The sequence below is a fragment of the Streptomyces sp. NPDC092045 genome, from assembly GCF_044756005.1.
GTDB lineage: Bacteria > Actinomycetota > Actinomycetes > Streptomycetales > Streptomycetaceae > Streptomyces.
In genome coordinates this window covers 1-108,639 of record NZ_JBIVSC010000019.1, presented here as the reverse complement: position 1 = coordinate 108,639, position 108,639 = coordinate 1, and the positions used below count along the sequence as shown (strand labels likewise).

Here is a 108,639-nt window from a genome sequence, read left to right as displayed (position 1 = left end):
TCAGCACCGCCCGGTCGTCCGAACGAGGCCGTCCCGCGGTCCCCGAACTCGGCAGCAACCGCGACAGCACAGCCCATTCGGCATCCGAAAGCTCACGACGACGCACCACGACAAGCATGATCCCCCATCACATGATCACCTTTGAAGACGCCCCCTAGGGCGTGTGTCGAAAGTAGCGCCGTCTGCCCGGAGGGCAGGCGGGACTTTCGACACACGCCCTAGTCGCACACGGGGCTGCCGGGGCGGGAGCGGGAGCCTGGTCGGGTTGTACGCCCAGCTTCGCCAGCCGCTCCTGCTGCTCGGGGAGGAGCTGTGCCCGGGTGCCCGGGTTCTTCTGCCGCTGAAGCCACCGTCCGATGCCGTCGCCCTCGGACAGCACTCCGGGGGCGATGGCCGGCGAGACACCGTTGGCGTCGACCAGGTCCGCCAGAACCCGATAGTGGCGCTGCCAGTCCAGCGGCCACGGGCAATCCCATTTCTCGTCGATCCCGGCGAGCTGCGCGGCCCGGGCGGCCGCGACGTCCTCGTCCTTCCCCAGCCCGTTCTTCGTGCCCTTACGGCGGAGGCTGGCCATGTGCTGCCCGATGGGCACCATCGCGTCTTGGCCTCACGCCGCGTCCTGCCGGGGCGCGAGGTGCCTGGTGGTCCGCCGGTAGGACCGCAGGACGGCGAGCTTGTTCTCCCAGGCTTCCTCGCCCGGCTCCCAGACCATCCCGGCCTCCGGTGCGTCCGGCAGCACCTTGCACCGCTCCTCCAGCTCACCCGCGCGCAGCGCCTTGCGCTGCTGACGCGCCCACCGGCCGAGCGGGAAGTCCTTGGTGGCACCGATCTCGACCTCGGCGTCATACGGGACGGCAGGCAGGCCGATGATCTCATTTTCCGCGCGCCAGCAGAGCAGGGCCTGATAGTCCTCTAGTCGCACCAGCGACTCCGGCCGGTAGACCCGGGTCCGCAGGAATACCGCGATCGTCACCGGGTCCCGGGGAGGGGAGAAGTGCAGTAGCGCCGATTCGACAGCGACGTCGGTCTCGTCCTGCTCCTGGTCCTCGCCGTCGCTCTCGTCGTCGGCCTTGATGATCCACCCGTTCTCATTGCGTCGGAGTGGACCTTGCGCTTATCGCTGGTGGGCGCCCGGGAGGCGAGCTGTTCGATCAGGAGTTCTTCATGCGAATGCAAGCCTTGGAGCACGGCCACGAGCGGCTTAAAGCTGGCGGAGGCGACCATGCCCTCAAGGTCCTCGCCGGGCCGCAGGAAGATGAGCACGATGATGCGGGCGACCTTGGTGGTGCCGTCGCGGTTGAGCCGGAGTGCCTGGCCGATGTTCTGGACGATCTCCACCTGTGAGTCGCGGGTGTCGGCGAAGCAGATCGAGTCCACCCTCCCGCTCGCCGGTGACGTCCACGCCCTCGCCGAGCACGCGAACGCTGGCGAGGAACGCGCGGTGTACGCGCCGGCCTGTGGCGTCGATGCCGTTCGCGAACCGGCGCAGTACCTCACGCCGTTCGGCCATGAGGTGGTCGCCGCACAGCCACGCCGACCACACCTGCTCCGGCGGGACGCGGCGGCCGGCCCGACCGACCCCACACCGTCCGAGAGCTGAACTCCGATCGGTCCGGCCCGTATGCGGGCCGGACTGTTCAGGTCACCTGCGGGCCGCCCTCGTAGGTCCGGTTCTTCACCGGGCTCGTCTCGCCGTTGCTGGTGGCGGTGAAGGTGAGGACGGCGCTGGCCTGGCCGTACAGCCCGAGCCACTCCGTGAACTTCACGTCGGCAGTCTCCGCCTTGGCCTGGACGCCGAGGATGGCCGGCCCGCCCGGACGGAAGCGGAGCTCCGTCTCGTACTCGTACTTGACGTCCTGGTCCTCGAGGACCGTGTTCACGGTGGTGGCCTTCCTGCACTGATCGGGGCGCCCGGCGAGGGGGGGGCGAGGTGTGGCCCTGGCCGTGCGAGCTTGCCGCCCTTTCGCCGACAGGCGGGCAATACGGCCGTTCCAGGGGCCGTTGAGGTATCAGGCGGGGCCGGGGGGAAGGTGAACGGTCATGATCAGGTGGCAGGTCTGGGTGCCCGTGCCGCGGTAGGTGTGGGTGGTGTCGGCGTCGAAGGTGGCGGTCTGTCCGGCGGTGACGGGGTAGTCGGTGCCGTCGACGACGAGGACCATCTCGCCGGCGGTGACGCTCACGGTCTCGGTGACGCCCGCCTGGTGGGGGTGGCTGGGGTACTCCTCGCCGGGTTCCAGAGTCCAGCGCCAGACCTCGGTGGCCGTCGTTCCGCCGGTGGTCAGCATCAGCCGGGCCTCGCTGCCGCGCTCGCCCTTCCACAGGGGCATGACGGCGTCGGCGCTGACCACCCGCACGCGCTGTTCGGGACTGCCCTCCATCAGCGCGGAGACGGAGACGCCGAGGGTGTCGGCGAGGCGGACCAGGGTGGCGAAGTTGGGGTTGCCCTGGGCTTTCTCCAGTCCGACCAGGGCGCCTTTGCTGACCTTGGCGCGGCGGCCGAGTTCGTCCAGGGAGAGTCCCGCGCGGGTGCGGGCCGTGCGGACGTTGTGCGCGAGCGTCCGCAGTGCGGCCTCGGTCTCGGCCATCGGTTTCGTCCCTCCAGCAGCAGGTCGGTGTGCTGCACCCGTCGGTCGTTCGGTTGACGACCTGCGGTCGGTGCGTTGTACGGTGTAGTCGTTCCATTGATAGTAAGGGATGTACGTACCGTGATCGCTCTGCTGCTGGCCCTGGGCAGTTCCCTGGCCTACGGATGTGCCGACTTCCTCGGCGGCCTGGGCGCCCGTAAGGCCCACGTCCTGCGGACCGTGATGATCGCCGCGCCGGCCTCGCTCACCGTCGAGTTGCTGCTGTGGCCCGTCCTCGGCGCCTCCTTCGCCCCGGCCACCCTCGCCTGGGGCGCGGCCTCCGGCGTGGCGTCGGCCGCCGCCTTCGCCCTGCTCTACAGGACCCTGGCGATCGGCCCGATGAACGTGCTGTCGCCGATCACCGCGCTGATCTCCGCGATGCTGCCGGTCGGCGTCGGCCTGCTGCAGGGCGAGCACCTGGGCCTGGCGGGACTGATCGGCCTGCCGCTGGCGCTGGCGGCGGTGGTGCTGGTCAGCGCCGGGCACGGCGCGAAGTCGGCGCGGCCCTCGCGCAGCGCGCTGCTCCTGGCCTTCGGCGCCGGGGCCGCTATTGCCCTGCAGCTGGTCTTCCTGCACCAGGCGCCCTCCGACAGCGGCGTCGGACCGCTGATCGTCGGCCGCGCCGTGTCCTCCGCCGTCACCCTGGCCGCCGCGGGAGTGATGTTCCGGCGCCTGGGCCCGGAGAAGCCCGCGTACGGGATCTCGGCGGCGGCCGGCGTGCTGGACTCGGTGGCCAACCTGCTGTTCCTGCTCGCCGCCCGCAGCGGCGACCTGGCCGTCGTCGCCGTGATCACCGCCCTGTACCCGGCCGGCACCGTCCTGCTCGCCCGCGGCGTCCTGGCCGAGCGGATCCACCGCGGCCAGCTGATCGGCCTGGGCACCGCCGCCGCCGCCGTCAGCCTCCTCGCCCTCACCTGACCACACACCACCCCCGGAACGGACTCTCCAATGACCACTGACTTTCGCCTCGCCCCCGATGTCGCCGACGCCTTCCCCGACACGCGCATCGCCGTCGTCACCGCCACCGGCCTGCGCGGCCGCGAGCCGTGGCCGGCCACCACCGCCGCGCTGGAGGAACTGGAAGCCCTGCTCGCCGACGGCTCCTGGTCCCCGGCCGACGAGAACGACCCGCGCATCGAGGCGTGGCATGCCGTCTACCGCGCCTTCGGCACCAATCCCCGCCGCATCCGGCCCAGCGTCGACGCCCTGGGCCGCCGCCTGGCGAAGAAGGGGGCGTTGCCCCGGATCAACCCGGCCGTCGACTCCTACAACGCCGTCTCCGTCCGCCACGGCCTGCCCGCCGGCGCCTTCGACCTCGACCAGGTCACCGGCGACGTCGAGATCCGCTACGCCGACGGCAGCGAGAGCTTCACCCCGCTCGGCGAGCCCGGCACCGTCGAGACGCCCAAGCCCGGCGAGGTCATCTACACCGACACCACCGACGTCCTCACCCGGCACTGGAACCACCGCGACGCCCACCGCACCCGCGTCACCGAGGACTCCGTCCGTGTCGCCTTCGTCCTGGAGACCGTCGCCGCCACCCGCGACGAGCAGCTGCTCACGACCGCGGCCGGCGACCTGCAGGCCCTCCTGCAGCCGCACTGCGACAGCAGCACCGTGCACTACCTCAGCCCGGCCCATCCCGACGCCTCCGCCTGACCACCCCGGCCCGCCCAGCCGGCGGCAGGTCCACAGTCCGCCGCCGCAAGTCCACCCCACGCCCTTCGGAGGCCCGTCTTGTTCACCGGCCTGAGTGCCTTCCCGCTCACTCCCACACCCGGCAACGGCAACGTCGACGAGAAGGCGTACGCCGCGCTGGTCCAGCGGCTCGCCACTGCTGGCGTCGACTCCATCGGGGCACTGGGCTCCACCGGCTCCTACGCCTACCTGTCCCTTGAGGAACGCGCCCGCGTCGCCCGCCTCGCCATCGAGCACGCCGACGGCGTGCCGGTCATCGTCGGCATCGGGGCCCTGCGCACCCGCCAGGTCCTCCAGGCGGCCGAGGACGCGCAGAACGCCGGGGCGTCGGCCGTCCTGCTGGCGCCGGTGTCCTACCAGCCGCTGACCGAAGAGGACGTCTTCGGCCTGTTCGAGGAGGTCACCGCGAACCTGTCGGTCCCGCTGGTGATCTACGACAACCCCGGCACCACGCACTTCACCTTCACCGACGAGCTCTACACCCGCCTGGCCCGGCTGCCGCAGGTCGCCTCCATCAAGATCCCCGCCCTCCCTACCGATCCCGAGCAGGCCCGGGCCCGTGTCGAGCACCTGCGCCGGCTCCTGCCCGAGACGATGACCATCGGTATCAGCGGAGACCCCGCCGCGGCCCGCGGGCTGAACGCGGGATGCGACGCCTGGTACTCGGTGATCGGCGGCACCTTCCCCCAGTCGGCTCTCGCCCTCACCCGCGCGGCACAGGCCGGCCGGCACGAACAGGCCGAACAGGAGTCGCAGCGGCTCCAGCCCCTGTGGGACCTGTTCGTCCGGCACGGAGGCTCCCTGCGCGTCGTCGCCGCGGCCGCAGCCCACCTGGGCCTGACCGCCCACCGCAACCTCCCGCTGCCGCTGCGCGGCCTGGACGCCAAGGAACGCGCCCACCTCGCCACGGTGATCGAGCAGCTCCAGCTCCACACCTGACACCCTGCCGCCGCCCTCCCCACATGCGGGAGGGCAACGGCGTTTTGAACTTCCTTCCGCCCCCATTCCCCCGCAGGAGAACCCGCGGCCATGCACCCGCACACCGATGACTGCGTCGACGAGCCCGGCTGGGGCCCGCTGGCCCGCTACATCATCGCGGCAACCCTGGCCCGCACCTCCGACGGCGGCGCGGTCGTGGCCATCGTGCTGATGGTCACCGCCGGCGGCGGGCCGGGCTGGCTGGCCGGCGCCCTGGGCGCCTGCATCACCGCCCCCCACCTGCTCGGCCCCTTCGTAGCCCGCCGCCTGGACACCGCCCGCGACGGCCGTACCGTCATCGCCGCAGCCTCCCTCGCGCACGGCACAGCCTTGGCCGCCGCCGTCCTGCTCCACCCCCACACCCACCCCGCCGTCCCCGCCGCCCTGCTGGCCCTCTCCGGCCTGTTCGGGCCCCTGCTCACCGGAGGCATCAGCAGCCGCCTGCCCGCCATCGCCGGACACGGCCAGCGACGTCAGCGCCGTGCCCAGGGCTGGGACGTGGCCACCTACGGCATCAGCGGCACCGTCGGCCCCACCCTCGTCGCCGCCCTCGCCGCCTGGGCCTCACCCGCCACCGCCGCCCTCACCCTGGCCGCCGGCTGCTTCATCGCCGCCGCCGTCATCCGCTTCCTGCCCCACGCCCCGGCCCCCGGCAAGGCCGCGGACGTCCCCCGTCCGATCCGCACCCTCACCGGCATCCTCGCCTCCGGGCCCCTGCGCCGCACGCTGTATCTGACCGTGACCGTCGCCTTCAGCGTCGCCGCTCTGCCCATCGCCGCCGTCGCCGGCACCCCCGCCCTCGGCGTCAGCGCATCCGCGGCCGGACTCCTGACCGCCGCCTACGGACTGGGCAATCTCGCCGGATCCGCCGGCGTCATGATCCGGCCCTCCCGCGCGGAAGCGGACCGGCTCACCACCCGCCTTGCCGCCGTCGTCGGCGCCACCCTCCTGCTGACCGCCCTCGCCCCCTCCTTCCCGCTCGCCCTCGCCGCCTACGCCGCCGCCGGCATCGCCAACGCCTACTTCTTCGCCGCCACCCTCGCCGCCCGCAACGAATACGCCCCCGACAACGCACGCGGACAGATCTTCGTCTGGGTCGGCGCCCTGAAAATCACCGCAGGATCCGCCGGAACAGCAACAGCCGGCGCCCTCATCAGCACCAGCCTCCTCCTCCCCCTCTTCCTGGCCGCCTCCCTCACCCTCACCGCCACCCTGCTCTCCTCCGCCGAACGCCACCGCCGACGCGACCCGCGCCCTGACCTCCCGCCGCCCGAGGCCCCGCGGAGCGGGACCGCGAGCGAACACACGACCAGGGCTCCGGGCCCTGGCAGGACCGGCGGCCGTGCGTCGACCTGACGGGCGCCTGCACGCCGGGCTACCCGTGCCTCTACGACCACTGGGACTTCAACGCCATCGGCTCGGCACCGATCCTGCGCCTCGACGGCGACGTGGCGCACCTGGAGGAGTACAACTTCAACGACCGGGCCGGCACCCTGTACAACCGGACCACCGACATCGTGCGCATCTACCCGGACTGGAACTTCAAGGGCACTCCGATCACGCTCCTGCCGGGCGAGTCGACCAGCCTGAACAACGGCAACGCCGGCAACGACTCCGCCTCCTCCGTCCGCTGGCTCCGACCCGGCCCCTCACCCCGTAATCCCGCCCGGTTGTACGGGGCCTGACCCGACGACCCCGCACAACCGGGCGGGACCCCTGACCAGACGGACAGGGCAGGGCCCTTGGCATCAGCTCAGGATGCGTACCAGCAGGCGCCCGGGGGCCCTCCAACAGAATGTCTCGAGCATCGGGACGCCGGACAGGCAGTGTGCCCGTGGCCGCGCAGCGTTGTGGACGGCATGGGGCTGGTGGACCGGGCAGGTCCCGGCCTCGAGGAGCAGGCCGACCAGGTGGCGGAGGCGGTGCGCGAGCTCACGGACGCTCCAGCCGGATCCGACTGGAGCACGGCCGCCGCCGACGACACCCTAGTGCTCTGACCGGGAAGGTCCGCCGGGTTGAGTAGGCTCGGCCCGGCTGCGTTGGAAGAGGAGGGCAGGGATGACGCGGAGACCGTCGGTGGATGAGGCCGTGGGGCTGCTGGAGAGTGAACCGGGTCCCCGAGCCTTTGCCGATCCGGTCCCGGAAGACGTCTGGTTCGCCTTCCTTCGTTTCGGCCGTCAGCTGTTCCACGTCCCGGACACACCCGATGCCGACGGTCTTCTGTTCCAGTACGGGACCTATGCGTTCGACGGTCCTGCGATGTTCGTGCTGGACCTCACCCGACAGTTCGAGGTCTCCGACAGCGACGGTGATCACGACCACTACGTGCAGGTCCACTGCGAGCTCCGATACGGACTCACCCCTGCCCTGGAGGCCCTGGGAAGCTTCCGCTCGTGGTTCTTCCACGACGCCGGAGCAGACCTCGAAGAATGGGCCCGAGTGCTGACCGAACAGGCGGTGTGGACCACGATCCGCGAACTCAAGCCGGCCGAGCTCAGGGTGTACCAAGAGCGGGTGTAGCTGCTCGGGCCACCATCGTGGTGGGACGCCCTCCCCAACGGATGCCTTTCTCGCTTCTTATGCGGGCGCGTTCGCGTCGCTGGGCGGCGAGGACGTCGGGATGGCGGGCGTTGTTGTTGCGCCGGCGCAGGTAGGCGTGGAGAGCCCGGGTCTGGACGCTGTGGTTGGGGTGGTGGGAGTTGGCCAGGGTGAACTGCCGCAACGGCCCGAAGTGAGCCTCGATGGGGTTGGCCCAGGAGGCATAGGTCGGCGTGAAACAGAGCTCGACCTTCTTCCGGGCCGCCCACCTGCGGATTCTCCAGTTCAGGTGGGCGGAGAGATTGTCGAGGACGACGTAGATCGGGACGCTGTCGGGGCGGGCGGCGCGGATCGACCGCAGGGCTGACCAGGTGTGGTCGACGCCTTTGCGCCTTCGGTTGATGCCCCACAGCTCGTCGTCGCCAACCGAGTAGCAGCCGTGGAAGTAGGTAATCCCGTGGGCACGCCGATAAGTGGCCGGCAGTCGGTCGGGCTTGCGCTGCTCGGCCCAGCAGGAGCCAGCGGTGGGGCGGATGCCCAGGGGGCCGAATTCGTCGAAGGCGAAGGTGCGGTCGGGACGTTCGTTGATCACGTACTCGATGCGGACGAGCTTGGCGTCGAAGTCCGGATCCGGTGAATCCTTCCAGGTCTTCGCCCGCTGGAAGGAGATCCCTCGGCGGGCCAGGAGGCAGCGGAGGGCTTCACGGCCGATCTGGACCGGTCGGGGAATGTTGCGCCGCAGGTGATCAGCGAGTGTGCGGACCGACCAGCGGGTGAAGGGCTTGCCCAGTGCGGTCGGGCCGGTGGTGGCCGTCTGGACGACGAAGTCCTCGTCGTCACGATTGAGAAGGCGGGGACGGCCTCCCGCCCACTGAGCGTCCAGGCATGCGAGCCCGATCTCTTTGAACCGGTGGATCACATTACGGACGGTGTCCTCGTCCGCCTGCACCAGGCGCGCGATCACCGGAACCGAACTGCCGCCGGCCGAGGCCAGCATCATCGCTCGGCGAAACCGCACCGAGCTCGTGCTGCCCCGCCGAACGATCTGCTGAAGTTTCCGGCCCTCCTGCTCGGTCAGCCCGCGGACCCTGACCGGTAACGCCATACCCGTCTCCCCATGCCAGCCGACGTCGCCACATCCGACCGGCACAACGAGCAACCCGGCAAACCTTCCCGGTCAGAGCACCAGCGGTCGGCAAGTACGTCTACGACGAGGTGGCCCGGTCCGGCCGACTGCTGCTCGTCGACGGCTTCTTCGACGAACTGAACCGCTACGGATGAGGCGGTCCCACCCGTGCGACCGTCCGGTCGGACGGTCCGACCAGGAGGAGAACACCGTGACCGTCGTATCCGTCCCGCATGCCTTCAACGAGGAGGACCTGTACGTCGATCTCGGGCCGACGACCGGACACCCTCTGTTCCTCAAGTGCGAGGGTTTCAACTTCGCCGGCTCCATCGAGCTGAAGGCGGCGACCGAGAGGGTGGTGGCCGCCGAACGCAGCGGGGCCCTCACCGAGGAATCGACCCTCGTGGAGTCCTCCTCGGGTAACCCCGGCGTCGCGCTGAGCATGATCGCGGCCGGCGAGGGCTACCGCTTCCTCTGCGTCACCGACTCCCACTGCAACCTGACCACCCGCCTGATGACGGAAGCCCTGGGAAGCGACGTGCACGTCGTCTCCGACGAGGCCGGCAGCGGCAGCCTCCTCGGGGCACGGCTCACCCTCGTCCGCGCCCTGTGCGCCTCCGGCAACCGGTGCGTGTGGCTCAGCCAGTACACCCACGCCAACAACTGGAAGGCCCACTACCGCAGGACGGCCCCCGCCATCGCCCGCGCGTTCCCGCAGCTCGACGTCCTCTTCGTCGGAGTCGGCACCACGGGCACTCTGATGGGCTGCGCGCGGTTCTTCCGCGCCTGGAAGCCGTCCGTGCGCATCATCGCCGACAGCACGGGTTCCGCCATCTTCGGCGGCGTGCCGGGACGCCGGATGATTCCCGGCCTCGGCATGAGCATGAGGCCGCCACTGCTCGACGAGGCGTACGTGGACGAGGTGGTGTCCGTCGAGGAGGCGGACACCGTGCGCACCTGCCGCACGCTCGCCCGGCGCGGATTCCTCTTCGGAGGGTCCACCGGCACGGTCGTCAGCGGCGCGACCGGCTGGCGCGCCCGCCACGGCACCCGGAGGACCATCGCCGTCGCGATCGCCTCGGACCTCGGAGAGCGCTACCTCGACACGATCTACCAGTCCAACTGGGCACAGGCGCTCTACGGCGATGACGTCCTCCAGCCGGACGGGAGGACCGTCGATGCGGGCGGGGCCGGGAACGGAGTACGGCGGGCTGGATGACCACCGCACCGTACGGGATCCGGCTCACGACTTCGCCGCCGGTGTTCCCTCCCGCCGACACGGTTACCGACCGGAAGGACGCCCTCCACCACCTGACGGACGCATCGGCCGACTCGGTGCCGTACACCGACGAACGGGCACGGGGCACCGTGTCCCGGGAGTAACGTGACAGGACTGATCACCGCCTCGCTCCCGTTCTTCTGCGACTGCTCCCCGCGGCTGGCGGGGAGGAGTGCGCCTCCTCGTCAGGAGGACCGCATCCGATCCGTTCCTCGACGCCGCACTTCTCGACAGGCGGGACCGACGTGTCCAGTGCGGATCAGTCCCTCCACGGGGTCGGCGTGCCGGTCCATGAGCTGTCCTTCGAGAGCGGGGCGGGCAGCGAGGCAGGCCCGAGGAGGGCGATGGTCGCTCCGGCGGCGGCGCGGTGCCATCGGCGTGCGCCGCGGAGCATCGCGTGGCCGCCCCCGGGCATGCTCAGACCGAAGACCCGGGCGCCCACACTTCGGGCGTGCGTGAGGTACGACCAGGTGTCCACAGCCCGGGTGACGCGGTCGGTCTCATCGTGGAGCGCGATGAGGGTACGGCCGGCCAGGTGGGCGGTCGGCTTGCCCGGGGGACACCAGGGGGCGAGGGCGACGACGCCCGTGACCCGGGGGTTGCCGACAGCGCGCAGGGCGGCCCGGGCTCCCATGGAGTGGCCCACGAGCACGACGGGGACCGGTCCTGCGATCTCGCACAGTTCGGCCAGTGCGCGGTGGGTGTCCTCGATCGGATGGGCGTGCCGGTCGTTCCAGCCGCGGTGGCGGTGGCGGTGGCGGTGGCGGTGGCGGTGGCGGTGGCGGACGTGGCCGAGGAACACGTCGTCATGGACAGTGGCTCGCAGGATGGACGTCGCGAAGGGCCGCATGCGCACCGCGGGCAGGTTGAGGGCGGCGGTTCCAGGGCGTCGGCGCGGCCACCGTGGAGCAGGAGGACCGCGGCTCGGGCACGCCGGAGCGGGCGGTGACTGAAGACGGGGACCAGGGCGGGGCGCAGGCCGGGGCCGTCGGGGTCGGTGGTGATGGTCATCCCCCGTTCCGCTTGGAGGTCCGGCGTGGTGGCTGGGGGAGGAAACCACTGGTCCGGGCGGCGTAAGCAGCGTAACCGGGGCGGTCGGCCATGCGCTTTTCCAACAGGCGTTTGCCGCTGCCGACGGTCAGGAGCAGATTCATGACGACCGGGGAGACGAGCCCGGCCAGGGCCGTCTGCCAGGTGGTGCAGGCCAGGAGGTACAGGCCCCACCAGACGAGCGCGTCGCCGAAGTAGTTCGGATGACGGGTCCAGGCCCACAGCCCCCGGTCCATGACACGGCCGCGGTTCGCGGGGTCGGCCTTGAACCGGGCCAGTTGACGGTCTCCGACGGCCTCGAAGACCAGCCCGGCCGCCCACACGGTCACGGCGACGGCGTCAAGCGGTCCCAGCGGCGAGGGGCTGTGGGCGGCCAGCTGAACGGGCAGCGAGATCAGCCAGACGAGACCCGCCTGTGCCAGGTACACGGTGCGCAGCGCGTACCAGGTGCGGTTCCCGGACGCCTTGTCGAGGAGTTCCGTGTAGCGGGGGTCCTCGTCGTGGCCCCGGGACCGGTGGGCGATGTGCAGCGAGAGCCGCAACCCCCAGACGACGGTGGCCGAGGTGACCAGCAGCCGCCGCCCGTCGTCGCCGTGCCCGTCGGACAGGACGAAGGAGACGACGGCGACGGAGCAGAAGGCGAGGCCCCAGGCGATGTCCACGATGCGGTGCAGGCCCAGGCGCACGGCGAGGGCGAACGTGACGAGCAGGACCGCTCCCGCCGCGGCGGCCGTGGCGAGGAGGCAGGGGACGAGCGCGCCCCAGTCGGGCGGGCTCACGGCCGGCCGCCCGGCCCGTACCAGGCGGCGGGGACGGACGACACGCCCGAAGCGCCCTCACGGGTGGGCCGGACGGCGAGGACCTGGTCGACGCCCATGCGCCGCTCCGAGAACGCGAGCGAGGCGCCGACCAGGTAGAGGCGCCAGACGCGGCAGGTCGTCGTACCGACGAGCGCCTCGAACCGGGGCCACTCGGATTCGAGCCGGTCGCGCCAGGCGTCGATGGTCCGCACGTAGTGCTCGCGGACGGACTCGACGTGCCGGGCCTCGAAACCAGCGGACTCCAGCACGTCCACGGTCCTGCCGACGGGACGCATGTGCATGTCGGGGGCGATGTAGGTCTCGATGAACGGTCCCCCGCCCGGCGCGTTCGCGCCCCGGGACATCTGCTGGACGAACAGCCGGCCGCCGGGGCGCAGCGCGCCGCGCAGCTTCGCCGCGAACTCCGGGTACTCGGCGTCGCCGACGTGCTCGCCCATCTCGACGGTGGACGCCGCGTCGAAGCCCGCCGCGTCGATGTGGCGCCAGTGCCCGAGCTCGACATCCACGAGATCGGCCACGCCCTCGCGCACGCACCGGTCGACGACGAAGTCCCGCTGGGCCCGGGAGAGGGTGACGGCGGTGACGCGGACCTTGTGCTCGCGGGCCGCGTGCGCGGCGAGCGAGCCCCAGCCACAGCCGACGTCCAGCAGCCGGTCCCCGGCGCGCAGGCCGAGCTTGCGGCAGATCAACTCCGATTTGTCCCGCTGGGCGTCGGCCAGACCGTAGGAGGGGTCGTCGGGCCGGGTCCAGTACCCGCACGAGTAGGCCATCGACTCGTCGAGCAGCAGGGCGTAGAAGTCGTTGGACAGGTCGTAGTGGTGGCTGATCGCGGCCCGGTCGCGGCCCGTGGTGTGCAGACGTCCGCCGAGCCGGGCGCGACCACCGGGGCGGCGCGGCGGCGGCCCGGCCGCGCCCAGGCCCACGGCCAGGGCGCCGACCGCCGCCAGACCGGCCGGGCCCGGCCGGGCGGTCCCCTGGTCGCGGACGGCACGGCCGGCCCGGGACAGGGCCGAGGCCAGGTCCCCCTCGACGTCGAGGTCCCCGGTGACGTACGCCTCCGCCAGGCCCAGCTCGCCCGGCTGCCACAGCAGACGGCGCAGGGCGGCGGGGGAGCGGAGCGAGACGAGGGGCGCGTCGGCGGGGCCGGCCGTGCTGCCGTCCCAGGCGCGCAGCCGTACCGGGAGCGGACCGGCGACGAAGTGGCCGAGCAGTTCGGCGAGACGGTCGGCGGCGGGCCTCATCGGGGGGTCCCTTCGGTCAGGAGGATCTGGCGGACATCGAGGTAGCCGGAGCGGAAGCCGGCCTCGGAATAGGCGAGGTACAGCTCCCACATGCGTCGGAAGACGGCGTCGAAGCCGAGGGCGGCGACGTCGTCCCGCCGGGCGGTGAACCGCTCCCGCCACAGGCGCAGGGTCTCCGCGTAGTGCGGGCCGTAACCGTTGTCGGCGACGGTGCGCAGCCCGGCGGCGGCGGAGTGCTCGTCGAGGGCCTCGCGGGAGGGGATCAGTCCGCCGGGGAAGACGTACTTGCTGATCCAGGTGTGGGTGGCGGCGGTGTGCAGCATCTGCCGGTGGCCCATGGTGATGGACTGGAGGGCGATCCTGCCGCCGGGGGCGAGCGCGTCGTGCAGGGTTCGGAAGTAGGAGGGCCAGTACTCGGCCCCGACGGCCTCGATCATCTCGACGCTGACGACGGCGTCGTAGTGGCCCTCGGCGTCGCGGTAGTCGCACAGCCGGACGTCGATCCGGTCGGCCAGGCCGGCCGCCCGTACGCGCGCGCGTGCGAGATTCGCCTGCTCGTGGGAGAGGGTGAGGGTGGTGACCCGCGCGCCCCGGGCCGCGGCGCGCAGGGCGAGTTCGCCCCAGCCGGTGCCGATCTCCAGGAGCCGCGTGTCTGCGCCGACCCGGGCGAGGTCCAGGAGCCGGTCGATCTTGCGGTGCTGGGCGTCCGTCAGGGACGCGAAGCGGGCGGGGAAAGCGGGGAACAGCGCGGAGGAGTAGGTGAGGGACGGGTCGAGGAAGGTGGCGAACAGCTCGTTCGACAGGTCGTAGTGGCGGTGGACGTTCTGCCGCGCCCCGTCGGGGGTGTTGAGGTCGGCGGCCGGCCGGGACGCCACCCACAGGGACCGCAGCCGGCGCAGCGGGGCGGGCACGAGGTCGTCGACGTGCGCGGCGAGGCGGGTCAGGACCCCGGGCAGGTCGTCGCTGTCCCACTCTCCGGCCATGTAGGACTCGCCGAAACCGATAAGGCCGTCGCTGCCGATTCTGCGGTAGAAGGCGTCCGGGTCGTGCAGCGTCAGCCGGGGCGGGGACGGCGCGTCGGAGTCCACGACGACGTCGGGCGCGAGGAGCGACAGTTCCTTCAGCGCCCTCCGCACTAGATGGCGGGCGAGGGCCGTCCTGCCGGGCCGCGCCTTCGGCAGCCGGGCCACGTCCGGCCAGCGTCCGGCGTCGACGGCGTCGGTGAGTTCAGTGACGCGAACGGTCGCGGCTGGGCGGGGCTGGGCCGGCACGAAGGCAGCACGCTCCGGAACTCGGGTGCGACCTGGGGAGACCGGGGAGGGACGGTTCAAAGGAATGTGTCTTTCTGCGTGGCGTGCGGGGGGAACGGAGCGTGCGAAGGAGCCGGGGACTGCACGGAGGGGAGGGGGCACACGGCCCGGGAGGGCGGGCCGTCCGCCGGGCGGGGCTGGACGGGCAGACCGCGCAGCCACAGGCGGATGCCGTGCTGACGGATCCCGGCCCACACGGCGGCGGTCGACCACGGCCTGCGCACCGCGCACCCCAGCAGGGCGGCGACGGTGGCGGAGCGGCGGCGCCCCCGTACGGTCGCGGTGAACGGACGGCCGTCCCCGGTCCGCAGCTCCACCGCCAGCCGCAGCTCCTCGCCGGGCGGCGGCAGACACATCCGGTAGCGTCCCCCGACGCCGAAGAACGGGGAGACGTAGAAGGTCTTGTCCGCTTCGGCGGTGCCCTCGCCGTCGGGGCGGAGCAGGTAACAGTGTCGCTGCCTGTACGTGTTGTGGACCTCGGCCACCACGCACACCAGGGCGCCGGAGGCGTCGTGGCACCAGTACACGCTCAGCGGGTTGAAGACGAAGCCGAGCACCCGCGCGTGCGCGAGCATCACGACGCGCCCTCCGCCCAGGTCGACGCCGTGCTCGGCCAGGTAGGCGTCGAGACCCGCCCGGATCGAACCGGCACGGCCCGTGAAGTGGTCACGGGCGTCGAACCGGGCCAGCGGCCGGACCGGGGCGGGCAGCACCGGCAGCGCGTCGAGGTCCACGCACCACAGGTATGTGCGGTGCCGGAAGGAGTGACGTAGCGGCGCGGTGCGCGCGTGGGCGACCACGCACTCGTACAGCGCGGGCGTCGCCGGAACGGCGCCGGTCACCACCGCACTCCCAGGGACAGGGCGGCGAGCACGCCGGAACGGCAGCCGTCCTCGTGGAACCCCCAGCCGTGCCACGCGCCCGCGTACGCGGTCACTCCGGTGTTGAGCCCCGGGAGTTCCCTCTGCGCCGCGACCGAGGCCGGTGTGTAGACGGGGTGTTCGTACACCATGCGCTCCACCACCCGGTCCGGGGCGACGAGGTCGTCGCCGCCGAGGGTGACGACGTACTCGGCCCCGGCCGGCAGCCGCTGCAGGCGCCGCATGTCGTAGCTGACCCGCACCGGGTCGGTGGAGGGGTCGCAACCGGTCAGGCGATAGTTCCAGGACGCCCGGGCGCGCGGCGAGCGGGGCAGGACGGAGGTGTCGGTGTGCAGCACGGTGGGGTTGCGGGAGTACGGGAAGGCGCCGAGCACCCGCCGTTCGTCGGGGGTCGGGTCGGCGAGCATCCGCAGCGCCTGGTCGGGGTGGGTCGCAATGACGACGGCGTCGTACGCCTCGGCGACACCGTCCCGGGTGGTGACGAGCGCGCCGCGGCCGGTCCGCCGGACGGTCTCGACGGGGCTGCCGGTGAGGACGCGCTGGATGTTCTTGGCGGCGGCGGCCACGTAGGCGGCCGATCCACCGGTGACCGTCCTCCACCGCGGGGACCCGGTGACGGACAGCAGACCGTGGTGGTCGAGGAAAGCGAAGAGGTACGTGGCCGGGTAGACGAGGGCGGTGCGGGCCGGGCAGGACCACACCGCCGACACCAGCGGGAGCGCGAAGTGGCCGACGAAATAGGGGGAGAAACCGTGGTCGTGCAGGAAGTCCCCGAACGTGACGCCCGGATCTCCCCCTCGGGCCAGCAGGCGCCGGGCCGCGCGGTGGAAGAAGGGGACCTCGGCGAGGAGTCGCAGGTAACGGCCGCGCAGGGCGCCGCGCGAGGCGAACAGGCCGGCGGGTCCGCGGGCGCCCGCGTACTCCAGCGCGCAGCCGTCGCACCGCACCGACATGCTCATCTCGGCGTCCTGTGTGGCAACGCCCAGCTCGTCGAAGAGGCGCAGCAGGGTCGGGTAGGTGCGCTCGTTGTGGACGATGAAACCGGAGTCCACGAATACCGACCTGCCCCCGGGCCCGGCCAGTTCCCGGGTGTGGGCGTGGCCGCCGAGACGTCCGTCCGCCTCGTACAGGGTCACCTCGCGGGCGGAAGAGAGAAGATGGGCGGCGGTCAGCCCCGCCACCCCGGCGCCGACCACTGCCACCTTGCGTTGCCCCACACGACTCTCCCGCCACCCGACACGCCGCGACCGCGGCACGATTCCCCCGTACTTCGCAACCGCCGGGCGGACGGATTGGGTGATGACCCGGAAAAGACCGCAGTGGGCCGCCCGCGGGGCAGGCCGCACGGCCGCGTCGGCGGGTCAGGTGGAGAGGGACATCAGGAGCAGCGGGGTGGTGGTGGGCCGGGGTGATCCGCCGACTGGTTCGACGGTGAGTCCGACTGCTTTCGCACCGGTGGTGTCGCCGTCGATGAGGACGGTGCCGTCGTTGTGGATGAATCCGGCCGGCCGCATGGTGCCGTCGTGGCTCAGCCACAGCTGGTAGGTCTTGCCGGGAGCGGGCACGGGCAGACCGGCGGCGGTGAACACGGTCTTCTTCTGCCGGTTGGAAGAGGTGACCGCGGTGAGAGCGCCGTTGCTGGTCTCTCCGTAGGTCGTCCGTGCGTCGGGGGCCGTCAGAACGGTACTGAGGTCACCGAGGTGTTGTGCGGTCCGACGAGCCAGCTGCCGGAGGTCCTCGTTCTCCTGTTGCTGCCAGAGGGCCCGGCCGAACAGTGCCACGACCCCGGCCACACGGGCGGCCGGGGCGAAGAACAGTCCCCTGCGCTGCAGACCACCGTCCCTGCCTTCCCTCGACGTGCCCGCGGTGAGCCGTGGCGGCAGCTGGCGTACCCCGTCGATCGCGGACATCGTCCGCTGTTTCATCGCTGGGCGCGGCGCCTGGGACGCGGCTGCTGCCAGACGTGCTGCCGTGGCCTGGAACTCGGCGACCTCATGTTTGCACTCGGCGCAGGCCCTGAGATGCTCGTCGAACGCCTGGCGTTCCAGCGGGGCCACCGCGTCAAGGGCATGGGCGGCTGCGAGGCCATGAACGTCGTGGTGGGGCTGTTTCACGTGGTCACCCCCATGCAGTCGCGGAGCTTGATGAGCCCGTCGCGCATGCGTGTTTTGATGGTGGGAAGCGGAGCATGCAGGACTTCGGCGACTTCACGGTAAGTCAGGCCTTGGTAGTAGGCCAGGGTCACGGCTTGGCGCTGGATCTCGGTCAGACCGCGCAGACAGCGCCGGACCTGTTCGCTTTCCAGCCGGGTTTCGACCCGCTCGGCGACCTCGTCGAAGGCAGGAGAATGTTCACGGGCGGCCCGGACCTGGTCGCGCTCGGCGGTCGCCTGCGCGGAACGCACCCGATCCACAGCACGTCGGTGGGCGATCGTCGCGGCCCACGTGCTGACGCTCCCGGCGTCGCGCCGGTAGCGGGCGGCCCGTCGCCACAATTCGATCATCACTTCTTGGGAGACCTCTTCGGACTGCGCCCGATCACCCCGCTTCCACGACGGCCTCGCGGTCCTGGCCGATCGAGCGCCCGGCACCCGTCGCCGACCGGTGCCGGCACCCGCCCGGCACAGGCACCAAGGCCCCGCGCCACAAGACACCGGTGCGCCGGCCCACACGCTTCTGCTCCTGAGCCTTCGTACCGCCGCCCAGGCGTCACCGGTGACCGGTTGGCCACGGTGACAGGTCGCCGACGGTTTCCCCGGTTCCCGGGCCGTCGACAGGGTGCATTCGTGGCCGGTCCGGAAACGGATTGCCCCGCAGGACGGCCACACCCGTTCGAAGTAGACACCCGAGCGGGAGAGCCACCCTCTTCACTGGCCGGTCACCATGCAGATCGATCTATTAAAAACACTGTTGCGGGCTATTCGAGTGGTTCGGGGCCTCGGTACCGATCCTGAGCAGGCAGCAGCACCGAAGGACGTGCGGACCGGCCTCGAAGGAGGCGGGCCGCCGACCGATCGGAGTTTTTCTCGTGCGCATTCGACTCGCCGCGACCGCTGTCGCCGCCGCTGCGGTGGCCGCCTCCCTGATCACCCCTGTCCTGGCGTCGGCGAAGGCCGGCGGCGATCCGTTCGGACCGCGGGGCCGGGCCGCGCACCACGACCTGATCGGCGTCGGGCTGACCTCCGACCAGCGCCTGGTCGGCTTCGGCGTCCACGACCCGGCCGACACCTGGTCGCTGGGCAAGGTCAGCGGCCTGAAGGGCGACGGCAGGATCGTCGGGATCGACTTCCGTGTCCAGAACGGCAAGCTCTACGGCGTCGGTGACAAGGGCGGCATCTACACCCTCAGCGACAAGGCCGCGGCGGTGAAGGTCTCGCAGCTGACCGTCGCCCTCCAGGGCCGGTACTTCGGAGTGGACTTCAATCCGGCCGCCAACCGTCTGCGGGTCGTCAGCGACACCGGTCAGAACCTGCGCCACAACATCGACGACCCGGCCGCTCCGAAGACGACCACCGCCGACGGCACGCTCACCAACCCCACCACGCCCCCGTCCACCGCGATGGGCGTGACCGGAGCGGCGTACACCAACAACGACCTCGACGCGGCGACCGCGACCACGCTGTTCGACGTCGACACCGCCAACGATCGCGTCTCGCTGCAGTCGCCTGCCAACGCCGGCACCCTCGCGCCGACCGGCGGCCTCGGTGTGAACGCCGGTCCCTCGGCCGGTTTCGACATCCACTACAAGGCCTCCGACGGCACCAACCACGGCTTCGCGGCCCTGAACACCGAAAACAAGCAGCGCTTCTACGAGGTCGACCTCCTCACCGGGAAGGCCACCCTCGTCGGCGCCTTCCCGACGGCCCGCCAGGTCGTCGACATCGCCCTCCCCCTCAACCAGCGCTGACCGGTGTTCACGCCGGGAGCGAGGCCTCCTCGCCCGCTCCCGGCCCGCCCCGGCCCCAAGTCCCCGACGAAGGCCGGCAGATCACCTGGGTACCCGGCCTCGAGGTACGCCGTGAACCGGGAAGGCCCGAGACGCGCCTCTTTGGCCGGCAAGGACTTCTGCAGCCTTCTCTGATCTGCTGCTTCCCTGACGCGCAGGCCGGGTACGACAGAGAGAGCTCCGCCGTTCACCCGTGGACCTGGTGGAGAACTTCCACGAGAGCGTCTTCCCCGACGAACGCTTTCACGACGGCATACCCGGTGTCCTGGTCCGGCCGATCACCTGCGTGGGCACCTACACCCGCATGGCGAAGGACCGCACCGAGAACCTCGTCGTCTTCACTCGCCTCGTCGCCTCGTCGCCTCTGCCCGGCACCGGGCTCCCGCCCCCGCCGAACCGGCCATGACGGGTCAGAAGGACAGCCGGGCGCCGGCGGCGGTGTGCAGCCGCAGGCTGCCGGCCGAGGGTTTTGGTTTCGCGGCGACAGCAGACGTCGTCATGGCCGGTGCGTGGTGGCAGTGCTCTCTCCGGCTGCCGCCGGGGGGATGCGCAGGGCGAGGAGGGCCATGTCGTCCTGGGCGTCGTCTCCGACGAGACGGCCTGTGAGGGTCTTCAGCAACTGCTCCAGGGGCAGCTCGGTGCCTTCGGCCAGCAGGCGGGCAGCCGCGTCGACGTGTGCGAACAGGTCGACGCCGGGGTGCTCTACCAGGCCGTCTGTGTACAGCAGCAGCAGGCTGCCCGGCGCCAGCAGGCGGTGGTGCTCGGTCCGTTCTCCGCAGTTCAGACCGGGGAAGAGCATGATGCCGTGCTGGTCGAGGCGTTCCACGGTGCCGTCGGGGAGGGCGAGGAGAGGAGGCAGGTGTCCGGCGTTGGTCCAGGTCAGTTCCCAAAAGCCGTCGTCCGCTTCGGGGCGGGGGGACAGATGGGCGTGGACGAGGGTGCCGCTGGCGCCGAGGCCGAGGTGGGTGTTGGCGTGCTCGAAGGCGCTGACGGCCCGGGCGGGACCGTGGTCGGCGTGGTCGAGGTCGGCCTGGCGCAGCATGTTGCGGACCTGCCCCATAAGGGTGGCGGCCTTCATGTCGTGGCCGGTGATGTCGCCGACGGAGACGGCCAGGACTCCGCCGGAGACGGAGTTCCCCCCGACTCCGGCGGCGGGGAGCTCATAGGCGTCGTACCAGTCGCCCCCCACCAGATCGTCGGAAGCGGCCGGCCGGTACAGGGCCGCCAGCTCCAGACCGGGAACCTCGGGGAGCGTGGTGAGCAGCGCCTCCTGCATCTGCCGGGCGGCTTTGACGCGGTTGTCCACGAACAGGGCCCGTTCCACGGCCCGGGCGGTGTAGCCGGCCAGGACGGTGAGCACGGTCTGCTCCAGGACGTCGATCTCGTGGTGGTGGTCCCAGCCCAGGACCAGGGTGCCCAGCGGGATGACCGTGCCCGGCAGCGGCACACACACCGCGCTGCGCAGCCCCAGGCTGGTGAACACCTCCGCCGCTTCCGGGGCGTAGTCCCGCCGCAGTTCCTCCAGGCCGTCCACTTTGATCGTCCGGTTTTCGCGGGCGGCTCGCGCGGTCGGCCAGGCGGCGTCGAGACCGTAGTTCTCATAGGCGCGTTCCATGGGAGCGGCGCCCGTGGAATCGACCAGGCGTCGCAGCCTGCCCCTGTCCTCGGCGAGCACCAGGCCGACGTAGACGGGTTTGAGGTCGCTGCTGATCAGATCACGCACCTGTTGGCGGACGTCGGCGAGCCCGGTGGTGTCGGCCAGCGTTCCCGCCGCCTTGAGCAGGAGCTGCGAGCGGTCCAGCGCAGTGCGGTAGCGGGCGGCGGCCTCACCTGCCCGGATCCGGGCCCCTTCCATGTCGGCAAGGGCGCGCTCGCGCTGCTTGGAGACGATCCGCAGCCGCAGCTCCGCGCTGCACGCGGCCGCCAGGTCTTCGAGCAGGCCGAGCTCGCGTGCACTCCACTGCCGGGGCCGAGTGTCGATCGCGCACAGCGACCCCAGCACGTGACCGTCCATGTCGACCAGCGGCATCCCCGCGTAGCCGACCACCCCCAGATCAGGGATGGCCAGGCTGCCGCAGGTCAGCGGTTCCTCACGGGCATCGGCCAGCACCAGCGGCTCTCCCGAGGCCACGACGTGCTGACACAGCGAGTGGGTCAGCGGTGTCTGCCGCGCCTGCGCCCACGGCTCGCCCAGACCCACCATGCCCGGGAACACCTGCCGCTCGCGCTCCACCAGCGACACCAGCGCCACCGGAACGCCGACCAGCTCGGTCACCAGACGCGCGAACCGGTCCATCCCCGCATCCGCCGCAGCCGTCAGCCCCGTCTCCCGCAGCGCAGTCAGCCTGCCGGGACCTCTCCCGTTCGGCAACGAGCCGCTGCCACCCGACCTCGTCACACTCACTCCCGAAGAACGCCCACAGGACCGGAACACTTGTCCTGTGGCAACAATAAACTCGACTCGAAGTCGTACGACGTCCCCCTGCCGCAGGAGCCAGAACACCGCAGCGGGAGCGAAGCCCGCAGCAGGATACGGATCCTGGGGGAGCCGACCGGCGCGTTACGGGCAAGACCCGGTGAGGGTGTCGTCCGCGTCGTCGGTGAGGGCTATACGGACGGTGACGCTCTTGCCGGCCGGTTCTTGCCGCATCTCGAAGAAGCGAGCGATGATCTTGACGATCTCCAGGCCGTGCTGGCCCGCGCGCGCCGCATCGGCGCCACGGGGCACCGGCAGAGACGGCTCGGAGTCCCGCACCACGATCTCCACCGCGTCCCCCACGATGCGCAGGCTCATCAGTGCCGGACCCGGCGCGTACTTGTGGACGTTGGTGACCAGCTCACTGACTGCGAGCTGCGCGAGCTCCACCCCCCGCTGCGAGATGGACAGCCCGTGTTCGGCCCGCGCCTTCACGAGGAAGCCGGCGGTGAGGTGACGGGCCTGGGCGATGCGGGAGCCGTCCCCGTCCAGATCCAGGGCTGTCGTCACCCCGGGGACATGCTCATACGGCTCGGCGCTGTCTTCAGCCTCGGACATCGATCCCGCCATACCGCCTTCAGCGTTCCCTTCACAAACCCTCGAACGTCTGCCCGTACCAGCTCGTCTGATGCTACGCATACGCATGAGCCACATCACATCCGTGCGTCCTCCGTTCCGCAGCGGCCAGAACGCCGGATGAAGGTCCAGGTATGCCAATATCACCCGCATGGCAGAGGCACAGGCACAGGCACAGACAGCCGGCACCGAGCAGGCCGGACAGGACGACAGGCTGTCGGTCGTGACCACCACCATCGAAGGCATCCGCGTAGTGACGCTCTCCGGAGAGATCGACCACCACACCGGCGATCTTCTCCGTCAGGCACTGGACGTCCGTGCCGACGCCCCTTCCCGCGTAGTGGCAGACATGCAGCAGGTGACCTTCATGGACTCCAGCGGCATCAACATCCTCATCACCGCCCACAGCGCCCTCGCCGGGGCCGACGGCTGGCTGCGCCTGGCCGCACCCCACGGCGCGGTCATGCGCACCCTGCAGATCGTCGGCGTCGACACCGTCATCGACTGCCGGGAAAACGTGCAGCACTCCCTCGGCGACTGACCACTGCACACACCTGCCTCAAGTCGGGCGAGAGCACCTGTCTGCGGGAAAGACCAAGCCGGAACATCGTCCGCTCCGAAGCATGAACCGAAGGGCGTGTTTTCCTGACCGGGACAGGCAGACCGCTGACGCGGACAGTCCTCTCGTCAAGGCTTGACCGCTCCCTTTGCCAAGGAGATCTGCTGCTCGGGACGAGAGACCGCGATGGCACTGCGTCCAACGCGCCGAGAGGCTTGTACCGCCCGTACTGCTCGCCCTGGAGGAACAGGTGACCGCTTCCCTTTTGACCGTGGCCCGCCACGCTCACCCCTCCGGCGCCGACGTGGTGAAGGTAGGGGGAGAACTCGATCAGCACACCTCGCCTCACCTCACCGAAGTACTCGAGGGCGTTCACCTGACACCCGGCACCACACTGGTGGTCGACCTGAGCGGGCTGATGTACTGCGACTCCACCGGCCTGACCGTGCTCATCGGCCTCTACCAGCGCAGCGAGGCGGCCGGAGCACCGCTGGTTCTCGCGGGCCTGGAGAAAGAGCTGCTGCGGATCTTCCGCGTTACCGGCCTCGATGAGTTGTTCACCCTCCGCGCAACCGTCGAAGAGGCACTCGCTCTCTGACCCCTCACTGATCACAAAGAAGACCGGAACCGCCAAGGGCAAGACAGCCGAAGATACCGGCCCCGTCCGCCGGCTTTGAACAGACCGATACAGGACGAGGCCGAACCGAAGCCGGGCCCTGTCGGTACCGCCTGTGCCCTGTCCTCACCCCGCCTGAACCGCCCGGCACAACAAGAGAGCGGCTGCCCGGATCTTTCCAGGGCAGCCGCCCCGTCGTGACCGCGCCGGGGTTCGTGTCAGGCGTTCAGGGCGTCTTCCAGGGCGGGGCGGCAGGGAGTGACGGCGTCGACGCCGATCAGGACCAGCACACGCAGGACGGCTTCCTGGGGGCGACGATGCTCAGCCGACCGTGCGGGTCCTTCAGGTGCTGGTGGGCGGAGATGAGGACGTCGATGCCGCTGGAGTCCATGAAGCTCGCTCCGCTCATGTCCGCCACGACCCGCGGGGCTGTTCCCTCGCCGGGCAGCAGGGCGTCGCCCAGATGTCCTTGCCGGTGTGGTCGATCTCGCCGTGCAGGGTGACGACGCGGACGCCGTCGACCGTGCGGTGCGTCGCGGACAGGCGGCTCGACAGGTCAACTTGTTCGTGGCCGCTCATCGTCTCCTCGATCAGCACTTACGCTTGTCCCGGGACGAGAGCGTGCGCCGACGATTCTGCCCCACCACACATGCCGCCCACACCCGCACGACCACCCCGGTCAGCCCGTATCGCGTAGGGATCAGACGGGCGGGTAACCACGCCGGGCGGGTGGCAACGAAGGCGAGGCCAGACCCAGTGCAACCCCCTGATGACAGTGAGGGCGAGAATGCTGCCCGGCCTCTGCCGGACGGGTACCTGATACACGCCGGCTACGCCTTCGACGGCGACGCTCGCTGCATCGCAGACGCCCGCCACCACGACACCGCCTTCCTGAACAAGGCCCGCGCCGAGCACCACCTGACGGTCTCGGACCGCGCCAAGGACCTCACCGCGCTCGTCGTGAGCGAACGGGTCACCAACGTCCTCAAATACGCCCCCGGGCCGGTCCTGATGGAGCTGCGCGCCACTGCCGAGGTGGTGGATGCCGTGGTGTGGGACAGCGACCCCGCCCTCCCCACCCCCAGGGCGCCTGATCCGGGCCGGATCGGGCAGCACGGCATGGAGATCGTCAAAGCCGCCACCGGGGCACTGTTCGTCGAGCAGGAGCCGGTCGGCAAGTGCATCACCGCCCGCCTGGCCCTGACCGATACCCCCACTCTGGCGTAGAAGACCGGCCGGGAACGTCCGTGGTGGCCCCGGCCGAGCCTTCCCGACACCGGGTGAATACCGACAAGGCGGGGTGGTGGATGCGGCCGGTTCGGGGAACGTGCTGGTGATGGACGAGTTCGATGTGGATGAGGTGCTGCGGCAGGGGCTGGACCGGCTGACGCTGCTGGCGGAGGTGTCGACGGCGTTGTCGAGCACGCTGGACGCGGACAAGGCGATGGCCCGGGTGTGCCGGATCGCGGTGCCGGCGCTGGCCGACTGGTGCGTGATCGACCTCGTCGAACCGTCCCGGAAGATGCGGCGGGCCTGTGCGACCCACCGCGAGCCCGAGACCCTGCCCGCCGCGGGAGTGCTCGGCGTGCTCCCGGCGATGCCGTCGGACGCCGGTGATCCGGTGGCACGGGTCCTGCGCGGTGCCGGACCCCTCCTGCTGACCCCGGCCGATCTCAAGGCCATGAGCGAGGATCGAAGACAAGCCCGGCACCTGGAGCTGTTCGACCGGCTGGGCACGACCAGCGCGATCGTCGCGCCGCTGCGGGCCCGCCGCCAGGTCCTGGGCGTGATGACCCTGGCCTGCACCGGCGACCGCGACCCCTACACCCCCGACGACCTCGCCCTCGCGGACGACCTGGCCCACCGCATCGCCCTCTCGCTGGACAACGCCCATCTGCACGCCGAGACCCAACACATCGCCGAACGCCTCCAGCGCTCTCTGCTGCCCACCCTCCCCGACACCGGCGAAATCCAGCTCGCGGCCCGCTACGCGCCTTCCTCCACCACCGCCGAGGTCGGCGGCGACTGGTACGACAGCTTCACCCTGCCCAACGGGCACCTCGCCCTGATCATCGGCGATGTCACCGGACACGACCTGCGCGCCGCCGTCCGCATGAGCCAGCTTCGCAACATGCTCCGAGGCATCGCCTGCGACCGCCAGGAACCCCCCGGCCACATCCTGCGCCGCCTCGACCTGGCCCAGCAGACCCTCTACACCAACGCCACCGCCACCTGCACCTACGCCGTCCTGGAAACCACCGACGACGGCACACGGCAGTTGCACTACGCCCAGGCCGGCCACCCCTCACCCCTGGTGATCAGCCCCGAGGGCGACACCCGCTTCCTCGACGAGGGCCGCAGCCTCATGCTCGGCATCACCACCCTGCCCTCCAGGCCCGACGCCACCACCATCCTCGAACCGGGCAGCACCCTCCTGTTCTACACCGACGGCCTGATCGAACGCCGCGGCGAGACCCTCGACCACGGCCTGACCCGCCTGCGCCAGCACGCCGCTGCCCTGGCCCGCCAGCCCCTTGAGGAGATGTGCGACGAACTGCTCACCGGCCTTGCCGCCGACCACACCGACGACATCGCCCTCCTCGCCCTGCGCCTGCCACCGGCGGGGTGTTGAACGTATGGGGGCGCTCTGAGCAACAAGGGCCTGCCGGTTTCCTCCTTTCCGGCGGGTTCTCGGAGGCTGAAACGGCCCGCACCGGATTGGTGCGGGCCGTCTCGGCGTCCGGGTGGTGAGGACGGCGCGTGTCAGGCGTTCTTGCGGTTGCCCTGGTCGTCGCAGGGCAGGTCGCCGGTCTGGTGGTTGGCGAGGTAGTCGCGGGTGGCCTGGCGTTCGATTTCGGTGATGGCGGTGGGTTCGATGTTGATGATGCCGCCGAAGGGGCGGTCGACGTCGCGGATGATGCACAGCGTGGTGGTCAGCAGGGCGGTGATGACCACGAGGGTGATGATCTGGCCGCGGTTGTTGCGCCTGGGCAGGCAGATGCCGAGGGCCATGACGGTGATGACCAGGGTGGCGAGCAGGAACCAGAGGATGGCGCTGGGGATGCTGGCGGTGGCCTGGGTCAGGCGTTCCTCGCGTTCCTCGGAGCGCTTGTTGTCGGCGGCCACCAGCATGCCGAAGACCGGCTTGCCCTCGACCTGGCGAAAGACGCGGCGCATGTCGGTGGACCAGACGCTGGGGGCGGTCGAGCCGTTGCCGTCGGCCATGGCGGGCCATTCCTGGGTGCGCACGGCGCGGGCGTAGCAGACGGCGTCGGCCTGGATCTCGGCCTTCTGGGCGGCGGGGGCGTATTCGGCGGCCTCGACGAGCTGGTCGACGGCTTTGGCTTCGCCGCGGGAGGCGACCTCGGCCTTGCCGTAGGAGCCGTTGGCGGTGACCAGGACGAAGGCGAGCAGCAGCACGGTCAGGGTGAGCAGGGGGCCGACGAGGTCCTTGACGGCCATGCCGGTGTCGTCGTCCTCGCTCAGCAGACGGGGCCGCAGGAAGCGGTTGGCGGCCAGGCCGCCGAGCAGGGCCAGGACGGCGACGACGATGATGAGGGCCATGGACGGCCACCTCCCAGTGGAATCGGCAGGGCCCCGGGCAGAAAAGGGGGGCGCTGTGGCCATGTCCCGCGCTGCGCACGGCGCTGAACTGCGGAAATGTTTCTTCGCCTTCGAACGAGCGACCCGTTTGAGCTGATGGGCTCTCTCCCGGCGATACGCGGCCCTTGCGTGGAGGCCGCGCCGGCCACAACCGCTTGCGTATAGGGGCTGTACGAAGAACTGGCCTCCGGCTGTTGCCGGAGGCCAGTGGGTCGAGAACGCCGGGGTCGGTGGCGTGAGCTGTCTCAGCTGATGGTGTTCAGCATGGCTTCTTCGACGTGGTCGGCGGCGTTGCGGTGGCCGAGGGCGTTGGGGTGGACGAAGGAGAGCTGGTCGGGGAGGGTGACGAAGCCTTCGACCCACTTGGAGTCGTCGCAGACGCTGTGGTTGCGTGAGGAGTCGTAGAGGTCGACGAAGCTGGCGGCGTCCTGGGTGCCGGTGGAGTTGTTGATGGCCCTGTTCAGGGGCTCCAGGACGTCCTCGCGCAGCCAGTCCAGGTCGCCCGGGGTGACGGTGCCGAACTGCGTCAGGTCGCCGTAGGTGCAGCTGGAGGCGTCCTGGGGGACGACCGCGGGGTAGCCGACGGCCAGGATCCTGGCGTGCGGGGCCCGCTTGTGGAGCACTTCGAGCATCCGGTCGTACTCGCGGCGCACCTTCTTCAGCCGCTCCGGCACGCCTCCGCTCAGGGCGTCCTTGCACGGGGTGCCCTTTCCGTCGCTCTCGCCGCCCAGCTTCGCGCACTGGGTGAGGAAGTCGGCGAAGCCGAGGGTGTTGCCGCCGGCGCCGACGGTGATGACGTCGGTGTCGGGGCCCACGGCCTCGGACTGCGGGGGCACGGCGGGGAAGGGGTGGTCGGGGTCTTCGGAGAAGGGCGGGAAGTGACGTCCGATCGGCTCCTGTGCCTCGTCGGTGACGTTCTCGATGGTGGCGGCGCCGCAGCTGATGTTGGTCAGCTCGAAGAGGCCGCCGAGGTCGCGGTCGATGACCTGCGGGTAGGACCGGTCGGTGCGTTCGCAGCCGTCGCGCGGGACTTCGAAGACGTTACCCGCGGCGCGGATGACCCCGGCGGTGTAGGAGTCACCCAGGGCGACCCACTGATACTCCTCAGCCGCGCCGGCGGACTGGGCGGGGGCCAGAGCGCCGGCGGCGAGTGCTGCGGCCGAGCACAGCAGGGTCAGGCGGGTACGGAAGCGTGCCACGGATCCTCCAGGGATGCGGTGTCGACATCGCTACGACCGTACGGATCGCGTAACGCAGAGCACTAGATCCAATGCGGACAGTTACCTATGTGTGGTGGAGGCATACCTGTGTGGGGGACGGCGGCTCAGCGTGTCGACCACTTACTCTCCACCGATGAACATTTCGGAGCGGGACCTGCACGGCGCCGGTCTGCCTCCTGACCGGCTACAGGGGACCTGCTGAGCACGCACCTTCTTGAGGGCTGTCCTGTTCCCGATCAAAGAGCGTGTCGTCACACGCTGACCGGGTTGGAAGGATCGACGCCGCTGCCGTCCTGACCCTTACTGAGATTGAACCCGTGATGTCATAGGGGATGACCGGTGCCAGTCCCACCGCAGGGGAAGAGGCGCGTGACCGAAGGAGCGCGCCCACAGCACCCCGAACGAGAGAAGCAGACCGGACGCGCGGCACCGGTGACACAGCGGGCATCATCCACGACTTCGTGATACTCAACGCCCTGCGCAGCACCTACGTCGCTCAGTCGGCGATCACACGGGCCACCGCCGCCTTGAAGCAGGCCTTCACCGATGCCTGATACGGCGACGGCCGCCAAAAGCGATGTGTCGGCTCGCGGCGGACACGTCGGCGCGCCGACCGCCTGCTGTACGACGAGCGTGGAGCCCGCCGGCTGGACCGGCACGGCGTTGGAATCTCGGCGACGGCGACGCTGCCCTGCTGAGCGGGGACGATGCCGGACGACGGCTGGACGGGTTCCGTGGACCCTGTGGCTGTTGAGCGAGGACCACAGCGCCCGCCGCATCTACGACGGCCACGGCGACCGCAACCTGATCACCGCCTGCCTCGGCGGGACCCACGACGACGAGGAGACCGAACAGCACTGGGGGCACCCGGCGATCGAGTACATGATCAGACCTGCCCGGCCGGGGTGGCTGCTGCTGGCCTCCGACGGCGCCTACGAACCCCACGAGGATATCGACCACGACCTGGGCGACTACCTCACCGGCGATCCGCGCGAGGCCGCCGAGTTCCTGGTCGACGACGCCGTCCGCCGCGCCTGTGCGCAGGGGGACCCGTACGCGGACAACGCCACCGCGCTGATCGCCCGCATCACCTGACCGGCCACCAAGGAGAACCGTCCATGGACATCCCGCCCGCCCTCATCCCCGCGCCTGCCGCCGACGTCCGCGACCAGCAGATCGCCGACCGGCGTGCCGCGCTCCAGCGAGCCGTCCCGCTGCTCGCCTTTGCCGCCGGACGCGAGGCGGACACCGACCCGCGCCGGTTGGAGCTGCTGTCCGCGGCCGCCGACGACCTGACGTACATGCTCGACCGCACCGCTTCCTGTACCGCGCCCTCCTCGAAGCCGGGCCTGCCGCCGACGCTCGTCCTGCAACACTTGGGGCCACCGTGCCGACGACGAGGAGCGAGCAGATGACGGTCCTGCCTTCACCGGAGGAGATCGAGGCCGCCCGCACGCCCGCTGGCGGCTGGAAGCGCGACCAACTCACCGCCTGGGGCGTTCCCTGGCCCCCGCCCAAGGGCTGGAAGGACGATCTCGTCAAACGCTGGACGGCCGCCCATCAGGACGGCACGCCGCCTCTGCCCCGCCCGGCTCAGGATCCGCCCGATTTCGCGCAGGAGATGCTCGACTTCGGCTGACCGCCAGCACCGGGGGCTGACAAGGACGCCCCCGGCGCCCGTCAGCCGCCTGCACATCCGGGCCGAAGCGGCCGCCGATGACACCCACGGTCTCGTTCGTGTCTTCTGAAGAAGCTGTCGATTCCGAACGCCCTCACGCAACGGGAACCGGCCGGTCGTACAGATGATGGAGAAACCCCGGACCTGACAGACTACGAAGCTCTTCGACCCGGAATACAACTCCCCTGGCGCCTCACGAGTCATGCCGCTGTGGCATGTCGTACTCCGTCACACTCGCCACTCCCAGGGAGGCACACTCCGTTGAACCGTACGCTCGCCACCACCGTCGCTCTCGTCCTTGCCGTGACGGGCGGCGGCCTGACAGCCCCGGCGTTCGCGGCACCCCCGCAGTCACCCGCGCCCGCGCCCGCCGAGGTGGCCCCGCCGCTGACCGCTCCCGCCGGCTCGGAGATCGTCAGCGCGGGCAGGACCGGCATGCTCACCCGTACGGGCACGGGCACCCGGACCGTCCACCGGTGGACGCGGCATGCCGACGGCGTCACGACGACGCTCCCCGCCGGGACCTTGTGGGGCAGCCCGGGCACTGACCTCGTCGTCTCCCGGGCCGGGGCGGTGTACACGCTCACCGACATGGGCGGGGCGGTGAAGCCGGTCGTGATCGACACCTCCGTGCTCGGCGCGCAGGCCGCCGGGTACGCGCTCCGGCAGGTCGTCGGCACCACGCTGGTGATGTCGGGCCGGGTGGACGGCGTGGACCGGCACCACCTGGTCTCCCTGGAAGCCGGCGAGGTCGTCTCCCGGACCGTGCCCCTGCCGGAGGGCTGGGACTCCTGGCGGGACTACGCCACCGGCCCCGGCACCTTCGCGGTGATCCTCCGCTCGCCGGGCACCGCCTCGCGCCGGCTCGGGGTGGTGGACGTGGCCACCGGCGAGGTTGTCGAGTCGTACGCCCTCGCGTACACGACCTCCGTCGAGTCCGTCACCGTGACCCCGACCCACGCGATCTGGCTGGAGAACGCCTCCTCCGCGGACAAGAGGCTGGTCGTCGCACCCAGAGGCACGAACCAGACCCGGCCGGTGCCGCTGGACTCCCCGGGCACAGCGACCGGCACCGTCCTCCACACTCTCGGCGACTGGATCGCGTACACCAAGCCGGGCGGCGGCACCGCGCTCTCCCCCAACGGCCTCCACCAGGTCACCGTCCGCTCGGCGAAGACCGGCGCGACGTTCCCGATCCTGGACCACGCCACATCCCTTGCCCCCGACGCCGACGGCGGCCTGCTCGCCGTCGGCGGCACCCTCGCCCAGGGCGAGGGCCTATACCGGATCGCTCTGGACGCCGCCACCGGAAAACCAACCGCGACCCTCATCCGCTCCTCCGGACAGCCGACCGCCCTCACCGCCCTGACGCAGACCCTGCCGCCGACCGGCACCGTCGACTTCGACCGCGCGGGCGGCAGGATGCCTGCCGGCTGGACGCTCAGCCGGCCCAACGCCAAGGCCTCGCTGACGCTGAAGCACACGGCCTCCGGCCGGACCGTGAAGATCACCGGCAAGACGCCCGGCGAGGGAGCGACCACGTTCCCGCTCGACTGGAACGGCCTGTACGACGACGGCCTGCCGGCCCACAACGGCGCCTACACCTGGACGATGCGCGCCGAGCCTGCCAACGGCATCGGCCCGGCCATCGAGCGCCAGGGGGCCTTCACGCTGACCCGTGCGCCCCGCCCGCGCGACTTCGACGGCAACGGCTCGCCGGACGTGCTCTCCCGCACAGAGTCCGGCCACCTCGGCGCGTACGACCTCCAGCAGCTGCGGAGCCTGAAGCCCTTCCAGCAGCCGTACGAGGCACAGATCGGCGGCGGCTGGAACATCTACGACCGCATCACCCCCACCGGGGACCTCGCCGGCACCCGCGACGCCGACCTCGTCGCCCGCGACCGCTCCGGCGTGCTCTGGTTCTACGCGGGCAAGGGCACCGACAAGGCGCCCTTCGCGCCGCGCACCCGGATCGGCGGGGGCTGGCAGGTGTACGACAAACTCACCGGCGGCTCCGACCTGACCGGCGACGGACGCAACGACCTCCTGGCCACCGACCGCTCTGGCGTCCTGTGGCTCTACCGCGGCACCGGCAGCATCACGGCCCCCTTCAAGCCGCGCGTGAAAATCGGCGGCGGCTGGCAGCTCTACAACCAGATCACGGCCACCGGTAACCTCGCGGGCGCCATCGCCGGCGACCTCGTCGCCCGAGACAAGGACGGTGTCCTCTGGCTCTACCTCGGCAGGGGCGACGGCACCTTCGCCGCCCGCACCCGCATCGGCGGCGGCTGGCAGCGCTACCAGCAGATCCTCGCAGTCGGCGACGTGGACGGCGATGGCCGCAACGACCTCGTAGGAGAGGAAGTGGCCGCGAACCCGGCCCCCGAATCCCCGCAGACCGCCCTCCTCCTGCACCGCGGCACGGGCCAGTGGGCGACACCGTTCGCCACCCGGCAGCACACCGGCTCACTGTGGAGCGACCACCAGCTCCACTGACGGAACACGGCCACCCGGACCGTCTCGCCGACCGTGCGGTTCCCGACGCCCCGGGTCCTCGCGAGCGTGGCTACGGGCGGCGCCCGTAGCCACGCAGCATCCCTCCAGGCACCCGCGATGCCGTTCAGCGAACTCCTAAAGGCGCAGGGCGCACCCGGCACGCTCGTCTCCCCATACGGTACTCAGGGCCACGAGCGCGATCCCCTCCGCCGCGTCGGGGTCCAGGAAGTGCTGGGGACTGTCCAGAGCCCGCGTACACCGCTGCGCCACCTCCAGGAATTCCCGAGCATCGGGCACCGGAGCTGAGGCTGGCACCTTCGCGGTTCCCGCCGGAGCTACGATGCCGGGCCGCGGAGTGAGGGAGGGCTGGTGGGTGGTGGCGCGGCCGCATTGGGTGGCGACCTGGCCCGCCAGGCGCGGTACATCGGTAGCGACTGCGCGAGGCCCGTATCCCAGCCGTTTTCGAACACCTCCTCGATCCCGTCGGCGGCGCTGTTCTCCGCGATTCAGGTGTGTGCGCCGGCGAGTGCCCCTGCCTTCAGCCGCGCGACAAGCTTGTCCGCACGCACGGTCGGCACCCCAGCGGCCAGGGCGCGGAACGTCTCTATGCGGGTGTTCGCAAATCGACCAGCCCCACGGCCCCTACGACATGGACGAGTACGGCCACACCACGGTCGAGGACGACCTGCCCGGCTTCCCCATGACGCAGTTCGTCGGCCAGCGGATCCACTCCGTCCAGGAGATCCGCTACCAGCACCGCACCTACGACTTCGCCGTCGGCATCACCGTCCAGTTCCCTGGTGGCGCCATCCGCATCCTCAACCTTGCGGACGAGATCGTCCTGGCCTGTGATCAGCATCTGGGCCTGGTTGAGGAGCATCTCTACGAGGTGGCGCCGCCCACGAGCCAGGACGCCGCACCATGAGTCGGCACGAACCCGGAGGTCGATCCCAGCAGAGCACAGAATCCGACCCGCGGGTTCCGGCTGAAGGGCCTTCAGTTTCCCTAAACCCACGGGGTTCTGCGGCCTCGGGACTGGTAAGCCCGCATGTTCAGGTGTCGCGTATTCGCCGTAGCCGCAGGCCGATCGTCACCCTGTGTCGGTGCTCTGCGGCATGATGACCGGCGTGGACACCGAGATACTGATAGACGTCTGGCAGCAGCTTCTCGCCGACCCTCACAAGTCGTGGGTGCTGTTCGAGCATGGCACTTGTGTCGTGCTGACCGCTCCGGAAGGGGAGCTTGCTGAACAGGCAACCGACCTCCTGAAGAAGTTCGGCCCGGCGCATGCCGGATCTTCGGCAGGAGACTTTGGGGTGATCGACCCCAAGGACGTCGAGGGATGGGTCGTCACCGGGCATCACAACGACGTCCTTACCTATGTTGGCCCCGATGAGCCTCAGGATCAGTCGCAGATCGCTGTCGGGCTATTCGGACGTTCCAAGCGCCACCGGGACGGCACCGAGCTTCACGTCGTCCATGTTGAGGACAAACGCGGCTCAGCGGGCCCAGCGTAAGGAGCAGCGCTTCACCGCTGGTGGTCGCCTGGGGCGTATCGGCTCCAGGTCCCGCCGGCTTCGGTGACCGGGCGGGTGGCGGTCTTGTCGTGATAGCCGAGTGCCTTCGCGATGACGGGGGCCGGGGCTTGGAGGACGAGCTGACGGATCACGGAGGCCCTGCCGCGCTGCGGAGGAACGCCGATCTCGCGCAGGTGGACTTGGAGGCTGACCGGGTTCATGGGCCGGCCCGGCTGGCGGCCGGGGAAGAGCCACTTTGAGCTCCTGCTGCTGGCGTAGGGCAGGTGCTGGCGGGATTGGATGTAGGCCCGCATCAGGTTGGCGACGGGCTCCGGTAGCGGGGACGGAGGGTCTCATAGGGCGTGTGTCGAAAGTCCCGCCTGCCCGGCGGCGCCCGGCACGCACGCTCGCCGCGTTGTCGGGATCACCCCGATACAACCAGTATCGGGGCGACCCTCCGCCTTGCGATCGCACGCACCGGACACCGCCGGGCCTGCCCTCCGGGCAGACGGCGCTACTTTCGACACACGCCCTAGCCGGACGGTGAGGGCGGACCTGTCGTCGATGACGTCGTCCATGGTGAGGCGGACGATACGGCTGATGGGCTGCGCCTAGAGGAGAACGAGCGCGGCGGCGATCCGGGCCCGCAGGGGCAGGGAATCGTCGTTGAGGACCCGGCGGAGGATCGCGAGCCGGCGGTGCTGGTGCAACGGTTCCGGGTCCTGGGTGATAACCGCGGGCGGGAGCGTGAGGCGGGGCACGCTGCCGGTCTTGATGCACCATCGCAGGAATGACTGCGAGGGGAGGCGGGTGGCCAGGCTTTCGGTGTGCCAGGCATCGATGTCGGCCTGCTGACACTGCCCGATTACGCGTCCTCGGTCGGCGAGCCATCCGAGGAAGGCGCCGGCCCGGGTGACTTCTTGCTTGGTGTGGTTGGTCTGGGATCGTCCCAGCGGCCCCTTCTCCGCCTTCGTCCGCAGGCGCCGCATCTGGTGCCAGGTGGCGAAGTGGCGGAGAAGCTGACGGTGACCGGGTTCCTCGATGGTGGCGAGCCGTTCGGTCAGCCGGCGCTGGTAGAGCAGGAGCTGCCGGTCGACCCGCGGGAGGACGGCACTGTCCATCAGCAGGTCACGCAGGTGAGTCACGGTCCGCCAGGGGGTTTCCTGGTGCAGCCCGTCATAGGAGAGCGGGATGCTGCCGGTGGCCAGGCCCCGCAGGAGGCGGACGACGTTGGGGTTGCGCAGCCAGATGAGCCGGCTCTTGGGCCGGTCCATCTCCAGCAGGACCTTGACCAGCGGCAGGAACGCCGGGGCGACGCGGCCGGTGCCGTCGTCGAGGAGGCGGGCGAGCATGTCGGCGAGGGTGCAGTGTTCGCAGAGGCGTCCGCCAAGCAGCAACCCCTCGAAGCCGCAGCGATCGCAGAAGAAGTCGCGGAGGGAATCGTCGCGGCCGGTGGCGTCCCAGTCGGCGGCGAGCCCGTCGAAGCGTTCGGTGACGAAGGCCGCGCCGACATTGCCCCGCCGGCCGGCGGCCAGAGCATGGGCAAAAGCGCGGAACATCTGCGCCGTCTCCTTCGGAGGCAGCGGCTTGCCGTCCGGGCTGGGTGCAACTTCACTCTCGCCCCATCTCCCCGGAATACCCCTGGGGGGTATATAGTTCTGTGGTGTGGGGGCCGGGAACGGGCCACACTGGACGGGATTGGGGATGAGGGCCATGGACCACAGCACGCACCACGCCGGTGCCGCTCACAACCACACAGTCCACCAGGGCCACGCCGGGCACGAGGGCCACCACGGCGGGCACGAGGGCGCTTCCTGGGGGACGGCGGCGAAGGCGACCCTGCACTGCCTGACCGGATGCGCCATCGGCGAGATCCTCGGTATGGCCATCGGCACCGCCCTGATGTGGGGCAACGTGGAGACCATGGTTCTGGCGATCGTGCTGGCGTTCGTTTTCGGCTACTCGTTCACGCTGTTCGCCGTGCGCCGCGCCGGGCTGGACTTCAAGACCGCGATCAAGGTCGCGCTGGCCGCGGACACCGTATCCATCGCGGTGATGGAGCTCGTCGACAACGGCATCATCGCCCTGGTTCCGGGGGCGATGGACGCCCACCTCGACGAGGCCCTGTTCTGGACCTCACTGCTGGGCGGCTTCGTCATCGCTTTCCTGCTCACCACCCCGGTCAACAAGTGGATGATCGGCCGCGGCAAGGGCCACGCCGTCGTCCACGCCTACCACTGACACCCGTCACCGCCCGCATCACGGGCCGGGGCACCCCCAGACAGGGGCGCCCCGGCCCGTTTGCGTACGCCGCAGCGGTGAGACCGGCTGGTAGCGGGGGCCGAAGACGCGGGGCCGCCCGGCCGGCCGGCCTCCCGGAAGACGAGGAGGCGATGGCGATGACCATGGTCAAGGACATGCTCGCCACCTACCCGCAAGACCTCGGCGACGTCGACCGCGACAAGCTCACCCGCTGCATCGAGGCGTGCATCGCCTGCGCCCAGACCTGGTACCGCGTGCGCGGACGCCTGCCTGTCCGAGGGCATGGTCGGCGACCTCGCCAAGTGCATCCGCACCGACATGGACTGCGCCGGCATCTGCATCGCCACCGCCGCCGTCCTCTCGCGGCACACCGGCTACGACGCCGACATCACCCGCGCGATCCTCAAGGCCTGCGCCATGGTCTGCAAGGCCTGCGGCGACGAATGCGCCACCCACGCCGACATGCACGAACACTGCCGCATCTGCGCCGAAGTCTGCCGTTCCTGCGAGCAGGCGTGCAACGAACTCCTCGGAGCCCTCGGCTGACCGCAGGGGGCAGCGAAACCGACCGCCAGCGGCTGGCCTGACCTGCGAGCTCCATCGGCCGGCTGGTCGCCGTCGCCCTCGATGGCCTGCGCCCGGTTCCCTGAAAACCCTGCGGCCACCGCACCGTGTGATCAACAAGGGGCGGGCCGGACAACCCGCCCGCAGAGCCGGACAGGGTTACGGCGTGTTCACGGCCCGGGCTGCATCCAGCACCACGCGGATTCGCCGCCCGGCGGGCCCGCTGCCCCTGCTGTGGCTCGGCGCGCTGCTGCTCGCCCTTCTACACCCACACGGCCGGAGCCGACAGCGCCACCGCGCACACACCCACGGCACCACCGCGGCGGGGCTGCCCCTGCATTCGGCAACGTCCGGCACCAGCCACCCCCATGACGACGGCGGCCCTGACCGGCACCAGGACGACCGCCCCTCCTTCCATCCGGCCGAGGCCTGCGCCTCGGGCCACCCGCATCAGGGATGCGAGGCGCCCGCCCCGCCCTCATCGGTCCTCACCGAGCTGCCTCCCGCCTTCGCCCCGGTGCCCCCGCAGCCTGCCGCGCGGGCCGTACCCGAGGGCGCCATCCCTTGGCCGCGTTCTCTCGACGGCGTGGTGCAGCAGGTATAAATCCGGGCGATCTGGGTGCGAGTCCGCCCCCGATTCGAGGAGGCCTGAGGACGGCCCGGGAGGTCAAGGCGCACGCCCCGCACTGCCGGGTCATCTTCACGGTGTACGAGATGAAGCGGCTCGGCCGCGACGCCGCCGAACTCACCGCGCTCGCCGGCCACCTCACCGCCCACGGCCTGAATACGGTGACTCGCCTTCGGTGGCCCGGGAGCGCTTAGCGCTAACGACTGTTCCGTTGTTCCCCGAGACCGGATTGGTGGTCGTACGGCGCCTGCCCAGGTGCGTAGACCAGCTACTCTGCGCGGGCGGCGGTGTACGAGTAAACGGTGTCCTCGTCCCAGGCGTGGCCGGCCACGGGCTGGCCGTCGGCGCGTATGCAGCTTCCGGCGAGCCGGGCGTCGAGGGTTAGGCGGGGGTCGGGGGTCGTGCTCACTCGCCGAGGGCAGACCTTCCGTCTCGATGATCGACCCCTGGTTCTAATCGCCTTGATCATCTGGATTCGCTGATGTGACCAGGTGCTCTCCCGCTTCCGTGATCAGGCGGGTGGGTTTGGAAGGTAGCCCCAGTTCGAACCAGACCACCTTGCCGCCCGAGAGCCGGGTCGCCCCCCAGCGCCGGGCCAGCCGGTTCACCACGAGTAGGCCGCGCCCGCCCTCGTCCGTGTCCCGCGCCCGCCGCTGCCGGGGCAGCTGCGGGGAGTCGTCGCCGACCTCGCAGCGCAGCACGTCCGTACGGAGCAGCCGCAGGGTCACGGGCCGCTCCGCGTACCGCACGGCGTTCGTCACGACCTCGCTGATCAGCAGCTCCACCGAGTCCGTGAGCTCCTCCAGGTCCCAGCGGGCCAGCGCCTCTCGGGCGAGCCGCCGGGCCCGCATTGGGGCTGTGTCCTCAGGGGTCAGGAACCAGTGCGCCACGTCGCTCGGTGCGATCCCGTCGAACCGGGCCGCGAGCAGCGCGATGTCGTCGTCCCGGTCGCCCGGACCCAGTATGTCGAGGACGTCGTCGCAGAGCGCCTCCAGCGGGGGCGAGTGGTCCGGACCGGTCAGCTGCGCGGTCGCCTCCAAGCGCTCGCACAGCTCCTCGATCCCCGTCCACACGTCCCGCAGCCGGGACTCCACCAGACCGTCGGTGTACAGCAGCAGCGTGGCGCCGGCCGGGGCGTCCAGCTCGACCGCCTCGAAGTCCACCCCGCCCACCCCGATCGGCGCGCCCGGCGGCACCCGCAGCACCTCCGCGCGCCCGCCCAGATGGAGCAGTATCGGCGGCGGATGGCCGGCGTTCGCCACCGTGATCCGGTGCGAGACCGGGTCGTACACCGCGTACATGCAGGTGGCCATCCGGTTCTCGCCGAGCCGCTGCGCCTGCTCGTCCAGGTGGTGCAGCACCTCCTGCGGCGGCAGGTCGAGCCCGGCCAGGGTCTGCAGGGTGGTGCGCAACTGGCCCATGGTCCCCGCTGAGGTCATGGAGTGGCCCATGACGTCGCCCACGACCAGGGCGACCCTGCTGCCGGGCAGCGGGATCGCGTCGTACCAGTCGCCGCCCACTCGGACCGTCTTGCCTGCCGGCAGATAGCGCGAGGCCAGCCTGACCCCGGTCGGCTGCGGCAGCGAGTCCGGCAGCATCGTCCGCTGGAGCTCGTCTACGAGGTCAGCCCCTTGGTCGTACAGCGAGGCCTTGTCGATGCCAATCGCGGTTTGAGTGGCCAGCTGCGCTACTACCAAGAGGTCGTTCGGCTCGAAGCCGGCCCGCTCCGGACGGCGCAGGAACACGGCCGCGCCGATCACCCGGCGCCGGCCGCGCAGCGGAGCCAGTATCGCCCGCAGCCCGCCGGGCAGCGGGTGGTCGGTGCCGAGCAGCTCGCCCAGCGCCTCCCGGGCGGCGGCGGAGTCGCCGAAGACCGGCCGCACCCCGCGCAGCACCTCGGCGAGCGCTCCTCCGGACCGCACCTCGGACAGCTCGAAGGCCAAGGGTGGGTCGGAGTCGGGTACGAGAGCATGTTCCTCGCCCGGCATCTCCGAGGCCTTCATACGCTCGGTGCGGCGCAGCCGCAGCACGAACGGCGCCACCGGGCGTTCGTCACCCCCCGGCAGCGGATCGCGCAGGTAGACCAGGATCTCGTCGGAGAACGTCGGCACGCTCGCCCGGCACAGGCCGAGCACGATCTCGTCCGGGTCGATGCCGCGGGAGACGCGCCGAGTCGCGGCTCCGACAAAGCTCATGATGTTCGGACTCGGGTACGCGGGCAAGGCAAGCGGCGCGGAGCCGTCCTTGCTGGCGGAAGGGTTGTGCGACGTTGTTCGGAACAACTCGGCAGAATCTTCCGCGTCGTCCGGAGGGTTTCGGTCGCTGGTGGCTTCCCCTACCACGATCCGAGACTTGCTTCGTGTCTCCGCTTCTACCCAGCCGACATCCTCGGCCGCGCTTTGGACGGCGTCATGCTCGCGATCGAGCATGACGCGGACTTTACTGAGAGTGGCGTCGACCCGGTCGAGGGCGATGTCATCCTCGGTAGCCCTCTCGTCCGGCAGGAGCAGTGTGCCTCCGGCGGTCCCTCCTCCCTGTGCAGCAGCTAGGCGTAGTTCGTTCAGCTCCGCTTCCAGCTGGCCAATCTGGCGTGCAGCGAGATCGGCCACCTGCTGAGCCCGGTCACGCTCCGCCTCGGCCCTGGCAAGCTGCACGCGGAGTTCTTCAGTCTGATTCTGGGCTCGTACAAGACGGGAGGCCGTCTGTGTCTCTTCGACTGCCTGAGGGCTCGTCGAGCCACGGATGGCGTCAAGCTGACGGGTCAGCTGCGCGACCTGAGCCTGGGTCTGCCCCAGCAGGGCGACCAGCAGCGTTGCCGCTTGGAGAGCCTGCAACCGGGCCTGCTCACTGACCTCATACGCCTGACGTACGAGGTTGAGCTCTTCAAGGGCCTCGATCGTTCGCTGCTGAGCCCGGACCAAGTCGTTCCCGGAGTCAGACGGAGACTGCGAGGAGACCAGGCAGCCGGCGGTCCATAAGTCTCTGATGAGGGCAAGCCGCCGGGCAGCCTCGTCTCCGGTCTCCCGGGGGAAACAGATGTCGGCGACCGCCTCGGCCAGCTCCAAGGTCAAGCCGTCACCGTTGAGCTGAGCCCGAAGGCGTCGGAGCGTAGGGATCGGCCCGTTGAAGTGCTCCTCGGTCAGGAGGCCGTAGAGACGACTGACCGAGATGCTTGACGTGTCCAGCCAGCCTCGCAGGAGCTGCACCAGGTCGTTGACCTTCTGGTTCGGTCCGCGTGCCGGCGTCCATGGACGCCCCGGTCGTTTCGCCGTCCCCACCCTTGATCCCCTTGCGACGAGTTAGTTCCCGAACAACCCCGCGTTGTCACCGCAACAACATCCAACCGCTTTGTTCACGCAGGTGAGGGGTGGATCGTGAAATCAGCGACGTGAACAGCGCCGCTTGCGTCGAAAGATCTGGAGGAGCTCGTGAACACGACTCACACCGCCCTGCTGATGATGGTGATCAGCCTGGCGGTGATCGTCTCGATCCTGGCGGCCGGAGCGGCCTTCGCCGTGACCCGATGGGGCGGCGAGTCGATGTCCCGCTGCGTAGCAGCCTTCGGGAAGACATTCGGGGCGACTCTGACGGTCCTCGCCGCCGTCCTCACGGTCATGATCACCGCCGTCAAGTAGGCGACACCGTCTGTTCAGAGAGTCGAGGTCGGGCCAGTGCACGGCACGGGCGCCGACGGGCACGGCGAACGTCTCCCCGCGCCAGGCGCCGGACAGGACCTGGTCCACGCCGAGGTCGGCCAGGAGCTCCGCCGCGCGGCCGGGCACGACTTCGGCGGCGTACACCTCCCGCTCGGAGAGCACCCGGCGGCCTTCGCCCTCCAGCCGGATACCGGCGTCGGCGACGGCCAGGCGGTGCAGTAGCCGCTCGCCCGGCGGCTGCGGGGCACCCAGGCCGGTACCGGCGATCGGCCCACCGCGCCCGGTCGGCCACAGAACCGTCCGCGCCTACCGCACGTCCACGTCCCGGTGCAGCAGCCCGGCCTCGGCCATCAGCCGCACCCGGCACCGGGCGGCCTCGATCCGCCCGCCCCAGCACACGTACGCGGCCCGGTGCAGCGTCAGCGTGCTGTACAAGGTGGCGAGGCGGAGTAGGTGTTCGTCCTCCTCGGCGCGCTGCCAGCCGTCGCCCCGGGTCCCGCCCGAGCCGCGCTCTCGACGCAGCGTACCGCCCGCTCCCGGTAGACCCCTGCCATCTCTCTCCCCACTACCTCTCCCTGTAGTTGGTGCACGGCCGCACGCGTCACGACAGCCTCAAAGGCAGGGTGACCTGCGAAGGGGACACCGGCCGGAACGAATGTCGCGGGTGCGAGCGCGGAGGGGAAGCCGGTGGTGGGGCCTTCGTGGTCGGGGCCGCGCTGGGCGGGTATCGCCGGCTGAAGAGGGGCGCCCGGGCCCTCGGGGGCGGTGAAGGCGGCGGGCGTACCGGGCGCCGGGGGGCGCTTGGGCGTCGCGTCCGGAGTCGTTGATCTTCTCGAAGTTCTCGGTAAGGGCTTCGCTCAGGTCCTGGATTGCATCCGAACGGCTGCAGATCAGCTCCGGACGCCACAGAAGTGCTGTCGGCCGTCCTGCACGGCCGGTCGTCTGCCGAGAGCTCACGAGCGGACCATCAGGATGATGCGTTCGCGATGCATGAGAACGGACTTCGGGTGTACCCGTAGATCATGGCGACCTCTCTGACATCCCAGAACACGAGCCCGATCCCGGATTCGGCCGAAACGGCGGGGCGCGTCGCCGCCGAGCGGTTCGCCGGGTGGGTGGAGGACGGGGCTGAGCGGTTGCCGCTGCCCGGCTCGGGCAGGACGCAGGAGCGATTCACGGCGCTGCAGTCGTTGGGCCGGGTAGACCTCTCACTCGCCCGGCTGGCAGAAGGGCACGCGGACGCCACGGCCATCCTGCACGAGCTCGGCGCACCCGCACCGGCCGTGGGAGAACGCTGGGGGGTGTGGGCGGCGCGACCGCCCGGGACCACTTTGCGTGCCCGTCCGGACGGAGACGGCGGCTGGCTGCTCGATGGGCTGAAGGGGTACTGCTCCGGTGCGCATACCTGCACGCACGCGCTGGTCACCGCCGACACCGATGACGGATACCGGCTGTTCGCCGTCGCGACCGGCCACCCTGGGTACGCCCCGGTCGCCGGCACGTGGCGCGCGGTGGGCATGGCGGGGAGCGACACCCCGGACGTGCGCTTCACCGCGGTACCGGCCCGGACGATAGGGGGTGTGGACGCCTACCTGCGGCGCCCGGGCTTCGCCCACGGCGGGGTGGGGGTCGCCGCGTGCTGGCTGGGCGGCGCCCGGGGCGTCGCCGACGCGCTGTTCGCAGCGGCACGTCATCGCGCTCCGGACCCGCTGACGGCGGCCCACCTGGGCGCCGTGGACGTCCTGCTGCACAGTGCGCAGTGGGCGCTCGACGCCGCCGCGGCCGCGATCGACGCAGAGCCGCTGGAGGACGGTCCGCCCGCCCAGTTGCGTGCGGCCCGGGTGCGCGCCCTGGTCGCCGACGTCTGCGCGCGCGTACTGGACGAGGTCGGCCGGGCGCTCGGCGCCGGGCCGCTGTGCCATGACGCCGAGCACGCCCAGCGGGTCGCCGACCTCACCGTCTACATCCGCCAGCACCATGCCGAACGCGATCTCGCCGCGCTGGGCCGTCTGGTGGCGGAGGAGACGGCGGACACGGCCGGCACGAAGGAGGAGACCGATGTCTGAACGGCCCGCCACCGATCTTTCCCCTGTGATCTCCGACGACCGGCAACGGGCTGCCGATGCCATCGACGCCGCGGGCACCGCCGAGGAGGTGTGGATCGCGTGGGCCGGGCGCGAACCTCGGTCCGAGGCGGTACTGCCCGACGGGCCGGTACTCGTCGTGGCGGCCCATCCCGACGACGAGGTCCTCGGGTTCGGAGGGACCGCGAGCCGGCTGGCGGCGGCGGGACGACAGGTGCACGTGCTGACAGTGACGGACGGGGAGGGCTCCCACCCCGGAAGCCGGGTGCTGCCCCCGCCCGAACTGGCCCGGGTACGACGGGAGGAGCTGGCCGAAGCACTGGACGTGCTCGGCCTCAACCCTGCTTTCCGGTACCGGATGGGCATCGCGGACACGCGCGTCGACGAGGGGGAGGACCTGGTCGCCGCACGGGTGGAGCAGCTGGTGCGACAGACGGGCGCCGGGCTGTGCGTGGCGCCGTGGAGCGGCGACCTGCACGCCGACCACGAGGCGGCGGGCCGGGCCGCGAGGACGGCCGCGGCCGCTGCGGCCGTTCCCCTGTGGCAGTACCCCGTATGGATGTGGCACTGGGCCACTCCCGGTGACACCCGCGTGCCCTGGGACCGCCTGCGCCGCCTGCCGCTGACCACGGAACTGCTGAACCGCAAGAAGGCCGCCGTGCGGTGCTTCCGCACGCAGATCGCGCCGCTCGCCGACCACCCGGGTGTGGTGCTGCCACCGGACGAGCTCGACCACCACCAGCGCCTCTTCGAAACCGTCTTCGTCGAAGGAGACACCCCATGAAGGATGCGGGCCCGCCGGTGCGCGACACGGGATCCTCCACGCCGGAAAGCTACTTCGCCCGCATGTACGCGGACACCTCCGACCCCTGGGATCTGGCGAACCGCTGGTACGAGCAGCGCAAGTACGCGCTGACACTGGCCGCACTGCCCCGGCGCCGCTACCGCCGCGCCTTCGAGCCAGGCTGTTCCGCCGGAGTGCTCACCCGGATGCTGGCCGGACGGTGCGACGAGCTGGTGGCGGCGGACCGGGTGGAACGGGCGGTGCAGACGGCGGCGGCGCGCAACCGCGACCAGCCGCACGTCAGCGTCGAGCACCTCGTCGTACCGGACCAGTGGCCCACCGGCCGCTTCGACCTCGTGGTGCTGTCCGAACTGCTGTACTACTTCGACGACACCCGGCTGCAGAGGATTCTGGACCAGACCGTCGCCTCTCTGGAGCCGGGAGGCTCGCTGGTCACCGTGCACTGGAACCATCCGGTGCCCGAGCACCGGCTGACCGGCGAGCAACTGCGCCCGTACCTGGAGGCCGTGCCCGGACTCGTCACCGGGCCCGGCCTCGCCGACCCCGATTTCACCCTCGGCACGTACACCCGTCCCCTGCCCGACGGCACCCCGCCGCCTTCGCCGGCCGCCGCTGAGGGCCTGGTGTGACCGCCAGAATCAGCGCACTGGTCGTGGCGGTGCCGGCGCACGACGAGGCCGCGGACCTTCCCGCAGCACTTCGCTCGGTCCACCGCGCCCGGCGCCTCGCCGCGTTCCCGCCGTGCACGGTCGTGGTCGCGGCGGACGCCTGCACGGACGCCACCGCGGCCACGGCGGTCCGGCACGGGGCGGACGTGGTGGAGGTCGCGCACCGGATGGCCGGTGCCGCCCGGGCCGCCGCCGTGACGCGAGCCCTGAAGCTCTGCGGGACACGCCCCGAGGAAACCTGGATCGCCACCACCGACGCCGACTGCCGGGTCCCGCCCGACTGGCTCATCCATCACCTGCACCACGCCCGCCGGGACTGGCAATGCCTGCTCGGCACCGTCCGTATCGGCCCCCATCCGTCCCTCGCCCCGCCGGTACGGGCGCTGCACGACGCGCACTACTTCGCCGGCCGCGACGGGCCCGGCTGGGCGCACCCCCACGTGCACGGGGCCAACCTCGGCATCCGCGCGGACACCTATCTGCGGGCGGGCGGCTTCCCCACCGTGCCGTACGGAGAGGACCACGCCCTCGTCGCCGCCCTGCCCCCCGACACCCGCGTACTGCGCACAGACGCCTGCCCCGTCACCACCTCCGGACGGACCACTCCACGCGCACCGCACGGATTCGGCGCGTTCCTGAGGGCACTAGACGAGCGGTCCAAGGAGGTCGCGACAGAGCGCAGCGGCTCAGGCCCTCTATAACAGCGACTCGTACGCCCCTCATGTGCCAGCGAGCCGACACATGCGCCCTCCTGCTGTATTGGTTGCGTGGCCTGTCACCGCAGTGGTCACCCACCCTCCGCAAGGATGCGCCGCCCCCGTAGCCGCCGGCACCGTGCCGACGCACTCTTCACAGAAGCGCCTCGTTGGCCCGCAGAGGGAAGGAGGCACAGTGGTGCGGGATGTGAAAGAGCTGTCGGCGTTGATCCGGCGCCGGTACCGCGAAGGCGCGAGTCTCGCGGTGGTGGCACGGGAGCTGGGGGGGCGAAGAGCACCGTGCGGCGCCATGTACCGGTGCAAGAGCGTCGGGATGCGGCAGCAGCGGCACTGCAGCCGCGCGGAGACGCCGTACGAGCAGGCGCTCAGGACGCAGGTCGTGCGTCTCTACGATTCAGGGACGCCGCAGCAGCGGGTGGCGGCCACGCTGGGGATCTCGGTCGAGGCGGTGGTGGCCCGCCTCGAACCGTCCCGGCGGCGTTCGAGGCAGGAAGCGGCCCGGCTCGCCGTCGACCAGCAGGGCGAGCTCCTGCCGCAGAAAGAGATCATCACCCGGTACGTGCAGGGCGCGACCGTGGCCGAGCTCGGCCGGCTCTACGAGATGCATCCCTCCACGATCCGGCGCAGGATCCCCGGTGATCTGATCCGCTCCCGCGGCCGCACCCCGCAGTCCCTTTCCCGGACTGGGGCTGGGGCTGGGCGGGTGCTGGTCGATGAGGAGGTCCGCCGCCGGTATGCGGCGGGGGAGAGCGCCTACGCGCTCGCCCGCGAGTTAGGCGTCTTCACCCACACGATCCGGGCGCAGATCCCTGACGCCGACTGGCGCGGCGCCCGGCCGGGAAAGCCCCCGCCCCACCACCTCGTCCTGCGCAGCCGGGACTGGAATCAGAATGAGGTCTCTGTGCTCGGAAGTGACGGCATGCCAGTTAGTGTTGGCGCGGCCCGGAGGCTTATGGAAGCTGGATTCCGGACCAGGCATCGACTTCACACTGTCTGTCGGTATTGGTCCCAGCGGTTACGACTGTGCCGTTGGCACACAGGCCAAGGGTGTGCGCCGAACCAGCCGCCACGGCGACAATGTCGCGCCAATCGCCGACTTCGCACTGTCCGTAGCTGTTGTCTCCCGCTGCGAGGACCCGCCCGGACGCAGTGGCCCCAACGGTGTGGTAACTGCCCGCACTCAGCGCCACCACGTCTTCCCACTCATCGACCTCGCACGCCCCGGTTGCCCGGTCGCCGGTCGCTACTGCCCGCCCGTCAGTTCTGAGGCCGACGGTATGGAGATACCCGGCCGAAATGGCGGCCAGGTCACGCCACCTTTCAACGGCACACTGCCGTCGTCGGTTGTTCCCCGTGGCCAGTGCAGATCCGTCGGACCGGACGCCGACCGAGTGCCAGTCACCACACGAGAGGACGACCATCTCGCGCCAGGACTGCACGTCGCACTGCCCTTCTGAACTCCGGCCAACTGCTAGCACGCGGCCATTCGCGAGTAACCCGAGCGTGCGGCGCCAACCTGCGGCCACGGCCGTGACGCCTCGCCATCCGGCGACATCACATTGCCCATCACCATTCCACCCCGTTGCCAGCACCGTGCCGTCCGACCGGAGTCCCACCGTATGAGACCTGCCCGTGTTCGTCGCGGTATGGACGTTGCCAGCTGCCACCGCGACGACGTCTTCCCATCGCTCGACATGACATTCACCGGCTGCGGTATCGCCCGCGGCGACAACGGTTCCATCCCAGCGCCGTCCGACAGAATGACGTCTTCCGGCCGCCAGCACCGACGAGCCAGCGAGCATTCCGCCTCCTTGTACTCGGCGCGAGTTCGCGCCATGGGTCGCCACCTTACGTTGGCCTGGAATCAGAGCGCGGTCCTCAGCCGTCGCCAGCAGATGACGGCACAACCGAGTGCGATAAAGGCACGGTGGATGTCGTCGCGGACCTCCCAGCGGAGGCGTAGCCGGCGGAACCAGTGCAGTAGTGCGATGGCGCCTTCCACGACCCAGCGGTGGGCGCCGAGTCCGGAGCCGTGTTCGGTGCCGCGTCGGCCGATGTGCGGGGTGGTTTTGAACCGTCGGACCTGATCGCGGTAGCTCTCGTGGTCGTAGCCACGGTCGGCGAGAGGTGCTTCGGGCGGCGCAGCGGCTGGCCGCGTTTGCCTCGGATCGGCGGGACAGCTCGGATCATTGGGATCAGCTGGTTCACGTCGTTGCGGTTGCCGCCAGTCAGCGTGACGGCCAACGGGATGCCGTGGGCGTCGACGATCACGTGGTGCTTGCTGCCGGTCTTGCCCCGGTCCACCGGAGACGGGCCGGTGGCCGCACCACCTTTCATCGCCCGCAGATGGCTTGAGTCGACCGACGCCCGGGACAGATCCAGTACGCCGGCCGCCCGCAGCCCGGCCAGCAGCATCTCGTGCAGGCGCTGCCAGACCCCGGCCTCGTTCCACTTCCGCAGTCGCCTCCAGCAGGTCATCCCGGAGCCGAAGCCGAGTTCCTGCGGAAGGTAGCGCCAGGGGACGCCGGTGTAGAGCACGAACAGGATGCCGCACAGAACCCGCCGGTCATCGAGCCGACGACGCCCCGTAGCGGAAGCGCCGCTCAATCACCGGCAACAGCGGCTCGATACGCTCCCACAGCCCATCGTCAACCTCCCACGGCTTGCGCCCACCACGAGTCTCGGTCACAACCACCCCCTCCGGGCCACATCAACGAGAACTGACATGTCGTCATTCCCGAGCCTCGAGACCTCATTCTGATTCCAGTCCTAAGGGCTGTCCCGTAAATGATCTCGGAGCCGCTGAGGGAGGGGGCCGCCGTGCGGCCCGCTTGCCTATCCGACGAGGGCGAGGTTGTACATCCGGGCGATGCCGAGCATGGCGTGGTGGACGCCGTCGCCCTTGAGGCGACAGTCACGCAGGATCTTCCAGGTCTTCATGCGGGCGAAGACGTGCTCGACGCGGGCGCGGATCTGTTTGTGGGACTTGTTGTGTTCCTCTTTCCGGGACGGGAGTTCGCTCTGGCCGCGCCGTCGGCGGTGCGGGATGACGAGTCCGGTGCCGGGTAGCCGCCGTCGGCGATCGTGGTGGTCTTGCCGACGGCGGCCTTGGCGCCGGATTCCTCCCATGCGTTGCAGTCGTTCCGGTTCCCGGCCAGCGGCCGACCGACCACGAGGACCAGGCGGGTGTTGGCGTCGATGACGACCTGGTGGTTGGTGGAGTACCGATAGTTCTTCGACCGCTCCGCGATGGTGTGGTCCCGGGTGGGAACCAGGGTGCCGTCCACGATGAGCACAGCGTCCTTGGCGAACTGCTTGCGGGGCTGGAGGGCGAGCATTGGCCCGAGGTGGCCGATGATTCGGTCCGCTGCCGACTTGGACACCCCGAACAGCGGCGCGAGCTGCCGCATCGTGAGGTTCGTTCGCTAGTACGCCGTGACCAGCAGAGCACGGTCCTCCAGTGGAAGGCCCCACGGCCGGCCTTTGCGGACCGCGTCCGCACCCTCACGTCGCAGAACCGTCACCAGCTTCCCGAAGGCGCGGGGGCTGAGCCCGGAGAACGGGGCTATCCAAGACGGCTCTGACGCCGTGATCACTCCAGCCACATCAAGATCGTTCCATGGGGTGACTGGAGACCGCCCCGCCTCTCAGCTGCCGCTCAGCGGAGACGCCCACGTGGGGTCGTGCCGGGATCTCTTCGTGAGGTGGGCCAGCAGGTGCTCGGCCGTGGTTGAGACGGTGTCTTGAGGCGCGCCGACTACGACCAGGGCAGCGACGAGCCTTGCCAGTGCTGTTTCCGGGACGTCTGGATCGGTGAGGAGGGGGAGCAGCAGCAGGAAGCGGGTGGCTGTGTCCTGAACGCCTTCGGTCGCAGGAGACGGGCTGTCAGCGATCCTGATCAGTTCGTGCCATGTCAGACCGGTGCCCGAGAAGTCTCCGTCCCAGCTGGCGATCTGCTCGACGTGGCTTCTGCCTGGATGGGGGAGGAGGTAGTCGGTGCCGTAGTCGCCATCCAGGTTGCGGTAGATCACCACGGCTCCGGGGCCGTCTTCTGTCGGCAGCCTAAACGCTGGCCAGCGTTCGGGATCGAAGAGGACCTCGGACAAGGCATCGGTATTGGCGCCGTCCTCACCGAACCACTCCGGACCGGGGCGCTCGGCACACCCACCGTCGCTGCACAAGGTAGTTCGACCAGAAACCCGGGCGGGCCGGCAGTGACTCGCCCGCCACCAACGGGCCGACGTCGTATCCCTTGATCAGCACCCTTCAATCCTGTCACCAGCCACGACACAGTCCCCTTCCGGGGCACCGCCCAGTTACGGGACAGCCCTTAGATGTACTTACCACTCACATCGAGGCGCCGAGCCCTGACAGGCAGTCGGCCACGGCACCTTCATAACCCGAGTTGGTGCGCCTGATCGGGTCCGCCGGGTCGCCGCACTTCACGGTGACCTGAAAGAGCTTTTTGTCCTGGCAGGGGTGTTTGGTATCACCGGGTTGCTTGAGGAGTTCTGCCGGTGCCGGGGGGGCTGGTCTGGGCAGTCGATGTCAGCGTCAGGTGAGAGGATCACGAGATGTCTCTGCCTCAACCCGATGATCTGACCTCGCTGGTCCTGCGTACCGACTTCGGTGATGAGGGGGCCTGGGACTCGGTTCGAACTGCACTCGACGCGGCCGACGAGTACCCCCATGCCACGTATGTCAGCGAGCTTCGCTTCGCCGACGTGGGGGTCCAGGCATTGATGGCTGAAGAGGCTGCTGCGGACGAAGACGAGCAGATCGTTTACATGTTTCGGGCGGACGCAACCACGATGGAGGATCCGGGTCACCCGCTCCTGGCCGTGGATCTCTCAGACGAGCCCGGGCGGACGTTCAGGGTCCCTGCTCGGTGGTTTCCTGACATCTCGGCCAACCTCAGCATCGCCAACATGGACTTTGCGGAGTTCGCCGACGCCGCTGATGAATCAGGTACCTTCCGCGGCTTCGGCGAGGGTTGACGCTTTCTCGTTGCGGCCCGTTCGGGTGCTGTGTGCCGCGCCAGTTCAGCGTGGCTTCTCGGGTGAGGCGACGGCTCATCAGGTCGATCATCGCGAGGTGGATCATGGCTTCGGAGCGGGCGGGTAGGGCTTCGTAGTCGCGGGCCAGGCGCCGGTGGTGCATCAGCCGGCCGAAGGTCCGCTCGACGACCCAGCGTCGCGGGAGGACCTTGAAACCTTTCTGGCCGGGGTCGCGGCGGGTGACTTCGACGTCGATGCCGAGGCGGGCGCCGTGGTCGATGGCTGTGGTGCGGTAGCCGGTGTCGGCCCAGGCCTTTGTAACCTGCGGGTGGGCCCGTGCGATCTGTGAGAGCACCTGGATGCCGCCGGCGTTGTCGGAGACGCTGGCGGCGGTGACCAGCACGGCCAGGAGGAGGCCGAGCGTGTCGACGCCGATGTGCCGTTTGCGGCCTGCGATCTTCTTGCCCGCGTCGATGCCCTGGCCGGCCGCGGGCACGTTGGCCGAGGTCTTGACGCTCTGGGCGTCCAGGACACAGGCGCTCGGCTCGGCGTCACGGCCTTCGGCCTTCCGGACCAGGCGCCGCAGGAGACCGTTGAGCTGGTCGAAGACCTCATCCTTCTGCCACGCGGCGAAGTAACTGTAAACGGTTTCCCATGGAGCGAAGTCGTGCGGCAGGTATCGCCAGGGGATCCCGGTCCGGTCGACGTAGAGGATGGCGTCCATGATCCGGCGCAGGTCGTGTTCGGGTGGCCGGCCGATGTCCAGGCCCTTCCCTCTTCGCTCGGCCCGCCAGGCCGTCAGAGTTGGTTCCAGTAGTTTCCAACGGGCATCGGAGAGGCCACTAGGATAAGGCGGCTGCTTACGAGGCATGTTTCGGTAGTACCGATGGCCGCCGCCCTGCCACAGGGCGTAAACCGGTCCCACAGGGGATGCGTTGGGATCAGACAGGAGTGAAGGAGCCGAAACGGGCTCTCGGAGGCCGCCATTCTCCTCACCTGCCACAAGGGCGCCTACTGCCCCAGCTGACACGAAGCAGTCCGTCACCTGAACTGTGATGAAGCACCATCGTCGGGACAAAAAGCTCTTTGAGTGCCTGTTTTGCATGTAAAGGCCAATGGAAATCTTGGCTGGACGGGGCAGCGGCCCCGCCGGAGGCGGGGCCACTGCGTTGGCGCGAACCGTGTTGCTTCAGTGCTGGACCGCCGGCCCTCGTCGAGGAGTTCCATGAGGACAGCGGCAGGTCCTTTGCAGGGCCATGGCGGGCCGGGCTCAGCGCCCGGCCCAGTGGCGAGAGCTAGGAAATGCCCACGCAGGTGGAGGGACGGCCAACCTCGCACAGGAAGATCCGGACGTCGGCGACGTTGCTTTCGGCACCCGAAGCAGCGATCTTGTGGTACGACCCGTCATTGATCCAGGCGCTGCCGTTCCACTTGCTGTACTTCCTGTAGAGGCTCACGGCGTAGCCGTTGGTGGAGCACAGGTCATAGAGGTTGAAATCCCAGTCGGTCTTGTAGGACGTCTTGCCGTTGTAGGCGGTGGAGGCGTACCAGTGGTAAGTGCCGCTGGTAGAGCCGCAGCCGTTAGCGAGCCTGGCGCGGTAGGTGCCGCCGTCCGCTTGGGCGGAGCCAGCAAGAGACAGGACGAGGCCGGCGCCCGCGGCAGCGACGGCGATCGTACGGGAAAGCTTGGATCTCACGACAAACTCCTTGTCGATCAATGTACGGGAACGCGACGAGTGCCTAAGCCTGGGCAGACGAGCTGTCCGAGGCGACCTGACGTCAGCCGGGACGATCTCGACTGAGCAGCCGGGGCACCACTGAGACTGCTGACCGCTGAGGGGCGAGGCAACGGCCACCGGCTGTCCCGGACAGACCCGGACTGTCCGGGCTGGTCAGAGTCTTGTCCGGATCCCACCCCGGACAGCCGGGCATAGCCGAATCCGCCGTTGCCCTTCTGCCAGAGCCGCAGCAAGCGTTCATGGGGGGCCTTGGGGGTTGTCGCCGTATGAAGCCCGAGACGCTGCCGGTTTCATCGAGTCGATGCGGCAGCTCAAGGAGCGTTCAGGGCTGGCATATCGCGAACTGGAGGCGCAGGCAGCCCGAAACGGTGACGTGCTGGCGCGCAGCACGCTGGCCGACGTCCTGAGGCGGACGAGTCTGCCACCGCCCAATCTGCTGGCCGCGTTCGTCCGCGCCTGCGGGGACGGGCAACGGGTCAGCACCTGGCTGGACGCCAGAGACCGGATCGCCGCAGGTGTCGTTGCCGTGTCCGCCACGGCGCCGAGCTCCGTGCCCGAAGTCGACGCCACGGCCGAGGCTCACCTGCAAACCGAGGAATCCACGGGCTCGCAGCCCCGCCGGACCGAGCCACGCACCGTCGCGCTCGCAGCCGCGCTCATGGTCCCGCTGCTCGCCCTGGTCGCCTGGGAGTTACTCCCCAACGGCTCCGAAGCTCCGGGCGCAGGCGCACCGGCTGCTGCGGCCACCGCCTCCCGGACCCCCGCCGACGGCTGGGTCACCCTCCGCCCCGCCCCCGGCTGCCCTTGCCGTGTCGAATGTGCAGCTTGCCGAAGTCGCCCAGGTCCGGCCGCCAGTCGCGGATATCCAGCTTGAGCGTCTCGGTCATGCGGGTCCCGACCCGCCGCCACAGCGAGGCGACCATGTAGTCCCGGGCCGCGGGCAGGAACTTCCTCGCGCTCCCCAACGACTCCCGCCCCCCGTTGAACAGCTGCTCCACCTCCGCCTCGGCGGGCGGGATGCGCTGGGTTCCGTACTCGCTCTTGGCCGGCCGGTTGAACTCGTCGATCGGCTGCACCAGCACGTGACCGGTCAGCGTGTGGATGTCGTCCTGATAGCGAGCGGTCAGGAAGTCGAAGAACTGCGCGAGCGTCCATGCCTTGCTCTGCACCGTGCTGTGCGCGAGCCGCTTGACCTTGCGCTGGTCCGCCAGGAACCGGTCGGCGTCCTTCGGACCGCTCGTCCACACCGGCCGGCCAAGGAACCGCACGTACTCGAAGATCGCCCGCCGATCGTCGGCAATCGAACCGTCCGCCATCCCGGCGCCGACCCCGGCAAGCAGGAACTGGTCGACCAGCTCCTGCTCGAAGTCCTCGTACTCCTGCGCCGTCGCCAGTCGCCGCGGCGTACCGATCGACCGGACGACCGCGAGCGTCATCGACGCCTCAGCTCACTGGGAACGGCCATGCGTCATGGATAGCGGCAGATCGTCAGGAATCTCGACGGAACGTCGGAGTCTCCAGGCGATCGAGTGGACCCCCGCTCACCAGTACCGCAGGTCAGAAGATGATGGGCTATGCAGAAGGAACTTGCGGGAGTCCCGACAAAGGGGCGGGGCACCGCCTTCGAGCCCCGCCCACCGGCGCCCGGCGCTCCGGAGACGTAGTGCTACGAGCCACCAGAAGGTCCTGAGAGGAACTAACCTCTTGGGGCTCCTACTTCCTGTCTGTCATCCGCTCGGCACCCGCCGGAACGGATTCTTTCTCGTTGGAGTTGTTCCGCCATGACCACGCCCCCATCCCCAGTAACTTCAATACCGCCGCCCTGGCCGTACTGTGCTCAAGATGCCGACCCGGTCACTGATCCCATTGGCTGCCGCGGCATTCGTATCCCCGGTCACACTGCCTGCCTCGCCCACCTGACCGACACTGACCGCGACACTTACCTGGCCGGTCTGACCCCTGGCGCTGACCTCGACCACCGTGGCACACCGTTTACTGAAGATCTCCTTAAGGGCTGTCCCGTAACTGCTGCTTGCCATAGGCGCTGAGCCTTTCCCGTGCCGGGTTCCGATGAATGCGGGGACGTTGTCAGTGGGCGAGGGCACACTGACGTGCATGAACACCTCTTCATCCACCGCAGACGATGCCTCCGCCCCCTCCACTGTCTGGGTGGAGTCGTTGGGCGGTCCTCTGATCGTCATCCCCGTCTCCGCCCTGACCTCCTGGGGCGGGTGCACGGAAAGTGGGCTCATGGCGGGAGACGCCACCGCCCCAGACGACTACGACCGGGCCTGCACAGTGGACGAGCTGGCCGGTGTGATCCCTCTCGACGAGTACGGTGCGCAGGCACTGGTGCTGGCGGACGAGCCGGCGACCAGCTGCTATCTGCCCCAGCATCAAGCGTTCCTGCGGTGGCTCGCCGCCGACTCAGAGGCCGGACTGAGAGCCGCGGCCGACGCTGCCCTCGCAGACCCGGCCACGGTATGGGAGGAGTGTGGCACCTGGGCCTCGGACGGACCGGCGGTGCTCATTGACTCCGCCGAGGCGGGGTCCGACCTGGGCATCGAGTACCCCGGCGGCGGGATGCCCGCCGAGGCGTCGGTCTCGCTGCCCGCCGGCCGCTGGAGGGTCCGCGCCACCCAGACCAAGGTGGACGAGGAGAACTGGGTCGGCCTGGTCCAGCTCCTGCCCGCTGAATCCTGAACGGACAGTCCTTCGGCCGGGTGCAGTCAGTCACGGTGCCCGACGTTGTGCAGACGGGCGATGCCGAGCATCGCATGGTGCACGCCATCGCCCTTGAGACGGCAGTCACGCAGGATCTTCCAGGTCTTCATCCAGGCGAAGGCATGCTCAACCCGTGCGCGGATCCTGCGGTGAGAGGCGTTGTGCTCCTCCTTCCAGGCAGACAGTTCGCTCTGCCCAGGGGCACGGCGGTGTGGGATGACGAGCCCAGTACCTCGATAGCCTCCGTCGGCGATCACTGCGGCCTTCCCGACAGCGGCCTTCGCCCCGGACAGCTCCCATGCCTTGCAGTCGTTGCGGTTGCCCGGCAGTGGCTGGCCGACCACGACCACCGGTTGGGTGTCCGCGTCGATGACGACCTGGTGATTCGTCGAGTACCGGTAGTTCTTGGACCGCTCCGCCACCGCGTGGTCGCAGGCGGGAACCAGAGCGCCGTCCACGATGAGTACGGCGTCCTTGTGAAACCGCTTCCGGGGCCGGAACGCGAGAAGAGGCCCGACGTGCCTGACGATGCGGCCAGCCGCGGACTTCGAGACACCGAAGAGCGGGGCGAGCTGCCGCAGCGTCAGGTTGGTGCGCCAGTAGGCAGCCACCAGAAGCACCCGGTTCTCCAGCAAAATCCCCCACGGCCGACCTCGCCGAGCGACGTCGGCGCCTTCCCTCCGCAGGGCACTCACCACCCGGTTGAACTGGCGCGGAGCCACACCAGTGAACGGGCTATCCATGACGGCTCAAACGCTGTGATCACGTGTGACACGGTCGAGATCATTGCAGGGCAAGATCACTTACGGGACAGCCCTTACACAGCGGCTATGACTGAGCGACTTGACGCGTTAGGACCCTCAGGTGCCCTACCTTCTAGGCGGGTTGATCGGGCCATTCGTAGAGCTCGTAACACGATCATGTTCGGGTCTTCTTGAGTCGTCTCCAGCAGATGAGGCTGCAGGCGAGGGAGATGAAGGCGTCGTGGAGTTCGGTGCGGCGTTCCCAGCGGACGGTGAGGCGTTTGAACTGGTGGAGGAAGGCGAAGGTCCGCTCGACGATGTAGCGGAGTTTGCCCAGGCCCTCGATGTTCGGGGTACGCCTGCGGGAGATGATCGGCAGGATCCGACGTTTTCGCAGTTCGCGGCGGTTGGGGTCGGAGTCGTAGCCCTTGTCGCCGAGCAGGGCTTCGGGACGCCGTCGCGGGCGTCTGGGGCGGCCGGTGGCGGGCGGGATGCCGTCGACCAGGGTGAGGGTCTGCGTGACGTCGTTGACGTTGGCCGCGGTGGTGATGACCTTCGGCGGGGTGCCGCGTCCGTCGCAGATCACATGGTGCTTGCTGCCCGTCTCCCGCCGGTCGACCGGCGACGGACCGGTGTCGGCACCCCCTTTTTCGCGCGGACGTGGGAACCGTCCACGCATACTCTGGACCACTCCAGCTCGCCGGCCGCATTCAGCTCGGCGAGCAGGATGCGGTGCAGTTGGTCGAAGACTCCGGCCTGCTGCCGGCGCTCGAGGCGCCGCCAGCAGGTCTGCCCCGAGCCGAACCCCAGCTCCAGGGGCAGCAGTTGCCGGGCAATGCCGTTGTGCAGCACGTACAGGATGCCCTGCAGGAACTGCCGGTCCGGCACCGGCCGCGGGCCGGGAGCCCTCTCGGGCCAGGGCGGCAGCAGCGGCTCGATCAGCGCCCACAAGTCGTCGTCCACGATCCACGGCCGAACACTCACGCCCTCCGAACGGCCGAATCGTCACACCGGTCACGCCTGATTAGGGCAAGTTCACAAGATCGTGTTACGAGCTCGTTAGGTAACCAGAGAGTTGCGGTTCAATATTCAGAACGAAAACAGCTCACTTCTGTGCTGCCCTAGCGAGCCCATTCTGGGACTTTCAGCAGTCTGGCGTGATCGGATTATCGAGATTCGAGTCTGTTGAGTTCGGGACAATTTATCGTGCCGGAACTTGTGACGTTGCGTGCTGGGGCAGTTATGAGGCGCGAATTCGTGTGCCGTGTCCGGCCGAGTGGTTTCCTCGGTTCCGACTCGCCGCTGAGGATCCCCCGCTGCGGGGCGGAGGCATGAGAGCTTGTCCACTCCGTCCCTGGGGCCGGTGCCCGGTAGGGCGGGCCTGGTTGTGCCCGAACGGAAGCCACCGGCCAGGGCGACGCTCCCTTCCACCTCTCCACGGCCGAGGGGAGCGGTATCCGGACTGGCAGAGCGAGTGAGACGGGGTGAGGGTGTGGGTACGGGGCGGGCTGCTCTGGAGCACAGGCATTGGGACGAGGAGCATCCGTGGCCGCCCCGGTGGCTGCGCTGGGGTCCACCCGCACTCATTGTGGTCACGCTGGTGGTCGATCAGCTCACACCGCCGCGCTATCCCCTCGGCCCCTTGCTCTCGGCCTCCGTGGTGTTGTCCCTGTTCACCTACCCTCCGGGCGGTGTCCTGGCCGTCGGCGCCGCCGGATGCCTGCTGCTCACGCTCACCCAGATGGTCGAGGACTATGTCGGTCCCCTGACCATCGTCTCCCTCATCGTTCTGGCCATCCTTACCCTGCTGTCCACATGGCTGTGCGTAGTTCGCCAGCGGACCGAAACCCGCTTCCGCCGCGTCCAGACAGTCGCCGAAGCCGTGCAACTCGCCCTGTTGAGACCGCTGCCCGAACGAATCGGCCACCTGCGTCTGTCAGGTTTCTACCGTGCGGCCGACGAGGAGGCACTCATCGGCGGCGATCTCTACAGCGTCCGCCCCACCCCCTTCGGCCTACGGGCGATCGTTGGGGACGTCAAGGGCAAAGGCATTGCCGCAACACAGACCGTCGCCACGGTCATCTCCGCCTTCCAGGAAGCAGCGCTGCTCTACCCGTCACTGAGCCAGGTGGCAGAACGGATCGACGCGGCTCTCGAACTCGACCGCGAAACCCCCCCGATGGCCCCACTACAGGATGCCGGCGCGGTTTCCCCGACCGGACATACGGCACCGGCGGAGGAGGTCTTCGCCACGGCTGTCCTGCTCGAGTTCCCCGACAACGCCCGTGCTGTCCATGTCCTGGACCGGGGCCATCAGCCGCTACTCGCCATCAGGGGCGGCAGAGCATATGTCGTGGAGAGCGAGCACAGTCTGCCGCTGGGCATGGGCGACTTGTTGACCGCGCCTCCGCACACCGTCACGCTCCCCCTGCACCCCGGCGAAATTCTCCTTGCCTATTCCGACGGCATCACCGAGTGCCGTAACCGCGCAGGAACGTTCTATCCATTGCGCGAACGCCTCCAGAACCACTGCGCAAACAGCACCGGAGCGGTGTCGCCCTCAGGACTCGTCGCCTTCATCGAGGAAGACGTCGCCCGGTGGGCTGCAACTCTGAGCGACGACCTCGTCGCCATCGCCTTCCAGATCGCCCGAACCGACGACTGACCCTTACTAACGAGCTGGTGCATGATAGCTGTGCAGGCGTTTTTCGCCTGGTCATGGCCTGTTCTCAGGTGTTGGCGGTGCGGTCGGAGACGAGGTCGGCAATGGCCCGGTAAGTGTCGGGCCGGGGCTTGCGCCGGTGGGTCCCAGCGGGTCAGCTGCTTCCAGCGTTTGTGGTCGGCGAGCGCGTGCTCGACGGTGATGCGCTTCGATAAGTGTCGGTGCCGGGGTTCCTCTCTGGCTGCGTGCACGTGAGGGAGGGCGACCTTGTTCGACTTTCTGGGTGGCGTGATCGCCTGAGGAGTGGTCGCAGCGGAGGCCGAGGTATCCGTCGTCCAGGAGAACCCCACGTCGGGGAAATGCTGGAAGCAGACACCGATGCCCTCATTGCATGCGGCGATCGCATCGTGCATCCGGCCAGGTCGCAAGGCGTCGGTTCAGAGCGTGCGGCCCTGAGAGTCGTCGATGACGGTGGCCTTCATCGACGATGTGAGGTGTTGCAGCGTCCTCTCGGCGGCCGTCAGGACACAGGGCGCATCATCACGGTGAGACGGGGTGAGACCGGGGAGGGTTGGCTGTGGCCGAGGTCCTCATACCCCCAGGATCGGTAGAGAGCGTGGACCTTCCCGTCTCCGGCCGTCTCGTTGACCATCAGCGTCACGTACGGATCGTCCCGGGCGGAGAGGAAGGCGTCGTGGATCCGGCGTGCCAGTCCTACACCGCGCCAGGCGGGCCGTACGCCGATCTCCTTCTGCTGGACCAGTTCGGCTCCCCGGCCCAGATCCGCAAAGCCGGACGCCGTCGCCTCGTCAGGGCGTGGGCGTAGCGCGCCACTGTCTGCTGGAGGTCGGCGATCACTGCGACACCGTCAGGATGATCTTTCCCTGAATGTGGCCCCGTGAGGCTCGCGTGTGTGCGCCACCTGCTTCGGAGAGCGGGTAGGTGCTGTCCACGCCGACCCGGAGCCTGCCCTTGTCGAAGAGGTTTCCGATCTCGGCGAGTTGGGCGCCGTTGGAGCGCACCTGGATGTTCGAGACGGTGATGCCCAGACGCGCCGTCTCCTCCGGGTCGTACTCGGCGAAGAACACCGGGAGCATGATGCCGCCGCGCTTGAGCACGGTCAGGAATCGCCGGCTGTCCGGACCTCCGACGGTGTCGATCACCACGTCGACGCCGCTGACCACGTCTGCGGCCCGCGTGGTGGTGTAGTCGATGAACTCGTCGGTGCCGAGTTCGCGCAGGAACGATTCGTGCCGTCCCGAGGCCACTGCGATGACGTGTGCCCCCTTCCACTTCGCCAGTTGGACCGCGAAGTGGCCCACTCCGCCGGCGGCCCCATTGACCAGCACGGTCGTCCCGGGCGTGATCGACGGCGGCTGGTGCACCTGGCCGGTGAAGGGAGACGGCACCTCGTGACCGAGATCGACGAGGTACTGCCAGGCCGTGAGCAGGGCCATCGGCGCACCGGCCGCCTGCACGTGGTCGATATCGGCTGGTTTGTGAGCCAGGTCGGAAGCAGGAGCGGCCACGTACTCGGCGTACGTCCGACCGTCGAATCCCGGGAACCGCAGCATGCCGAAGACCTCGTCACCGACGGCGAACCCGGACACGTCCGGAGCGACCGCCTCAACCACGCCCGACATGTCTGTTCCAGGGATCAGCGGGAAGTCCAGCGCCGGCCTCATTTCGACCGGCATGACTTTCAGCCCCTCACGCAGATACCAGTCCGGTGGGTTGACGCCCGCCGCATGCACCCGGACGAGCACCTCGCCCGAGCCGATCTCGGGAACCGGCACCTCGTCATACCGCAGGACTTCCGGCCCGCCCGCCTCGTGGAACTGGATCGCCTTCATCACGCCCATCGCTTTCTCGGAGAAACGTTGCACCTTCAGTCAAGGCCCGGGAGGACACGGCCGTCCAAGACCCCTTGGGCAACCGGTCATTCCGAAACAGCATGACGCGTACCCTGCAACGGTGAACGATCTCGGACAGGACCTGGAACTGCGGTTGGTGCGCTACTTCACCGTGGTGGCGGCACACCAGCACTTCGGCCGGGCCGCCGTCGCCCTGCACGTGGCCCAACCGGCTCTGAGCCGCCAGATCCAACGGCTCGAGAAACACCTCGGCGCACGACTGCTGGACCGCACACCCCAGGGCACCCGGCTCACTCCTGCCGGCCAGACGTTTCTCCCCCGGGCCCAAGCCCTGCTGCAGGCCGTCCGCCAGGCCGAACTGGCCGTGCGTGAACAAGCCCAGACCAGACGCATCACCATCGGGTATGTCGAAGACCTGGTGATCACTCCCGTCGTACGGGAGTTGCGCCGCCGTCACCCGGATGCGGAGATCACCACCCGATACCTGAGCTGCCGCGGTGTCGGCGCCCTGCCGGAGAAGGATGTGGACGCCCTGATCGCGCGGGCCCCGTTGCCGTTCGCCACCGACGACGTAGTCACCACGCCGCTGTACGAGGAACCCAGGATGCTCGTTGTCCCGCGGGATCACCCCTTGGCTGATCGCGTGTCGGTGACCGCGGAGGAACTGTCCGGCGAGGAGGTGGCGCCCTGCGCGTTCGAGACTGCGGACTGGGCTTCCTACCGGATTCTCGGCGCGGGCGTGCCGCTGATCGAGAGCTACGAGGACAAGCTCGAACTCGTCGCGAGCGGCAGAGCGGTCGCCGTGCTACCTATCGGCGATCGCCGCAGCTCACTGCGTCCCGACCTCGTCACTGTCCCGATCAAGGGCGCACCCCCCAGCCAGGTCGTCCTGGTCAGCCGCAGGGGTGACCCGAATCCGATGGTCTGGGATCTCCGCCCGGCCGCCGAAGCCGTGCTGACTGCCCCGCCGGCGTGACCCGGACCGGGCCGGGCTATGACGACGGCCGGCGGCACTGCCTCGGCCTCCGTATGGAGACCTGCCGGCCGAATACTGCTCGGCTCGGGAGCCGCCCCTCCTGTGATCCGTGCTCGTGAGGGTGTTTCGGCCTACCAGCCCTCGCCGGCACGGGCCGGAACGGTGATGTTCAGGATCCAGGTTGCGCCGAAGCGGTCGGTGAGCATGCCGGACAGTGGGGTCCATGCCGCGGACTCCAGCGGGCGTTACACGTCCGAGTGCGCGGCCAGTTCATGCCGCAGGGTGCTGATCTCCGTGGTGTCCTGGCCGCGCACGGACACGAAGAACGGGTAGGCGTCCTGCTCGTACGGTCCCGGCAAAGGCACGTCGTGCGTCATGACGTGAAAACCGTTGTCGGCGAGCACATGGCCTACACCACCAAGTCTGCCTCGTTTTTCCCCTGTACGTCGCCGGCATCTTTGTAGGTCAGCGCGATGGCGTGTCCGCTGAAAACGGACTGGCAGAAGTCCAGCGCCTCACGGCCCGAGTCACGGAAGTTCAGGTGCGTGGTGGTGGTGACGGGCATGGCCTTCTCCTGTTGAGAAGGACACTGGACGAAGCACCTGTGTGTGACAGGTGGTACACCCTGTTTCGAAAAATCCGTGGCCGATGGTGGACGGCGCCGTACCGAGTACACGCGTGTACCGGTCACGGTGTGCCGGAGACCAGTCCGACCCGGTAAGCGAGGACGACGGCTTGAACGCGGTCGCGCAGGCCGAGTTTCGCCAGGATGCGCGACACGTAGGTCTTGACGGTCTCAGGCGTGATGAACATCGTGGCGGCGATCTCCGCGTTCGACAGTCCTTCGGCGATCAGCTGGAGTACTTCCAGTTCGCGGGGCGTCAGCGCGTGCACGATGTCCTGCCTGGCCGGCCGGGAGGTGTCGGCTGGCCGCAGATGCCGCGCGAAGTGGCCGATGAGGTGGCGGGTGACGGCGGGGGCGAGCAGGGCCTCACCCCGTGCGACGGTACGGATACCGTTGATCAGCTCCGCCGGAGGCGCGTCCTTCAGGAGAAAGCCGCTCGCTCCGGCGCGCAGTGCGTCGTAGACGTAGGCGTCGATGTTGAACGTGGTCACGACCAGTACCTTCGACGCGTTCTCGGCATCGGGGCCGGCAAGCTGTCGTGTCGCCTGGATGCCGTCGAGCAGCGGCATCCGGATGTCCATCACGACCACATCGGGGCACAGCCGGCGTGCGGCCGTGACCGCCTCATGCCCGTTCTCGGCCTCTCCGACGACCTCCATGTCGGGCTGGGCGGAGAAGATGGTGACATAGCCGGTCCGCACCAGCGCCTGGTCGTCGCAGACGAGTACACGGATCGGAGACGGCGTATCGCTCAAGGGGTTCACTCCTGAAAGGGCTTGGACGGAATCGTGGCACGGACCTCGAACCCGCCTTCGGGCCGCGGTCCGGACGTCAGTTCACCATCGAGCATCCGCACACGTGCACGCAGCCCGGCCAACCCCCGTCCGCCTCCGGCACCCGGCTTCCGCGCAGCCTGTGCGGCAACCGGCCCGTCGGTGGCCACCACGATCTCGATGTGCTCGTCGCCGTACCCGAGCATGACCCGTGTCGGCTGCCCGGACGCGTACTTCATGGCGTTGGTGAGCGCCTCCTGTGCGACCCGGTAGGCGGCCAGCTCCACGTTCACGCCCTGTGGTCGCCACTCGCCGCGCTCGCTGAACTCGACCGGCTGGCCCGACTTGCGGGCCTGCTCGACCAGGTCTCTCACCTGGCCGAGGGCGGGGGCCCGGTCCGCACCCGCCGGCTCTGCGGATGCCGCCTCGCCGGTCGCCTCCAGAACGCCGAGCAGGTACCTCAGTTCCTTCAGTGCCCTGCGGCCGGTGTCACTCACCGCGGTCAGCCCTTCGCCGACGCGTTCCGGTGCGGACGTGAGCAGGTACTGCGCCGCGTCGGCCTGGACCACCATGGCCGTTACGTGATGGGTGACCACGTCGTGCAGCTCGCGGGCAATCCGTGCCCGCTCGGCAACCGTGGCCACCTCGGCGGCCAGCTGCCGGCGCTTTGTCTCTTCCGTCCGCCGCGTACGCACCGTGCTGCCCACGAGCCACGCGGCTGCCAGAGCCAGCGAGAAGGCGAGGTAATCCGGAATGCTGTTCGGTGAGCCCGCGCGGTGCAGGACGACGGCCAGCAGGGTGTAACCCGCACCCGCCGCGACGACCAGGCCGGTGCGGTACCGGACCTGGTGGGCGCCGGTGGAGTACAGGGCCAGGTACAGCCCTACGCTCGCGAACGTGGTGGCGAAGCCCAGCGCCTGGTGTACGGCGAACGCGGCCGCGATGACGGCCAGACAGGCCGCGGGCCGCCTGCGGCGGATCACCAGTGGCAGGGTCTGGGCGAGAGTCAGTCCGCCGCTCAGCACACTCGGCGTCCGCTCGGGCAGGTCGCCGATCTGCGCCCCGACCTGGGAGAGGGGCGGTACGAAGGCCAGCAGGGCCAGCATCAGGGCGAGGACGCCGTCCTTGACGAGAACATCCCGCTCCTGCCATCGGCCGAGCGAGGTCCGGAGCAGTGGGCCGCTCCTGCTGCGGAGCTTCTGAAGGGACATCACTGCGGATTCCTCCGGTAGTCGGCCTGTCTCAGCGGCCCGCGCGTCGACGCGGTTTGATGTCACCGTTGCGGTGGGCACGAACGAGCATCGTGACGGCGATGGCCACCCCTATAAGGACGGGCATGATCGACGCCTCCAGGCCGAAGTCGCCACCGGTCAGCAGAGCGGAGCCGTGAACATCCACGTTGAACAGGCCTTCGGGGGCATGCCCGGAGACGGGGATGCCGAGCAGCTGCTCCGTGGTGTTCCAGGCGAAGTGCAGCCCTACGACGAACCAGATGCTACGTCGCCACAGGAACGCGGCTCCGAGCAGGGCGCCCGCCTCCAGAGCAATAGCCAGTCCGCTCCAAGCGTTCGCCCCCTCGGCGCCCAGGTGAGCGACGCCGAAGAACAGCGAGGTGATCACGATGGCCGCCCGGCTGCCCCACAGCTGTTCGAGGGCCTGTAGGGCGAGACCGCGGAACAACAGCTCCTCGGTGACCGCGGCGCCGATCTGTAGCGCGATCGTCCTCCACACGACCGATATGACGCCGTCGCCCGCCCAAGTGAACGAATAGCCTCCGAACGCCGTGATCAGCAGGGCGGAGACGAGGATGAAGCCCAGCCCGATCGCACCGCCGAGCAACACCTGCCGGCCAGCACCGGACCGAGCCATCTCCGGTATGGAACGCCGGGCCACCCGGCGCATGACGTAGCAGTACACCGCCACCGCGGCGGCCGCGCCCAGCACCGGTACAAGCCCGGGCCCGGTGGCCGTCAGCCCCGAGGTCACTGCGACGCCGACCATTCCGGTCAGCATCCAGCCCATCGGGGATCGTGCGATCCGGCCGAAACGGCCGCTGCCGTCTCCCTCTCGGCCCTCATCCGGGCCGGAATTTGCGCGGTGTCGTAGGGCGGACTTCGTGCCCATGATGGCCTCCCGTGTAACGGGTCACTCCTGCGGCGACCTGGCAAACACGCTAGGAACCCGCAGACGCTCGCGAATCACCCGCGAATGGACAGCTCCGGTAGCTCTCACGGGGGATGCGCCAGAACGTATGGGGTCCTCGCCACCCCTCTCACGTGTCCGAGCGAGAGGAACGCGCCGGTGCGGGGCTCGTTACGGCGGGCGAGCAGGGCACGGTTGCGGCAGCGGCCCGGCGTCCCCCGCGCGAGCTACATGCTTTCGTCCTCTCAGGAGTGACGCGCCCGCCGGTGATTTCTCCTTGACTCGAATCGTCAACACAACGGCCGAACACGGCCGATCAATCGAGCAGTCGAGGAGCACACCATGTCTGCGAAGCCCAGTCCCGCTCAGACGCCCCGTTTCCGCGGAAGCCGCCGGATCGCCGCGACGCTGATGGTGTCCACACTGGTAGGAGGCGTACTGGCCGGGTGTTCTGCCGACACCGACGGCGCGCGGCCGGCCGGCATCGCATGGGACGAGTGTCCACCCTCGGCGCTCCCGCCCGCAGCTGAGGGGCAGACCCGTGACCAGGGCTTGGACTGCGCAACGCTGGAGGTATCGCTGGACTACCAGGACCCGGACGGCGAGAAGATCAACGTGGCCGTCTCCCGGCTGTCCACCACCCGGCCCGGGAAGCGGCGCGGTGTTCTGTTGCTGAATCCCGGCGGGCCGGGATCTGGAGGTCTGGGCATGCCCAAGGCCATGGCGTCCATACTGCCGAAGTTGGTGCTGGACCGCTACGACCTGATCGGTTTCGACCCGCGCGGCGTCGAGCACAGTACCCCGCAAAGTTGCGGTCTGCCGGACCCCAGCGTGCCCGGACTCTTCCCCTACCCCGCCGCGGACGGCTCGATCACGAAGAACGCGGCCCACGCCGAGGCCGTCGCCAAGAAGTGCGCTGACAATGCGGGCAAGAAGCTGCGGCACTACAACACCGCCAACACCGCACGCGACATGGACCGCATCCGTCAGGCGCTCGATGAGAAGAAGATCTCCTACTGGGGTCAGTCCTACGGCACCTACCTCGGCACGGTATACCGCTCGCTCTTCCAGGACCGTACCGACCGGATGGTCCTGGAGGGCAACGTCGACCCCGCCAAGGTATGGGCCGACCAGGTCGAGGACACCTGGGGCAAGAGCATGGCCGACCGATTCTCCGACGCCGCCCGCGTCGCTGCTGCACAGGCGGACACCCTCGAACTGGGCACGAACGCCGCGGAGGTGAGCCGCAACTATCTCACCCTCGCCGACCGGCTCGACCGCAGGCCGGCGAAGCTTCTCGGCGCATCGATACCGTTGGATGGGGCGGTGCTGTGCAACACGACCTACGCCCTGCTTCTGAAGAACGACACCCTTCCCGTACTCGTCAACTTCTGGAAAGCCGCCGAGAACCTGTCCCACGGCAGCGCCACGGCCGCCGACATCAAGGCCCTCCAGCAGGTGTTCGCCGCTCCGCCGCCGTCCGCTGGCATTCCGGCGGACAACCAGGCCACCATGTTCATGGCCCTCACCTGCGGTGACGCCGCATGGCCACAGGACACCGACGGCTACGCCGCCCGCACTGCCGCCGACCGCGAGAAGTGGCCGCTCACCGCGGGCATGCCCGCGAACATCTGGGCGTGCGCCTTCTGGGGCAAGCCGGTCGAGGCAGCGGTCGAGGTCGTGAAGGGCGGATCGCGCGACACCCTGATCCTGCAGAACCGCCGGGACCACGCCACCCCGTGGGAAAGCGGCGTCGGGCTGCACAAGGCGCTCGGCAAGGGTTCCGTCTACGTCGGCGTCGACAACGGCGGGCACTACGTCTACGGTCAGGGTTCCGCCTGCGCCGACCAGGCCACCGTCGGCTTCCTGAGCACCGGCCGCCTGCCGGACAAGGACCTCTACTGCATTGATGTCACCGGCAAGCAGTCGCCCCGGCCTGATCGGCACTGGGCAGTAGGGACGCGCGGTGAGTCCGTGAGCCTTTTTCATCCTGAGTAGCTGCAGGTTAGCAGGGTGTGGATGGCTTGGACGATGGTGCCGATGCGTCGGGTGGAGCATCGGGCTCGGCGGAGGATGCGCCAGGACTTCAGCTGGGCGAAGGCCCGTTCTCCAGGTGCTCTCAGCCGTGCGTGGTCGCGGTTGAACTGCTGGTAGTGCTCGGGCTGTTCGCGGTGGTTCTTGTATGGTGTGCGGACGGTGGCGCCGGCGCCCTGGTAGGCGCGGTCGGCGAGAACGAGGATCTGCCGGGTCAGACAGGCCTGCACAATGCCATGGGCCCGGGCCGCGGTCAGATCATGGGTCCAGCCTGGTGTCGCACGGGAGAACCACAGCGGTGTGCCGTCAGGACGGGCGATGACCTGCACGTTCATGCCATGCATGCGGTGTTTTTGCGAGTAGTACGGTTCGTCGGCGGCGATACGGTCGATGGGGATCAGCGTGCCGTCGACGATCACGTGATCGCCCTCGCCCAGTCCAGTCAGGGCCTCGTGCAGGCCCGGTGTCCAGACTGCGAGGACGTTAAGAGTCTCGTCGACGTAGCGCCAGGCAGTCGCGGTCGAGACGCCAAAGCCGGCCGCGAGCTGGGCAAACGTCTCGTTCTTCCGCAGGTGGGCCGGCGTGAGGAGTGCCTGCTTGAAGCAGCCGGGCCGTCCCCACGGCGAGTTCAGTTCACGCCTTCGAGCGTAGATCGGCCAGGAAACATGCTCGACCAACTCGTGCGGGACGTCGAGCATGGCTCGATACGGAAGCAACAGAGCCCCCGGGCTGTCGGCAGTGTCGAGTGGAATCAACACCGCCAACGACCGGGGGCTCTGTCACGTCACCACCCCGGCTGACCAGTGCTTATAGCCCTTCAGAGGCAGGATGAAAAAGGTTCACTGTGACCCGCCGCGAGATCAGCCGCTGGGAGCAGTCCGAGAACATCCCTACGAACCACACGCTCGGACACATTGCGGTGGTCTGCGGTGTCCCCTTCGATGAGTTACAGCGGGAGGCCAAGGCCGCCCGTGCTCGGGGAAGGAAGGCACGCCGCCACGACGAAGAGGATCCGGATGACATGAAGCGCCGCACAGTGCTGGAGGGCGCCCTCATCGGCGCGAGTGCGGCTGCCGAACCCTGGCAGCGGCTGGCCGCTGTTCTCCAGCGAGGAAGCAGAGTCGACGAGGCGTCCACGGCCACTCTGATCGACTGTGCCGCCGATCTGCACCTCCAGGAGCTCAACCTGAGCCCACGCCACCTCCAGTACAAGGTCGAAGCGCACCTCGATGCGATCACTGCGGTCCTCTCCCAAGCCGGCCGGCACGAACGCGCCCTCACCATCGCCGCCGGAGAAACAGCGGCTCTCGCCGGCTGGGTGGCGTGGGACCTGGGTGAGCACGCGAAGGCGGATGCCTACTACAAGGTCACCGAGAAGTGCGCGACAACTGCTGGCCACCCGCCACTGCGTGCCCTGGCACTCGCGTACGCCAGCTACGGCGATCACGATCCCGTGAACAAGTTGAGGTACTTGCGTCAGGCAGCTCAAGACGTATGGGGCCGCGGCAACGCAGCTGCCGCCGCGTGGGTACACGGGAGGTACGCCGAAGAGGCGGCACAGCTCGGCGATGACACCCAGGCCCTCCATGCCTTGGAACAGGCGTAGTTCGCCTACGATTTCGCGGACCACACCAGCGAGCAGGCGTGGGTCCGCTTCGTAACCCCTTACCGAATGGACTCGCTGGCCCTCTCGGTGTACGGCCAGCTGCAGCGGTCGGAGCTGACCACCACGGCGGACGGCGCACTCGCCCGGCTGGGGGATGACCTGCCAGACGGAGGCGTGGTCGTCCTCGGCGACCTCGCCATGGCTCTCCTGCGCGGAGGCGACGTGGATCAAGGGGTCGACGTCGCCAGGAAGTTCGCGGCCGCCGCCCAAGCCAAGTCCACCACGATGGGCAGGGAACGCGCACTCGCCATCGCAGGATCGCTCCCCAGCGATCAACGGGAGCTGGCCCACCACCTGCGACAGCTCGCGGCCTGAGCCCTTGGGCCTCGGCACGCCGACAGGCCCAGGGCTCGAACTTTCTTTCTTAAGCCGGCGTAGTCTCCTCGACCACCCAGGACAGGTACGCCTCCGACCCGCCGCTCACGGGGAGGGTGATCCACTCCGGGACCTCGTACGAGTGCTTCTCGGCCACCCACGCGGCCAGTTCGGGGAGCCGGCTCGTCGTCGTCTTGTACGAGATGCGCCACTCCTGAGCGGTCTCGATGCTGCCCTTCCAGCGGTAGACCGCGGTGAAGGTCGGGTCGATGTGCGCACAGGCGGCCACGCGAGCCTCAACGGCCCCCAGCGCCAGGGCCTTCGCCTTCTCCTCGTCGTCGATGGTCGTCTGCGCGATCACGATCTCGGTCGCCATGCGGCTGCTTTTTTGGACGGTATGTCTCGACCCTATCCATGCGGTCAGAGACATGATCGGCCTCGGCCAAGGCTTCAAAAGACTTCACCTTGGCCGAGGCCGACCTCGTTGCTGAGCTAAGACAGGAGGAACACGAGAGGAAGCGATGATCCACCTCGCGATGATCGACCTGATGAGCCGCAGGCTCACCCGAGAGTCGACTCCGAACTGGAAGTACTCATAGCCGCCGGGCCACGCTGACCCGCGCGTTCTCTCCCCTCATCGCCTGTGGCCAGCGGTCATCAATGACATCCGCCGCTTCCCGACAGGCGCCGCACGCATCTTCTCGTTCCGGCAGCCACCAGTGGTCGGACGGTGACATGCCGGCTTCCTGAATGCCGCACAGTGTCCTGTCGAAGATGCCGAAGGCATGGGAGACGCCAGCGGTGAGGCCATCCGCGACGGCCTTCTCCCAGCGCATCCCCAAGGGCAGATACGGCGGTCGCGAAATCTCGAACCACTCGCCGCCCACATGGGTGGCGGCGTGACACCACAAGCAGGACCAGATCTCCTCTTCCCAGACCGTCGGCGCCATCGGCCACCGCCACATCGACCGCCCGCACACATCACACTCCACAGGCGGATCCTCACATGCCAGCCCGGGCTCCAAGCGGCTGGCATCGTGCCAGTTACCAAACGCCTTTGCCAGGCCAAAACGCTCTTTCAGGGAAAGTAGAAGCCGAGACCCGTGGGGCGCCCCTACAGTGGGGCGGTGACCTCAACGATCTCCTCCCCGCTGGTACTTCGCGGAATCTTCGGGCAGCGGGCCCGGCTGCGCTCGGGAGAGCTGCTGCTGCGGTCGAGACGGGAAGTCCGTTGCATACCCGTGGCGGCGATCGAGCGCGTGGAGGTACGCGGGCCCCGCAACCATACGCTCGTCGTCGTCCTGACGGCGCAAGAGCCGGATACGGCGCAGATCTACCGATTCACTTCGCTCAGCCCCACCTCGGTAAAATGCTTCGCTGCCGTGCTGCAAGAGGCACTGCCGGTACGCGACAAGGCAGAAATGGGCTTTCACGGAAAGTCACTGGTAAGGGTCGAATCTTTGGACCGCTCGGGGCTGCCAGCCGTCCGGCGTGACGTGGCCACCGTCGTCGCGTTCTTCTTGGTACTGGCAGCGCTGCTGACCACCCAATCCTGGTTGGGGGCCTGTTTTTGGCTGTGCGTCCCAATGCTGGTCGGCGGAGGAGTCAGCCTGACCGCACTCGGCTGGAAGCCCGTCAGCGAGGGCTGGATCCTGGCCGCGCGGGGGATCACGGTGGATGGACAGCGTAAGAATTCAGGTTCGGTGGATGCGGGAGATCCAAACGCGCTGTATGTCTACCTGTTCACGGACGCTGAAGGGTCCATGTGCGCGTACCGAGGGACGAACGGAGGGCGTGACGAGGAAGAAATCGTCTACGATCCGCGAAACCCGGGCGTCAATCAGTTGCGACGCCGCAACGCTGCGCAGTTCGCCACCGGACTGGTTCTTCTGCTGGCCCTCGCTCTTCCCGTGCTGGGTGGCGGCGTGGCTCTCGGGCTGTTCGCGCTCGCCGACCTGTTCGGCTTCACGTCATCCACGGTGTTCTAGTAGCTTGCCACCCGGCCTTGGCGGGGTAACCGACGATGTCGGAGGCTGCGGCTATGGTTCCCGGTCATGGGGTTCTCAGGGTCTTTCATCGTCGCGCGAGCCGCACGGCCGCTGACGGAGCTGGCGGCGATGCGGGCCTTGGACTGCATTCCGTTGTGGTGGGCGCATGATGGCGAGTGGCAGATCCTGCAGGTGTGCCCCATTACGGATACGGACCTTTCGATTGTCGATGAGACTCGCGCTTCTGTGCTGGTTGCTCATGTGGTCGACAGCGACTTCGTGACAGTTCAGGCAGGAAGCCCCGATGGCCTGTCATGGCAATGTGCTCTGTCCCCAGAGATGGCACAGGATTACGGACTGCCCGGTGAGTGGATCGGTGACTCGGCCGAAGCAGGCGAGCGGGCCACAGTTTGGGCTCTGAGGGCGGGCCTTCAGCCGGACCCGGTGGCGCTCAGAACGGTCCTGTCGGCTGAATGCGACCCACTGGCGGAGGACCTGGTCTTCGCCCTCGTTCACGCCTTGGGGTTTCGATTCCGTGATGGAAGGGCTTGGAAATGATCGACCGTGTAAGGAGGTCGTCCGCACGCCGTGCCTTGCCGATGTGCTGGCGGATGCGCTCAGAGTATGCATACGACCTGCACGGCCGACAAGAGCCGAAGGCTGCAACGGACCAGCCGGATGATGAAGGACTCGGTGAAACTTTCCTGACCTCAAGTGGACTTACAACCCCTAACGAAATGATCTCCGAGCTGGTTGGATGGCCCTCTGAGTGTTGATCTGGGGGTGCCGGGTGGCTCGGCGGAAGCCGTGGGAAGTCGATGATGAGCTGTGGGCCGTGATCGAGCCGCTCCTGCCGAGGGTGGAGCGTCAGGCTCGTCATCCGGGGCGGAAGCGGCATCCGGACCGGCTGGTGTTCCAGGGCATTCTGTTCGTGCTGCACACCGGGATCGCCTGGGAACACCTTCCACAGGAACTGGGCTTCGGGTCGGGCATGACCTGCTGGCGCCGCCTGGTGGAGTGGACCGGAGCCGGCGTCTGGCCGCGGCTGCACAAGACCCTCCTCGCGCGTCTTCGCGGAGCGGACGCTCTGGACTTCTCCCGCGCCGTGGTCGACGGCTCTCACATACGCGCGTTAAAAGGGGCTCCAAGACAGGACGAAGCCCTGTTGACTGGGGCAGAAACGGCAGCAAGCACCACCTGATCACCGACGCCACGGGCATTCCGCTTGCCGCCACCCTGACCGGTGGCAACCGCAACGACGTCACGCAGTTCATTTCCCTCCTGCAGGCCGTCCCGCCGGTCCGGGGCAAACGCGGCCGTCCCCGCCGCCGGCCCGACACCGTGCTGGGCGACCGCGGCTACGACCACGACAAGTACCGGCGACTCGCCTGGGCCCTGGGCGTCAAACCAGTCATCGTCCGACGCGGAGTCCCCCATGGATCGGGCCCGGGCACCAACCGCTGGGTCGTCGAGCGGACCTTTGCCCACCTGCACCGGTTCCGCCGGCTGCGGATCCGCTGGGAAGTACGCGACGACATCCACGAAGCGTTCCTCAGCCTCGCTTGCTCACTCATCTGCTGGCGACGCCTGAAGTCATTCCGATAGCAGTTCTTATGCCGTAAGCACCCCGCTCGGGCACAAACAAGAACACGCGTGCTCATGCCGCCGGCTGTTCGTGCTCGGGCCGCAAGAGCCGACATCCTCCCGTGCTCCTCTGTGGGAAGGGCCTACCGTCGTTTCCACCCACGAGTCCTCTCCCACCTTGTGTCTTCGCTGGTCAAGGGCATGCTTACACGAGAACAGACCGCTGAACGGCAGGCCTGCGACCAGCGGATCCGCAACCGGCCGCCTCGCCTCCTGACACTCTGCCGGGACAGCTCGTCCCACCGGTGTCCAAGTCGGAAAGACTCCGTCCCCGCCGATCGCTCCCTGCAGAGAGCCGGCCCACATGGCTGTCTTCGACAGGCACCGGAAAAGGTTCGGTGATTGCCTGCCTCAGGGGACGTCCTCCCTCTGTCAACAGGAGAAAGGCACAGCCATGACCTCCGAGTCCGCTCCGCGCTACACCGTCCCGGGCGTGTCCCCCCAGGACAGCAACAACATCATCAGCCTCCTCCAGATGCGCCTGCACTCGTTGAACGATCTCGCCCTGACGCTCAAGCATGTCCACTGGAACGTCGTCGGCCCGCACTTCATCGCCGTGCACGAAATGATCGACCCGCAGGTCGACGAGGTCCGGTCCATGACCGACGACCTCGCCGAGCGAATCTCCACCCTGGGAGGCGAACCGCACGGCACCCCCGGAGCCCTGGTCGCCGACCGGACCTGGAACGACTACTCCATCGGCCGCGCCGAAGCCATCGAGCACCTGGGCGCCCTCGATCTCGTCTACACCGAGATCATCAAGGATCACCGTGCGGCCATGCAGGCCACGGAAACCTCGGACCCGGTCACCCAAGACATGCTCATCGAGCAACTGCGAGGCCTCGAACTCTTCCAGTGGTTCGTCCGCGCGCACCTGGAAAACAGCGGAGGCGGTCTCAGTACGGCCCGGGCCGCAACCGAAAAGGCCGCTGCCGACCAGGCGGCCGAACAGGCCCGTACCCAGCCCTGAACAGGCATACAAGCCACCCGCAGTCAGTCCTCGCACGTTCAGGGCGGCTCTCACCGCCGCCCTCTTCATCGCTTTGATCCGAGTCACACGCTCGCGAATCCGGCAGTCCACCTCACCGCCACTCGGCTTCACAGACGAGGAGAGAAAGATGTCCAAGGGGAAGAAGGTCGAGAAAGGAGACGAAGTCACGTGGAAGAGCCACGGGCAGACTGTCCCCGGAAAGGTCAGGCGCGAGATCACCGAGCGCACAGAAGCCGCAGGGCGCACCGTTGAAGCTTCGAAAGAGGAACCGCAGTACGAGGTAAAGAGCGAAAAAACCGGGCGTTCCGCGGTTCATAAGCCCAGTGCATTGCGCAAAAAGGGAAAGAGATCATGACCAAGCAAGGCGGCGACCGGGACGAAATTATCAGCAATTTCAAAGAAGCGGTCAACATGACCGCCGGCAAGCTGGAAAAATGGCTGGAGACCGAAGAATCGAAAAAAGTAGGGCAGAGCAAGGACGGTGGTGAGAGCGTCGGTCATGCTTCCGGACGACGCATCGTCGATCTCCTGCGCACCAAGAAGGGCGACTTCGACGACGATGACATCGCCCACATGCGCAAGGTCACCGGATACGTTCACCGACACTTGAAACAGCGACCGAAGGGTGACGTCACGGACACCCCGTGGCGCTACTCACTGATGAACTGGGGGCACGATCCGCTCTGAATCCGCGAAGTTACGGGAAGGCGAGGGAAGGGCGACGCGGGCGAACATGCTTCCTCGCGGGTAATCGGGCTGGCGGCTGCCGCATCGAACGTCGCGGCAGGGCATCAGTGCCGTTCCGAGGGAGCGATGCCCATCACCTGAGGGATCGCAGAAAAACAACGTGTGGACGAGCAATGCGCTGACCTGAGAAACCAAAGGCCAAAACACGTAAGTAAGCCGTTTTCATCCTGTCTCTGTGGGGGAGAAGTGGCAGCTCAGCGGGGGTGTGTAACGAGGCGAGGCTCCTGGTCGTTGCGGTGGTGTTCTCTACGCACCACGCATCGTCCGAGGAGCCTCGCTTGGTCCCGTATCGTGCCATGGTCGACGTCCCGCATGAGCTGGTCGAGCACGTTTCCTGGCTGATCTACGCACGAAGGTGTGAACGTCGCTCGCGGTGGCGGAAGCCAGGCTGCTTCCGCCAGGCCCTGCTCGTCCTGGTGCACCTGCGGAAGAACGAGCCGCTGCCCGCCCTGGCAGTCGACTTCGGCCTCTCGACAGCCACAGCCTGGCGCTACGTCGACGAGACCCTCGACGTCCTCGCGGCGTGGGCCCCGGGCCTGCACGAGGCCCTGACCGGCCTGGGCGAGGGCGACCACGTGATCGTCGACGGCACCCTGATCCCCATTGACCGCATCGCCGCCGACGAACCGTACTACTCCATGAAACATCGCAAGCATGGGATGAACGTGCAGGCCATCGCTCGTCCCGACGGCACACCGCTGTGGTTCTCGCGTGCGACACCGGGCCGCGCCCACGACCTGACCGCGGCCCGGGCCCACGGCATCGTCCAGGCCTGCCTCACCAGAGGGGTCCTCGTTCTCGCCGACCGTGCCTATCAGGGCGCCGGCTCCACCGTCCGCACCCCGTACTACCACCACCGCGAACAACCGGAGCACTATCAGCAGTTCAATCGCGACCACGCCAGGCTCCGAGCCCCCGGCGAACGCGCCTTCGCACAGCTCAAGTCCTGGCGGATCCTCCGCCGGGCCAGATGCTCCACCCGCCGCATCGGCACCATCGTCCAGGCCGTCCACACCCTGCTGACCTGCAGCCATTCAGGATGAAAAAGGCTCCCTACGTTGTCTGCGAGACAGGGCGAACCCTTCGTACGGCTCTCCTGCCCAGGGGTGCCGGGTGTGGTTCAAAAGGCTCTGCCGCTTGTGGCTTCCACTGATTGGCCGCCCGGCACCCCACGACGACTCGGCTGCCAATGAGGAATTGCGAATGATCGCTCCGTAGGGAATCGACAGCGAGGTCGTCCGTCAGGAGGCACCAGCACACCCCACCGCACGGAGGCATGATGGCCGCGATCTGGGCCGGCATCGACGCAGGCAAGACCCACCACCACTGCGTCGCGATCGATGAGAGCGGCCGCCGGCTGCTGTCGCGGCGCGTCGCCAACGACGAGCCCGAACTTCTCGAGCTCATCACCGATGTCATGGCCCTGGGTGACGAGGTGACTTGGAGAATCGACCTGGCTGACGGCGGAGCCGCCCTGGCCATAGGCATCCTCCTCAACCACGACCAGCTGGTGCACTACATCTCCGGCCGCGCCATCCACCGGGCCTCCGAGAGCTACCGCGGTGAAGGCAAGACCGACGCCAAGGACGCCGCCCTCATCGTCGACCAGACCCGCATCCGCCGCGATCTGCACCTCTTGCGCCCCAGCGATGAAACCGTCACCGACCTCAAGATCCTCACCGGTCGGCGCATGGACCTGGTCGCCGACCGCACCCGCACCATCAACCGGCTGAGGACCCAGCTGACCGGGATCTTCCCCGGCCTGGAACGGGCCCTGGACCTCACCAACAAGAGTCCGCTGACTCTGCTGACCGGCTACCAGACCCCCGCAGCGATTCACCGGCTCGGCGCCAGACGCCTGGAGACCTGGCTGCGCAACCGCAAGGTTCTCCGCGCGAACCAGCTGGCCGAGACCGCGGTCGAAGCGGTCGAACGCCAGCACACCAGCCTGCCCGGCGAGAAGCTGACCGCTCAGATGGTGCACACCCTGGCCAGGGAGGTGTCGACCCTCAACGAACAGATCGCCGAGGTCGACAAGCTCATTGAGGCCCGGTTTCGCGACCACCGGCACTTCGAGGTGATTACCAGCATGCCCGGCCTCGGCATCATCCTCGGTGCCGAGTTCCTGGCCGCCACCGGCGGCGACATGTCCATCTTCGGGACCCCCGACCGCCTTGCCGGCTTCGGCGGCGTCGCACCGGTCCCACGCGACTCCGGAAAGATCAGCGGCAACCTGCGACGCCCACAACGCTACAACCGACGGCTCCAACGCGTCCTCTACACCTCCGCGCTGTTCAGCATCCGACGGAGCGACGAGTCACGCCGGTTCTACGATCGCAAGCGAGCTGAGGGCAAGCGGCACACCCAAGCCGTCCTTGCCCTCGCCCGCCGCCGGGTCAACGTCCTCTGGGCCCTTCTCCGCGACGGACGGTGCTACGAGCTCACGCCACCGACGACCTTCGTGGCTTGACAGGCGCCACTAGGAATCAGTGACGGGTGGTCAAGAGAGGCAAGTTCTCGCAGCTCCTTGGCCTGCGGTGACGGTTGGCCACTGACATGAAGTGGTGCTCGGTGGTCTGGTGGATGACATGACGTGGTGCATCCTGAAGCGGCCCGTTGTCGTGTAGAGGCGGCACATCGCAGGGCGGGGCTGTTGGCGGCCGCGGTGGACGGGCCTGAACATCCTGGAACAGCAGGGCGCATGCCGCGTGAGCCGGCCTCACCGGTTCACGCGGCTGGGTAGCGGACCCGGACTGCGTGCTTATGACACCTCCCGGCACCAGGACTGACGAAAGGCCACAGCGTGCCCCCTCTGAACCAGATCCGCCGGTTCCTCTTGGAGCACGACGACCCGCGCCACCTGGAGCGACCTGCCGATTTCGACCTGAACACTTCACGGGAAAGCTTCGCCCGGCTCGTGAGTGCCTTGGAGGAGCGCTTCGGGCCATCCTGCACAAGCGGCCTGGCTCAGGACGCCAGCTTCTACGGCGTCATCGACGTCCCGGCGGACGCGTCGGGTCTCGGCCGGCCCCTGCGTGCCGCGATGAGCAACTTCGGCACCTACTTCATCACCGCGAGAGTGGTGGTCGACGAGGCTGCTCCCAGCAGCGAGACGGCCCTGACTCAGGAACTCGTGACGTGGTTCGACGACATCTGCACGGCTGCGGGCTGCACCTTCGTCCCGACCGAGCTGCTCCGGGAGCGCTATGACGGACCGTCGTTCCTGGAAGCGCACAGAGACAAGGAACTGATCGCGGCGCTGCTGGCCGTCGAGGAGGTGACCGACGACGAGGGCGACGTGGGGGTGGCGTACTGGAACGACCGGTACTTCGAGTACATGTGAGACATCTGCGGTTGCTTCGCCAGCAGGACACCGGCCAGGGACGGCGGAACTGTTCTACGGTCCCCGTCGTCCGGGTGTTGGGGGCGGGCGGCGCCGAGCCCTCACCTGTGCTCCGCACAGGTGAGGGCTCGTACCCGTCGGATGGCCGGGGTTTCTCGCCGCGCCCGAGGACGTTGCCAGGAGCTTGGTGCGAGCAGTGACGATCCTCCTATGGCATTACAGTTGAACATGTTCAATAATTTGTTCCTGGGGGTGGCACGACTGCCCGCTCCCTGTGTTGTGGCGAGGGGCGGACGGCCGCATGCCGGGTATCCCCTTTCCGGCCCTCTGGAGAATGGTGGCGACCTGTCGTGAGTACTCAGCACACTGTCCGTGCCGGCCGGAAGGCCACCGTGCTCGCCTGCGCCTACGTCGGGTGCATCGCGGCGGTGACCGCGGCCCGCGGGATGGCCGGAGTCCACAGCGACTCAACCCAGGCCGTCCTGTTCTTCCTGTCCTTTCCGGGCTCCCTCTTCATCACGACCTTTCTCGTCCTGCCTCTCGGTGCACTCACCGGCAGCGGCAGTGCTGAGACTGTCAACCCGTACGGTTCCATGCTCTACCTCGTCGGCGGCGCCGCCCTCAACGTCCTCATCGCCTGGGCGGCTGTAAAGACCTTCCGGTGTCTGCGGACCGCCCGCCGGGCCAAGTGACACCAGGAGGCGTACGTCTCGGCCACGCGAGTGCGGCTGGACACCTGCTCGCAGGAAGGATGTCCAAGGACAAGCGCTGGAACTGCTCCCCGCACCCACGCAGACGGACCCCAAGTCAGATGATTCCGCCTCGGCACTGTGTTGTCACAGGCACTATCGTGCGGGCCCTTGCGTGATCGGGCCTTCAGCGTTGTAGTTGGCCTCGGTCGAGCCTTTCGTATGGTGGGCCTGCCCTTGGGTGCAGGGTGGGTCGGCGCCGTTGTCGGTGGCTGGTGACAAGATCACTGGTATGGGTTTCGTACGTACTACTCCGCCGCGGCCTGTCGAGGTGACAGCGGTCTTCCCTGAGCTCGTGCCGCTGGCGCGCCCGGCGATACGGCTGCATCCGCGTCCGGGGTCGCCGTCGGTCAGTGACAGTTCGGTCGGCGGGCCGTTGCTGTGGCCGGCCGACGAGCCCTGGCCGCACTGCGAAGACGTCCACCTGCACGTAGACACCGGATTCCGCCAGTCGCCGACCGAAGTGCGGCTCCGCCGCATCTTGGCTTCCCGGTGGAGCCCTGACGGCCCGGCTCCTACGCTCACAGCCGAGGAGGAGGCGCTCAAGGAGCGCAATGCCGCGTGGCTCGCCGAACGGCTCGAAGCCGGCCCTCCCGGCCCGGCGGAATGCCCGGTCCCGATGCTGCCCGTGGCTCAGCTGTTCCTGCGCGACGTACTCCTGTTGCGGCCGCCCGGGCAGGCCGACCTGCTCCAGATCCTCTGGTGCCCGTACGAACACGAGCCGAACTACAAGCCGGCGACCGCACTGTTCTGGCGGTCGTCCGCGGACGTCGGCGACGTCCTCGTCACACCACCGGAACCGTACGAGGCGGACTACCCGGGCTACGTACCAGAGCCATGCCTGCTGGCCCCGGAAGCGATCACCGAATACCCCAACAGCCTCGACCTGAGCCCGGAACTGCAGGAGATGCTGGAGGACTGGAACAGGTGGCAGGCAGGCGGCGCCGACGTGGACAGCTCCTACGCGGCGCATCCGCGCTACTTCTACTCCACCCACCTGGGCAACGCACCCGGCTGGAAGGTCGGAGGCTGGCCCCCGTGGGGCCGCACCGATCCGATCCCGCGGTACTGCGCCGTGTGCGAGGCACAGATGGTCCCGCTGCTGACGATCGCTTCCTTCGAGTGGGACGGCGACGAAGGCTGGGTGCCGCAAGAAGACCAGGCAAACGCCGCCAGCTCTTACTACGCGGGCAAGAACCCCTCTCAGCCGACGAGGGTGGAAGTGGGCAGTACCGACAACATGCAGATCTACGTCTGCCCGATCTCCCCCGAGCATCCGCACACCGACTTGATCCAATGAGCTGTCCCAGCATGCCGATGATTGCACACACGCTCCACGCCTGCTGACCTGCAACTATTCAGGATGAAAACGGCTCCGTGTCAACCGGATCAAGATGATCAAGCGCCAAATGTTCGGCCGCGAGGGCTTCAGTCTGTTGCGCAGGCGGGTGTTACTCGCCTGAGCTGGCTGGCCGAGTTCCGGCTACTTCAGTAACCGGAAGCTGAGCTGCTGAGCCCATACTCTGAGGAACTCCGCCGAACCGTACGCGGCAGGCCACGGACCGGTCGTCGTGGTGACGATGTCGGGAAGGAAGACCACCACTCGCACTTGGTCCTCCCTCGGTTTGGCGTTGACGACGCCACCGATCACGTTCATAACAGCAGCGGCCGGCAGGGCTGTGACGACGTGGTCGACTGGACGGTTGCAGAAGGCGACGGCCCTCAGTAATGTGCGCGGGCCGTCACGGGGGACTCACGTCGGGCGTGGGGCGGTGGCCACTCAGTCCATCGGATAGAAGTCGGGCCTCGGAAACAGCCTCGCGATCGAGAACGGCTCGAAATCGGGATCGGTCAGCACTCGGCAGACGAACTCGGAAGTGTACATGTTCACTTCGTGCCAAGGATACGGATCTCCCTGTGTGACGATGGGCCAGCTTGCCGGATCCTCATCCGCGGACGCCAGCCAGAAATAGCTGCAATTCATCTCACCGAACGCCCAAGGAATGAGGCCGCGTTGACCTGGGCGGTACATCCGATAGGGTTTGAAGGCGGGATCGGGGCCGCTCTCCGGGCCGCCATCGAGAAATTTTTTCCAGATCTTGACCAGGTCGAACTGTCTCGTGGCATCGACGGTGAAAACACGCAAGAACTCCGAGAATTCGCCCTTGCTGAACGTCTCGGCAAGCTTCTTGTAATCCTCGGGCAGTGGTGTACCAAGATCTTCCTCGACGTCGTTCCAGGGAATATCGAGCCGAAGCGGCTCCCAGTGCGTGGCCTCAGCTATTCGCTCGATCCACATTCTCTTCACATTTTGATCGAAGGCTTGGACCGAGGACGTATCAGATATGCGACATGCCCCCGGTCTCACCCTATAGGATGTTATAGGCTGGCACCGAACAGGCTGCCGCCACTCGAACTGTTCCAGGTTATGTCGAACCGGTCCGGTATCGGATCGGTGGCGCTGAGGTAGTACACCATGGGCCTGGTAGAAGACGGTGTTGCCGCCGACTCCATCACTGAGCCTCTCTCATCCTGAATAGCCACGGGTCGGCAGGGTGTGGACAGCTTGGACGATGGTGCTGATGCGGCGGGTGGAGCATCGGGCTCGGCGGAGGATGCGCCAGGATTTGAGCTGTGCGAAGGCGCGTTCGCCGGGTGCTCTGAGTCGGGCGTGGTCGCGGTTGAACTGCTGGTAGTGCTCGGGCTGTTCACTGTGGTTCTTGTACGGGGTGCGGACGGTGGCGCCTGCGCCCTGGTAGGCGCGGTCCGCGAGGACGGGGATCTGCCGGGTCAGACAAGCCTGTACGACGCTGTGGGCCCGGGCCGCGGTCAGATCGTGGGTCCGCCCGGGTGTCGCACAGGAGAACCACAGGGGTGTGCCGTCAGGACGGGCGATGACCTGCACATTCATGCCGTACCGGCGGTGCTTCATGGAGTAGTACGGTTCGCCGGCGGCGATGCGGTCGGTGGGGATCAGCGTGCCGTCGACGATCACGTGATCGCCTTCGCCCAGTCCGGTCAAGGCCTCGTGCAAGTCCGGCGCCCACGCCGCGAGGGCATCGAGGGTCTCGTCGACGTAGCTCCAGGCAGTCGTGTTCGAGACGCCGAAGCCGGCCGCGAGCTGGGTAAACGTTTCATTCTTCCGCAGGTGGGCCAGCGTGAGGAGAGCCTGCTTGAAGCAACCGAGCCGTCTCCACGGCGAGTTCAGTTCACGCCTTTGAGCGCAGATCAGCCAGGAAGCATGTTCGGCCAGCTCGTGCGGGACGTCGAGCGTGGCAGGATACGGAAACCTTCAGGGCCTCGGACTGTCGGCCGTGTTGGGGGGAATCAACACGGCCGACGACCGGGGGCTCTGCCACGTCACCACCCCGACTGACCAGGCCTTATCGCCCCTCAGAGCCAGGACGGAAAGACTCACTCAGCACTCCGAAAAACTGTCGATAAGGGACCGATACGGGTGTAAACGATCTCCCAGCTTGGTCTTTAACCTGAGCGCAGTCGGGCGCGCAGGACTGCCGCACCGTCCCCTTCCAGGTCCTGGCAGGCCGCTGCGCGGCCCGCCATCCCCATCACCAGCGAGAGGGTCGGCCCCCGGAGCAGATCCCCCGAGCCGGTGGTGAACGGTCCGTCGGTGGCTTCGAGCCGCAAGCCCGCGATCGCGGTCTTGCTCGCGACAGTGAAATCACGGCTGGCGAAGAACCGGGCCACGGCGGTCGTCGTGGCCGCCGGGGGTGTCCGCACGAGTCCCAACGGCCGACGGATGTCCTCGCCGTGGACGACTATTTCGCCCAGCCAGGCCGCAGTGTGTCCTGTCGGCCCGGCGGGCCCGGCGACCACCGCGCGAAATCGCCGCAAGGTCTCTTCAGGTGTGGCACCACGGTGCTGTGCAAGTCGTCGGTCGTTGTGCAGGTCGGGGTCGAACCGCGCGGCCAGCATGCTCAGCAGCCAGCGCCACATCCCCGTACTGGCTCCTGCCGTCAGATGGGCCACGACCTCCTCCACCGTCCAGCGTTCACACAGTGATGCCTTCGCCCACTGGGCCTCGCTGAGTTCGGTGAGGTCTTGAGCGAGCGCCAACCGCTCGGCGTGGATCGCCCGTTCCAGAGCTTTCCGAGTTTCCGAAACGTGTGGTTCAGCCATAAGGCGGCCTCCAGAGATCAGGTGTCCTCCATCAGACTCCTATCGCCGCCCAAAGTCATCGACTGTTCTGCGTAGAGCTCGTAACACGATCACAATCCGGGCTTTTTGCGGCGTGTCCACGTACACGCGGGTTGTTGGCGGTGCGCGCCCCGAAGGCGCGATGTCCTTCGGGGCGCGCGATAGAGGTTGTCCCGTAACTGCTGGCCAGAGATGAGATGATCTTGCGGTGGCTGGTGTGATCACGGCGTCGGAGCCCTCGTGGATAGGTCCGTTCACCGGGCTGAGCCCTTGGCAGTTCAACAAGTTGATCACCGCGCTGCGGCGTGAGGGGGCTGATCCGGTCCGCAAGGGTCGGCCGTGGTCGCTGCCGTTGGAGGACCGGGTGCTGCTGGTGGCCGCATACTGGCGTACCAATCTCACCCTGCGTCAACTCGCTCCCTGTTCGGCGTCTCGAAGTCGGCGGCCGACCGGATCGTCGCCCACCTTGGGCCGGCTCTCGCCCTCCAACCCCGGCGGCGGTTCCGTAAGGACACCGTGCTCCTCGTGAACGGCACGCCGGTCCCCACCCGCGACCGGGCCGTGGCCGCCTCCAGCAAGAACTACCGCTACTCCACCAACCACCAGGTCGTCATCGACGCCGACACCCGCCTCGTGGTCGCCATCGGCAGGCCGCTGCCCGGCAACCGCAACGACTGCGGGGCCTGGGAGGAATCCGGCGCGAAGGCCGCCGTCGGCACCGCCCCCACGGTGATCGCCGACGGCGGCTACCGGGGCACCGGGCTGGCCATCCCGCACTACCACCGGCACAAGGACGAGGAACTGCCGACCTGGAAGGAGGAGCACAACGCCTCCCACCGCAAGGTGCGGGCCCGCGTCGAGCACACCTTCGCCCGCATGAAGAGCTGGAAGGTCCTCCGCGACTGCCGCCTCAAGGGCGACGGCGTCCACCACGCCATGCTCGGCATCGCCCGCCTGTACAACCTCACCCTCACCGGATGACAGGCAAACAAGCAGGTCAGCCTGCATGCCTCAGATCATTTACGGGACAACCTCTAGGGCCCCACCTGCCGCAACGCCTTTGGCTATGTGCTGATCAAGGAGCCGACACAAGAGCGCGAGATACGTAGGCGGTCTGTGCCCACTGGTGTCCGGCACGGCCCCCGCTGGAGCACTGGGGTGCCTAGGTCGTGTCTTCAATTGATCTTGAATGATGGATCATGGTCGGGTGATACGTCGACATGAACTGTCCGATGAGGAATGGGAGTTCCTCCGCCCTCTGTTGCCCGAGTCCTTGCGTGGGCGGAAGCGGTCGGACGATCGAACCGTGCTCAACGGCATCGTGTGGAAGTTCCGGACAGTCACGGCCTGGCGGGATGTGCCTGAGCGGTACGGCCCTTGGCACACGTTGCACACCCGCTTTCGCCGGTGGGCCCTGGACGGCACCTTCGAGCGGATGCTTCAGGCCGCTCAGGCCCGGGCGGACGCGGCGGGAGGGGTCGACTGGCTGGTGTCGGTTGACTCCACCGTCGTACGCGCCCACCAGCATGCCGCCGGGGCCCGAAAAGGGGGCGCCGCAGCCCCGCGCCCGGACGCTCTCGAGGCAGCCTGACTAGCAAGATTCACCTGGCCTGCGATGCCTTCGGGCGCCCGCTCGCCATTGTGCTCACAGGCGGCAACACCAACGACTGCACTCAGTTCACCACTGTGATGGAGGCAATCCGGGTGCCTCGCACGGGCCCGGGCCGTCCCCGAGTGCGACCCACCCACGTACTGGGCGACAAGGGTTACAGCTCGCGCGCGATACGGACCTGGCTGCGACGCCGCGGTATCAGCCACACTGTCCCCGAGCGGGCCGACCAGATCCGCAACCGGCTCTGCCGCGGCAGCCGAGGCGGGCGTCCACCAGTCTTCAACAAGCAGTTCTACAAGCAGCGCAACGTCATGAAACGGTGCTTCAACCGCCTCAAGCAGTGGCGCGGCATCGTGTCGGCCGCGTCCGTCCCGGCCCAGGTGACCTGGAGCATTCGGTCGAAAGTGCCGTCCGCCGCCCACCGACGGAACAGGGTATGAAGCGTGGCTCATGTCCATCACTTGAAGACACTGCCTAGTCCTCGATGTCTTCGAAGTTCCCCCGCCGGCGCGCCTCCTCCTCGCGCTGCCGCAGCCTTTCCTGCTCGCTCTGGCCGCGCTGCTGCGCCTCATCCTGCGTGCCTTGAAGCTTCTCCTTGGCCCGCTCTGCCCTGTACTTGAGCTGCTCTGCCTTGTTCTGCATCTCTTCGTTGATGCCCATGGTTCTCCTCGGTTCCGGGGTGGAAGGGGCCTTTCCCCGGAACGCACAGGAATGGCTGCCGGCCCTCTTGGCGTACGCCGTTCAGGTGACTGCCCGACCGCGTGCGCTGGCTGCCGAAGACGCCCTGCTGCACTCCCCATGGGTGAATCAGGCCCTCGCGTACGCGTAGGCGGCTTGGCAGTGTGCTCCGTCTACCGATGACAACGCGGATGCGTTGGCCGAACTGGCGTGGCATCCAGGTGGAGGGATTCTGGTCGGCCTCGGAGCGGCCCTCCCGGTCCGAGTAGCACGCGCCAGCGAGAAGGGGAGGGGCAGGGGCGAGAGCATCCCTGCCCCTCCCCTTCTCAGTGGGCTGGTCGGACAGGAAGCAGCTGCTGGTCGGCGCGCCGAGGCGCCCGCCGGTTGCGGTTACCGTGTGGATCTCCTACGGCCCGGCGGATCACACCTCGGGCCTGTACCTGGACGCGTCGACCGAGTACCTGGGCCGCTGGTCCCGCTACAACGAAGGGTCCGGCGACGAGCTGGACACGCTGACCACGTATCTGGAGGACGTCGCCGACATGCTCGAGGCCCCGGACCTGGCGGCCCGGGACAGGCTCGGCCTGGTCGGTGGAGCGCTGGTGTGGGGCAGCAGGCTCGATCCCGCGAGGGAAGACAGGTGGCGCCCTTTGGCCCGCGCGGTGATTCCGGAGCGTCCGCGCCCGCGTGGTGCTTCCATGACGCGTATGAAGAACGAGAATGCGGCTCCGGCCCGTTTCAAGGATTTGGCTCTGGATGCCGTCGACCACCAGGCCCTCGCCGACTGGTGGTGCGCGGCGCTCGGGTACGAGCGGAGTGTCATGGCCGACGGCAGCGCGCGGCCACAGCACTGGCCGGTGCCCATCGTCGACAAGACGGGAAGCGGCCCGCTCATCTGGATCAACCCGGTGTCAGAGCGGAAGACGTTCAAGAACCGCATGCACCTGGACGTGTGGGGGGTTCCCGACCGCTTGGTCGCCATGGGTGCCACAGTGGTGCGGGCACCTGGCCAGGAGATCGACTGGCATGTGATGGCCGATCCCGAAGGGAACGAGTTCTGCGTCTTCACTGATCCGGACGACACTCCCTGAGCTTGTGCTTCATCTACCGAGATCTGCCGGGTTTGCCGATGGCCTTGAGGGTCTCGGGGCGTTTGACCGTCTTGCCGATGTCGTAGCGGGGTGACAGATGCTTGTTCTTGGCGCCGGCTGGCCGTCCGGGGCCGGCTCCTCGGGGTTCGGGAACACGGACCGGGCAGGCGAGGTGGGTGCGAACGTTCCAGAACCCTCGGCGGGCCCGGGCCGGTTGGAGGTGGTCGGTTTCTCCCAGGGTCGGCGGAGGTCCGCAGCGAGGGGCCGGGTGAGCCGGAGCTGGGGGTGGGCGACGATCAGGATCCCGGTCCAGCGGTCAGCCGCCTCGGGGGTGTGGAGTTTCGGGGTGGCCTGTCTGAGGGTCTGCTTCGAGAAGCGGAAGGTGTGCTCCAGGTCGAAGTGACGAAGGAAAGCCTGCCACGATTCGGTTGGCCGCCTCGTAGGCGCTCATCAGCCCTGTCTCCTCGGGCGGTGGACGATGGGACGGTCCGCCCCCGGGCGAAGCTTCCGAGGGCGGTGCGGTGCGGTCGGTGAGGTGCCGGTTCAGCCGAGCGGGGCGACAGTGTCGCGCAGGGTGGCCAGGACCGGGGCGTACATGCGGGCCTTGATGGTTCCGAGGGTGTCGCCGGCCTTGTGCACCTGTGCCTGGGCGATCTCGATCGCGGTGGAGCGCACGGCGTCCTCGGCGACGGCCTGGTCGACGATGCCGGCGGCCTCGGCGTCGGTGCCGCCGTAGCGGCGGGCGGTGAGCATGGCCGTGTGCGCGGTCTGCGGCGCCAGGCGGGACTGGATGAGGGCGGCCATGCCGGGGGTGAAGGGGATGTTGATGTCCGCTTCGGGCAGGCACCAGTAGCCGCGGTCGGCGCGCATGACACGGAAGTCGTGGGCCAGGGAGAACATGGCGCCGGCGGCGAAGGTGTGCCCCTGCAGCGCGGCTACGGTGATCACCGGTAGCGACAGCATCCGTGTGAACAGCTCGTGGACGGAGACGACGTAGTCCTGGTGCTGGTCGGCGTGGGCGAACAGCCACTCCAGGTCGAGCCCGTTGGAGTAGAACTTGCCCGTGGCGGCGGTGACCAGGGCGCGGGGCCCCTCCGCCTTCTCCACCTCGTCGAGCGCGGCACCGACGGCGGTGATCCAGTCGGGGTGGAAGCGGTTCTCCCCGTCTCCGAGGTCGAGGACGAAGACGTTGTCGTGGCGGTCGAGCGAGGGCATGGCGACTCCTTCGTTACTGATCTGACGTGGGTCAAGGTCTGCGAGCTACGCCTTGGGCCGGGGCCCGGACCCAGTGCCCGGGCGGTCGCGCAGGGTGTGGAGGAGCAGGTCGTGGATCTCGGCGGCGGCGGCCTCGATCGGGGCGGTGCTCTGCTCGGCCCGGCACATGATCACCGCGCCTTCGACCGCGGCGATGATGAAGGCGCCGAGCCGGCGGCTGCGCTCCTCTGGCAGCCCGTGCCGGACGAGGAGTCCTGCGAGGGCTTCCTGCCAGCGAGCGAAGACGACGGCGGCGGAGCGGGCGAGCCGGGGTGCGTCGTCGTTGGTCTCGACGGCCACCGCCACGATCGGGCACCCGGCCCGAAAACCGCTCTCCACGAGCCGGTCGCGCCACAGCGCGAAGAACGCGTCGACCGCCTCCACCGGATCGTCCGCCTGCATCGCGGCATCGATCAGGCCCGCGATGAAGTCCCCCGCCAAGGCCACCGCCTCGTCGATGAGCTGCGCCCGCCCGCCGGGGAAGTGGTGGTACACCGAACCCCGGGGGGCTCCGCTGTGAGCGAGCACCCGGTCGATGCTGGTCGCGCTCGCCCCGTACTCACGCAGCAGCGCGGCGGCGCTGAGGACCATCCGGTCACGGCTCTCACTCCTGCGCGGACTCACCTGCCCAGCACCTCCCGACGACGACATGGTCCCGGACAACGAATCAGCTACCTGTCGGTAACTTATGGGGTATGGCATAGAGCATGCAAGAGCTGCGAGGGCGGGAGATCCGGGGCGAGCGCCGTCTCTCGCTCTGGTCCCGACCGGCGGCGAGCCGCCTCGCGTACGCCACATCCACGCTGTCGTCGATGCGGAACCGGACACCCGTGCTGCGCCAGGCCTCGACGTCCGGGACGATCAGGTCCACGAACGCGACGGGCTCTTCGTAGAGGCGGCTGTAGCGAGCGGAGGCCGCGACGTCGTCCTCCGCGGTCCCCTCGGCAGGGCCCTCAAGAGCCGGGCGAGGTTGTGGCCGGAGAGAATGACCTCCCGCGCCCTCTCCAGTTCTGCCTGCCGCGCGCCGGCCCCGAGTTCCGGTCCCGAGCAGATTCTCGGACCTCTGCGCCCCGCCTGCGCGGGAACGCATCCGAAGGCGTACGTAGGGCGGACGGCTCCCTTGTCGGCTCCCCGCACGCGCGGGGACCGGCTTTCCTTCTCCACCGGCCGCCTCCCCGCGCCCCGGTAGGGTCGGGGCAGCCCGCGCCGATATGACGTGCGCGGGCCAGGCCCGGTGCCCAGCGCGCTCTGGGAGCAGTACCACCGGGCCGCCCTCCTCTCCCTTCCCGCTCCGCCTGTACGTACGGATCGCCTGTGCGAGCCGGACGGGGCCAGGCACGAAACGGAGCTGGCAAGGTTCCAGGCGCAGACCGAAGCCTGACGACGGCGCAGATACGGATATCCGCATCTGACCCTCGTGCGCTTGTCCACTCAACGCTGCCGGGGTGGGTGCAGGGGCGCCGGCCGCGCCGAAGCCCGCGCGGACCACCGCACCGTCCGTGCGCTCGCCGGAGTCACCGCGCTCGCCTCCGCCGTTGCCGCGCACTGCCGGGCGATGGCCGTCCGCGAGGACCTGCGGCTGACCGGCGCGGACGACCAAGCGCTCGCCGCGGCCCGCGCCGAGTCGTATACGGCTCGTTCCGTGGCCGAGTCCCCGCGGGGCCTGGTTTCGCGTCGGCCGTCGAACGGGCCGCCGGCCCGCCCGGCCTCGTTCGCGTCCTGGGCCTCCTCGTCGGCGGCCCGCCTCCGCGCATCCCCGCCTGGTCGTGGTGGTCGGTTTGGCCGGTGGTGTGGGGGTAGGCAGTGTGGTGGAGTGCCTGGATAACGCCCCTGGCCGGCCGTACGCGGAATTCCCCCGATGCGTGCGGCCGGCCCTTGTCGTGGGGCGACCGCCTTCAGCCCGCGGCCGGAGGGCGGCCCAGGTTTCCGCTCCCGCGCGGCAGTTGGTGCACGTACGGCACGAGCAGGTCGCCATCCTCACCACCGCCTCCCATCCCGACCCTGTGGGCCGCGTCGGACTACTCGCCCGCCCGGCCGGGCTGCTGTCCTTCGCCGCGGTCGCCGACACCGTCCTCGCGGCCCGGGTGCAGCTGACCGGCGCGGAGTCGATGCGCGAGGTGAACGAGACGCTCCGTGCGCTCACCGGGGGCATGCAGGCCCATTTCACCGGCCCCGGCGTCGCGCTGGAGGTCACGCTCGGCAGACGGCAGGAGCTCCCGCTCCACGAGGCGCACACCGCGGACCTCATCCGGCTCTTCCGCCACGCCGCCGGCACCGTCGGCGCCCGCAGCTCGCCGGGAGGCGGCCGGTGCTTCCACTGCAGCGGGACCGGGCGTGCCCGACCCTTGTGGGAGCCGGCGGCCGGACAGGCGTGAGCGGCACGCAAGAACGCCCGCGTCCGAGACTGTCCTTCCGGGCGCTGCGGGACGCGGGCGGGCGTACGGACCTCGGAGACCTACGCCGGTACGGGCGCCGCCTGCGGGCGCAGCGCCGCGAGAGGGGAGCGCCGGCCCTTCTCCATGGTGCGCACCTGCTCCCAGTCGACCTCGGGGTTTCGGCGGGCACCGCGTCGAGGGACGCGGTGGTGTAGAGCGCGACGTTGACGGCCCCGGCCCGGCTGGTGCCGAAGCGGACCTCGATCGGCTGCGAGGGGCGGACCCATCCGAGCCGGACCACGTGGTTGAACTCGGCAGGTCGCACCCCGAGCCGGGCGGCGGCCTGGTCCGGCCCGAGCGGGATCTCGGCGGCGACCAGGTCCGCCAGGTCCTCGCGCCGGCAGACCTCCTCGGCCTGGCCGGGATGGTGCAGCGTGCCGTCCGGGTTCGCGCTCAGGTCGGACAGGAGGCCGCGGTCGACGAACCGGCGGACCACGAACGCCGTCACGTTCGCCGGCTCGCCGTGAATGGTCCGGTTCGGAGTGCCGAGGGCGGCGGCGATCCGGTCGGCCGCCGCGCCGCCGAAGAAACGACGCCCGTATCGCCCAGCGCGGCGCGAAAACCCCGATCCAGACCAACGGGCGGTGGGTCGTCGAGCGCACGAACTCCTGGATGAACAACTTCGGCAAGCGCCGACGTTGCACCGAACGGAGGGGAAGCGGCCGTCAAGTTCTTCCTCGCCCTGGCCGCCACCGTCATCACGGTCCGTTGCATGGTCCGATGCGCCTGGGCGCTCTACCACTGGAGCACCCGCCCTCGAAGCCCACGAGTCCGATGACCTACTGGCGGACACCCTTGGCGGGGGAGTAGGGCGCTTACGGTCTTGCCGCCGGCCCTGTGGCGGGACACAGCGGTGGCGCGGGCGAGGTGGTTGACCATGGGCCACCCGAAGCCTCCAGTTCCGCCGTCGAGGTCGGGGGTACGCATGCGGGGGGCCTGGGGGCTGGGGTCGCCTGCGGCCACTTCGATGCTGTCTCGGTGTGCGGTCAGGTCCAGGACGCAGATGCCGCCGCCGTGCCGCAGGGCATTGGTGGCGAGTTCCGAGACCGCCAGGACCACGGTGTCGGCGGCCTAGGACGCGAGCGCCGGCATGAGCCCGTCGAGGAAGGACCGGGCCCTGTCACGCGCCCGGGCGATGGAACCCGCAGGGTGGTCGATCGCGATGTCGACGCTCGTCGTTTCCATCGGATCCCCCTGGTCTGCGGATCACTCATGCCCGGTCCTCTCGCCCGCCGCATCTGCCCCGAGAAGCAGCGATCAACCAGGTGCGACCGCCCTGCGCCCCGCCCGCGTCATTGCCCGAAGCTGATTACCTCACCGTCAGGCACACGAAAATCTGTATCGGCCACAGTAGACATTGGGCAGTGGCAGGGCTATGGTTTCTTCCGTAGCCGAGAAGGACAGCAAGGCCTGGCAGAGACGAACTGCCGGCAAGCAGTACCAGCAGTACAGGTAGTTGCAGTTCGCAGGACGGTGCGGCGGCGGAGTTTCGAAGCCAGGGTTGTTGCAGGACGGCGACGGGACTGGCGGCCGGACCAGGTGGCCCGCAGTGATCAGGGGCCGCCGCGCGGGACCGTGGTCATGGCATGTGCGGTACCCGTGAGTGCGCAGTTCACAGCAGTGAAGTAATGGAGCGGTACCCCTGGTGAAGGCGTCGGCTGCGGGCGCGCGCATCGGGAAGTTCGGCAGTGGGGTTCCAAGCCAGAGCAGACGCAGGACGGGCAACGGGGCTGGCTGCCGAAGAGTGGCGCTGTCACAGGTCACTGAGCGGTTCGCATCACCAGCAGTACCCGCAGTAGAGCAGTACCAGCAGTACCGCAGTGGTAGGTAGTTGATCACCGAGGGAAGAACGGAGGAACGAAGCACCGTCAGGATCGCCCGGACGGAAGACTTGAGTCCGGGTACCGCAGGACATCGATAGTGAGGTGGTCTCCGGTCAAGCAACCGCGATCCCCGCACGCCCGACAGCAAGCAGGTCGGGTACGCGGACACAGAAGGCCGGCGCAGTATCAGGGCCGGCAGGTGCTGTAGTAGTTCCTTCGGGGCCCTGGTGCCAGTACGGCACCAGGGCCCCTCCGCGCGTTCCAGAGAGAGGTGCAGATGACAGCAGATGACTCGTACGGCCGACTCGACGACGACGACTATCCCGCCTACACCATGGGCCGGGCCGCCGAAATACTCGGCACCACTCCCGCCTTCCTGCGGGCCCTGGGCGAGCACCGGCTGATCACCCCGTTGCGCTCCGAGGGCGGCCACCGCCGCTACTCCCGCTACCAGCTGCGCATCGCCGCCCGCGCCCGTGAACTCGTCGACCAGGGCACCGCCCTCGAAGCCGCCTGCCGCATCATCGTCCTTGAGGACCAGCTCGAAGAGGCTCAGCGCATCAACGCCGAATACCGCCGCGCCGCCGAAACGGCAAAGCCGCAGACCGCAGCCTGAGAACAGCGCGCCCGCCAGACACCGATCCCCCGCACAGGGCGAGGCGTGAAGCGGGAAGCGTTTTCTGTGGTGACAGTGAGTGCGGGCGCGTACTGTCCTTGTTAGCTGTCGTGGTTCGGATCTTCCCTTTGCCCATGCCTCCAGCTTGGGCTTTTTTGCTGTGCTGTGCCGCAGGAACCAGGGCGATCACCTCCGCCTCCCGCAACCGTGTGGGCGGCGTTCATCGACTGGAAGGCATGGACATGGCTACGGGAACTGTGAAGTGGTTCAACGCGGAGAAGGGCTTCGGCTTCATCGCCCAGGACGGCGGCGGCCCGGACGTCTTCGCCCACTACTCGGCGATCAACTCCTCGGGCTTCCGTGAGCTCCAGGAGGGCCAGATGGTGACGTTCGACGTCACGCAGGGCCAGAAGGGCCCCCAAGCGGAGAACATCACCCCGGCCTAACCCTCCCAGCCTCCGACTGCGGGCACCCAGATCGGCTCCGTTTGCCGACAGTTCGGTAGCGTGCGACCCGAACGGCGGAAGCCAGGCCGGCGTCCCAGAGGCAACGGACACGCACCGGACGAGGGCTGCGTGACTGCGCGCGGCCCTCCTCCGTGGTGGTGCACTGTCGTCTCCCGCGCGGTCGCCCCACGGAGCGGCAGGCCGGGTGCCACCGCCATGCAGAGACGCTTAGCCTGCGTGACTCCTCGGTCGCTTGGGCAGGGAAGCGCATCAGGAACAGGGGCTGTGGAGGACAGTCAGCGGGGTGCTGAGGGCGATTCCCGGGCTGGTCTGTATCCGGCGTTCCTGAGTCTGCCTGACCCCAGGGGAGTGCAGGATCGAGACATGATTTCTGCACTGCGGTCCGCGCGAAGGCTGCGCGGTCAGCGACGCCGGCCGCCGCCGATGCGGCGGTCGTCGGCCAGTGCGGTAAGCGGGCCGAACTCGCAGGCGAGCTCGTTCCACGTCAGAACCTCGCCACAGCGGTCCGGGAACTCCTTCGGGTTGAACTCGGGCATGGTCCAGGTGCCAGTGCCCCGGTCCCGCAGCCACAGGTCCCCCTCACCGTCGACCACAGTCGGCGGGACCGGAACGGGCTCGGCCTGATCAGTGGGCTCCCAGGTGACCCGGCCCGGGTGGGAAACGCGGCGCAGCTCGGTGGTGGCCAGCCGCGCGGCCAAGTCACGGACGGACTCTTCGGCGTCCTTGACCGACTCGAGTCGGAACGCGTCGTCAAGTACGGGCAGGGCTGGATTCTTGCTGCGCTTTGAACTCATACGCTGATTACCTCCGGTGGGGGGGGGGCGCCGCATCCGTTATGGCACCCCATAGAGGAACACGGTATCCGAGACGGAAGCCCGGCGAGTCGGATGCAGGTTCGGGTCACAGGCTGAGTCATGCGGCCTGGAGGACCGGTCCGGTCATGACAGCCTCGGATTCGACAGGAGGCAGTCGGCTGAGTGTGACTGCCGACGACGACTGCGGTAGGTCCGCTTTCATACACGCTTCAGTGAGTCTCTTTCATCCTGAATAGTTGCAGGTCAGCAATGTCTGGACGGCCTGGACGATAGTGCTGATGCGTCGGGTGGAGCATCTGGCCCGGCGGAGCAGTCGCCAGGACTTCAGCCGGGCGAAAGCGCGTTCGCCGGGGGCTCGGAATCGAGCGTGGTCTCGGTTGAACTGCTGGTAGTGCTCTGGTTGTTCACGGTGGTGGTAGTACGGCGTGCGGAAGGTGGCGCCGGCGCCCTGGTAGGCGCGGTCGGCGAGGACGAGGATCTGCCGGGTGAGGCAGGTCTGGACGACGGCTGTGGGCGCGGGCCGCGGTCAGGTCGTGGGTCCGGCCGGGTGTCGCGCGGGAGAACCAGAGCGGTGTGCCGTCGGGGCGGGTAATGACCTGCACGTTCATCCCGTGCTTGCGATGCTTCATCGAGTAGTACGGCTCGTCCGCAGCGATGCGATCGATCGGGATCAGCGTGCCGTCAACGATGACGTGATCGTCCTCACCGAGACCGGTGAGCGCTTCGTGGAGGCCCGGCGCCCAGCCCGCCAGCACGTCCAAGGTCTCGTCGACGTACCGCCAGGCGGTGGCCCGGGATATCCCGAAACCCCGGCCCCGAGCTGCGAGAACGTCTCGTTCTTATGCAGGTGCACCAGCGTGAGCAACGCCTGCTTGAAGCAGCCGAGTTTGCGCCGGCGGGTGTTGCGGGCTTGGCGGTGTTCGTGCAGCAGCCAGGCGAAATGCTCGACGAGCTCGTGAGGGACGTCGAGCATGGCAGGATACGGAAACCTTCAGGGCCCCTTCGGTCGCCGGTGTGATGAGTGGAATCACCACGCCAACGACGAGGGGCCCTGCCTCGTCACCGCCCCCGCTGACCTGCCCATTTCACCCTCCAGCACAGGATGAAAGAGGCTCAGTTGCTAGCCCTACTTCTCGATGACGAAGTAGATGGCCCGGTGCTCATCCACCTTCTCCAGCAGGCCACTGTCCGCCAGTCGTCGGTACACCTCTCGGATGTACTTCTCGGAGGGGTGGTAACCGGCATCTCGCAGGGTCTGCATTCCGCGGCTCGGGTCCCAGGTTCCGCCGAGCGCGCGAACAGACTTCTCCAGGGACTCTCGCTGGGTGTTCTCAGCCTTCTGCACCTTGGCCATGTGGTTGCGGATGCTTTCAGGGGCGCCCTTGTAGTCGCAGTGGTCGCACTTCTTCCAGGCGCCCGCTTCGACGGCTGCGTCGGTGACGGGGTTGTCGGGGCCGTAGCCCTGGCTCTTGAGGAGCTCGGCAACGGAGCCGTTGTGGTGGACGGCGAGGTAGGCGGCTTCGGCGATCTTGTCATGACCGGCGGCGAAGGTGCGTCCGTAGCCGATGGCGGTCTGGCAGCCGCAGTGGCAGCGGTTGGTGGTCGCGGTGTCTGTCATGCCGTCAGGTTAGCCACTCCGGAAGCCTCTAGCAATGCTTGGAAACCCTTGGATTTCTAGGGTGGTAGAAGGTGGGTGGCGCTCCGTACCCCACGCTGGGCGCTACATGTTTGGCCGGTTCGAAGCAACAACTCGCAATGGGAGAGAGCAAGGGAGGCAGGCATAGGAGTGTGGCCGTAGCCGAGACAGTCGCCCAGCTGATCTGGGAGGACGGGGAAGGTGAGCACGGCGTGGACGTCGAGCATCACCACATCGACCACCCCGTCCTCACCTCCAAGGCCCCCGCCTGACCTGCCCGCCCCGTGCGCCCGCCCGGACCCCGGGCGGGCGTACCGCCGTTCCACCGCCCCGCCGCCCCGGGGGCGCTGGCCGCGCGGTCACTAGTCACGGTGGATCCGGGCCGCGCCACCACCAGGCCGTGTCCCTCCTGCGGGAGCGTGGCCTCATGCACCCCCGTCGCACCCTCTTCGCCGCCCTGGCCGCGCTCCTCGTGAGCGGGTGCGTGGCCGTCCCCCACACCCCGGCCCCCGCCCCGCCGGCCCGTCGCTCTCGCGCCTGCCGACGCCCGACCGCCGGCCCCGCTCCCCGCTCCGGCCGGCCCGGCCCCGGCCGCGCCCCGCGAAGCGCTCGACGTCACCGACCCCCGGCCGCCCGGCGCTCCTCCGGGGCGCGCCCTGGCGAGGACCGCGCTCGTTCCCGCGCCCGCCGCGGCGGGGGCGCGCACAGCCGCACGGCCCGCCCCTGCCGGAGCCGCCCGCCGGACCACGCCGACGACCCGCCGCCCGGCGAAGAGCACGGCGCCGGGCCGGCAGCCGACGGCCGGTCAGGCGCCGCAGATGCGGCAGCTGTGCCGTCAGGCGCAGCAGATTCAGGCGCCCATGGGCGCGGGGGAGTGGTGCCGCAAGGCGTACGGACGCTGATCCCGCGCCGTACCCGGCCGGCGGCGCAAACGGCGCGGAAAACGCCGGACGGCAAGGAGGTCCACGAGAGGGGACCGACGCTCCGGATCCCGATCCGGCCCGGTCCGTCAAGGGCGGTACCGTCGTCGGTGCCGACAACGGCGAGTAGGGGAGAGCAGAGGCGATGAGCAGGTTCGCAGACGGCCTGGACGCCGCGGTACACAGGGCCTTCACCCGCCCGGTGCCGAAGTCGGCCGGTGCGCAGATGCGCTACCTGGTCGAGCAGGTCGGCGGCACCAAGGCGTGGAGCGCCGTTGCTCGAGGACGTCCTTGTGTGAACCGATGCCGCGTCTGTGGAGCGATGCCTCGCAGTGTGCTTGCCCCGCCTGCGTGAGCTGGGCTTTTCGTTCCCTGAGTGAGAGAGCGGGTGTGACCGAACCGCCGTCCTGGATGTCAGTGCCGGCTGTTTGCATGAGCCCATGGACACCGTGTACACGACCGCCGCTCTCCTCCCGGACCCCGCCGGGCTCCGCGCGCATCTGCGCGCGCTGGCCGTGCTGGACCAGGCGATCTGCCGCGACCCGCGGTTCTCCTGCTACTCCTTCTCCACCACCTGGGGGCCTGGGACACAGGCGGCCCTGATGGACAACGGCTCGGGTGACGACTTCTCCGCCCTGTTCAACCCGGCCGGTGTGCTCGTCCGCGGCTTCGACCACGAGTCGGAAATGAGCCCGTACGGCACGGATGACGAACAGGTCTGGCCCGGTGTCATCGACGAGGTGCCCGCCGCGCTGCGCCCGCTCCTGGACGACCCGGCCTTCGTCGACGAGGGCCTCGGCGCCCCGCGGGTCACCGCCTGCCTGTGGTGGGAGACGGGCGCCAGCGCCTGGCGCACCGGCTCGGGCATCGAGTTCCCCTCGGGCAGCCCGGACCCGGACGGCTCCGGGCACCTCTTCCGCCTCCTCACCGATCGCTCCCCCGAAGCCGTCCAGGCGCACTTCGAAGAGGACTACGGGCGGCCCGTCCCCCTCGACACCGTTCGCCACGTCCTCGCAGGCCACCCCCTGACCCCCGAAGCCGCCCGCGGTCTCAACCCGGCCGCCCTCTCCGACGAGGCTCTGCTCCGCCGGATCGCCGCCGAGCCTGAAATCGAGGCGTACCTCGCCTGCGACGGCGAGTTCGACCTCACGCGAACCGACCCCATCGAGTCGATCACCCTCCCGGCCGGCCTCCCGGTGGAGCCCGTGGCCGGCTGCAACGCGGGAGGTACCCACTACCTCTGCGGCCCGGCCGGCTCCGACCGCGCCCGCCCCGTCCTCTACACCGACTCCGAAGGCCAGGCCTCCCTCATCGCGGAGTCCCTCGCCGAGGCCCTGACCCTGGCCATCGTCCTCCCCTCCTGGCACGACGCCCTGGCCGGCTTCCGTCCCCCCGCGCTCAACGCCGACTACCTTGAGGACAACCCGGACCACCCCGAGGTCCGCGACCGCCTCCTCGCCGCCCTCCGCCTCCCCCCCCCCGGCCACCGAGCCCGAGGTCCTGGCCCGCCTCCTCACCACAGCCGCCCGCACCGTCCCGGACGGCTTCCTCCCTTCGGTCAAGGGCAAGGAGGACGCGGCCTTCGAACCGATGCTCCGTCTGCCGGCCAAGTAGGACAGCCCCACCGCGCGCCGCCTCTCGGCAGCCCGCCAGTAGTTCCAACTACCTGAGTTACACCGCTCGTTTGACAGACCCGCGCCACCAGATCCTTGGGCATTGCCGCCGCGGGTCAGGCGGCCTCGTCGATGTACGCCTCCCGTTCCCGGCCGATCGGGTACCTCTTCGCCGCTGCGGTGGGCCGGCGGAACGTCCCGTCGTGGTGCCACCAGTCGTTCGACTCGCGGGAGGGTGCTGCCACTGCCCGGGCCGAAGAGCACCGGCTTCGGCTCACTGGCTAGAAGAGCGTGGCGGCCGTCACCCTGGCCAACTGCTTGCCGTGCTGGTGGAAGTGGCCTGTCGTCTGATGGGCACCGGAATCCGTTGTGGGCATTTTATCCGTTTCGGTGAAAGTGGTTCCGGGGGAGCTGTTGGTGGGGTAGAACTGCAGGTCAGAAAGACTGCTCCCCGCACCCGCGGGGATGGACCACACCGTCACGCCCCGGGATGAGAACGGCGAGCCTGCTCCCCGTACCCGCGGGGATGGACCCAGGGTCAGCTGGCTGGCGCCTTCGGCGGAGTCCTGCTCCCCGCACCCGCGGGGATGGACCCGGGCGAATGCGGGACCTCCGGGGTCGCTTCGTCTGCTCCCCGCGCCCGCGGGGGATGGACCCGGATGCGGGAAGAATGTCGTCGCCCCCGGCAGCTGCTCCCCGCGCCCGCGAGGATGGACCCAAGCCGGATAGGGCGAAGGCCTCCGGCGGTCACTGCTCCCCGCGCCCGCGGGGATGGACCCCTAACCGATCCGGTCGGCCGCCGCGCGGCGCTCTGCTCCCCGCGCCTGTGGGGAGGGACCCTTGCCCTTGGAGGCTTTCGGGAACGCCTTCCTCTGCTCCCTGCGCCCGCGGGGATGGACCCGCAGGCCGTAGATCCGGCGGCGACGGCCAGGGCGTGGCCCTTGAAGGAGCAGTCGGGCGCAGGGCAGCTCTGCCCGCTCCCCGTCCAGTCGTAACGGAGCGTCACTCAGCACGGAAGCTGAGCCAGAACCCGAGAACGGGAGTCGTTTATCGACGGCTTCGGGAGGTACTGCGTGGGTCGGTTCCTTGATCAATGTCAATGAGTTTGGGAGTCAGTCACGGCCCAGTGGACGGTTCGAAGGTCATCGCTCGACGTAGGCCCCGAGGCGTCGCCGCTGCCATTCTTCGACCGCGATCCGGTCCGTAAGGACGGAGCGGCCGATGTACGGCGTGGTGGTGGCGCGGGCCAGGCACTGAAGCTCGGTCAGGTCGAGCCTTTCACCTTCCAGTGCATTGGGTGGCCGCCTGGGCATAGCGGGCAGCGGCAGCGGCTAGTACGGTACGAGCCCGACTTGGAGGGGGAGCGAATGTCGGACATTGGGTGGTGCGGGCGGCCAGGGTGCAGCAAGCCTGCTCGCAGGAAGCCATATCCAGGTATCGGCTATCGATGCCGGGGCTGCGGTCGCATCGAGGTCGCTGAGAGGGTGCGGGCGGAGCTTGAGAGCGGAAAGGTATGGGAGCGGGTCCAGCAGCAGGGTCGCCCAGCACCTCATACCGACCACGAGCGGCAGCGCAATCGGGAGCAAGAGCGGCGCGAGCAGGCTGTTGCACGAGCCAGGCAGCAGCGAGAGACCCAGAGGGAAGCCTCGCGGGCGTTGAAGCCGCCAGGGCCATTGCCGGAGCGGAGAGCAGCCTGGTTCGAGTCCGGCGGCGGAGACCGCTGGTAGCGGAGACCACCCGCATAAGGTCCCGGTGTCCAGCCACGAAGCAGCCACGCGTGAAGCCCGGGCCGCAGATTGGCCGGGTGCCACTTACCCGAGAGTGTTGACGCGGTTCTCGTCTTCGCGACGGGCCTTAACGAGTTGGTGCGTGATAGCGGGTGGGCATGCTCTGCTGGTGGAAGGCATGGTGGATCGTTCGGTCCTGGCGCATCCGTTGTTCACAGGTGTCTCGCAGGCGCATTTGGCATCGCTGGTGGCGGAGTCGGCTCAGCCGTGGGTGGTCGCGGTCGAGGGTCGCCGGCACCAGGCTCGGGGCGGTGTGAGGAAGCGGGCGCAGGGAGCGGGTGCCAGGCATCGGCTGGTGTTCGTGGACCGGCTGGTGGCCACCCTCATCCATCTGCGTCACGATCTCCCGCACGCGGTCCTGGCTCTTCTGTACGAAGTGGACCGTTCCACCATGACCCGGGCGGTCGGTGAGGTGCGCTCCCTGTTGGCCGGGAGAGGATGTGCCGTCCCGGACCGGCCAGGACTGCGGCTGCGGACCCTGGAAGACGTCTTCGCCTACGCCCAGGCCGAAGGTGTCCAGCTGCGGCTGGACGCCACCGAGGTCCAGGTCCACAGGCCCACCGCGGGCCGGGGCGGCCGACGGGCGTTCGTGTCGGGCAAGAAGAAGCAGAACACGATGAAGGCCACTGTCATCGCCGACGGCCGCGGCCGCACCTTGTGGACCGACGCCCTGTGGCCGGGCCGTATGCACGACGCCACCGCCGCCCGCACAGCCGGCGTCACCCACTGCTTCCACGCCTTCGATCAGGTCCAGGTCCTCCTCGATGACGGCTACCTCGGCCTGAGCAGAGACCACCGGGGCAAAGCCCTCACCCAGCCGCGCAAGCCACGTCCCGGCGCGCCCCTTCCCTTCTTCGAACACAACGAACGCCAGCGACACGAGCACTCCTCCAGACGGATCACCGTCGAACACGCCCTCGCCGACCACAGGCGCTGGAAACAACTCCAGCGCTGGACCCACTGCCGCGACCGGCTCCCCGACACCTACCAAGCCATCGCCGCTCTCGTCTCCGACCGCAACATCACCGACTGAACAAGCCCCTGAACAGGCCGGACACGGCCCACCTGCTATCACGCACCAACTCGTAAGACGCTCGTATGAAGAGCCGATCCTGCGGTTGGCTTCGTCGGTCTGAAGCGAGAACGATTGATGCCGAGTTCGGGAATCAGATGTTGATCAGGCGGATCCCGAGTGGTGTCGTGTTCCGAGAACACTTGGTCGGCGTGTAGAGGTGTGGAGAAGGCCGATGAGCAGAATGAGTGCCACCTCTGGCGGGGTCGGTGAGGGTGGTCTGGAACATTGCTGAAGATCTCGCTGAGGAGCTGTCCGGACAAGCTCTCGGTCCTGTTGGTCGCCCCGCCCGTCTCAGGCCGGGCGCATTGCCGCCCGGTAGCGGGACGGGGCGATCCCGAACCGCTCCGTGAACGCCTGCCGCAGCGCCTCGGTGCTGCCGAAGCCGCAGCGCGCCGCCACGCTCGCCATCGGCAGCGTCGTCGAGGCGAGCACGTGCGCAGCGGCTTCGGTGCGGGCCTGCCGGACGTAGCGGCCCGGCGCCCGGCCCAGCTGCTCCGTGAAGAGACGGGTGAGGTGGCGGGGCGTCACCCCAGCCCGCGCCGCCAACGCCGCCGTGCTCAGGTCGTCGTCCGGGTGGGCCGCGATGTGCTCGATGAGCGTGCGGACCCCGTCGTCAGGGGCTGACGGGGTCGCGGTGAACAGGCTCATCTGCGCCTGGTTCCCGGGCCGTTGCAGATATACCACGAGGTCCCGGGCTACCTGGCGGGCCAGCTCGGGGCCATGGTCCTCCTCGACGAACGCGAGGGTGAGGTCCAGGGCGCTCGTCACACCGGCCGCCGTGTAGACGTGACCGTCGCGGACATAGATCGGGTCCGGGTCCACTGCCACCTTCGGGTGCCGCTCGGCGAGCAGACGGGCGAAGCGCCAGTGGGTGGTCGCACGACGGCCGTCCAGCAGCCCGGCGGCTGCCAGTACCGCCGCACCCGTGCACACCGACGCCACCCGCCGGCTCTCCCGCGCCAGCCGGCGCACATGCCCGACGAGCCGCGTGTCTGACGCCGCGCGCTCGTACCCCGTACCGCCGGAGACAATCAGCGTGTCGAGGGGGCCGCTCAGCCGCTCCAGCGACCGCTCACTGCCCAGGACGAGCCCCGAGCCGCAGACGAGGGGACCGCCACCCGGACCGGCGAGGAGCACCCGGTACGGGACCTCGGGCGCACCTATCCCATTGGCCATGGCCAGGGTCGTGGTCACGCACGCGATGTCCAGCAACTCGGCCGACTCGTAGCCAACCACCACCATGAGCCTCTCAGCCATGCCCCGACCCTATGCCGGAAGGACGGGTACCCCAAGGGAAAGGACATGGCGGCCGGACACCGCTTCCCGTCGGCCCGCATGCCTTGGACAGTGGTTCTAGCCCACATTCGTCCGTACGCCCGAGCGCGGGAGGCACCCGGATGCACACGATCGCGCACCGCTGGCCCACTTTGATCGCCCTGGCCATGGCGGCTCTGACCTTCCTCGACGGCCGGCCCGCGCCAGAGTTCCTCGCGGGAGTCCTCGCCGCGATGCCGCTGTTCTACCTACTCTTCGGCGTGTTTCGGGGCGAACTGCGGCGCCCGGGCGTCCTCGCCGGACAGCTCGCCGGCCTCGTAGGCTTCGCCGCCGTCGCCCTGTCGGCCCTCTTCCTGAACGGCACTCTCGCCCTGCTCGTCCTCGCGGCCGGCTGGCTGGGCCACGCCGTCTGGGATGCCGTCCATTACGCAAGGGCCCAGGTCGTGCCCCGGCAGTGGTCCGAATGGTGCGGCGTCTTCGATGCCTGCGGCGCTCTGGCCCTGCTGCTCGCCGCGGTGGCCTAGCAGAAGCACTGCACAAACGTGGCCCCGAAGCAAGCACCGAGGTGTTTCCACATCTCAGCGACATCAGTGTCCGGTCGAACCAGGCGTTCTCGCCGCTGAGCAACAGACGTTCTCGAAAGCCGTCTACATAGCCATGCGGTGGTCGGTAAAAGCCAGGCGTCGTGTCAGTGTCCGCGCGTAGCGTCTGCACGCATGGACGAACAAGGAGGGACCACGGCGCTTCGATTCTCGACCTGGCCGCAGATGAAGATTGCCCGCGCGAGTCAGCACCTCGCCGACCTGCGAGCACGCATTACCTTGTGGGCCACCAGTGCCCCCTACACCGTGGAACCCCGCATCTCCGACGACCGGACGACCGTGTCGTTCCTCGTGAAGGTTGTCGTCCCGCCGCCGACCGACGAATGGTCTCTCTACCTCGGTGACGCCCTGCACGCCCTGCGGAGCGCCCTGGATGCCTGCGTGTGGGAACTCGCCCACCTGGATGGCCAGGAGCCGTCCAAGCCGCGCATGATCGGCTTCCCGGACTCTCGTACCGAAGCCACCTGGAACAAGGCCCGGTGGGACAAGCTGCAAACCGTCCCAGACCTGTATGCCGAGCGGATCAAGCAGGTCCAGCCGTTCAGCACGCATCCTCAGCAGCCTGACCTGAGCGCTCTAGTGACCTGAGTCTGAGATTCATAGTTAGTTGGGCATGAGTCGTCCGGGTCCGAAGATTCCGCCGTTGTCGGTCACTGATGCACAGCGGGCGGTGCTGGAGGGCTGGTTACGCCGTCGTTCGACGGCCCAGGCTTTGGCTCAGCGGTCACGAATCGTGCTGGAGTGCGCCGAGGGTCACTCGATCATGGAGGTGTCCCGTCGGCTGCGGATCGCTCCGGACACGGTCCGCACCTGGCGGCGCCGCTTCATCGAACGGGGCCTGGACGGCTTGTGCGACGACCCGAGGCCCGGCGTCCCCAGGAAGATCACCGACGCCGATGTCGAGCGGGTGATCGTCAAGACGCTTGAGGAGACGCCGAAGAACGCCACCCACTGGTCGACCAGATCGATGGCTGCGGCGACGGGCATGTCGCAGTCGACCATCTCGCGGATCTGGCGGGCGTTCGCCCTGGCGCCGCACCGGGCCCAGACCTTCAAGCTGTCCACCGACCCGTTGTTCATCGACAAGGTCCGCGACGTCGTCGGCCTCTACCTCGACCCGCCGGAGAAGGCCCTGGTGCTCTGCGTGGACGAGAAGTCGCAGATCCAGGCCCTGGACCGGTCCCAGCCGGTCCTGCCGATGATGCCCGGGGCTCCAGAACGCCGCAGCCACGACTACGTCCGGGCCGGCACCACCACTCTCTTCGCCGCCCTCGAGGTCGCCACCAGCAAGGTCATCGGATCCCTCCACCGCCGCCACCGGGCGGCGGAGTTCAAAAAGTTCCTGGCCAAGCTGGACAAGGAAGTCCCGGCTGATCTGCAGGTTCACCTGATCCTGGACAACTACGCGACCCACAAGACGCCCGACATCAAGAAGTGGCTGCTGGCCCATCCGCGGTTCCTCCTGCACTTCACGCCGACCAGTGCGTCCTGGCTGAACCTGGTCGAGCGGTGGTTCGCCGAACTCACGCAGAAGAAGCTCAAGCGCGGCGTCCACCGCTCCGTCCAGGCCCTCGAACGCGACATCCGGGCCTGGCTCGCCAACTGGAACGAGCACCCCAGACCGTTCGTCTGGACGAAGACCGCCGACGAGATCCTCGACAAAGTCGCCGCCTACTGCCACCGAATCTCTGACTCAGATCACTAGTTCCACACCGCGTACCGGAAGCCGTAGAAGGTGATGTGCTCCAGCTCGTCGTAGTCGCCCTCCAGCACCGATTCGTGCAGGGGGCGGCTCCATTCGGCAGCGCCGGCGGCCGCACGGCAGCCCCCGCCGTGCTTGCCGGTGCTCTCCCGGATGGGCGAGGGGATTCTGTCGGCCTCGGGGCGGCCCAGGGCCGCGTACGCCTCCTGCCCCTGCCGCAGTGCCGCGGTGCCAGCGGCCCCGTCCCCGAGGGCCAGGTGCGCCCAGCCCAGACTGAGCAGGGCACCGGCGGCAACGATCGGGTCGCCGCCCTGTTCGGACAGCGCGAGCGCGCGGGTGGCGCAGTTCAGGGCCGATTGGGCGTAGCAGTCCGGGCAGATGGCCAAGTAGAGGGCGGCGAGATTACTCAAGACCACGAGCTGGGCGGCTCGGTTGTCGCGTTCGATGGCGATCCGCAGTGCGTGACACAGGTGCCAGATCCCGCAGTGCCCATACTCGGATGGGTTCCAGAACAGGAGGGTGCGCCCAAGGTTTATGTGCGCGTTCTGCCTGGTGTCGGCGAGGGCGCCGGTGCCCTCGCCGTCGACGTGGACGTGACCGTCGCGGACAGCATCGAGGATCGACAGGGCCCTCAGCAGCGTGTCGGCGGCCTCAACGTGTCGACCGAACATGCACTGCGCGTCGCCCAGGGCGACGAGCGCCTGCGCCGCCCCCAGCACATCCCCTCGGGAGCAACAAATGTCCAGGTCGGCTTGGTGATTGGACGCGGCGTCGCGGTAGCGGCCCAGCTGATACTGGACGAGCCCCAGGTTGTGCAGCACCCAGCCCCTGACAGGCTCGTTCGGTGCGAGCAGCGCCGCGCGTTCCAGGTGGGGCAGCGCCTTGTCGGGCTGGTGGTTCACGCGGTAGGCGTTGCCGAGGTTCGAGGAGGCTGTGCAGACATCGTGCGCGCTCAGGTGCTGCGCTGCTTGCAGGGCCGCTTCCGCGGCGGCGGTCCACTCCCGGCTGTGCCTGCGGAACTCCCAGTACGTTGCCATGTCACCGGTCAGTTGCACCGCTTCGCGCCACCGGGCGCGCTCGCAGGCGGCTGCCACGGCCCCAGCAACACCGCCGTGTTCCGCGTCCAACCACTCCATCGCCTCCCACCGGTCCTTTGAGCGGCCCGTGCCCCGGGATAACCTGCGGCAGGCCGCGGGGGACGTGGTGCTCGCCGCGACCGACCGGCCCGAACACTGGCAGCTGAGAGTCGACACCACCCACCCCGTGCTCTTCGACCACCTCATGGACCACGCCCCCGGCATGCTGCTCCTCGAGGCCGCCCGCCAGGCCGCGCTGGCCACCGCGCATCCGCACCCGATGGCCGTCACCGGCATGGACTCGGACTTCGTCCGGTATGCCGAGATGGACGCCCCTTGCCTCCTGGTCACCGAACGCCTCACGGACCCCGACCGCGTGTGGGTCAGCGCCCACCAGCACGACCGCGAAATCTTCACCAGTCTGGTGACTTTGACCGAGGCCCCCACCGCCACGACCACCCCCAGCGACCTCGCGGTCTGACCCACGCAGAACTCCTCCAGCCTCTTGTGCCCGGCCGGTGCGGCGGCCGGGCACAAGAGGCTGGAACCGCATCCACGACGAACAGGCTCTGCCAGGCGCAACGGCTCGGCATCATGCGCAGCTCGGCACAAGCGACTTGGCCCACCTGCACCACTCGGACCGACCCGCACAACGAACAAGGCCAGCTGGAGTCAGTGTGGCGCGGCCCCCGTGGGCGGCTCTGTGGATGCTGCGTCGCGGAGGGCTGACAGGAGGCCGCGGAGAGCGGGCTGGTCGAGGGCGGTTTCGCGGGCCACCGCCGAGATCACGCGGACCGGTTCGGGGTTGCGGACCGGGCGTACGACGACACCGGGGTGGCGGCCGCGCAGCCCCAGCCTCGGCATCAGACCGACGCCGAGGCCGGCCGCGACGAAGCCCTGCGCGGTGGCGTAGTCCTCGCTGCGGATGACGAAGTCGGGGCTGAACCCGGCCGCCGCACAGGAGCCGATCACCGGTTCCAGGCAGGGACCCGGCGGTTCACTGCCGACCCACTGCTCCCCGGCCAGCTCGTGCAGGTCGATGACCTCCCGGTCCGCGAACGGATGCCCCAGGGGCAGGACGGCCATGTACGGGTCGTCCAGGAGATGCACGAGACGGAAGCCGTCGCCCGCCCGGCCCTGCGCCTGGACCACCACGGCCAGGTCGGCCCGGCCACGGACCACCTCCTGAAACGGGTCCTCAGGATCGGCGAGTTCGAGGTCGACCCGGACCCCGGGGTGTTCCGCGCGGAGCCGGGCGAGGGCCGGGGCCACCAGCGTGGAGCCCGCCGTGGCGAAGTACCGGACGGACAGGGTGCCGATGCGTCCGGCGCGCAGGTCGGCGAGGGCGCTTTCCGCTTGGGCGACCGCCGAGCTGATCAGGGCCGCGTGCTCGGTGAGCAGCAGACCGGCCGGGGTGGGCCGCACCCCCCGCCCGACCCGTTCGAGCAGCTTGGTGCCGGCCTGCTTCTCCAGCGCCGCCACCTGCTGACTCACGGCGGACGGGGTGTAGCCGAGGTGGGCCGCGGCCGCGGTGACCGTCCCGCTGGTGACCACCGCACGCAGAACCTGGAGGCGCCTCACATCAAGCATGTAGCACAGCTTAACAGAATAGGTAGAGTCATTTGCTTGTCCTCACAACTCGGCTGCGGCATGGTCGAAGAATGAGGCATATGCCGTCCGGACGGAGGAGGAGCATCGTGAGCAGTGGGACACGAAGTCTGCAGGGCGGAGTACGGGTGGCCGTGCTCGCCCTGTCGTGGGGCTCGACCTTCCTCTGGATCGAACTGGCGCTGCGCGGCCTCTCCCCGCTCCAGGTCACGTTCATCCGCTGCCTTCTCGGCGCACTCGTCCTCACCGTCGCCTGCTACGCCTCGGGCCGGCGCCTGCCGCGTGGCCGTACCGTCTGGCGTCACATCGCCGTCGCGGCCTTCTTCTGCAACGCGCTCCCCTTCGCCCTGTTCAGCCTGGGCCAGCAGACCGTCGACTCCGGCCTCGCGGGGGTCCTGAACGCCACGACCCCGCTGTGGTCGATCGCCCTCGGCCTGGCCCTCGGCTCGGAACACGGACTGCGCCCGGTCCGCCTGACAGGCCTGCTGCTCGGCTTCGCCGGCACGATCCTCATCCTCGCCCCGTGGCAGTCGGCCGGGGCCACCGGCTGGGGAGCCCTCGCCATTTTCGGCGCGGCCGCCAGCTACGCCGTCGCCTTCACCTACATGGGCCGCACGCTGGTGCGCAGGGGTACTCCTACCATCTCGCTCTCGGCCGCCCAGCTGATCGCCGCGAGCGGGCTGACCGCCGTAGCGCTGCCGATCGGCGGTCTGGAGTCGATCGACCCGGGCCCGGTGGTCGTGGTCGCGGCCCTGGTCCTCAGCGTCCTCTGCACCGCGATCACCTTCCACCTCACCTACCGGATCATCAATGACGAGGGCGCCACCAACGCCGCCGTGGTCGGCTACCTGTTGCCCGTGGTCTCCGTCCTTCTCGGCGCGATCGTCCTGGGCGAGGGCCTCAGTGTTCGGGTCGTGCTGGGCATGGCCGTGGTCCTGGTGGGGGTCGGGATGACCCGCCGCAAGGACCCGAAAGCCACGGCTCCGGGCCGGACCAGCGAGGCAGAGCAAGAGGACACCCCGGCGACGACCATCCGTCAGCTCGCGCCGGAGACCGCCGGATGACCTCCGGCGAGCCCCGGCTGTGGTCGGCGTACCGCGAGCTGGCCGAGGGCACGGTCCGCACCGACCTCACCCATACCTCCCGGTCGGGGCAGCCGCGCTTCGCGGGCTTCGGCGACGAGCACCGCAAGACCCTCTTTGACCGGGAGCGCGGCGACGGTCTCACCGCGCACCGATGCACCCTGGCCGGCCAGTGGGGCACCCACGTCGACCCGCCTGCGCACTTCGTGGCCGGGGCCCGCACCCTGGACCTGATCCCGGTCGAGGAGATGATCCTCCCGCTGGCGGTGCTCGACATCACTGCCCGGGGCGAGGCCGACCCCGACACCACTCCGACCCTGGACGACGTACGGGCCTGGGAGCGGCGCAACGGCCGGTTCCCGCCCGGGGCGTTCGTCGCCCTGCGCACCGGGTGGAGCTGTCGCTGGCCGGACCCGGTGGCGATGGCCAACCGGGACCGGGAAGGAACCAGTCGCACACCGGGCTGGTCGGCCGAGGTCCTGACGTACCTCTACCACCTGGCCCATGATCATGGACACCGCAGGCAACGTCCTCACCCTCCACACCCCCCACCCCACACCGCCCGCCCCCACCCGACCGCTGGCACCCCCCACTCCCGACCCAACACCAGCGCCGCCCGTACCGGTCCCGCTTGCTCCTGTGGCTTCCGACTGGACCGCCCCCCTCCCGACCGCCGCCGAACCTGCCTACACCGCCCTGCGGACCGCGGAACGCACCGGAGACCTCGCGCAAGCCGTCGCCCTCGCGACCAAGCTCGAAACTGACCTGGAAGCCCACTACAGACCGCTGCACCCCTACACGGTCAACCTGCTCTCCCTGCGCCCCTCCCTGGCCCTGCGCCAGGGAGCCGACTGGTACGAGGTCGTGGACCTCCTAGTCCGCACCGCGAACCGCCGCCGCGACGCCCACGCCCAACCGGTCCCCAACGCCTCCGGTACGCAGACCCGCGCGTCAGCCGCAGGGGTCG

General features: G+C 68.9%; 106 protein-coding genes and 18 pseudogenes. 65 read left to right on the top strand and 59 right to left on the bottom strand.

The features are described 5' to 3' along the window. Positions 1 to 217 precede the first annotated feature (217 nt). From ACIQKA_RS29570 to ACIQKA_RS29560, 3 genes and pseudogenes are all read right to left on the bottom strand, one after another. Positions 218 to 1,570: pseudogene (locus ACIQKA_RS29570) on the bottom strand (Helicase associated domain protein); the annotation flags it as partial. Positions 1,571 to 1,637: 67 nt separating this feature from the next. Next, positions 1,638 to 1,880, bottom strand: a complete 243-nt coding sequence (locus ACIQKA_RS29565) for a hypothetical protein (protein ID WP_402542930.1) — start codon at positions 1,878 to 1,880, stop codon at positions 1,638 to 1,640. Positions 1,881 to 2,009: 129 nt separating this feature from the next. Beyond that, positions 2,010 to 2,585 (bottom strand): helix-turn-helix domain-containing protein, encoded by a 576-nt coding sequence (locus tag ACIQKA_RS29560; RefSeq protein WP_383152141.1) that lies wholly within the window; start codon positions 2,583 to 2,585, stop codon positions 2,010 to 2,012. 120 nt (positions 2,586 to 2,705) lie between these two features. Here ACIQKA_RS29560 and ACIQKA_RS29555 point away from each other — a divergent pair, with 120 nt between their 5' ends. The 7 genes from ACIQKA_RS29555 to ACIQKA_RS29525 all read left to right on the top strand — a co-directional run bounded on the left by ACIQKA_RS29555 (position 2,706) and on the right by ACIQKA_RS29525 (position 7,820). Then, positions 2,706 to 3,542: an EamA family transporter gene (locus ACIQKA_RS29555; RefSeq protein WP_402542929.1), complete on the top strand. Its 837-nt coding sequence runs from the start codon at positions 2,706 to 2,708 to the stop codon at positions 3,540 to 3,542. Between the two features lie 30 nt (positions 3,543 to 3,572). Next, positions 3,573 to 4,283 carry a phenylalanine--tRNA ligase beta subunit-related protein gene (locus ACIQKA_RS29550; protein ID WP_391096903.1) on the top strand — a complete coding sequence of 237 codons (711 nt, stop codon included), beginning with the start codon at positions 3,573 to 3,575 and terminating at the stop codon, positions 4,281 to 4,283. A gap of 78 nt (positions 4,284 to 4,361) precedes the next feature. Then, positions 4,362 to 5,261 carry a dihydrodipicolinate synthase family protein gene (locus tag ACIQKA_RS29545; protein WP_402542928.1) on the top strand — a complete coding sequence of 300 codons (900 nt, stop codon included), beginning with the start codon at positions 4,362 to 4,364 and terminating at the stop codon, positions 5,259 to 5,261. Between the two features lie 90 nt (positions 5,262 to 5,351). Next, entirely contained in the window at positions 5,352 to 6,656 is a 1,305-nt protein-coding gene (locus ACIQKA_RS29540; protein WP_402542927.1) for an MFS transporter, read from the top strand. Beyond that, entirely contained in the window at positions 6,653 to 6,985 is a 333-nt protein-coding gene (locus tag ACIQKA_RS29535; protein WP_402542939.1) for a peptidase inhibitor family I36 protein, read from the top strand. The genes ACIQKA_RS29540 and ACIQKA_RS29535 overlap by 4 nt, the downstream gene beginning before the upstream one ends. Positions 6,986 to 7,168: 183 nt before the next feature. Beyond that, positions 7,169 to 7,297, top strand: a complete 129-nt coding sequence (locus ACIQKA_RS29530; protein WP_391096906.1) for a hypothetical protein — start codon at positions 7,169 to 7,171, stop codon at positions 7,295 to 7,297. Between the two features lie 91 nt (positions 7,298 to 7,388). Continuing rightward, entirely contained in the window at positions 7,389 to 7,820 is a 432-nt protein-coding gene (locus tag ACIQKA_RS29525) for a hypothetical protein (protein WP_402542926.1), read from the top strand. On the opposite strand, the gene ACIQKA_RS29520 is transcribed toward ACIQKA_RS29525, so the two are convergent. Then, complete coding sequence (locus ACIQKA_RS29520) at positions 7,795 to 8,943, bottom strand: IS630 family transposase (protein WP_402542925.1); 1,149 nt, start codon at positions 8,941 to 8,943, stop codon at positions 7,795 to 7,797. The two genes, ACIQKA_RS29525 and ACIQKA_RS29520, sit on opposite strands and share 26 nt — an antisense overlap. A 232-nt stretch (positions 8,944 to 9,175) precedes the next feature. Here ACIQKA_RS29520 and ACIQKA_RS29515 point away from each other — a divergent pair, with 232 nt between their 5' ends. Then, on the top strand, positions 9,176 to 10,183 hold the full coding sequence (locus tag ACIQKA_RS29515) for a pyridoxal-phosphate dependent enzyme (protein ID WP_402542924.1): 1,008 nt from the start codon (positions 9,176 to 9,178) through the stop codon (positions 10,181 to 10,183). A 319-nt stretch (positions 10,184 to 10,502) separates the two neighbouring features. Here the strand turns inward: ACIQKA_RS29515 and ACIQKA_RS29510 are convergent, their stop codons facing one another. From ACIQKA_RS29510 to ACIQKA_RS29475, 8 genes and pseudogenes are all read right to left on the bottom strand, one after another. Further along, the gene (locus tag ACIQKA_RS29510) at positions 10,503 to 11,093 is read right to left on the bottom strand and encodes an alpha/beta fold hydrolase (RefSeq protein WP_402542938.1); all 591 of its coding nucleotides are present in this window, start codon (positions 11,091 to 11,093) and stop codon (positions 10,503 to 10,505) included. A gap of 157 nt (positions 11,094 to 11,250) precedes the next feature. Then, positions 11,251 to 12,072 (bottom strand): DUF1295 domain-containing protein, encoded by an 822-nt coding sequence (locus ACIQKA_RS29505; RefSeq protein WP_390112942.1) that lies wholly within the window; start codon positions 12,070 to 12,072, stop codon positions 11,251 to 11,253. Then, positions 12,069 to 13,355 (bottom strand): class I SAM-dependent methyltransferase, encoded by a 1,287-nt coding sequence (locus ACIQKA_RS29500; protein WP_402542923.1) that lies wholly within the window; start codon positions 13,353 to 13,355, stop codon positions 12,069 to 12,071. Before ACIQKA_RS29500 ends, ACIQKA_RS29505 begins: the two co-directional genes overlap by 4 nt. Next, positions 13,352 to 14,686, bottom strand: a complete 1,335-nt coding sequence (locus tag ACIQKA_RS29495; protein ID WP_402542922.1) for a class I SAM-dependent methyltransferase — start codon at positions 14,684 to 14,686, stop codon at positions 13,352 to 13,354. The genes ACIQKA_RS29500 and ACIQKA_RS29495 overlap by 4 nt, the downstream gene beginning before the upstream one ends. Further along, positions 14,683 to 15,507 carry a DUF1365 domain-containing protein gene (locus tag ACIQKA_RS29490; protein ID WP_402542921.1) on the bottom strand — a complete coding sequence of 275 codons (825 nt, stop codon included), beginning with the start codon at positions 15,505 to 15,507 and terminating at the stop codon, positions 14,683 to 14,685. The genes ACIQKA_RS29495 and ACIQKA_RS29490 overlap by 4 nt, the downstream gene beginning before the upstream one ends. Continuing rightward, positions 15,504 to 16,763 (bottom strand): NAD(P)/FAD-dependent oxidoreductase, encoded by a 1,260-nt coding sequence (locus ACIQKA_RS29485; protein WP_383432109.1) that lies wholly within the window; start codon positions 16,761 to 16,763, stop codon positions 15,504 to 15,506. The genes ACIQKA_RS29490 and ACIQKA_RS29485 overlap by 4 nt, the downstream gene beginning before the upstream one ends. A 144-nt stretch (positions 16,764 to 16,907) precedes the next feature. After that, positions 16,908 to 17,456 carry an anti-sigma factor gene (locus ACIQKA_RS29480; protein ID WP_402542920.1) on the bottom strand — a complete coding sequence of 183 codons (549 nt, stop codon included), beginning with the start codon at positions 17,454 to 17,456 and terminating at the stop codon, positions 16,908 to 16,910. Between the two features lie 200 nt (positions 17,457 to 17,656). Next, a pseudogene (locus ACIQKA_RS29475) lies at positions 17,657 to 18,085 on the bottom strand (sigma-70 family RNA polymerase sigma factor); the annotation flags it as partial. 488 nt (positions 18,086 to 18,573) lie between these two features. Here ACIQKA_RS29475 and ACIQKA_RS29470 point away from each other — a divergent pair. Then, the gene (locus tag ACIQKA_RS29470; protein WP_391096913.1) at positions 18,574 to 19,452 is read left to right on the top strand and encodes a DUF4394 domain-containing protein; all 879 of its coding nucleotides are present in this window, start codon (positions 18,574 to 18,576) and stop codon (positions 19,450 to 19,452) included. 232 nt (positions 19,453 to 19,684) lie between these two features. Next, positions 19,685 to 19,897, top strand: coding sequence for a hypothetical protein (locus ACIQKA_RS29465; RefSeq protein ID WP_402542919.1), 213 nt, complete (start codon positions 19,685 to 19,687; stop codon positions 19,895 to 19,897). A gap of 90 nt (positions 19,898 to 19,987) precedes the next feature. Here the strand turns inward: ACIQKA_RS29465 and ACIQKA_RS29460 are convergent, their stop codons facing one another. Both ACIQKA_RS29460 and ACIQKA_RS29455 read right to left on the bottom strand, forming a co-directional pair. Then, positions 19,988 to 21,787 carry a GAF domain-containing SpoIIE family protein phosphatase gene (locus ACIQKA_RS29460; protein WP_402542918.1) on the bottom strand — a complete coding sequence of 600 codons (1,800 nt, stop codon included), beginning with the start codon at positions 21,785 to 21,787 and terminating at the stop codon, positions 19,988 to 19,990. Positions 21,788 to 22,051: 264 nt separating this feature from the next. After that, on the bottom strand, positions 22,052 to 22,525 hold the full coding sequence (locus ACIQKA_RS29455; protein ID WP_402542917.1) for an ATP-binding protein: 474 nt from the start codon (positions 22,523 to 22,525) through the stop codon (positions 22,052 to 22,054). Between the two features lie 169 nt (positions 22,526 to 22,694). On the opposite strand from ACIQKA_RS29455, the gene ACIQKA_RS29450 reads away from it, so the two are divergent. Next, complete coding sequence (locus ACIQKA_RS29450; protein WP_402542916.1) at positions 22,695 to 23,084, top strand: STAS domain-containing protein; 390 nt, start codon at positions 22,695 to 22,697, stop codon at positions 23,082 to 23,084. 268 nt (positions 23,085 to 23,352) lie between these two features. Further along, positions 23,353 to 23,700 carry an STAS domain-containing protein gene (locus ACIQKA_RS29445; protein ID WP_383432121.1) on the top strand — a complete coding sequence of 116 codons (348 nt, stop codon included), beginning with the start codon at positions 23,353 to 23,355 and terminating at the stop codon, positions 23,698 to 23,700. Positions 23,701 to 23,995: 295 nt separating this feature from the next. On the opposite strand, the gene ACIQKA_RS29440 is transcribed toward ACIQKA_RS29445, so the two are convergent. Further along, positions 23,996 to 24,127: an STAS domain-containing protein gene (locus tag ACIQKA_RS29440; RefSeq protein ID WP_383446384.1), complete on the bottom strand. Its 132-nt coding sequence runs from the start codon at positions 24,125 to 24,127 to the stop codon at positions 23,996 to 23,998. After that, positions 24,124 to 24,297, bottom strand: coding sequence for a hypothetical protein (locus tag ACIQKA_RS29435; protein ID WP_402542915.1), 174 nt, complete (start codon positions 24,295 to 24,297; stop codon positions 24,124 to 24,126). The genes ACIQKA_RS29440 and ACIQKA_RS29435 overlap by 4 nt, the downstream gene beginning before the upstream one ends. Positions 24,298 to 24,474: 177 nt before the next feature. Here ACIQKA_RS29435 and ACIQKA_RS29430 point away from each other — a divergent pair, with 177 nt between their 5' ends. Beyond that, the gene (locus ACIQKA_RS29430) at positions 24,475 to 24,945 is read left to right on the top strand and encodes an ATP-binding protein (protein ID WP_402542914.1); all 471 of its coding nucleotides are present in this window, start codon (positions 24,475 to 24,477) and stop codon (positions 24,943 to 24,945) included. Between the two features lie 109 nt (positions 24,946 to 25,054). Continuing rightward, on the top strand, positions 25,055 to 26,350 hold the full coding sequence (locus ACIQKA_RS29425; protein WP_402542913.1) for a PP2C family protein-serine/threonine phosphatase: 1,296 nt from the start codon (positions 25,055 to 25,057) through the stop codon (positions 26,348 to 26,350). A 131-nt stretch (positions 26,351 to 26,481) separates the two neighbouring features. Here ACIQKA_RS29425 and ACIQKA_RS29420 read toward each other — a convergent pair whose 3' ends face one another. After that, positions 26,482 to 27,282 (bottom strand): hypothetical protein, encoded by an 801-nt coding sequence (locus ACIQKA_RS29420; RefSeq protein WP_383152119.1) that lies wholly within the window; start codon positions 27,280 to 27,282, stop codon positions 26,482 to 26,484. Positions 27,283 to 27,566: 284 nt separating this feature from the next. After that, positions 27,567 to 28,520, bottom strand: a complete 954-nt coding sequence (locus ACIQKA_RS29415) for an SGNH/GDSL hydrolase family protein (protein WP_402542912.1) — start codon at positions 28,518 to 28,520, stop codon at positions 27,567 to 27,569. A 771-nt stretch (positions 28,521 to 29,291) separates the two neighbouring features. Here ACIQKA_RS29415 and ACIQKA_RS29410 point away from each other — a divergent pair. The 6 genes from ACIQKA_RS29410 (at position 29,292) to ACIQKA_RS29385 (ending at position 34,232) form a co-directional block, all read left to right on the top strand. Further along, on the top strand, positions 29,292 to 29,636 hold the full coding sequence (locus tag ACIQKA_RS29410; protein ID WP_402542911.1) for a hypothetical protein: 345 nt from the start codon (positions 29,292 to 29,294) through the stop codon (positions 29,634 to 29,636). 23 nt (positions 29,637 to 29,659) lie between these two features. Next, the gene (locus ACIQKA_RS29405; protein ID WP_383446407.1) at positions 29,660 to 29,956 is read left to right on the top strand and encodes a hypothetical protein; all 297 of its coding nucleotides are present in this window, start codon (positions 29,660 to 29,662) and stop codon (positions 29,954 to 29,956) included. Then, on the top strand, positions 29,953 to 30,180 hold the full coding sequence (locus ACIQKA_RS29400) for a hypothetical protein (protein ID WP_402542910.1): 228 nt from the start codon (positions 29,953 to 29,955) through the stop codon (positions 30,178 to 30,180). Before ACIQKA_RS29405 ends, ACIQKA_RS29400 begins: the two co-directional genes overlap by 4 nt. Positions 30,181 to 30,480: 300 nt before the next feature. Further along, positions 30,481 to 32,715, top strand: a complete 2,235-nt coding sequence (locus ACIQKA_RS29395; RefSeq protein WP_402542909.1) for an FG-GAP-like repeat-containing protein — start codon at positions 30,481 to 30,483, stop codon at positions 32,713 to 32,715. Positions 32,716 to 33,364: 649 nt separating this feature from the next. Then, on the top strand, positions 33,365 to 33,640 hold the full coding sequence (locus ACIQKA_RS29390; RefSeq protein WP_402542908.1) for a hypothetical protein: 276 nt from the start codon (positions 33,365 to 33,367) through the stop codon (positions 33,638 to 33,640). Between the two features lie 190 nt (positions 33,641 to 33,830). Then, positions 33,831 to 34,232, top strand: coding sequence for a hypothetical protein (locus tag ACIQKA_RS29385; RefSeq protein WP_383152175.1), 402 nt, complete (start codon positions 33,831 to 33,833; stop codon positions 34,230 to 34,232). A gap of 11 nt (positions 34,233 to 34,243) precedes the next feature. Here the strand turns inward: ACIQKA_RS29385 and ACIQKA_RS29380 are convergent, their stop codons facing one another. Further along, positions 34,244 to 34,453: a hypothetical protein gene (locus ACIQKA_RS29380; protein ID WP_383446479.1), complete on the bottom strand. Its 210-nt coding sequence runs from the start codon at positions 34,451 to 34,453 to the stop codon at positions 34,244 to 34,246. Between the two features lie 390 nt (positions 34,454 to 34,843). After that, entirely contained in the window at positions 34,844 to 35,791 is a 948-nt protein-coding gene (locus tag ACIQKA_RS29375; protein ID WP_402542907.1) for a hypothetical protein, read from the bottom strand. A 154-nt stretch (positions 35,792 to 35,945) separates the two neighbouring features. Here ACIQKA_RS29375 and ACIQKA_RS29370 point away from each other — a divergent pair, with 154 nt between their 5' ends. Both ACIQKA_RS29370 and ACIQKA_RS29365 read left to right on the top strand, forming a co-directional pair. Beyond that, complete coding sequence (locus ACIQKA_RS29370; protein ID WP_383159968.1) at positions 35,946 to 36,473, top strand: DUF4396 domain-containing protein; 528 nt, start codon at positions 35,946 to 35,948, stop codon at positions 36,471 to 36,473. Positions 36,474 to 36,631: 158 nt separating this feature from the next. Continuing rightward, positions 36,632 to 37,040 (top strand): annotated as a pseudogene (locus tag ACIQKA_RS29365) (four-helix bundle copper-binding protein). Between the two features lie 1,098 nt (positions 37,041 to 38,138). Here the strand turns inward: ACIQKA_RS29365 and ACIQKA_RS29360 are convergent. After that, the gene (locus ACIQKA_RS29360) at positions 38,139 to 40,115 is read right to left on the bottom strand and encodes a SpoIIE family protein phosphatase (RefSeq protein ID WP_402542937.1); all 1,977 of its coding nucleotides are present in this window, start codon (positions 40,113 to 40,115) and stop codon (positions 38,139 to 38,141) included. A gap of 999 nt (positions 40,116 to 41,114) precedes the next feature. On the opposite strand from ACIQKA_RS29360, the gene ACIQKA_RS29355 reads away from it, so the two are divergent. Both ACIQKA_RS29355 and ACIQKA_RS29350 read left to right on the top strand, forming a co-directional pair. Further along, positions 41,115 to 41,321, top strand: a complete 207-nt coding sequence (locus tag ACIQKA_RS29355; RefSeq protein WP_383159961.1) for a hypothetical protein — start codon at positions 41,115 to 41,117, stop codon at positions 41,319 to 41,321. Between the two features lie 36 nt (positions 41,322 to 41,357). Beyond that, positions 41,358 to 41,564, top strand: a complete 207-nt coding sequence (locus ACIQKA_RS29350; protein WP_391097211.1) for a hypothetical protein — start codon at positions 41,358 to 41,360, stop codon at positions 41,562 to 41,564. 84 nt (positions 41,565 to 41,648) lie between these two features. On the opposite strand, the gene ACIQKA_RS29345 is transcribed toward ACIQKA_RS29350, so the two are convergent. Continuing rightward, positions 41,649 to 41,777 carry a hypothetical protein gene (locus ACIQKA_RS29345; RefSeq protein ID WP_391097212.1) on the bottom strand — a complete coding sequence of 43 codons (129 nt, stop codon included), beginning with the start codon at positions 41,775 to 41,777 and terminating at the stop codon, positions 41,649 to 41,651. A 587-nt stretch (positions 41,778 to 42,364) separates the two neighbouring features. Between ACIQKA_RS29345 and ACIQKA_RS29340 the strand changes: the two genes are divergently transcribed. From ACIQKA_RS29340 to ACIQKA_RS29325, 4 genes are read left to right on the top strand one after another with little or no spacing between them, the layout of a single operon-like run. After that, on the top strand, positions 42,365 to 43,408 hold the full coding sequence (locus tag ACIQKA_RS29340) for an acyl-CoA dehydrogenase (RefSeq protein ID WP_402542906.1): 1,044 nt from the start codon (positions 42,365 to 42,367) through the stop codon (positions 43,406 to 43,408). Then, the gene (locus tag ACIQKA_RS29335; RefSeq protein ID WP_391097214.1) at positions 43,401 to 44,210 is read left to right on the top strand and encodes a PIG-L family deacetylase; all 810 of its coding nucleotides are present in this window, start codon (positions 43,401 to 43,403) and stop codon (positions 44,208 to 44,210) included. Before ACIQKA_RS29340 ends, ACIQKA_RS29335 begins: the two co-directional genes overlap by 8 nt. Continuing rightward, on the top strand, positions 44,207 to 44,860 hold the full coding sequence (locus ACIQKA_RS29330; protein WP_391097215.1) for an SAM-dependent methyltransferase: 654 nt from the start codon (positions 44,207 to 44,209) through the stop codon (positions 44,858 to 44,860). The genes ACIQKA_RS29335 and ACIQKA_RS29330 overlap by 4 nt, the downstream gene beginning before the upstream one ends. Further along, complete coding sequence (locus ACIQKA_RS29325; RefSeq protein ID WP_391097216.1) at positions 44,857 to 45,600, top strand: glycosyltransferase; 744 nt, start codon at positions 44,857 to 44,859, stop codon at positions 45,598 to 45,600. The genes ACIQKA_RS29330 and ACIQKA_RS29325 overlap by 4 nt, the downstream gene beginning before the upstream one ends. A gap of 409 nt (positions 45,601 to 46,009) precedes the next feature. On the opposite strand, the gene ACIQKA_RS29320 is transcribed toward ACIQKA_RS29325, so the two are convergent. From ACIQKA_RS29320 to ACIQKA_RS29300, 5 genes and pseudogenes are all read right to left on the bottom strand, one after another. Next, positions 46,010 to 46,222 carry a hypothetical protein gene (locus ACIQKA_RS29320; RefSeq protein ID WP_402542905.1) on the bottom strand — a complete coding sequence of 71 codons (213 nt, stop codon included), beginning with the start codon at positions 46,220 to 46,222 and terminating at the stop codon, positions 46,010 to 46,012. Between the two features lie 343 nt (positions 46,223 to 46,565). Further along, entirely contained in the window at positions 46,566 to 47,417 is an 852-nt protein-coding gene (locus tag ACIQKA_RS29315; RefSeq protein WP_402542904.1) for an RCC1 domain-containing protein, read from the bottom strand. A 62-nt stretch (positions 47,418 to 47,479) separates the two neighbouring features. Further along, positions 47,480 to 48,304: pseudogene (locus ACIQKA_RS29310) on the bottom strand (IS5 family transposase). Between the two features lie 146 nt (positions 48,305 to 48,450). After that, positions 48,451 to 49,220: pseudogene (locus ACIQKA_RS29305) on the bottom strand (transposase). A gap of 42 nt (positions 49,221 to 49,262) precedes the next feature. Then, complete coding sequence (locus ACIQKA_RS29300; RefSeq protein ID WP_402542903.1) at positions 49,263 to 49,721, bottom strand: hypothetical protein; 459 nt, start codon at positions 49,719 to 49,721, stop codon at positions 49,263 to 49,265. 468 nt (positions 49,722 to 50,189) lie between these two features. Here ACIQKA_RS29300 and ACIQKA_RS29295 point away from each other — a divergent pair, with 468 nt between their 5' ends. Then, a complete protein-coding gene (locus ACIQKA_RS29295; RefSeq protein WP_402542902.1) occupies positions 50,190 to 50,612 on the top strand; it encodes a DUF6924 domain-containing protein in 423 nt (140 codons plus the stop codon). Between the two features lie 31 nt (positions 50,613 to 50,643). Here the strand turns inward: ACIQKA_RS29295 and ACIQKA_RS29290 are convergent. The 3 genes and pseudogenes from ACIQKA_RS29290 to ACIQKA_RS29280 form a co-directional block, all read right to left on the bottom strand. Then, positions 50,644 to 51,483: pseudogene (locus ACIQKA_RS29290) on the bottom strand (IS5 family transposase); the annotation flags it as partial. Positions 51,484 to 51,907: 424 nt separating this feature from the next. Further along, complete coding sequence (locus ACIQKA_RS29285) at positions 51,908 to 52,309, bottom strand: hypothetical protein (protein ID WP_402542901.1); 402 nt, start codon at positions 52,307 to 52,309, stop codon at positions 51,908 to 51,910. 818 nt (positions 52,310 to 53,127) lie between these two features. Continuing rightward, on the bottom strand, positions 53,128 to 53,787 hold the full coding sequence (locus ACIQKA_RS29280) for a hypothetical protein (RefSeq protein WP_402542900.1): 660 nt from the start codon (positions 53,785 to 53,787) through the stop codon (positions 53,128 to 53,130). A 679-nt stretch (positions 53,788 to 54,466) separates the two neighbouring features. Here ACIQKA_RS29280 and ACIQKA_RS29275 point away from each other — a divergent pair. After that, entirely contained in the window at positions 54,467 to 55,054 is a 588-nt protein-coding gene (locus ACIQKA_RS29275) for an Imm21 family immunity protein (RefSeq protein WP_402542899.1), read from the top strand. Between the two features lie 26 nt (positions 55,055 to 55,080). Here the strand turns inward: ACIQKA_RS29275 and ACIQKA_RS29270 are convergent. Further along, positions 55,081 to 55,850 (bottom strand): annotated as a pseudogene (locus tag ACIQKA_RS29270) (transposase). A 143-nt stretch (positions 55,851 to 55,993) separates the two neighbouring features. After that, a protein-coding gene (locus tag ACIQKA_RS29265) for an IS5 family transposase (RefSeq protein ID WP_402542898.1) occupies positions 55,994 to 56,802 on the bottom strand; the annotation gives its coding sequence in 2 pieces (ribosomal slippage) (positions 55,994 to 56,482 and positions 56,485 to 56,802; 807 coding nt in all). A gap of 616 nt (positions 56,803 to 57,418) precedes the next feature. Between ACIQKA_RS29265 and ACIQKA_RS29260 the strand changes: the two genes are divergently transcribed. Further along, a complete protein-coding gene (locus ACIQKA_RS29260) occupies positions 57,419 to 58,483 on the top strand; it encodes a SpoIIE family protein phosphatase (RefSeq protein ID WP_391097126.1) in 1,065 nt (354 codons plus the stop codon). 64 nt (positions 58,484 to 58,547) lie between these two features. On the opposite strand, the pseudogene ACIQKA_RS29255 reads toward ACIQKA_RS29260, so the two are convergent. From ACIQKA_RS29255 to ACIQKA_RS29245, 3 genes and pseudogenes are all read right to left on the bottom strand, one after another. Continuing rightward, positions 58,548 to 58,968 (bottom strand): annotated as a pseudogene (locus tag ACIQKA_RS29255) (transposase family protein); the annotation flags it as partial. 32 nt (positions 58,969 to 59,000) lie between these two features. Then, positions 59,001 to 59,240: pseudogene (locus ACIQKA_RS29250) on the bottom strand (GNAT family N-acetyltransferase); the annotation flags it as partial. A gap of 94 nt (positions 59,241 to 59,334) precedes the next feature. After that, on the bottom strand, positions 59,335 to 60,333 hold the full coding sequence (locus ACIQKA_RS29245) for an NADP-dependent oxidoreductase (protein WP_402542936.1): 999 nt from the start codon (positions 60,331 to 60,333) through the stop codon (positions 59,335 to 59,337). Between the two features lie 121 nt (positions 60,334 to 60,454). On the opposite strand from ACIQKA_RS29245, the gene ACIQKA_RS29240 reads away from it, so the two are divergent. Next, complete coding sequence (locus ACIQKA_RS29240) at positions 60,455 to 61,330, top strand: LysR family transcriptional regulator (RefSeq protein WP_402542897.1); 876 nt, start codon at positions 60,455 to 60,457, stop codon at positions 61,328 to 61,330. Positions 61,331 to 61,575: 245 nt separating this feature from the next. Here the strand turns inward: ACIQKA_RS29240 and ACIQKA_RS29235 are convergent, their stop codons facing one another. From ACIQKA_RS29235 to ACIQKA_RS29215, 5 genes are all read right to left on the bottom strand, one after another. Further along, positions 61,576 to 61,707, bottom strand: coding sequence for a hypothetical protein (locus ACIQKA_RS29235; RefSeq protein ID WP_402542896.1), 132 nt, complete (start codon positions 61,705 to 61,707; stop codon positions 61,576 to 61,578). 32 nt (positions 61,708 to 61,739) lie between these two features. Beyond that, on the bottom strand, positions 61,740 to 61,895 hold the full coding sequence (locus tag ACIQKA_RS29230) for a hypothetical protein (protein WP_402542895.1): 156 nt from the start codon (positions 61,893 to 61,895) through the stop codon (positions 61,740 to 61,742). A 122-nt stretch (positions 61,896 to 62,017) separates the two neighbouring features. Then, positions 62,018 to 62,710: a response regulator gene (locus tag ACIQKA_RS29225; protein WP_391097128.1), complete on the bottom strand. Its 693-nt coding sequence runs from the start codon at positions 62,708 to 62,710 to the stop codon at positions 62,018 to 62,020. Between the two features lie 5 nt (positions 62,711 to 62,715). Next, positions 62,716 to 63,939: a sensor histidine kinase gene (locus tag ACIQKA_RS29220; RefSeq protein ID WP_402542894.1), complete on the bottom strand. Its 1,224-nt coding sequence runs from the start codon at positions 63,937 to 63,939 to the stop codon at positions 62,716 to 62,718. Between the two features lie 31 nt (positions 63,940 to 63,970). Further along, positions 63,971 to 64,852, bottom strand: a complete 882-nt coding sequence (locus tag ACIQKA_RS29215) for a type II CAAX prenyl endopeptidase Rce1 family protein (protein ID WP_391097130.1) — start codon at positions 64,850 to 64,852, stop codon at positions 63,971 to 63,973. Positions 64,853 to 65,212: 360 nt separating this feature from the next. On the opposite strand from ACIQKA_RS29215, the gene ACIQKA_RS29210 reads away from it, so the two are divergent. Continuing rightward, the gene (locus ACIQKA_RS29210) at positions 65,213 to 66,868 is read left to right on the top strand and encodes an alpha/beta hydrolase (RefSeq protein ID WP_402542893.1); all 1,656 of its coding nucleotides are present in this window, start codon (positions 65,213 to 65,215) and stop codon (positions 66,866 to 66,868) included. On the opposite strand, the gene ACIQKA_RS29205 is transcribed toward ACIQKA_RS29210, so the two are convergent. Further along, the gene (locus tag ACIQKA_RS29205) at positions 66,856 to 67,662 is read right to left on the bottom strand and encodes a transposase family protein (protein ID WP_402542935.1); all 807 of its coding nucleotides are present in this window, start codon (positions 67,660 to 67,662) and stop codon (positions 66,856 to 66,858) included. The two genes, ACIQKA_RS29210 and ACIQKA_RS29205, sit on opposite strands and share 13 nt — an antisense overlap. An 86-nt stretch (positions 67,663 to 67,748) precedes the next feature. Between ACIQKA_RS29205 and ACIQKA_RS29200 the strand changes: the two genes are divergently transcribed. After that, positions 67,749 to 68,510, top strand: a complete 762-nt coding sequence (locus ACIQKA_RS29200; protein WP_391097132.1) for a hypothetical protein — start codon at positions 67,749 to 67,751, stop codon at positions 68,508 to 68,510. Positions 68,511 to 68,597: 87 nt separating this feature from the next. Next, positions 68,598 to 68,885: a hypothetical protein gene (locus ACIQKA_RS29195; protein WP_402542892.1), complete on the top strand. Its 288-nt coding sequence runs from the start codon at positions 68,598 to 68,600 to the stop codon at positions 68,883 to 68,885. Between the two features lie 49 nt (positions 68,886 to 68,934). Here ACIQKA_RS29195 and cutA read toward each other — a convergent pair whose 3' ends face one another. Next, positions 68,935 to 69,261: a divalent-cation tolerance protein CutA gene (cutA, locus tag ACIQKA_RS29190; protein ID WP_402542891.1), complete on the bottom strand. Its 327-nt coding sequence runs from the start codon at positions 69,259 to 69,261 to the stop codon at positions 68,935 to 68,937. A gap of 133 nt (positions 69,262 to 69,394) precedes the next feature. Between cutA and ACIQKA_RS29185 the strand changes: the two are divergent. Continuing rightward, a pseudogene (locus ACIQKA_RS29185) lies at positions 69,395 to 69,484 on the top strand (IS5/IS1182 family transposase); the annotation flags it as partial. Here ACIQKA_RS29185 and ACIQKA_RS29180 read toward each other — a convergent pair. Then, positions 69,479 to 69,835, bottom strand: coding sequence for a hypothetical protein (locus ACIQKA_RS29180; protein ID WP_402542890.1), 357 nt, complete (start codon positions 69,833 to 69,835; stop codon positions 69,479 to 69,481). The pseudogene ACIQKA_RS29185 and the gene ACIQKA_RS29180 sit on opposite strands and share 6 nt — an antisense overlap. 177 nt (positions 69,836 to 70,012) lie before the next feature. Here ACIQKA_RS29180 and ACIQKA_RS29175 point away from each other — a divergent pair, with 177 nt between their 5' ends. From ACIQKA_RS29175 to ACIQKA_RS29125, 11 genes are all read left to right on the top strand, one after another. Beyond that, positions 70,013 to 70,873, top strand: coding sequence for a hypothetical protein (locus tag ACIQKA_RS29175; protein ID WP_402542889.1), 861 nt, complete (start codon positions 70,013 to 70,015; stop codon positions 70,871 to 70,873). A 66-nt stretch (positions 70,874 to 70,939) separates the two neighbouring features. Next, positions 70,940 to 71,431 (top strand): hypothetical protein, encoded by a 492-nt coding sequence (locus ACIQKA_RS29170; protein WP_383447774.1) that lies wholly within the window; start codon positions 70,940 to 70,942, stop codon positions 71,429 to 71,431. Positions 71,432 to 71,663: 232 nt separating this feature from the next. Continuing rightward, a protein-coding gene (locus tag ACIQKA_RS29165; RefSeq protein ID WP_402542888.1) for an IS5 family transposase occupies positions 71,664 to 72,478 on the top strand; the annotation gives its coding sequence in 2 pieces (ribosomal slippage) (positions 71,664 to 72,006 and positions 72,006 to 72,478; 816 coding nt in all). A gap of 433 nt (positions 72,479 to 72,911) precedes the next feature. Further along, positions 72,912 to 73,487 carry a Dps family protein gene (locus ACIQKA_RS29160; RefSeq protein ID WP_383432199.1) on the top strand — a complete coding sequence of 192 codons (576 nt, stop codon included), beginning with the start codon at positions 72,912 to 72,914 and terminating at the stop codon, positions 73,485 to 73,487. Positions 73,488 to 73,635: 148 nt separating this feature from the next. After that, positions 73,636 to 73,863: an HVA1 family protein gene (locus tag ACIQKA_RS29155; protein ID WP_391097138.1), complete on the top strand. Its 228-nt coding sequence runs from the start codon at positions 73,636 to 73,638 to the stop codon at positions 73,861 to 73,863. Continuing rightward, positions 73,860 to 74,195 carry a DUF3140 domain-containing protein gene (locus tag ACIQKA_RS29150; RefSeq protein WP_383447778.1) on the top strand — a complete coding sequence of 112 codons (336 nt, stop codon included), beginning with the start codon at positions 73,860 to 73,862 and terminating at the stop codon, positions 74,193 to 74,195. The genes ACIQKA_RS29155 and ACIQKA_RS29150 overlap by 4 nt, the downstream gene beginning before the upstream one ends. 356 nt (positions 74,196 to 74,551) lie before the next feature. Beyond that, positions 74,552 to 75,298 (top strand): transposase family protein, encoded by a 747-nt coding sequence (locus tag ACIQKA_RS29145; RefSeq protein WP_402542934.1) that lies wholly within the window; start codon positions 74,552 to 74,554, stop codon positions 75,296 to 75,298. A gap of 236 nt (positions 75,299 to 75,534) precedes the next feature. Then, positions 75,535 to 76,725, top strand: coding sequence for an IS110 family transposase (locus ACIQKA_RS29140; protein WP_402542887.1), 1,191 nt, complete (start codon positions 75,535 to 75,537; stop codon positions 76,723 to 76,725). A gap of 333 nt (positions 76,726 to 77,058) precedes the next feature. Further along, positions 77,059 to 77,598 carry a hypothetical protein gene (locus ACIQKA_RS29135; RefSeq protein WP_402542886.1) on the top strand — a complete coding sequence of 180 codons (540 nt, stop codon included), beginning with the start codon at positions 77,059 to 77,061 and terminating at the stop codon, positions 77,596 to 77,598. A gap of 350 nt (positions 77,599 to 77,948) precedes the next feature. Continuing rightward, positions 77,949 to 78,290 carry a hypothetical protein gene (locus ACIQKA_RS29130; RefSeq protein ID WP_391097246.1) on the top strand — a complete coding sequence of 114 codons (342 nt, stop codon included), beginning with the start codon at positions 77,949 to 77,951 and terminating at the stop codon, positions 78,288 to 78,290. Positions 78,291 to 78,579: 289 nt separating this feature from the next. After that, a complete protein-coding gene (locus ACIQKA_RS29125) occupies positions 78,580 to 79,647 on the top strand; it encodes a hypothetical protein (RefSeq protein ID WP_402542885.1) in 1,068 nt (355 codons plus the stop codon). A gap of 183 nt (positions 79,648 to 79,830) precedes the next feature. Here ACIQKA_RS29125 and ACIQKA_RS29120 read toward each other — a convergent pair whose 3' ends face one another. The 4 genes from ACIQKA_RS29120 to ACIQKA_RS29105 form a co-directional block, all read right to left on the bottom strand. Beyond that, positions 79,831 to 80,073, bottom strand: a complete 243-nt coding sequence (locus ACIQKA_RS29120; protein WP_391097256.1) for a DUF6368 family protein — start codon at positions 80,071 to 80,073, stop codon at positions 79,831 to 79,833. A 54-nt stretch (positions 80,074 to 80,127) separates the two neighbouring features. Next, complete coding sequence (locus ACIQKA_RS29115; protein ID WP_402542884.1) at positions 80,128 to 80,646, bottom strand: hypothetical protein; 519 nt, start codon at positions 80,644 to 80,646, stop codon at positions 80,128 to 80,130. Between the two features lie 228 nt (positions 80,647 to 80,874). Beyond that, positions 80,875 to 81,600 carry a transposase family protein gene (locus ACIQKA_RS29110; RefSeq protein ID WP_402542933.1) on the bottom strand — a complete coding sequence of 242 codons (726 nt, stop codon included), beginning with the start codon at positions 81,598 to 81,600 and terminating at the stop codon, positions 80,875 to 80,877. Between the two features lie 230 nt (positions 81,601 to 81,830). After that, positions 81,831 to 82,487, bottom strand: a complete 657-nt coding sequence (locus ACIQKA_RS29105; RefSeq protein WP_402542883.1) for a maleylpyruvate isomerase family mycothiol-dependent enzyme — start codon at positions 82,485 to 82,487, stop codon at positions 81,831 to 81,833. 226 nt (positions 82,488 to 82,713) lie between these two features. Here ACIQKA_RS29105 and ACIQKA_RS29100 point away from each other — a divergent pair. Next, a pseudogene (locus ACIQKA_RS29100) lies at positions 82,714 to 83,486 on the top strand (transposase). Positions 83,487 to 83,712: 226 nt separating this feature from the next. Next, a pseudogene (locus ACIQKA_RS29095) lies at positions 83,713 to 84,476 on the top strand (IS5 family transposase); the annotation flags it as partial. Between the two features lie 115 nt (positions 84,477 to 84,591). Here the strand turns inward: ACIQKA_RS29095 and ACIQKA_RS29090 are convergent. Further along, entirely contained in the window at positions 84,592 to 84,777 is a 186-nt protein-coding gene (locus tag ACIQKA_RS29090; RefSeq protein ID WP_402542882.1) for a hypothetical protein, read from the bottom strand. Between the two features lie 347 nt (positions 84,778 to 85,124). Between ACIQKA_RS29090 and ACIQKA_RS29085 the strand changes: the two genes are divergently transcribed. Continuing rightward, positions 85,125 to 85,886, top strand: coding sequence for a VOC family protein (locus ACIQKA_RS29085; RefSeq protein WP_402542881.1), 762 nt, complete (start codon positions 85,125 to 85,127; stop codon positions 85,884 to 85,886). A 13-nt stretch (positions 85,887 to 85,899) separates the two neighbouring features. On the opposite strand, the pseudogene ACIQKA_RS29080 reads toward ACIQKA_RS29085, so the two are convergent. From ACIQKA_RS29080 to ACIQKA_RS29070, 3 genes and pseudogenes are all read right to left on the bottom strand, one after another. Continuing rightward, a pseudogene (locus ACIQKA_RS29080) lies at positions 85,900 to 86,306 on the bottom strand (transposase); the annotation flags it as partial. Between the two features lie 123 nt (positions 86,307 to 86,429). Then, positions 86,430 to 87,101: an enoyl-CoA hydratase-related protein gene (locus tag ACIQKA_RS29075; RefSeq protein WP_391097086.1), complete on the bottom strand. Its 672-nt coding sequence runs from the start codon at positions 87,099 to 87,101 to the stop codon at positions 86,430 to 86,432. Positions 87,102 to 87,146: 45 nt separating this feature from the next. Continuing rightward, on the bottom strand, positions 87,147 to 87,764 hold the full coding sequence (locus ACIQKA_RS29070; RefSeq protein ID WP_402542880.1) for a TetR/AcrR family transcriptional regulator: 618 nt from the start codon (positions 87,762 to 87,764) through the stop codon (positions 87,147 to 87,149). 1,322 nt (positions 87,765 to 89,086) lie between these two features. Between ACIQKA_RS29070 and ACIQKA_RS29065 the strand changes: the two genes are divergently transcribed. The 3 genes and pseudogenes from ACIQKA_RS29065 to ACIQKA_RS29055 all read left to right on the top strand — a co-directional run. Next, a complete protein-coding gene (locus tag ACIQKA_RS29065) occupies positions 89,087 to 89,515 on the top strand; it encodes a hypothetical protein (protein WP_402542932.1) in 429 nt (142 codons plus the stop codon). 301 nt (positions 89,516 to 89,816) lie between these two features. Further along, entirely contained in the window at positions 89,817 to 90,191 is a 375-nt protein-coding gene (locus ACIQKA_RS29060) for a hypothetical protein (protein WP_402542879.1), read from the top strand. After that, a pseudogene (locus ACIQKA_RS29055) lies at positions 90,098 to 90,353 on the top strand (transposase); the annotation flags it as partial. The gene ACIQKA_RS29060 and the pseudogene ACIQKA_RS29055, both read left to right, overlap by 94 nt. 20 nt (positions 90,354 to 90,373) lie before the next feature. Here ACIQKA_RS29055 and ACIQKA_RS29050 read toward each other — a convergent pair. Continuing rightward, positions 90,374 to 90,760: pseudogene (locus ACIQKA_RS29050) on the bottom strand (ATP-binding protein); the annotation flags it as partial. 915 nt (positions 90,761 to 91,675) lie between these two features. Here ACIQKA_RS29050 and ACIQKA_RS29045 point away from each other — a divergent pair. After that, the gene (locus tag ACIQKA_RS29045; protein ID WP_402542878.1) at positions 91,676 to 92,014 is read left to right on the top strand and encodes a MerR family transcriptional regulator; all 339 of its coding nucleotides are present in this window, start codon (positions 91,676 to 91,678) and stop codon (positions 92,012 to 92,014) included. A 242-nt stretch (positions 92,015 to 92,256) separates the two neighbouring features. Then, complete coding sequence (locus ACIQKA_RS29040; protein ID WP_043231285.1) at positions 92,257 to 92,460, top strand: cold-shock protein; 204 nt, start codon at positions 92,257 to 92,259, stop codon at positions 92,458 to 92,460. A 422-nt stretch (positions 92,461 to 92,882) separates the two neighbouring features. On the opposite strand, the gene ACIQKA_RS29035 is transcribed toward ACIQKA_RS29040, so the two are convergent. The 3 genes and pseudogenes from ACIQKA_RS29035 to ACIQKA_RS29025 all read right to left on the bottom strand — a co-directional run bounded on the left by ACIQKA_RS29035 (position 92,883) and on the right by ACIQKA_RS29025 (position 94,914). Next, positions 92,883 to 93,275 carry a hypothetical protein gene (locus tag ACIQKA_RS29035; RefSeq protein WP_383578626.1) on the bottom strand — a complete coding sequence of 131 codons (393 nt, stop codon included), beginning with the start codon at positions 93,273 to 93,275 and terminating at the stop codon, positions 92,883 to 92,885. A 244-nt stretch (positions 93,276 to 93,519) separates the two neighbouring features. Further along, positions 93,520 to 94,330 (bottom strand): annotated as a pseudogene (locus tag ACIQKA_RS29030) (transposase family protein). 92 nt (positions 94,331 to 94,422) lie between these two features. Beyond that, positions 94,423 to 94,914, bottom strand: a complete 492-nt coding sequence (locus ACIQKA_RS29025; RefSeq protein ID WP_114059034.1) for a hypothetical protein — start codon at positions 94,912 to 94,914, stop codon at positions 94,423 to 94,425. 1,083 nt (positions 94,915 to 95,997) lie between these two features. On the opposite strand from ACIQKA_RS29025, the pseudogene ACIQKA_RS29020 reads away from it, so the two are divergent. Next, positions 95,998 to 96,135, top strand: a pseudogene (locus ACIQKA_RS29020) (XRE family transcriptional regulator); the annotation flags it as partial. Positions 96,136 to 96,292: 157 nt separating this feature from the next. Further along, a complete protein-coding gene (locus ACIQKA_RS29015; protein WP_402542877.1) occupies positions 96,293 to 97,522 on the top strand; it encodes a hypothetical protein in 1,230 nt (409 codons plus the stop codon). Positions 97,523 to 97,581: 59 nt separating this feature from the next. Here the strand turns inward: ACIQKA_RS29015 and ACIQKA_RS29010 are convergent, their stop codons facing one another. Continuing rightward, positions 97,582 to 97,710 carry a hypothetical protein gene (locus ACIQKA_RS29010; RefSeq protein WP_402542876.1) on the bottom strand — a complete coding sequence of 43 codons (129 nt, stop codon included), beginning with the start codon at positions 97,708 to 97,710 and terminating at the stop codon, positions 97,582 to 97,584. Positions 97,711 to 99,370: 1,660 nt separating this feature from the next. On the opposite strand from ACIQKA_RS29010, the gene ACIQKA_RS29005 reads away from it, so the two are divergent. Next, positions 99,371 to 100,285 carry a transposase family protein gene (locus ACIQKA_RS29005; RefSeq protein WP_402542931.1) on the top strand — a complete coding sequence of 305 codons (915 nt, stop codon included), beginning with the start codon at positions 99,371 to 99,373 and terminating at the stop codon, positions 100,283 to 100,285. Positions 100,286 to 100,618: 333 nt separating this feature from the next. Here the strand turns inward: ACIQKA_RS29005 and ACIQKA_RS29000 are convergent, their stop codons facing one another. Next, a complete protein-coding gene (locus ACIQKA_RS29000; RefSeq protein ID WP_402542875.1) occupies positions 100,619 to 101,584 on the bottom strand; it encodes a GlxA family transcriptional regulator in 966 nt (321 codons plus the stop codon). Between the two features lie 140 nt (positions 101,585 to 101,724). Between ACIQKA_RS29000 and ACIQKA_RS28995 the strand changes: the two genes are divergently transcribed. From ACIQKA_RS28995 to ACIQKA_RS28985, 3 genes are all read left to right on the top strand, one after another. Beyond that, on the top strand, positions 101,725 to 102,126 hold the full coding sequence (locus ACIQKA_RS28995) for a hypothetical protein (protein WP_402542874.1): 402 nt from the start codon (positions 101,725 to 101,727) through the stop codon (positions 102,124 to 102,126). Positions 102,127 to 102,318: 192 nt separating this feature from the next. Next, positions 102,319 to 102,792, top strand: a complete 474-nt coding sequence (locus tag ACIQKA_RS28990) for a hypothetical protein (protein ID WP_402542873.1) — start codon at positions 102,319 to 102,321, stop codon at positions 102,790 to 102,792. Positions 102,793 to 102,817: 25 nt separating this feature from the next. Then, positions 102,818 to 103,909 carry an IS630 family transposase gene (locus tag ACIQKA_RS28985; RefSeq protein ID WP_402542872.1) on the top strand — a complete coding sequence of 364 codons (1,092 nt, stop codon included), beginning with the start codon at positions 102,818 to 102,820 and terminating at the stop codon, positions 103,907 to 103,909. On the opposite strand, the gene ACIQKA_RS28980 is transcribed toward ACIQKA_RS28985, so the two are convergent. Next, the gene (locus ACIQKA_RS28980; RefSeq protein ID WP_402542871.1) at positions 103,906 to 105,042 is read right to left on the bottom strand and encodes a tetratricopeptide repeat protein; all 1,137 of its coding nucleotides are present in this window, start codon (positions 105,040 to 105,042) and stop codon (positions 103,906 to 103,908) included. The genes ACIQKA_RS28985 and ACIQKA_RS28980 overlap by 4 nt on opposite strands. 28 nt (positions 105,043 to 105,070) lie before the next feature. On the opposite strand from ACIQKA_RS28980, the gene ACIQKA_RS28975 reads away from it, so the two are divergent. After that, positions 105,071 to 105,463 (top strand): AfsA-related hotdog domain-containing protein, encoded by a 393-nt coding sequence (locus tag ACIQKA_RS28975; RefSeq protein WP_402542870.1) that lies wholly within the window; start codon positions 105,071 to 105,073, stop codon positions 105,461 to 105,463. Positions 105,464 to 105,654: 191 nt separating this feature from the next. Here ACIQKA_RS28975 and ACIQKA_RS28970 read toward each other — a convergent pair whose 3' ends face one another. After that, positions 105,655 to 106,572 carry a LysR family transcriptional regulator gene (locus ACIQKA_RS28970; protein ID WP_402542869.1) on the bottom strand — a complete coding sequence of 306 codons (918 nt, stop codon included), beginning with the start codon at positions 106,570 to 106,572 and terminating at the stop codon, positions 105,655 to 105,657. A gap of 107 nt (positions 106,573 to 106,679) precedes the next feature. On the opposite strand from ACIQKA_RS28970, the gene ACIQKA_RS28965 reads away from it, so the two are divergent. The 3 genes and pseudogenes from ACIQKA_RS28965 to ACIQKA_RS28955 form a co-directional block, all read left to right on the top strand. Beyond that, a complete protein-coding gene (locus tag ACIQKA_RS28965; protein WP_402542868.1) occupies positions 106,680 to 107,654 on the top strand; it encodes a DMT family transporter in 975 nt (324 codons plus the stop codon). Further along, positions 107,651 to 108,106: pseudogene (locus ACIQKA_RS28960) on the top strand (cyclase family protein); the annotation flags it as partial. The gene ACIQKA_RS28965 and the pseudogene ACIQKA_RS28960, both read left to right, overlap by 4 nt. Positions 108,107 to 108,311: 205 nt before the next feature. After that, positions 108,312 to 108,639: hypothetical protein (locus ACIQKA_RS28955; protein ID WP_402542940.1), on the top strand; the 328-nt coding region annotated here is incomplete at its 3' end.

Coding starts and splice junctions, on each gene's coding strand:
- ACIQKA_RS29560 (WP_383152141.1), bottom strand. CDS start 2,585: ATGGCCGAGACCGAGGCCGCACTGCGGACGCTCGCGCACAACGTCCGC.
- ACIQKA_RS29550 (WP_391096903.1), top strand. CDS start 3,573: ATGACCACTGACTTTCGCCTCGCCCCCGATGTCGCCGACGCCTTCCCC.
- ACIQKA_RS29540 (WP_402542927.1), top strand. CDS start 5,352: ATGCACCCGCACACCGATGACTGCGTCGACGAGCCCGGCTGGGGCCCG.
- ACIQKA_RS29520 (WP_402542925.1), bottom strand. CDS start 8,943: ATGGCGTTACCGGTCAGGGTCCGCGGGCTGACCGAGCAGGAGGGCCGG.
- ACIQKA_RS29510 (WP_402542938.1), bottom strand. CDS start 11,093: ATGCGGCCCTTCGCGACGTCCATCCTGCGAGCCACTGTCCATGACGAC.
- ACIQKA_RS29500 (WP_402542923.1), bottom strand. CDS start 13,355: ATGAGGCCCGCCGCCGACCGTCTCGCCGAACTGCTCGGCCACTTCGTC.
- ACIQKA_RS29480 (WP_402542920.1), bottom strand. CDS start 17,456: ATGTCCGCGATCGACGGGGTACGCCAGCTGCCGCCACGGCTCACCGCG.
- ACIQKA_RS29460 (WP_402542918.1), bottom strand. CDS start 21,787: ATGGACCGGTTCGCGCGTCTGGTGACCGAGCTGGTCGGCGTTCCGGTG.
- ACIQKA_RS29455 (WP_402542917.1), bottom strand. CDS start 22,525: ATGTCCGAGGCTGAAGACAGCGCCGAGCCGTATGAGCATGTCCCCGGG.
- ACIQKA_RS29450 (WP_402542916.1), top strand. CDS start 22,695: ATGGCAGAGGCACAGGCACAGGCACAGACAGCCGGCACCGAGCAGGCC.
- ACIQKA_RS29440 (WP_383446384.1), bottom strand. CDS start 24,127: ATGAGCGGAGCGAGCTTCATGGACTCCAGCGGCATCGACGTCCTCATC.
- ACIQKA_RS29435 (WP_402542915.1), bottom strand. CDS start 24,297: ATGAGCGGCCACGAACAAGTTGACCTGTCGAGCCGCCTGTCCGCGACG.
- ACIQKA_RS29425 (WP_402542913.1), top strand. CDS start 25,055: ATGGACGAGTTCGATGTGGATGAGGTGCTGCGGCAGGGGCTGGACCGG.
- ACIQKA_RS29420 (WP_383152119.1), bottom strand. CDS start 27,282: ATGGCCCTCATCATCGTCGTCGCCGTCCTGGCCCTGCTCGGCGGCCTG.
- ACIQKA_RS29405 (WP_383446407.1), top strand. CDS start 29,660: ATGGACATCCCGCCCGCCCTCATCCCCGCGCCTGCCGCCGACGTCCGC.
- ACIQKA_RS29400 (WP_402542910.1), top strand. CDS start 29,953: ATGACGGTCCTGCCTTCACCGGAGGAGATCGAGGCCGCCCGCACGCCC.
- ACIQKA_RS29390 (WP_402542908.1), top strand. CDS start 33,365: ATGGACGAGTACGGCCACACCACGGTCGAGGACGACCTGCCCGGCTTC.
- ACIQKA_RS29385 (WP_383152175.1), top strand. CDS start 33,831: ATGATGACCGGCGTGGACACCGAGATACTGATAGACGTCTGGCAGCAG.
- ACIQKA_RS29380 (WP_383446479.1), bottom strand. CDS start 34,453: ATGAACCCGGTCAGCCTCCAAGTCCACCTGCGCGAGATCGGCGTTCCT.
- ACIQKA_RS29375 (WP_402542907.1), bottom strand. CDS start 35,791: ATGTTCCGCGCTTTTGCCCATGCTCTGGCCGCCGGCCGGCGGGGCAAT.
- ACIQKA_RS29370 (WP_383159968.1), top strand. CDS start 35,946: ATGGACCACAGCACGCACCACGCCGGTGCCGCTCACAACCACACAGTC.
- ACIQKA_RS29360 (WP_402542937.1), bottom strand. CDS start 40,115: ATGCTCGATCGCGAGCATGACGCCGTCCAAAGCGCGGCCGAGGATGTC.
- ACIQKA_RS29340 (WP_402542906.1), top strand. CDS start 42,365: ATGGCGACCTCTCTGACATCCCAGAACACGAGCCCGATCCCGGATTCG.
- ACIQKA_RS29335 (WP_391097214.1), top strand. CDS start 43,401: ATGTCTGAACGGCCCGCCACCGATCTTTCCCCTGTGATCTCCGACGAC.
- ACIQKA_RS29330 (WP_391097215.1), top strand. CDS start 44,207: ATGAAGGATGCGGGCCCGCCGGTGCGCGACACGGGATCCTCCACGCCG.
- ACIQKA_RS29320 (WP_402542905.1), bottom strand. CDS start 46,222: ATGCATCTCGTAGAGCCGGCCGAGCTCGGCCACGGTCGCGCCCTGCAC.
- ACIQKA_RS29315 (WP_402542904.1), bottom strand. CDS start 47,417: ATGCTCGCTGGCTCGTCGGTGCTGGCGGCCGGAAGACGTCATTCTGTC.
- ACIQKA_RS29295 (WP_402542902.1), top strand. CDS start 50,190: ATGTCTCTGCCTCAACCCGATGATCTGACCTCGCTGGTCCTGCGTACC.
- ACIQKA_RS29280 (WP_402542900.1), bottom strand. CDS start 53,787: ATGACGCTCGCGGTCGTCCGGTCGATCGGTACGCCGCGGCGACTGGCG.
- ACIQKA_RS29275 (WP_402542899.1), top strand. CDS start 54,467: ATGAACACCTCTTCATCCACCGCAGACGATGCCTCCGCCCCCTCCACT.
- ACIQKA_RS29245 (WP_402542936.1), bottom strand. CDS start 60,333: ATGAAGGCGATCCAGTTCCACGAGGCGGGCGGGCCGGAAGTCCTGCGG.
- ACIQKA_RS29235 (WP_402542896.1), bottom strand. CDS start 61,707: ATGACGCACGACGTGCCTTTGCCGGGACCGTACGAGCAGGACGCCTAC.
- ACIQKA_RS29230 (WP_402542895.1), bottom strand. CDS start 61,895: ATGCCCGTCACCACCACCACGCACCTGAACTTCCGTGACTCGGGCCGT.
- ACIQKA_RS29220 (WP_402542894.1), bottom strand. CDS start 63,939: ATGTCCCTTCAGAAGCTCCGCAGCAGGAGCGGCCCACTGCTCCGGACC.
- ACIQKA_RS29215 (WP_391097130.1), bottom strand. CDS start 64,852: ATGGGCACGAAGTCCGCCCTACGACACCGCGCAAATTCCGGCCCGGAT.
- ACIQKA_RS29210 (WP_402542893.1), top strand. CDS start 65,213: ATGTCTGCGAAGCCCAGTCCCGCTCAGACGCCCCGTTTCCGCGGAAGC.
- cutA (WP_402542891.1), bottom strand. CDS start 69,261: ATGGCGACCGAGATCGTGATCGCGCAGACGACCATCGACGACGAGGAG.
- ACIQKA_RS29180 (WP_402542890.1), bottom strand. CDS start 69,835: ATGGCGCCGACGGTCTGGGAAGAGGAGATCTGGTCCTGCTTGTGGTGT.
- ACIQKA_RS29170 (WP_383447774.1), top strand. CDS start 70,940: ATGGGGTTCTCAGGGTCTTTCATCGTCGCGCGAGCCGCACGGCCGCTG.
- ACIQKA_RS29160 (WP_383432199.1), top strand. CDS start 72,912: ATGACCTCCGAGTCCGCTCCGCGCTACACCGTCCCGGGCGTGTCCCCC.
- ACIQKA_RS29155 (WP_391097138.1), top strand. CDS start 73,636: ATGTCCAAGGGGAAGAAGGTCGAGAAAGGAGACGAAGTCACGTGGAAG.
- ACIQKA_RS29150 (WP_383447778.1), top strand. CDS start 73,860: ATGACCAAGCAAGGCGGCGACCGGGACGAAATTATCAGCAATTTCAAA.
- ACIQKA_RS29145 (WP_402542934.1), top strand. CDS start 74,552: ATGGTCGACGTCCCGCATGAGCTGGTCGAGCACGTTTCCTGGCTGATC.
- ACIQKA_RS29140 (WP_402542887.1), top strand. CDS start 75,535: ATGGCCGCGATCTGGGCCGGCATCGACGCAGGCAAGACCCACCACCAC.
- ACIQKA_RS29125 (WP_402542885.1), top strand. CDS start 78,580: ATGGGTTTCGTACGTACTACTCCGCCGCGGCCTGTCGAGGTGACAGCG.
- ACIQKA_RS29115 (WP_402542884.1), bottom strand. CDS start 80,646: ATGTGGATCGAGCGAATAGCTGAGGCCACGCACTGGGAGCCGCTTCGG.
- ACIQKA_RS29105 (WP_402542883.1), bottom strand. CDS start 82,487: ATGGCTGAACCACACGTTTCGGAAACTCGGAAAGCTCTGGAACGGGCG.
- ACIQKA_RS29090 (WP_402542882.1), bottom strand. CDS start 84,777: ATGGGCATCAACGAAGAGATGCAGAACAAGGCAGAGCAGCTCAAGTAC.
- ACIQKA_RS29075 (WP_391097086.1), bottom strand. CDS start 87,101: ATGCCCTCGCTCGACCGCCACGACAACGTCTTCGTCCTCGACCTCGGA.
- ACIQKA_RS29045 (WP_402542878.1), top strand. CDS start 91,676: ATGACAGCAGATGACTCGTACGGCCGACTCGACGACGACGACTATCCC.
- ACIQKA_RS29040 (WP_043231285.1), top strand. CDS start 92,257: ATGGCTACGGGAACTGTGAAGTGGTTCAACGCGGAGAAGGGCTTCGGC.
- ACIQKA_RS29035 (WP_383578626.1), bottom strand. CDS start 93,275: ATGAGTTCAAAGCGCAGCAAGAATCCAGCCCTGCCCGTACTTGACGAC.
- ACIQKA_RS29025 (WP_114059034.1), bottom strand. CDS start 94,914: ATGACAGACACCGCGACCACCAACCGCTGCCACTGCGGCTGCCAGACC.
- ACIQKA_RS29015 (WP_402542877.1), top strand. CDS start 96,293: ATGGACACCGTGTACACGACCGCCGCTCTCCTCCCGGACCCCGCCGGG.
- ACIQKA_RS29005 (WP_402542931.1), top strand. CDS start 99,371: ATGGTGGATCGTTCGGTCCTGGCGCATCCGTTGTTCACAGGTGTCTCG.
- ACIQKA_RS29000 (WP_402542875.1), bottom strand. CDS start 101,584: ATGGCTGAGAGGCTCATGGTGGTGGTTGGCTACGAGTCGGCCGAGTTG.
- ACIQKA_RS28995 (WP_402542874.1), top strand. CDS start 101,725: ATGCACACGATCGCGCACCGCTGGCCCACTTTGATCGCCCTGGCCATG.
- ACIQKA_RS28990 (WP_402542873.1), top strand. CDS start 102,319: ATGGACGAACAAGGAGGGACCACGGCGCTTCGATTCTCGACCTGGCCG.
- ACIQKA_RS28985 (WP_402542872.1), top strand. CDS start 102,818: ATGAGTCGTCCGGGTCCGAAGATTCCGCCGTTGTCGGTCACTGATGCA.
- ACIQKA_RS28980 (WP_402542871.1), bottom strand. CDS start 105,042: ATGGAGTGGTTGGACGCGGAACACGGCGGTGTTGCTGGGGCCGTGGCA.
- ACIQKA_RS28970 (WP_402542869.1), bottom strand. CDS start 106,572: ATGCTTGATGTGAGGCGCCTCCAGGTTCTGCGTGCGGTGGTCACCAGC.